This is a genomic window from Microbacterium sp. 05N427, from assembly GCF_056397105.1.
Genome location: NZ_JBFTMT010000003.1, coordinates 171,023 through 257,131 on the forward strand (window position 1 = coordinate 171,023; position 86,109 = coordinate 257,131).

Genomic DNA, 86,109 nt, shown 5'->3' on the forward strand with positions numbered 1-86,109 from the left:
GCCATCGCACCGGCGCCGACGATCGTCTTGCCGGCGCCGCAGGGGAGCACGACGACGCCGGATCCGTCCTTCGCGAACGCGTCGACCGCGTCCTGCTGATACGGGCGCATCGTCCAGCCGTCTTCGACCAGCGTGATCTCGTGCGGGGTGCCGGGCGTGTAGCCGGCGAGGTCCTCGGCGGGCCAGCCGATCTTCAGCAGCTCCTGCTTGATCTGCCCGCGGGCCCAGGCGTCGATGACGTAGGCGTCGGGGGAGGGATGCCCCACGAGCAGCGGCTGGATCCGCTTGTTCCCCGCGACCTGGGTGAGCACAGCGGGGTCGGTGGAGCGCAGGATGAGCAGGCCCTCGTCGTCCCGCTCGATCACGAGCCTGCCGTAGCGGTTCACGGTCTCGCGGATGTCGACCGACACGGAGGGCGGCACCGGGAACCGCGACCAGCGGTCCAGGGTCTCGAGCATGTCCTCGGCCGTGTGGCCGGCGGCGCGCGCGTTCCACAGCCCCAGCCGGGTGACCCGGTAGGTGTGGATGTGCTCGGGCGCGCGCTCCAGCTCGGCGAAGATCGCGAGTTCGTGCCGGGCGCTCTCGGCGTCGGGATGTGCGACCTCGAGCAGTACGGTGCGGTCGCTCTGGACGATCAGCGGGCCATCAGACATAGCGGATCAGTCTACCGGTCGTGCCGGGCCGCGGGCGCCCGCCGCCCGGACGAGACCGTCTCGAGGCATCAGGATCCGGTGTCCTCGATCGCGCGGGTGGAGAGGATCGAGCGGATGGGCAGGGTGCGCTCGACGTCGCTCGCCCGGTCGCGGCCGCGCACGCGCCCGCCTCCGAAGCCCGTCACCTCGAGCACGAGCTCCCGCGCCGTGCCGTCGGGCATCGCGACCTCGACGGCGAGCACGGCGCGCTGTTTCGCGGCGTGCTCGAGCTCGCGCTCCAGCCAGGCGGCATCCGCATCGCCTTCACGGGCCTCGCGCAGGCGCGCGATGAGCGTCCCGTAGCGCTGCGTGTCAGAGGGCGGCGGGGGCGCGCTCTCGGCGGTGGTGCGCACCGGACGCTCGACAGCGCCCTCCGCGTCGACGAGAGCGGCAGGGTAGTGCTCGTCGGTGAGCGCCCAGAACACGGTGTCGCGGTTGACGCGCGTGGTCAGCACGGTGCCGTCCTCCGCACTGTTCTCGGGGACGAGGCCCAGCGGACGCAGGGCCTGATCCACGCCGATCGCCTCCAGCAGGTGCGGGTCGCGGCTGCGCACGCGGGTGCGCCCGGTCTCCGGGTCCGTGCCCACCTGCACCTGGCCGTGCCTGCTCGCGCTCTGCGCCAGCAGGTAGCGCAGCGGCTGAGGCACCCCGGTGAGCGAGATCTCCTCGAGGAACGTCAGGACGCCGTGCTCGGTCTCACCGGCGGACAGCGCCGTGCTGAGCGAATCGGCGGTGAAGCGATAGGACGAGGCCTGGCTCGCCGACTCCCGCGCAGCCATGCCGCGCAGCCGCAGATCGAGGGCGGGCAGCAGGGGGCCCGGTGCGATCGCCGTGAGGTCGTTCTGCAGGAAGATCCGGTCGACCTCGGCAGGAACATAGGCGGCGAGGGCCGCGGGGTCCGGATCCGCTCCGTGCCGCGGTGCTGCGGCCCACGGAGCCTCGAGGCCTTCGGGGCTTGCTCGCTCGTCCATGACGAGGCCGAGCAACCGCGCCTGCCGGAGCAGGGCGTCGATACGAGCGGGCCAGGCGGGGTCCCAGGGGTGTTCGTGCCCCCACTCCCGCAGCGGGATCCAGCCGCCGTCCTCGGTGCGCAGCACATCGGGCAGTGCATCTCGGAAACCGGAGACCAGCTGCGCCCATCGTTCGGTGCCGGGCAACCGGAGCCAGGCCGCGCCGGCGGCGGAGAGGAGCAGGGTGCGACCGATCGGCCGGAGCAGTCCCGCGGCCGTGCCGACAGCCAGCACATCGTCGAGCAAAGCCGGATCATCGGGGAGACCGCGTTCGCTCAGCCGACGCTTCTCGGAGAGCCCGACCGTACCTCCGGCGAGCAGCGCGAGCGGCCCCTCCTCGGCGAGCAGCAGGGCGTCGGCGAGGGTGGCGACCGTGGTGAACGCCCGTTCGGCCGCGCGAGCCGCTGCGGGCTCATCGCCGTGCCCGGCGAGAAGTGCGGATCCCGGGGCTGCCGCGACCGCGGCGCCTGGCGCATCGCGTCCGGCGACTGCGGCCGCGACCGACGGCGGCAGCGTCGCGCCAGAGGGGGAGAGCAGCGCGAGATCTCGCAGGGCCTCCGCGACGGAACCGGGATCCTCGCCGGATGCCGCTGCCACGAGCCCACCGGCCTCGGCGCGGGTCAGCCGGGGCAGGATGCGCGCGAGGGAGGACGGATCCAGCAGTGCCTCGGCGGCGTCGAAGAAGTCGTTCCAGCCCGCGTCCGGTCGCACCTCGCGGCGGCCGAAGAGCGCGGAGAGCTCCTCATCGGTGCGCGCGGACAGCGCCTCGGCGAGAAGGCGCGCATGGGTGCTCATGGGGAGACCAGCTCTCGGCGCGTCAAGAGCGCCGCGCGGCGCGGCCTCTCCGCACGATGCTCATGATGAGCAGCACGATGATCATGACGAACGCGATCGGCAGACCCCAGAACGGGAACACGCCCACGACGGGCCAGGCGCCGTGCGTGAAGTCGGCCTGCTTCATCCCCACCGCGGTCGCGATGATGATCACGAAGAAGCAGATCACGGAGAGTGCGGCCAGCGTCAGYGCGCCGAACGTCAGGAACCGATCGATCCCGCGGATCTCCGGCTCGGGGGCAGGCGGCCGAGTGCTCATCCGTCCCAGCCTACCCGCTCCGCGACCGGTAGGCTGGTGGGGTGCGGGGCTTCCGCACGCGTCCCGACCGGATCCGCACGGATCCGGCGCCCGAGTATTGCAGCGAGGTTCTCCCATGCCCACCGGCAAGGTCAGGTTCTATGACGACGAGAAGGGGTTCGGCTTCATCACCACCGATGACGGCCAGGACGTCTTCCTGCACGCCTCGTCCCTCCCCGCCGGGTCCGCGGTCAAGGCCGGCACCCGAGTCGAATTCGGTGTCGCCGACGGCAAGCGTGGTCTGCAGGCGCTGTCCGTGCGCATGCTCGAGGCGCCCGTGAGTCTCGCGAAGACCAAGCGCAAGCCCGCGGACGACATGGCGGTGATCGTCGAGGACCTCGTGAAGCTGCTCGACGGCATCGGAGGCGACCTCCGCCGCGGCCGTTACCCTTCCTCCAGCCACGGCCGCAAGATCGCCGCTGTGCTGCGCAATGTGGCCGAGGACTTCGATGCCTGAGAGCGATGTCACCGGCGTCGAGCCGATCATGCCCGTGCAGGCCACGGCCGAGACGGTCGCGCCGGCGGTCGAGGAGCGCTTCTCGGACGATGAGCCCGTTGCGATCCTGCATGTGAGCGAGCGCCTGCTGGACGCGCGCGATCTGGCGCTCTCCGCCCTGCACGAGATCACTCCCGCGGCGTCGGTGGGGCCGGCCGCCGGCTACCTCCCCGAGGTCGACGGCGTGGTCTCGCTGCTCTTCGAGAACCGCCTCGGCGGCTACCCGGGCTGGTACTGGACGGTGTCCGTCGCGCAGGTCGGCGACGACGAGCCGACCGTGCTGGAGGCCGAACTGCTTCCGGGAGACGGCGCCCTGCTCGCGCCCGAGTGGGTGCCGTGGGCCGAGCGTCTCGCCGATTACCGCGCGCACCAGGCGGAGCTCGCCGCCTCGGCTCAGCACGACGTGGAGGCGAGCGGATCCGATGAGCTTCCTGCTGATGCGCTCGAGGCGGAGTCCGACATCGACGACGACGATCTCGATGAGGACGAGCTGGACGACGACGACGAGGATGAGGCGGCGCCGCGTCTGCACGCGGGGGACCTCGACGGCGTGGACATCGATGAGCTCGACGACTCCGTCGACTCCGAGGATGATGACGACTCTGTCGACTCCGACGATGACGATGACGCGGACGATGACGACGAGGACGGCGACTCCGAAGAGGAGTGAGCATCCGCCTCCCGGGCAGCGCCCGGGAGAGCAGCCGATACGAGAGAAGGCGCCACAGCTCCTGGGAGGACTCGTGCGTGCGCGCGGCGGCCCAGGCGAGTCCGCCGTTGCCGTTGATCCACTGCAGCTGGGAGTCCAGCAGGTGCAGCGTGGTCAGTGCCGGAGTGTTGAGCGTCTGCTCGAGGCGGGAGTTGTCGACCGCGTTCTTCAGGCTGAGGAACTCGGGGATGTAGCGCCCGGATGCGGCGATCCGCTCGATCCGCTCGACGGCCGCAGGCGACACCGCGGCGAACCAGAGGCCGCCGTCGGATCCGAGGTTCTTCTGCGGGGCGAAGTAGTAGACGTCGGTCTCGGTCACGTCGAAGTCGATCCCGCCGGCGGCGCTGGTCGCGTCGATCACGGTGAGCGCGCCGTCCGCGGAGACGCGGCGGATCGGGGAGGCGACACCGGTCGAGGTCTCATTGTGCGGCCAGGCGTAGACGTCCACGCCATCGACGATCTCTGCCGCGGCGCGCGAACCGGGCTCCGCCTTGCGCACATCGGGCGCCTGCAGCCACGGCGCCGCCGCGGCCTTCGCGAACTTTCCGCCGAACTCGCCCGAGACGAGGTTCTGCGCGCGGTTCTCGATGAGGCCGAATGCGGCGGCATCCCAGAACGCGGTGGATCCGCCGTTGCCGAGGATGATCTCGTAGCCCTCGGGAAGGCGGAACAGGGAGGCGAGCTGCTCGCGGACGCTGCGGACGAGGTTCTTCACCGGCGCTTGGCGGTGCGAGGTGCCCAGCAGGCTCGACCCGACGGCGGCGAGTGCGCTCACCTGCTCGGGGCGGATCTTGGAGGGGCCGCATCCGAAGCGGCCGTCGACGGGCAGAAGGTCGCGGGGAATCTCGATCGCCATGCACAGATTCTAGGTGCCGTCGAGGGGCTGCCCTTGCCCGTGTGACACCGTGCGACGGGCTCTGCGCCGTCGCACGGCGATCCTGCGCTGCCGGGCATCCGCGGCAGCGCCGGCGCATATCCGCAGAAGGTAGGCTTGCCTAACAGCAGGCGACCGCATCCGCGGCACGACAAGGGGGATCGATGGCAGATCTGATCGACACCACGGAGATGTACCTCCGCACCATCCTCGAACTCGAGGAGGAGAACATCGTCCCCCTGCGCGCCCGGATCTCCGAGCGCCTCGGGCATTCCGGTCCCACGGTGTCGCAGACGGTCGGCCGGATGGAGCGCGACGGCCTCGTCGTCGTCTCCGAGGATCGCCGCCTCGAGCTGACCGAGGCCGGGCGTCGCAAAGCCGTGGACGTGATGCGCAAGCACCGTCTCGCCGAACGCCTGCTCTCCGACGTGATCGGGCTGGACTGGGCCTACGTGCACGAAGAGGCCTGCCGCTGGGAGCACGTCATGAGCGAGCAGGTGGAGCGCCGCCTGGTCGAGCTGCTGGGGCACCCCACCGAGTCGCCGTACGGCAACCCGATCCCGGGGCTGGACCAGCTCGGCGGCACCGCGGCGCGCACCTTCGATGAGGGCGTGATCGGCCTCGTCGAGCACATGAACACAGCCGGCACGCCCACCGAGGGTACCGTGCGCCGTCTTGCCGAGCCCGCGCAGGTGGACCCAGAGCTGCTGCAGCAGCTGCGCGACGCCGGGGTCGTCCCCGGGGCGCGCGGCCGGTTCCGCTTCAACGAGGGCTACGTGCTCATCGAGGTGGACGGGCAGGACGAGGGCCTCGAGCTCCCGGTCGAGCTCGCCTCGCACATCTTCCTGGTCGCCTGAGGAACTCCACGGTCGCCGGGAGGCTCGCCGGCTGGACATCGCCTGTGCGCGCATCGCGGGACCCGCGGGAAATGGGCGTTCAGCGGATCCTTGGGGCAGCGTGACACGTTCGTGACTTTCCGGTAACGTCGAGAGGGCCGTTGACGAGAAGCCCGTCGACGGACTCCACGGCGCTCGCCTCATCGGCCCGTCGCCGCCGTGGGGAGACATGCGTCCGAACCCTGTGCGGACCGACCCGATCGACGACGGACCGGCGCGACTTCGCGCAGAGGCCGGAGGACAGACTTTGCCTGACACCACGATCGAGACCACGAGCCAGACGAGCGCCGACGCGACCACGCGCCGAAAGGCTGCGACGCGATCCGGTGCCTTCGTGCGCCCGGTGCGGACCGTGGCGATCCTCGGGGCCGTCGGCGCCCTGGTCGCCGCGATCGCCCTCCCGGCCTTCGTCTCGACGAGCGGTGCGGCGGACGCAGCTCCGGTGACCACCGAGCAACTGGCGGCCGACAACGCCCAGTCGATCGTGGTCGCGTCCGAGGCCACGCAGGCCCCGAGCACGCGCGGGCAGTTCGCCGCGACAACGCCCGACGAGATCGAGAAGCGCAAGGCCGAGGAAGCCGCTGCAGCGCGGGCCGCTGCGGCGGCCGCCGCAGCCTCCGCGGCATCCGCCGCGACGGCCAGCAGCTCCCGCCCGTCTCTTGCCGGGATGGCGCTGGTCGCTCCGGGCTCCGGCGCCGTGCGCTATCCGGTCACGAGCTTCACGCCCGGCGAGGGCCCCGGCTCAGGCCGCGGCCACGAGGGCTGGGACATGATCGCGCCCCAGGGAACGCCGATCTACGCCGCTGCCGCCGGCACCGTGACGGCCTCCGCCGAGAGCATCGGCGGCTACGGCGTCTCGATGATGATCATGAGCAACCTCAACGGCACCATGGTGGAGACCCGCTACGGTCACATGGTCTACGGCAGCCGGATGGTGGAGGCGGGCGACCAGGTCTCCGCAGGCCAGCTCATCGGCCTCGTCGGCAACACCGGCAACTCGTACGGATCCCACTTGCACTTCGAGGTGCGCATCGGCGGCTCTGTCATCGACCCCGAGCCCTGGCTCGCCGCGAACGCGGGTTGACCGGCCTCAGCCGTCTCCGGCGGCCGCTCGGATCGGTCGTCCCGAATCAGGGGGTGACAGATTCATCACGATCGGGTAACGTCGGGGAGGTCGTCGACGAGAAGCCCGTCGGCGATAAGCCCGGCGGCAGCCTCCCGGTTCGTCACCGCCGTGGTCATCCTGATGTGCGTCGAAATCCCGACGCGCACGCGAGTACGGACGAGCCGACGCACGGCGCCGAGGCCTGGAGGAAGCCCTTGGCCGAAGAACTCGAACAGACCGACACGTCCGTCGACACGCGTTCCCCGAAGCGTGCGAAGAACCCGGTCTCCCGATCCGTGGTGCGCCCGATCCGCACCTTCGCCGTCCTCGCCGCGGTGGGAGCACTGGTGACAGCGATCGCCTTGCCCGCGCTCGCGACCGGCGCCGCACCCGCGACCGCCTCGCCGGCGACCGCTCAGCAGATCGCCGCCGGTCACGCGCAGTCGATCGTCGTCGCATCCGAGGCGACGGCTGTCGCCGGCACACGCGGCTCCTTCACCGCGACGACTCCGCAGGAGATCGAGCAGAAGAAGGCGGAGCAAGCCGCTCTCGCCGCCGCCAAGGCCGCGGCAGAGGCCGCCGCCGCCAAGCCCTCGGTCGCGTCCGTGCGCACCAACATGGCTCCGATCGCGAACCCCGGACAGGTCATCTACCCGATGGCGGCCGGCTCCTACACGCTGAGCGATGGCTTCGGCGCGGCCCGCAGCGGTCGCAGCCACATGGGCCAGGACTTCGCCGCGCCGATCGGCACTCCGATCTATGCCGCCGCGGACGGCTGCGTCACGATCTCCCAGGACGGCTACGGCGGCTACGGCGAGACGGTCGAGCTCTCCCACCCCGCACTGAGCGGATCCGCCGCGATCTCCACGCTGTACGGGCACATGAACTACGGCAGCCGAGCGGTCGGAGTGGGCCAGTGCGTCACCGCCGGCCAGTACCTCGGTGAGGTCGGGAACACCGGCTGGGTGTCCGGATCCTGCCTGCACTTCGAGGTGCTCGTGAACAACACCGAGATCGACCCTCTCGCGTGGCTCCAGGTCAACGTCCGCTGATCCGTCACGGCGTTCACCGGAAGTTCTCCGCGTCGTCGTCGGAGCATGGGCTAGCCTGATTCCGTCGTCGCAAGGGCGGAGGAACACGATGGGACGAATACCGAGCATCCGAACCACGGATGCACTCGGTCGACTCGTTCTTCGGCATTGCCCGCAGGATCTGCACGGATCACCCGTGCGCTCACGGCGCTGTCTCTCGTAGACAGCGCCGTTTTCGTATCCTGCGGACCCTCTGTCTGCGCACGGTCGAGAGACCGGGAAGCCGTCCCGGTCGGATCGAAGGGATGCAGGATGCGCACACTGGTGCTCAACGCTGGGTACGAACCGCTCGCGGTCGTGTCGTTCAGACGCGCGATCGTGCTGGTCATGAACAAGAAGGCGTCCGTCGTGGAATGCGCCGTCGACGATCCCGTCTGGGCGGCGAGCGGCCGCTTCGACCGCCCCGCCGTTATCGTGCTGAGCCGGTACGTGCGGATGCCGAGAGCCCGGCATGCGCCCGTCACGAGACGCGGGGTGCTGCGCCGTGACGGCAATCGCTGCGGCTACTGCGGGAAGTCCGCATCCACCATCGACCACGTGCTGCCGCGTTCGCGCGGGGGCAAGAACTCCTGGGAGAACCTCGTCGCCTGCTGTCTGCGCTGCAACAACGTCAAGAGTGATCGCACTCCGCAGGAGATGGGCTGGGAGCTGCGCCTGACGCCCGCTCCGCCACGGGGGACGGGATGGACGGTGCGCGGATCAGAACGGGGCGACCCTCGCTGGGAGCCCTACCTGGAGATGGCGGCATAGGGCCGCGTGTGCTCGTACACTGGGAGAGCGCCTTCGTAGCTCAGTCGGATAGAGCGGCCCTCTCCTAAAGGGCAGGTCGCAGGTTCGAATCCTGTCGGGGGCACAAGCAGAAGAAGAAAGCAGACGAGAAGGGACCGTCCCTGAGGACGGTCCCTTCTCGTATTGATTCGCGGTCAGTGCGCGGCGCGGTACGCCTCGATCACGTCGGCCGGAATGCGGCCGCGCTCGGAGAGCTTGTGGCCGTTGTCGCCGGCCCAGGCGCGGATCGCCGCGGTCTCCGGGTTGCGGTTCGGACGCTTGGCCGCGGCGGACGGGCGCCCGGTCGCCGCGCGCTGCGTGCGCCGGCCCGAAGAGATGAACGGAGCGAGCGCCGCACGCAGGTCTGCGGCGTGAGCGCTGGTCAGATCGATCTCATAGGCGGAACCGTCGAGCGAGAAATGCACGGTCTCGCCCTCGCCCACTTCGAGAACGGAACCGTCGATATCGTCGACGAGCTGGTGAACAATTTTGCGTGCCATGGTGACAAATCTACGTGCAGGAATTGTCCGTGGCAATGATTGAAATGCGGAATGTCATGAATGTCCCGGATCGATCAACTTCAATCCGACAATGCACCCCACCAGACCGAGGATCAACAGGATCCTCATCCAGGACACTTCGGAATCGCCGGTGATCATGGCCCAGACGACGGTGAGCGAGGCGCCGACGCCCACCCACACCGCATAAGCAGTGGCGGTCGGGATCTCTCGCATCGCCCAGCCCAGCCCGAACATCGATGCCACCAGACCGACGACGAAGATGATGCTGGGCCACAGCCGGGTGAATCCCTCGGACTTGCCGAGGGCCGTCGCCCAGACGGCTTCGCAGACTCCGGAGATGATGAGCACGATCCACGCCATGGCGGGCCTCCTGAGAGCCAGTCTTTTCGCTGTCCGGGTACTGGCCCGCCTCGTCCGGGTGCGCAATGCGCTGTGTCGAGATTACCGCGGACGCCTGGGCAGGAGCAGTGCAGCTCGGCTCAGGGGATCAGCCCGTCGCGCCGCGCCCGCGCGACAGCGGCATGCCGGGTCGGGGCGTCGAGCTTCGCCATCGCCGTGCCCAGATACGCCTTCACCGTCGACTCGCGCAGCCCCAGCTCGGCGGCGACCTGCGCGTTGGTCTGGCCGAGCGCTGCACAGCTCAGCACGTCGAGCTCGCGGGGGGAGAGGCGAACCTCGGAGGTGCGCGGGAGCGGTGACGGAGCGGAGAGGGCCAGCAGACGGCGCTCGAGCTCTCCGAGGCGTTCGCGCACGGTCTCGTCCGGCACGAGGGCGGCGATCGAGCGCAGCTCGGCGAAGCTCTCCCGCAGCTCTTCGCGATGCGCGGGACTCAGCGCAGGCGGGGGAGTGGGCGCGCTCGCCGAGCGCAGTCGTCGCTCCACCTCCTCGCGGATGCGCAGCTCACCGGCGAGCGCGTCGGCGATCTGCATCGCCGGCGCGGTGGTGATCCCGCCGGCCGGCGGCTCCTCCCAGGCGCCCGCGTACAGCACACCGCGAGGCCGCCCCGACACGATCACCGGGATCGCGAGCAGAGTGCGCAGCCCCTCGCCCAGGACGAAGCCGTCGTAGTCGTGCGTGATCTGCTGCGAGGCGCCGTAGTCGTGCGTCATGCGCGGGCGCAGTTCGATCATCGCTCGCCCGCCGAGACCGCGCTGCGGCTGCACCCGCAGTCCCTCGAGGCTCCGCGTGCGAGAGCCGACGATCGCGGTGACCGGGACCTCGCCGCTGTCGAGCAGGCCGCCGAATGCGACGGGGAAGCGGGTGCGCCGGATCAGCTCGCGCACGGCCTGCGCGACCAGATCCGCGTCGGATCCGACTGTCTCGAACGAGTTCACCCGACTACCAGCTTCCGAGGTGTCCACCCCGTCCCGTCGTTTTGTAGCGTCGACGCTATCACTCCGGCGCGTGTGAGGGCCTGGCGGAGAATCCCGCCGGAGGCCGAAGCAGTCCGGGCCGGTACCATCGACGCGCGGATGTCCGGTGCCGACGTGACGCCCCCTCTCCAGAGGGGGGAACGTCCGCCCCGGCGGCCTACACACCGGGGCGGACGTCGTGCACGGGATGGGCTCGGGCGGCCGCATCCGCCTCCAGGTCCAGGAGGTACCGCTTGCGTTCGGGATGCGCGCCGTACTCGCCGGGCGAGCCGTCCGCTCGCACCACGCGATGCACGGGCACGACGATCGAGAAGGGCGTGTTCCTGCATGCCGTGCCCACCGCTCGGGCGGCACCCGGGCTGCCGGCCATCGCCGCGATCTCGCCGTAGCTCGCACTCTCGCCCCAGGGGATCTCGCACACGGACTGCAGTGCGGAGCGGGTGAACCCGTTGGTGAGCCGCCAGTCCAGGGTGAGCTCCCGATCGAAGCGGATCGGCTCTCCGGAGAAGTACGCCTGCAGCAGCTCGTCCATCTCCGCGCTCGCACCCGGATCGGGTTCCGGCACGGCGTGCAGCATCCGCGCGGTCGCCTCGAGCGCCCAGGGGGAGTCGCGGTGCATCCCCTCCGGCAGGTCGAACGCCACGAGCCCCACGTCGGAGAACACACACAGCGCATCCCCGAACGGGGTGTCGGCGAAGTCGTAGCGGTAGGTCATGCACCCATCCTCGGTCACCACGTGTGCGCAGGACGGCCGGATCCGCAATCGGTGCGAAGAATGCGGAAAAGACCCGCTGTGGAGGGAGAAAGCACCTGAATCCGGCGAAACCCAGTGGATCTGACGGTTCTGCCCATCCACCACGCCTAGTCTTTGTCGTGTGTGGCGACGTGACGGGAAGAACGCGGAGGAGAAGTCCGTGACGCCCGGCGACGTCGATGTGGCAGAGCCGGGCGTGCAAGCGGTGCACGCCGCGACGGCTGAGCGAGCCCGCCTCAGGGCGGAAGCAGCGGAGCTCGGCGGCCCCTCGCCGCTGACCGCGTATCGCGATGTCGCGGCGGGCGGGATCGACATCTCGCGGGCTCACCCCGGCAGCCTGCCGCAGTTCATCACGGGCCGTTCCACGTTGCTGTCCAACCTGTTCCGCGATGAGGTGGGGCTTCGCGGCGCGCGCCTCGCCGCCGACCGGATCACGGCGAAGAACACCGAGCTGCGCACCGTGCGCGGCCTCGATGCCGTGCACCTCGCGGTCGGGCTGTGCACCTGGCGGATCGGCGGCGTCGACTACGCCGCCCCGATGCTGCTGCGTCCGCTCGCGATCCGCCGGCACTACGCGGACTACGAGCTGAAGCTGCACGGACAGTTCTTCCTCAACCCCGAGCTCGTGCGCATCGCGCGCGATCACTTCGGGATCACGATCGACGACGCCCGGCTCGCCGCTCTGGCGTACCAGAACGGCGTGTTCGCGCCGCAGCCGGCGATCGACATGCTGCGGGCGGCCACCGCATCCGTCGACACGTTCTCGGTGCAGCCGCGCATGATGGTGTCCACGTTCGCCGACGTCGGCACGGCGATGGCCCGCGATGCGCATGACCTCGACCACCCGATGCTCAACGCACTGGCCGGCCATGCGGCCGACCGCGAGCGCGTCTCCGCGCCGGGACCGCAGCCGTCCACGGCCGGGCCCGACGACCGTGCCCCGGCCTCGGACAACCTCCTCCTCGACGCCGACAACGAGCAGGAGCAGGTGCTCGCCCGCATCGCGGCCGGGCATTCCCTCACGGTCTCGACCCTTCCGGGAACCGGCGGGACCCAGACCGTGATCAACGCGATCGGTGAGCTGGTGCGCGCGGGCAAGCGCGTGCTCGTCGTCTCGCCCCGCCGCTCGACGCTCGACGGCGTGCGGCACCGTCTGAGCGGGATCGGGCTGGACGGGTTCGCCGTCTCGCCGGGATCGGTGCGCCGGGATCTGGTGCGCGCGATCGGGCGCAACGAGAAGGCCGCGGCTCCCAAGCTCGCGGAGATCGATGACGCCCTGCTGCGGCTGCGCACGGTGCTGCGCGACTATCGCCGCGCGCTGACCGAGACCGATCCGGCGCTGGGCGCGAGCGTGCTCGATGCCACCCGCATGCTCACACGGCTGGCCCTGCTCCCGACTCCGCCGACCACGACGGCGCGGCTCGGGCGCCCTGCGCTGCAGAACCTCGCGGAGGATCGCACGCACGCCGCGGAGGCGCTGGCGCAGGCCGCGCGGCTGGGGGAGTTCCGGTTCGGCCCCGACGACTCGCCCTGGTACGGGGTCGTCTTCTCCTCGTCGGACGAGGCGCACCGCGTGCACGCGCTCGCCGAGGCCCTGCACGCGCGCACCGTGCCGGAACTGCTCGAGCTGGGATACGAGCTCGTCGCCCAGACGCACATGCGCCCGTTCGCGACGATCTCGGAGCTCGGCGAGTACCTGCGTCTGCTGCGGGGGATCCGCGATTCGCTCGACCATTTCACCCCGGCTGTGTTCGAGCGCCCGCTCGGCGAGCTCATCAAGGCGCACGGCAGCCGCCGGGACAATGCGGCGATGACCGGCGCGAACCGTCGCCGTCTGCGCCAGCTCGCCAAGGAGTACGTACGCCCCGGGGCGCATGTGGGCGACATGCACGACGCGCTCACCCGCATCCAGGCCCAGCGCACCGAATGGCAGCGCTACGTCGACGCCGGTGTCGCGCCAGAGGTGCCGCTCGGTCTCGCCGACGTCTCCGTCGCCTGGCGCGACGTCGACGCGCAGCTCGCCGAGCTCGACACGGCTCTGGGGCGCCGGGAGCCGCTCGCGACGCTTCCGGTCGCGCGTCTGCTGCGCACGCTCGCCGGACTCGCGGCGAAGTCGGACGTCTTCGACAACCTCATCGAGCGCGCCCGCATCCGCGACGAGCTGGCGGGGCTCGGCCTCGAGCCGCTCCTCATCGACCTGTCCACCCGGCACCTCTCCGAAGACCGGGTCGGCGCCGAGCTGGAGTACGCCTGGTGGCAGTCCCTGCTCGAGCAGGCGCTGCGGCAGAACCGCTCCCTGCTGGGCGCGAACACCTCGGTCGTCGACCAGCTCGAGCGCGACTTCCGCCTCGTGGACGAGGCGCACGCCGGGGCGGCGGGCCCGCTGCTCGCCTGGCAGCTGAGCGGCCAGTGGCGGATCTCGATCGTGGACGAGGCCGCCGAGGCGCAGAACCTCCGGCACGGGCTCACGCAGCACCGCACCACGGTCGCGGAGCTCGTGGCTGCGGCCCCCACACTCATGCGCGTGCTCGCGCCGGTCTGGATCGCCTCGCCCTATCAGGTGCCGGACCTGCCGGACTCGGTGGAGTTCGACACCGTGATCCTCGTCGACGCCGCCGCGATCAACCTGGCCGAGGCGACCCCGGCGATCCGCCGCGCTCGTCAGGTCGTCGCGTTCGGCGATCCCGTGCTGCAGAAGCCGACCGCGTTCCAGGTCGCCACGGTGCCCTCGGAGGACCGCGAGGAGGAGCATCCGTTCGACGAGGTGTCCGTCTTCGAGCGCCTCTCCGAGCTGCTGCCGGTGGTCACCCTGACCCGCAGCTACCGCGCCGGCGGCGAGGATCTGGCCTCGCTCATCAACGACGCCTTCTACGGCGGCGAGATCGTCTCCCTGCCGTGGGCGGGTTCTTACCTCGGTCGCGGGTCGCTGACGGTGGACTACGTCGAGGGCGGTGTGGGGATCCCGCATCCCGAGACCGGCGCGATGGAGAGCCCGGAGGCCGAGGTCGCGCGCATCGTGACACTCGTGGTCGAGCACGCGGTGCATCGCCCCACCGAGTCGCTCATGGTCGTCACGGCCAGCCGCACGCACGCCGAGCGGGTCTTCGCCGCGGTGTCGATCGCCTTCGCGGGCCGCAGCGATGTGGCCGAGTTCGTCGGCAGGGACACGCAGGAGCCCTTCATCGTGCTGACGCTCGAGGAGGCTGCGGCCGAGAGTCGCGACCGCGTGATCTTCTCGCTCGGCTACGGCGTCACCAAGCACGGCCGTGTGCTCAGCGACTTCGGCGATCTGTCCTCGCCCGATGGCGACCGCCTGCTCACGATCGGCATGACCAGGGCGCGCCGCTCGATGGTGATCGTGTCGTCGATCCGCCCGTCCTCGTTCGACGAGGGGCGCCTGGACCACGGGGCGGCCACGCTCATGTCGATCCTCGGCGACCTCGCCGGACACACGCGCGAGGAACGTGCGGAGGACCAGGCGGATCCTCTGACCCTCGCCCTCGCCCGCGAGCTGCGCCGCATCGGCGTCTCGGTCGACGTGGACTACCGCGGTCTGCTGCCCCTCGTGGCGCAGCATGCCGGCAAGGCGGTCGTGATCGAACCGGACCCGGAATCGCGTGCCGAATCGCTCCGGGAGACGCTGCGGCTTCGCCCCCAGGTGCTGCGGCGGCTGGGCTGGCACTACATCCGCGTGCATGCCTTCGATCTGTACAGCGATCCCGCCGGGGTCGCACGTCGCATCGGCGAGGTGCTCGGGGTCCCCCTCGACGCGCCGCGCGTGGACGGCGACACCCAGCCGCTCGATCTGGACGATGCCTGACGACGAGCCGTCCGCGTCGCCTGAGTCGGTCGAGGCGGGTTCCGGCGACTCCGGATCCCGGCAGCGCATCGTACGCGTCCGAGGGTCGCGTCGCGCGCGCCTGACGGCCGCCCCCGGCACGCACGCCGAACCCGATGAGCGCGATCGCGAGTCCGGCACGGAGGCGAAGGGCGCCTCCGGCCCGAACGACGCGGCGCTGCGCCGTGAGGTACCGCCGCACTACTGACGCGGGACCGCAGACGCGACGACGCCCCGGTCGCCACGAGGGCGCCGGGGCGTCGGTGCTTCGTCTTGTCGCTGCGCTTCGCGCTCAGCAACCGGTCCGATCAGGCCGACTTCTGCTTCTCGAGCAGGTCGCGGATCTGGATGAGCAGCTCCTGCTCGGAAGGCAGGGACTCGGGCTCTTCGGTGACGCCCGCCTTGGCGGCGCGGCGCTGGTTGAAGTGGTTCATCGGCATCACGAACGCGAAGTAGACGACGACGGCCACGGCGAGGAAGTTGATGATCGCGCCGATGATCGCACCGTAGGCGAAGTTGGTCGTCGTTCCCTGCATGTTCGAGACGCCCCAGACCAGGTGGTTGAGGTCCTGAGCGCTGAAAAACAGTGCGATGAGCGGGTTGATGAGACCCTTGACGACCGCATCGACAATCGCCGAGAAAGCTGCGCCGATGACGACCGCGACGGCCAGGTCGATGACATTGCCGCGGAGGATGAACTCCCTGAAGCCCTTGATCATGCTTTTTCTCTCCCCTGAATGGTCGGCCTCAGGATCCAGAGGCCGGTGCGGAGGCGGGCGCAGGTGTGGCGCTCGCCGTCGATTCCGACTTCGATGATGCCCCCGTGGAAGAGGAAACCCCAGACCCCGCGCGGGAGTCGGTGCGATAGAAGCCCGAGCCGTTGAAGGTCACACCGATGGATCCGTACTCCTTGCGCAGGCGGCCCTGGCATTCGGGGCACTCTGTGAGGGTGCTGTCGGAGAACGACTGCACGGCGTCGAAGCGATGCCCGCAGGCGGTGCAGGCGTAGGAGTAGGTGGGCATGGGGGCCTCGCAGATCTCGGTTTGGAGGGTCAGGTCAGGGGGAAGACGACGGTGCGCAGCGGCGTGACGGCGCCGGTGACCGGCTGGTCGTGCACATCGTGGGGCACCTCGTCGAGGATCTCGGAGTCGAAGACGACGGCATAGGCGGGAGGGCACTTCTGCATTGAGCCGAGCGTGCGGTCGAAGTAGCCGCGGCCCCAGCCCATCCGCATCCCGGTGCGGTCGACGGCGGCTGCGGGGATGAGCAGCAGATCCACCTCGTCCAGCACCATCGGGTTGAGGATCTCGCCGGTGGGCTCGGGCAGTCCGTGCAGACCCGTCGTGATCTCCTCGTCGGATCCGGCCACCGCCCAGTCGAGCAGGCCGTCCTCGCGGGTGATCGGCAGCAGGACCCTGATTCCGCGGGCGACCGCGGCGCGGATGAAGGCGCGCGTGCCCGGCTCGGTCGTGGTGGAGAGGAAGCAGGAGATCGAACGAGYGCCGGTTGCGGCGATCAACTCGTCAAGGCGGGCGGTGAGTGCCGTCTCGGCGGCGGCGCGCTGCTGATCGGACAGCAGGCTGCGGCGCTCGCGCAGATCGGCGCGCAGCGCGCGCTTCGCATGGTCGATGTCGCCGGGCATGGCCTCGATTCTACCGGGGAGCCGCCGAGCCCGCTCCGGCCCGAAGATGCTCCGCGCCCGTAAGCTGAGCAGATGACGAAGGCACGTATCAAGGCGGTCATCCCCGCGGCCGGCCTGGGCACGCGCTTCCTGCCCGCGACGAAGGCGATGCCCAAGGAGATGCTGCCGGTCGTCGACAAGCCCGCGATCCAGTACGTGGTCGAGGAGGCCGTGGCCGCGGGCATCGACGACATCCTCGTCATCATCGGCCGCAACAAGAACGCGATCTCCGATCACTTCGATCAGATGCCGGAGCTCGAGGGCAAGCTGACTCAGAAGGGCGACCACCGCCGGCTCGCCCGCGTCGTCGCATCCAGCGACATGGCCGACATCCATTACCTCCGCCAGGGCGAGCCCAAGGGGCTCGGGCATGCGGTGCTCCGCGCCCGCACGCATGTCGGGGATACCTCCTTCGCGGTCCTGCTCGGCGATGACCTCATGGACGAGCGCGATCCGCTGCTGACCGCGATGATCGCCGAGCACGAGCGGAGCGGCGCGGCGGTGATCGCCCTCATGGAGGTGGATCCCGACCAGATCCACTTGTACGGCACAGCCGCGCCGGACGGGGTCCCGGACGGAGCCTCGGACGACGTCCGGCGCGTGACCGGGCTGATCGAGAAGCCCACGCGCGAGGAGGCGCCGTCGAACCTCGCAGTCATCGGCCGTTACGTGCTGCCGCCCTCGATCTTCGCGATCCTCGAGCGCACCCCGCCGGGCAAGGGCGGGGAGATCCAGCTCACCGATGCGCTGCAGGAGTTCGCCGCGGATCCCGATGGTCCCGGCGTGCACGGCGTGATCTTCCGTGGCCGGCGCTATGACACCGGCGACCGGCTGGAGTACATCAAGGCGATCGTGCAGCTCGCCGCGGACCGCGACGACCTCGGGCCGGATCTTCGGGTCTGGCTCAAGGAGTACGTGGAGAGGATCTGAGCGGAACGTGGACGTCTCGGCACCGATGCGGCACGGCCCGGTCGAGCTGCGGCTCATCCGGGCCAAGGACGCGCGCCCGCTGCAGCACGAGCTGATCACCAACCGGCGCTGGCTGCAGCCGTGGGAGGCCACCCTGCCCGGCTTGCAGACCGGCATCGACATGCGGGTGAGCATCCGGCGGCTGCTGCAGCAGTACCGCGACGGCACCGGCTATCCGTTCGTGATGGAGTACGACGGCAAGCTCGCCGGTCAGCTCAACATCTGGGGCGTCATGCGCGGATCCCTGTGCTCCGCGACCATCGGCTACTGGGTGAGCGAGCGCTTCGCAGGGCACGGGATCACGCCCGCCGCCGTCGCGATGGCGACCGACCTCGCGTTCACGGACCTGGGGCTGCACCGGATCGAGATCTGCCTGCGGCCGGAGAACCGCCCGAGTCTGCGGGTCGTGCAGAAGCTCGGCTTCCACTATGAGGGGATGCGCCGTCGGTTCATCCACATCGACGGCGACTGGCGTGACCACCTCGCGTTCTCGCTCGTGCGCGAGGACGTGCCAGAGGGCGTGCTGAACCGCTGGGCGTCGGGGAGCGTTCCCGCCGACTGGGCGGCCGTCCCCGCGTCGGATCTGCCCGCGACCGCCGTGCCGGGCGATGCCGGGTTGCCGGGCGATGCCGGGTTGCATCGCGAGCGCGGGATTCAGGGCTGACTGCGGCTCACGCGAGCCTGGACCGCGTCGAGACCCCCTCGCAGCATCGACGCCCCTCCGCATGGACGGCATTGCGAGGGGGCGCGGATGCTGCGAGGGGGCCTCGGCGACCGAACGTGCGCAACCCTCGTGGGGGGCTCAGCCCTCGGCGGGCTCGGGCACGGCCTCGGGGACGGGGCGGCGGATCCCGATCCACGACACGATCCCGCCGATCGCGAACAGGGTGGCGGTGACCCAGGTGGCGCTGTGGAAGCCCGCGAGGTTCAGGGTTCCGCCGACGATCGTGGAGAGCATCGCGACCACGAGCAGCCCGGCCACGCGGGAGACGGCGTTGTTGACCGCGGAGGCGATCCCTGACCTGCTCTCCTCGATGGATCCGAGGATCGCGGACGTGAGTGGGGCGACGGTCAGTGACAGGCCGATGCCGAGGACGATCATCGCCGGCAGCACCTGCCACCAGTAGTCGAACTGCTCCGAGACCAGAAGCAGCAGGAGCGCACCCGCGGCCATGACCAGCGGTCCGACCGTCATGAACAGCCGGGGCCCGAGCCTGCCCGCCAATCGGCCGATGCGCGAGCTGAGCAGAATCATCAGGATCGTGATCGGCAGGCTCGCGAGCCCGGCCTCCGTGGCCTTGAGCCCGGCGCCCTGCTGCAGGTAGACGCCGATGACGAAGCCGTTCAGCGACAGTGCCGCGTACACGAAGAGCGTCGACAGGTTGCCCCAGGCGAAGTTGCGCACGCGGAACAGCGACAGCGGCATGAGCGGGTGCGGGCGGCGCTGGCGCAGCAGGAAGAAGATCAGCAGCGCAGCGCCGCCGATCGCCGTGATGAGGATCACGGGGGAGGTCCAGCCCTGGTGCGGCTGCTCGATGAGGGCGTAGACGACGCCGCCGAGGCCGATCGCGCAGAGCGCTCCGCTGAGCCAGTCGACCTGCGTGGTGCGTTCGTGCGCCGGCAGGTGGAGCCGGGCGACGAGCACGAGCGTGACGCCGATCGGCAGCACGTTGATCAGGAAGACGAAGCGCCAGGAGAGCAGATCCACGAACAGCCCGCCGAGCAGCGGTCCGACCAGCTGGGCGGCCGTGGTGAAGGCCGTCCACACCCCGATAGCCCTGGACTGCACCTCGCCGCGCATCACGGCGGTGATCAGCGCGAGCGAGCTCGGCACGAGCAGCGCTCCCGCGGCACCCTGCGCGGCGCGGGCGATGATCAGGACGAGGGGAGTGGGGGCGACCGCGACGGCGACGGACGCGATCCCGAACGCGATCAGCCCGATCCGCATCACCAGCACCCGCCCGTATGCGTCGGAGACGGATCCGGCCAGCAGGATCAGGGCGCTGAGCGTGATCAGATACGCGTCGACCGCCCACTGCTGGGTGGTGATGCCACCGCCCAGCTCGCGGCTGATCGCGGGCAGGGCGACCGTGACGACGGTGCCGTCGAGGAACGTGACGAACGACGCGAGCACGGCGACCGAGATGACGAGCCGCTGCAGAGGGGTGAACGAGGCCACGAGCCGACCCTACTCGCCGGCGAGGACATCGGGGCCGGTGCAGGGATCCACGAGGCACTGTATGGGGTCTGCCTGGGGTCGGCGTGCGCGTGTCGGCGCGGTCGCGAGCAGCCTGTCGCATACCGTGGAGGGCATGAACGGGCCGGTGCTGAGCGGGGGCGTGATCGTCCTGGTCGCGGCGCTGCTGTGGCTGCTCTATTTCCTGCCTTCGTGGCGGGGGCAACACCAGTACGACGCCGCCGAGCGCAATGCGCTGCGCCTGAATCGCGCCCTGCGCGTGCTCGCCGAGACCAGCGAGGCGCCCCGCGAGGTGCAGCTCGAGCTGAACGCACGCACCGCGCTCGCGCAGCAGAAGCTGGCCAAGCGGCTGCAGACGGACCGCGAGCAGGCCGACCTGCAGCGGCTGCGTGAGCAGCTCGCCGAGACGCACGCCGATCCTGCTTTCCGTCGCGCCCGCGCCCGTCGTCGCACCCGGCTCACGTCCACGGTGCTCTTCATCCTCGCGCTGGGGGCGGTGGGCATCGGCGTCTGGCAGCTGATCGCCGCCGGATCCTCCGTCCTGCTCTGGGCCGGAGGCGCCGTCGCGCTGCTCGCCCTGCTGATGCTGCAGCGGATGGCGGCTGTCGCCCGCCGCGCGGCTCGCCGTGCCGCGCGGATCGTGGCGCCGCCCGAGTCGGAGAACACGCCTGCTCGGGAGGCCGAACTGCACGACCAGGGCCCGCGTACTTGGACGCCGCGCACGCTGCCCGAGCCCCTCGTCTCGGTCGCCGGCTCCCGTGCGCACGCAGCGCGCGCCTCGATCGACGCCCAGACCCTCGCCCGCGAGGCGGCCCGCGCCGCCGAACTGCAGCGCAAGGCCGATGAGCTGGCCCCTCCGGCGCCTGCGGAGCTGCCTGCTCCGGCCGCCGCGCAGGAGTCGCCGTACGCGCGGATGGGCTATGTCGACGACGCCGAGATCGAGGCGCACGTGCGCCAGCTGCTCGCCCAGCGCGCCGCCGGCTGAGCGGATCCCGACACGCCCGGCGCGCGTTGCGCGCGCCCCCGATGATGAGCGCCTCCGGATCCCCGTGTTAGGCTTATCTGGTTCACGGGCCCATGGCGCAGTTGGTAGCGCGCCTCGTTCGCATCGAGGAGGTCAGGGGTTCAAATCCCCTTGGGTCCACCGGAACAGAAGGCCCCGAGCAGTCGCTCGGGGCCTTCGTCGTCGGCGCAGCCCGCGAGCCGTGCCGTCGTGCTCGTCCGGCAGCGGCTGCCCGCCGCGGTCACTCGCGGCGCGATGCGTGGCAGACCGCGCAGATCATCGCCGACGCCGGCCCGCGATGCGTCGGTCTTCTCCGCCTCAGGTCAGGGAAGATGGATCCCATGGGTGATTCGACCTCCTGCGGTCCCGACTGCGCGTGCGGGGCGCCGCCGCGCGATGTGCTGTCCGGCGGGCGTACGGCGCTTCCGCTGCTCGGCGCGCGGGGTGGGGCCGGGGGAGACGCCGGCGGCGGACATGCGATCGTACAGGCGCAGGTGCCTGCCGGATCCTTCGTGATGGGCGACTCCTCGGGCGATGAGAATCGGGGCGACGGCGAGACCCCGCGGCACCGGGTCGCGCTCGAGGGTTTCGAGATCGACGCGACCACCGTCACGAACGCCGACTTCGCTCGCTTCATCGAGGCCACCGGCTATCGCACCGAGGCGGAGACCTTCGGCTTCTCCGCCGTGTTCCACTTGGCGGTGAGCGCCCCCGACGCCGACATCATGGGCCCGGCCGCCGGTACCCCCTGGTGGTACGGCGTACGCGGCGCGGACTGGGCGCACCCGGGCGGATCCCGCTCGGATCTGGACGGGCTCGCGGACCACCCGGTCGTGCATGTGAGCTGGAACGACGCCGTCGCCTACTGCGCCTGGGCCGGCCGACGGCTGCCCACCGAGGCCGAGTGGGAGTACGCCGCCCGTGGCGGGCTCGACGGGGCGAAGTACCCCTGGGGTGACGAGGAGCCGGACGACGGCGGGTGGCGCACGAACATCTGGCAGGGCTCGTTCCCCCGCGAGAACACCCTCGACGACGGCTGGCTGACCACCGCTCCGGTGCGCGCCTTCGCCGCCAACGGGTACGGACTCTTCCAGCCGGTCGGCAACGTGTGGGAATGGTGCGCGGACTGGTTCGATCCGCGCACGTACGAGCGCTCGGCCGAGTCGTATCCGCGGGGCCCGACGCTCGGCATGGCGCGCGTGCTGCGCGGCGGCAGCTACCTGTGCCACATCTCGTACTGCAACCGCTACCGCAACTCCGCGCGCAGCTCGAACACGCCCGACTCGTCGATGGGCAACGCCGGATTCCGCACCGTCTCGCTCCGAACGGAGAACGCATGAGCACCAGCCGCTTCCCCCGGCGCGTCTACGACCGCGGCGAGGAGCCGGATGCCCGCTTCACGCTCGCGAATGAGCGAACGTTCCTGGCCTGGATCCGCACCTCCCTCGCTCTGCTCGCGGGCGGCGTCGCGCTGGAAGCGCTGGGCCTGGGCATGCATCCCGGATTCAGGCACGCGGCGTCGATCCTGCTCATCGTGGCGGGGCTGCTGACCCCGGTGCAGGCGTGGCTGGGCTGGATGCGCACCGAGCGGTCGCTGCGGGAGTCGACCCCGCTGGGCCCGCCGTGGATCGCGATCCCGCTCGTCCTCGTGGTCGTGGCGACGGGGATCCTCGTGCTGCTCGGGGTGCTGTTGGCGTGAGCAGCGAATCCGAGCGGGTCTTCGACCCCGGCCTGCAGCCGGAGCGCACCGCCCTGGCGTGGCGGCGCACGGCGCTGGCGCTTGCCGGAGGATCCGTCGTGATCATGCGGATCCTGCCGTCGGTGATCGGCGGGGCTGCGCTCGTGCTCGGCTTCGCGGGGCTCGCCCTCGCCCTGGTCGTGCTGGTCGGCTCGCACCGGCGCTACCGGCGCCAGCACCGGGCGCTCACCTCGGCAGAACCGGTCGTGCTGCGCTCCGGCTGGCCGGTCGCCGCACTGACCGGTGCGACACTGCTCGTCGGGGTGCTCTGTCTGATTTTCGTGCTCGGTCGGGGGTGAAGGCCGCCGTCGGCAGCTGAAGGGGGCGGCGAAGCGCCCCGTGCCGCCCTCGATGAGAAGGGCGACCCGGGGCGCCTGCGGGCGGAGCGGCTCAGACGATCGCGCGGAGGCGCGCGTCGAGTGCGTCGAGCGCCTCCGCCGAGAGCACGTCCTTCGCCATACCGGCGACGGCGGCGAGCGGGAAGCCCCTCGCCATGCCGATCATCGGGTGCGCGCCGATTCCGGGGGCTGCGGCCTCGAGCAGCGCCCTGCTGCGCTCATCGTCCAGAAGGTCGCCCACGGGGGAGTCGCGGGAGAAGAGTGCCGAGGACCCGGCGTTCGCGGCAGGATCCGGAGTGAACGACGCGGTTCCGGCAGGGATCCCAGATGCCCCCGTGCGGGCGACCTCACCCAGCCAGCCGAGGCTCGGTTTGGGGGTGCGGGCGAAGGTCTCCCGATCGACTGCGATCAGTCCGAACGTCGGCGCCCAGTGCCCCCACTCGTAGTTGTCCAGCGCTGACCAGTGCAGGTAGCCGCGGATATCGATCCCGTCCTCGATCGCCGCGGCGAGATGCCGGAGCGCTTCGGTCGTGTAGCTGATGCGGCGCGCGTCATCGCCGGTCGCGATGCCGTTCTCCGTCACGAGCAGGGGGAGGCCGGTCACCTCGTGCGCGTGCCGCAGAGCCAGTCCGAGCGCGTCCGGACGGTACGCCCATCCGGTGAGGGTGTTGTCCGGGTGGGCCGGATGCGGCACAGGGCCATGCTCGTTCACCGGCTGCGTGGTGTACGACTGCACGCCGACGAAGTCGTCGCCGCGTGAGGCCTCCAGGTAGAGGTCCTCCCACGCCCACGTGACGTCGCGGAACACCTCCTCGTTGCCCGGAGTCGGGGTGAAGGCCTGCTGGGCGATCGTCCAGCCGACCTTCGCCCGGGTTCGCTCGCGCAGCACCATGGTCGCGATCCGATGCGCCTCGACCATCCGCTCCCCGAGCACGGGGTCCGGGCTCAGCGGGCCGTCGTGGGCGAGGGTGAGTCCCTCGCCGTGCTCCATGCCGGCAACGAACTTCTGCATGAGGGCGACCATGTTGGGCTCGTTGATGGTGCACACCCATTCGACGCCGTGGAGAATGGTCGATACCTTCTCGACATAGAGGCGCCACCGTTCCAGCGCTTCACCGCTCATCCAGCCCCCGGCCTCGGCGAACCAGTACGGCGACGTGAAGTGGTGGAGCGTGACGACCGGCTCGAGTCCGAGCTCGCGGGCGGTGTCGATCATGCGGCGGTAGTGGGCGAGCTCGGCGAACGACCAGCGGTCCCGTTCCGGCTCGATCCGCGCCCACTCGATGCTGAACCGGTAGGCGTTCAGGCCCGCATCGGCCAGGAGGCGCATGTCCTCGGCGTAGCGATGGTAACTGTCGTCGGCATCCCCGGAGTATTCGGTCAGGAAACCGTCGCCCTCCCATCGCCAGAAGTCGCTCGAGGTGTTGTTTCCCTCCACCTGGTGGGCGGCGGTGGAGGCTCCCCAGAGGAACCCTTCTGGTACTCGTGACATGATCCGTCTCCTCGTGTCGTCAGTCGATCGTGATGATGTGCTCGTCGCCGAGGGCGTCGACCCCGGCACCGATCCGCAGGGCGTAGCGTCCGGGCTCGGCGATCCAGGCGTGATCCTCAACGGACCAGTGCTGGAAGGCGCGTCGCGGGATCGAGATCGCGATCGGCGTCGTGACCCCGGCCTCTGCCCGGACCGCGGCGAATCCGGCGAGCCAGAGCGCGGGGCGCTCGATCTCCGAGTCGTCGACGCGGGACACGAAGGCCTGGACGACCTGCTTGCCCGTGCGGCCGCCGACGTTGGTCACGGTCGCGGAGACTCGGGCGCCTCCGTCGGACCGGATGGCCTTCTCGTCGGCGATGCGCCACTGCGTGTAGCCGAGTCCCGACCCGAAGGCCGCGACAGGGGCGGGGCCTTCGGGGCGTCCTGCCCAGGCGCGGTAGCCGATGTTCAGTCCCTCGTGGTAGGCGAGCCTCCCGTCCTGCGGTGTCGTGTTCCACACCGGCACGTCGTCCTGGTTGCGGGCCCAGGTCGTGGTCATCCGCCCTCCCGGCTCCACGGCCCCGGTGAGCACGTCGGCGAGAGCAGTGCCGAACTCCTGGCCGGGGAACCAGCTCAGCAGCACCGCCGCCACCTCATCAACCCACGGCATGAGCACGGGCGCACCGGAGTTCACGACCACGATCGTGCGGTCGTTGACGGCTGCGATGCGGCGCACAAGGTCGTCCTGGCCCTCGGGGAGCGCGAGGGACGGGCGGTCGAAGCCCTCGGACTCGATGCTCTCGCTCGTGCCTACCACCACGATCGCGACGTCTGCGTGCCTGGCGGCATCCACCGCTTGCTGCAGTTCGGCCTCCGGGTCGCCGAAGACGCTCTCGGTCCCGAGCAGGACCATGGCGAACGGGAACCCTCCGGGCAGGAATGGCACAAGGTCGAGCTCGATCCGCACCTGCTGCCCCGCCTCGAGATCGACCTCGGCGGAACGGACAGGAGGGTGCAGCACCCCGGACACCAGGTCGCCACCGGCCGGGGCGATCTCCTCGTCCACCACGGTCTCGTCGTCGATCCGGAGCGTGGCACGGCCCAGCCCGGCGAAACCGATCCGCTGAGGTCCCGACTGCTCCGCGGTGTAGATGGTGCGGAACTCGAGCCGCTTCGACCGCGCCAGCTCCGGGGCGAGGAGCCAGCCGAAGCGCCCGGAGGGGAATGTCTCGGCGCCGAACTCCGTGCCGGACTCGTCGATGTAGTGCACCTGGGTGCCCGCCGCGCCGTCAGGGGCGGCGAGTGCGCCTCGGGGGAACGGGCGCAGTTCGGAGACCGGGGGCAGCCCCGGCGCCGACACAGCTCCGGGGAACGCTGCGGCGATGCCGTCCCAGGGGGAGTGCTCGACGGCCGGGAACACCATCGCGGAGCCGCCTCCCTGCGCGCGCCCGTGCTGCGCATGCTGACCGATCACCGCGACCTTCGGCGCCCCATCGAGCGGCAGCACGCCGTCGTTGCGGACGAGCACCATGCCGTCCGCGGCGGCTTCACGCAGTAGGTCGGCGACGTCGGGCGCCGTCCACGCCGGGACGTGCTTCGCCGCGGGGGCGCCTTCGAGGGCGCCGATCCTCGCCGCGAGGCGAAGCAGACGCTCGACCTTCTCGTCGAGAGCGGATTCGGGCACTTCTCCCGCGCGCACCGCCGCCACGAGCGCGGCACCCCACGGCCCGTCCGGGCCCGGCATCACGAGGTCCTGCGCGGCGTTGGCGCTCTGCACAGTGTCCTTCACGCCATTCCAGTCGGAGACCACGACCCCGTCGAAGCCCCATTCGCTCTTCAACGGCGTGCGCAGCAGGTCGTTCGATGCGGCGTGAGCGCCGTTGACCTTGTTGTACGAGGACATGACCATCCAGGCGCCGGCCTGCACGGCCCGCTCGAACGGGGCGAGGTAGAGCTCGCGCAGCGTGCGCTCGTCGACGATCACATCGACGCTCTCCCGATCCGTCTCGCTGTCGTTCGCGATGTAATGCTTGGGCGTGGCCGCGACGCCTTCGGCCTGCAGCGACTCGATGTACGCCGCGGCGATCTCGCCGGTCAGCCACGGGTCCTCGCTGTACGCCTCGAAGTGCCGCCCGCCGCGCGGCGAGCGGTGCAGGTTGATCGTCGGGCCCAGCACGACGCCGATGCCCTTCGCGCGCGCCTCGGCCGCGATGAGCTTCCCGAGTCGTCGCACACGGTCCAGATCCCAGCTGGCGGCGATCGAGGTGGCGGAAGGGAGGCTCGCGGACGGATCCCGGTCGTCCATCGCGGGTCCGCGGACGCCGGTCGGACCATCGGAGACCATGATCGATGACAGGCCGACGGCCGGTTCGGAGGCGAGCGTCCACGTGGATGCCCCGGTCACGAGGGTGACCTTCTGCTCGAGGGAGAGCCGGGATACGAGTGCGGGCAGGTCGATGGTCATGCAATCATCCTTTGCGGGTGGTTTCGGTGGGGGCGTCATCGTCCGCCGACGGAGGGCGCCGGGAAGAAGGTCAGGCCGTCTCGGCGCCAGAGCGGCTCCTGTGCGGCGAGGCGGGGGCGGAGGTCGTTCCACGCGCGCGCGGGCCCGGCGTCCCAGGCGCGCTGGGCGAGCGCCTGCAGGCGGGGAGGCACAGGGTTGCGGGCTGATTCATCGAAGGCGTCCTCTGGTCAGGCGGTTCAGCGCACGCTGCGGATGGGGAGGACGGCGAGAGCACCGGCGATGCCGATCGCACTGACGACGAGGAACAGCGGGCCGTAGCCGAGCGACATCACGATGAGACCCGCGGCCGCGGGGGCGATCGTGCCGGGCAGGGTCGCGGCGAGGTTCAGCACGCCCAGATCCTTGCCATAGGCCTCGGGGTCCGGCAGCACGGTGGCCATGAGGGCCTGGTCGACGGCGATGAACGCACCGAATCCGATGGTCACCACGACCGACTGCAAGATGAGTCCGGGAACGGTCGGCATGACGAACGGGATCGCGGCGCCGACGGCGATCAGCAGTCCTGCGGCGAGAACGAGGGGCTTGCGGCGGCCGATGCGGTCCGAGAGGGGACCTGCGACCGCGGTCGCGATCAGCAGCCCGGGAAGGGCGATCAGGCTCAGCAACGGGACGAGGGAAGTCGCTTCCTTGAGAGTCAGGCCGATGTAGTCCTGTGCGATGTAGAGGGAGTAGTTCGACGTCATGTAGTAGCCGCCGAAGAGCAGGATCCGGCCGAGGAAGCCCCAGAAGAAGTCCGGATAGCGCACCGGGTTGACCCAGAACGCTGACAGGAACGCACCCACCGAGAACGGACGGCGCGGCTCGCCGCGGTTGTCGCGGCCGCGCACGATGAGCGTGAACAGCAGGATGAGCACGACGACGAGTCCCGTGACGGCGGCGTAGCCGAGGGCGATCCTGTCGACGAAGAACGAGCCGAGGACCGGGCCGATCACGGCGCCGAGTAACACCCCGAGCCCGACGAACGTCGAGTAGCGGCCTCGGAAGCGCTCGGGCACCCGGTCGGGCAGCAAGGCGGAGAACGGGCCCTGCCACGCGTTGAATCCGAACTGGACCACGAGGATGCAGATGGTGAGCGCCGCGAGGTTCGGGGCGAGGCCCGCCGTGAGGAGCGCGACCGTGCCGATCGCGGCGCCGACGAGCATCCAGGGGTGACGTGAACCCCACCGTGTACGGGTGTGATCGGACAGCACGCCGAAGATCGGCTGCGCGAGCATCGCCGCGATCGCGGACAGCGAGTGGATCAGCGCGAGGTGCTGGACCTTGGCGGCCGCGTCGAACTCCTGCACCTGGATCGCCATGAAGAAGGCGGCGACGCCGTAAGCGAGCGGGGCGGCCGCGGCGGCGAACGGCGCGAGGCGGAAAAGGCCGCGCAGGTCGGCCGGGAGCCGGCTCGCCGACGGGCGGGGCTCGCGCTCGATGGTGGGGGACGGGGCGTCAGCGTTGGTGGACATCGTTGTCTCCAGGGCGAGAGGATTCGGGATCCTGTTCCGGGCCTCTTCACCTCGGACAGTGTCACCACCATAGTGGTAAGGATTGTGATCTGCAAGACTCGATCGATCATGGTGAACGAGATGAAGGCGCGGGGCAGCTACCGCACAGGTCGCGAGCGGGTCGAGCGGATCCTCGACGCGGCCCACGAGCTGTTCATCGAGCAGGGATATCGCGCGACGTCGCTGCGGGACATCGCGCGGGCCGCCGGGGTCTCCCATCCCGCGGTGCTGCGCTACTTCTCGTCCCGCGGTGAGATCCTCACTGCCCTGATCGCCCGTCTGGACGCCGAGAGTGCGCAGCGCTGGGAGCGTCGAGGCGAGGATGGGGACGAGCCCATGTCGGCGTCGGCGATCGCGCGAGCGGGGCAGGCTGTCCCCGGTTGGATCGAACTGTTCACCGCGCTGCTCGGAGAAGGCACGAGTCCGGCGCACCCCGGACACGCGCTCATGCTGGAGCGTCGCCGTGCAGGCATGATGCTCGCGGTCGAGTCGCTCACCCGCCTCGGACCGACCGCGGCCCTGGGTGAGCAGGAGCTGAGACTGCTCGTGGCGGGCTGGGAGGGGCTGCAGATCCTGTGGCTCTACTTCCCTGGCGAGATCGATCTCGTGGGTCAGCTGGCACGGCACGAGACCGACCTGGCGGGTGCCGCCGTTCCGGCGCCGGCCGTCCCGGCCGCGATGGCTCCCGAGGTCGCGGACCACGGAGAGGTGATCGCAGCGGCCGCGCGCCAGTACGCCGCGCACGGGTACTACGAGACCTCGATGCAGGCGGTCGCCGACGATGCCGGGATCACCCGTGCCGCGCTCATCCACACCGCGCCGACGAAGCGCGCCCTCCTCGACCTCGTGCTCACGGGGCTCTTCGGGGCGGCCGCCGAGCATGCCGAGGTTCTCGAACTCACCGCGCGGCCGCGATGGGTCACCGCGGCCGAAGCGGTGCTGATCTGCGAGGCGACCGTCCCGTCCCATCCTGCGCACGTGTTCTTCCGCGAGCGCCTCTCCGCCGCTCGGACGTCGGTCGAGGGGATGTTCGCGGATGAGGGCGTGCGAGATCCCGCGATCGAGGCGGACTGGGTCGTCGGATCGTGTCTCGGGATCCTCATCGCCTGGCTCTACGAGCCGGAGCTCGTGGACCCGGCATCACTGCTGCAGGCTGTCCTCAGCAGCGTGCGCTCCCGCGCGCAGCGCTGATCCGCCTCTCGTTCGATGCTCCGGCGGCTCAGCGCGCCGAGAGGATCGAGCTCACGTCGAACACCACGGAGTCGGGCGTGTAGGTCCCGTCGAGCTGGAACAGCAGATACCGGGCGGCACTCCCCAGGTATTCGTGTCCGCTCCCGGCCGCCGTCTCGACGGCGTCGCGGTACGGGCGTACGCGGTCGAGGTCGAGGAAAGTGAGGGCGTTCGCCGCTTCGAGCCGCGACCACACGTTGTCGTGGTCGCGGAGGATCTCGGCGAGCGCGCGGTAGGCCGCTTCGTCGCCGGTGATCCGCGCGAGCGCCTCCGCGGCAGGGAGAGCGACCGAGGCGTCCGGATCCTCGATCGCCCGCCGGAGGTCCTCGGCGGCGGGCGCGACGACGTGATCCGGAGCGAGGGCGAGCAGGCCGATCGCGCCCCACCTCCGCACCGTCGGATCCCGATCCGCCAGGGCGGCGAGGAAGTCCTCGACGGCCGATGCGTCCCGATCGGCGCCGCGGTCGGCGAGGGCGAGCACGCGCTCGAGCGGATACGCGCCGGGGGCGCGGCTCTCGTCCCAGCCCTGCATGGGGGAGTCCTCGGCGAGGAACCCGTTGTCGTGCACGGCGAGGATGTGCGTGCGCAGGGCGGCGCGCAGCTCCGACTCCGCGTCGGCATGAGCCGCGGTTCCGGCGAGGTTGACGACTTCGTGCGGGTCGCTCTCGAGGTCATACAGCTCGGCTCCGGGAGCGGGCTGCCACCACCGCTCCTGCGCGGCGTCGAGCCGGCCGTCCAGATGCGCCCTCTCCCAGGCGCGATAGCCCGCGGCGTTCCAGGCGAATGCCTGATGCTGCAGATGCGGGCGATGCGGCGTGTAGTTGCGGATGTAGCGGTAGCGTCCGCTGCGCACCGTGCGTGCCACCTGGTAGCGCTCGTCCATGCGGTTGCGTGCGCTGTACGCGTGGGCGGGCAGGGTGCGGGTCAGCGGCTCGGCCCCCATCTGGGCGGGAACGTCGAGCCCGACCAGGTCGAGGAGGGTCGGGGCGATCGCGAGCGTGGACACCGGCGAGGCGACGCGTGCGCCTGGGCCGCCCAGCGGCGAGCCGAGTCGTTCCGGGGTGGCGATGACGAGGGGCACGTGCACGCCCTCCTCGTAGAGGAACCGTTTGCTGCGCGGCATCACCCCGCCGTGGTCGGAGGTGAGCAGGACGATCGTGTCCTGGGTGAGGCCGTCCTCCTCGAGCTGTGCGAGCAGGCCGGCGACGAAGGCGTCGTACGCGGCGACCGCCGAGTAGTAGACGGAGAAGTCGCGGCGCACGGCGGGGTCGTCGGGAAGATAGGGCGGCACGTCGATGGCGTCGAGCGGTACCGCGGGCGCGAACGGCTTCCTGTCCATCCGGGCGAGGAACGGCGCCAGCGCCGTCATGAACGGCGACTCCTCGTCGAACACCGAGGACTCGTGCGAGGCGTCGAAGTTGAATACGGCGACGAACGGCGCCTCCGCGGGGCGATTGCGCCAGTGCGCCGTCGCAGAGCTCTCCGCCCAGATCTCATCGGGATCGAAGGCGGCGTTGTAGTCGGTCTTGGCGTTGTTGGTGCAGTAATAGCCGGCGTCGCGGAAGAGCTCGGGATAGGTGGTCATCCAGTCCGGCACCGCTGCCGCCGACCGCATCCGATCGGCGGGGGAATGGCTCTCGGGGGTGATGCCGGTGAGCAGACCGAACCGCGAGGGGGCGCACACCGGTGCGGGAGAGCTCGCCGCCGTGAACACGACCCCGCGATCCGCGAGCGCGTCGATCGCGGGCGTGGCGGCGAGCCGGTCGCCGTAGCAGCCGAACCACGGCGGGCAGTCCTCCGAGACGATCCAGAGCACATTGGGGCGCTTTTGCGAGTCCACATCGACCTCTTTCTAACTACCGAGTACTCAGTAGTTATAACAGAGAGGGCGGAATCGGCCAACCAGGTCGCACCGCCGCGACCGGTGTGCGGGGGTCAGTCGCGCGTGAGGGGTGCGACGGCAGCGTCGAAAGCGGCGATGAGGTCGAAGCCGGGCCGCAGCAGGTACTGCAGCTGCAGGCCGTCCATGAGGGCGATGACCTGCGACGCGGCGTCGTCGATGTCGAGATCCGGCGTGAGTCGTCCGGCGCGGATGTCGCGGCGCAGATAGTCCTTGAACTGCCCGGCCGCCCCGCGGTAGCGGCGCAGGAAGTAGTCGTGGGCGGGATGCTCCGGATCCGTCGCTTCCGCGGCGAGGGTCACGAAGAGCCGCATGAATCCGGGGCGTTCCAGGTTGCGGCGCAGGATGTGCCGGCAGGACTCGAGCATCCCACCGCTCGCGTAGGCGGCGTCCAATGCCTCCTGATCCGCCTCATTGCGACGCTCGAGCGCGGCCAGCAGCAGCTCCTCCTTGGTGGGGAAGTAGTGCAGCAGGCCCTGGATGGTGAGGCCGATCTCGTCGGCGACGGTCTTCAGGGATCCCTGTCGATAGCCCTGCCGGCCGAACACGGCGACGGCGGCGTCCAGGATCTGCGCCCGGCGCTCCTCGGGGTGGAGGCGGGCTGCCCTGGTGCGCCGGGTCGGCGTCGACTGATCCGTCATGTCCTGATCGTATCGATTTCGGCGGAAGTCTTGCGTTATCTACTGAGTACTCGGTAAATATGGAACACCCGCCAGAGAAAGGCCACACCGCCGTGGACGAATACCGCACCGATGCCGCACCCCTCGATCCGATCGCCGCGACGGCCTCGGTGGCGGCGCATGATCTCAGGCCGCCCGCCGCACCCGAGCGGCTCGTCACCGCAGGCTTCCAGACTTCCCTGTTCTTCGCCTTCCTCGGCACCTGGACCGCGCTCTTGCCCGCGACGGGCATCACCCTTGCGCTCAAGGTCAATCAGATCGATCCGGCCGGAAAGGCGACGAGTCTCTCTCTCGTGCTGGGGGTGGGGGCCTTCGTCGCCCTCATCGCGCAGAACATCTTCGGGGCTCTGAGCGATCGCACCACGAGCCGGTTCGGCATGCGCCGCCCCTGGATCCTGAGCGGAATGGTGACAGGCGCGGCAAGCCTCATCGGGCTCGCGTATGCGCCCAACATCCCCTTGCTGGTCGGTGCGTGGGCGCTCACTCAGCTGACGTTCAATATCCTGCTCGCCGGCCTCAACCCCGTGATCCCCGACCAGGTGCCGCGACGCCAGCTCGGCCGGGTCTCCGGTCTCATCGGGATCACCCAGGTCCTCGCCGGAGTCGCGGGCGCGTTTCTCGCGCAGGCGTTCCTGCCTGATCTCACCACCGCGATCCTCATCCCCGGCATCGCCCTGATCGTGCTCGTGACCGTGTTCCTCTTCGTGCTCAAGGACCGTCGGCTCCGCCGCGACGACGTCGCGCCCTTCAACCTGATGCTGTTCCTCAAGGCGTTCTGGACGAGCCCGCGCAAGGCTCCCGACTTCGCCCTCGCCTGGGTCTCCCGCCTGCTGGTCACTTTCGGCAACATGACGCTCGCCAACTACCAGCTCTACTTCCTGCTCGATCGGTTCGGGTTCACGCAGGAGAACGTCGGGAAGGCGGTGCTGCTGCTGACGCTCATCGGCGCCGCGACGACCATCCCCACGAGCATTCTCCTCGGGCGGCTGTCCGATCGCCTCGGGCGGCGGAAGCTGTTCGTGCTCCTCTCGGCGATCATCGTCGCCGTGGCTCACATCGTCGCGGCGATGGCCCCCACGTTCGCGGTCTTCGTGGTCGCGGGCGTCGTCGCCGGGTTCGCCGTCGGCGCCTATCTCGCCGTGGACCAGGCGCTCATCGCGGAGGTGCTGCCCTCCCGCGGCGATGTCGCGAAAGACATGGGAGTGCTGCATCTCGCGAACGTGCTGCCGCAGACGCTTGTCCCGGTCACGGCCCCCTTGTTCCTGATGATCGGCGGCGGCGACAACTATGCCGCGCTCTTCATCGGCGGTGCGATCGTCGCGATCATCGGCGCGATCATCAACCAGTTCATCCGGTCCGTGCGCTGAAAGCCCACGACGAAGCGGCCCGCCTCCGAGAGGACGGGCCGCTTCGTCGTGCGGGCGCGCGGTGCCGCGTCAGGAGGAGAGCTCCAGCCTCCGGGCTTCGAGCTCGTCGGCGACCCTGCGTACATCGCGCGGGTAGGTGCGGTAAAGGATCCCGAGCACGGCCGCGTTCACGAGCATGAGGATCACGAGCACCCAGAGGAACACGGTCTGCAGGCCCAGGGCGTTGGCGAGGAAGCCGGCGCCGATCGAGAAGACGGCCCAGCCGATCGCCTCGAAGATCGTGATCATGATCGCGAAGGCCTGCCCGCGCAGCTCGGGCAGGGTGATCGCCATGATGATGGGCCGGTTCACGCCCGGGTTCATGCCCTGTGCGATGCCCATGAGACCCCAGATCAGCGCATAAGCGGCGATGCCGGTGTAGGCGAACTGGGTGCCGAAGAACGCCACGACCGCGAAGAGCACCTGCGCGGCCTGGATGTAGGCGACGCGACCGCGCTGCGGCGCGCGACGGTCGAGGACGCCGACGAGGAAGCCTCCCCCGAGCGTGCCGAGGAAGTAGCCGATCCCGAACGGGAGCGCTGCGATCGCGGCCGTTGCGTTGTCGAATCCGCGCACCGTGACGAGGAACTGGATGCCGAACACACCGATCAGCAGATGTCCCGAGAGCAGACGGGAGGCCATCATCACGACGTAGGAGGGGACCCGGAACAGCGACATCACGCTGCGGAAGGTGGGCTTCACCTCCGCGCGCTTCTCGGCGTCGAGGCCGGCCAATTGCTTCTCCGCGGCGCCGACGCCCGGATCCTTGAAGAGCGCGAGGATCGCGATACCGGCAAGGATGCAGACCCCGCCGAGCGCCCACATGCCCCAGCGCCAGCCGTCGGCGAAGTGCGAGAGCTGCGCGATGAGCGGACTGAGGACCGCCCCGATGCCGGCGGCGGCGCCGTAGAAGATGCCGACCGCGCGGGCGCGGTTCTTGTCGTCGAAGAGATCCGAGACCACGGCGTTGGCGATCGGCTGCGCGCCGATGAGTGCGGCGGCCATCAGCGTGTTGAAGATCAGGAGGGCCAGGAAGTCGCCCGAGAAGCCTGCGGCGATGCCGAAGACCCCGGCCAGGGCGGTGCTCAGCGCCAGCGCCGTGCGGCGCGACGTCCTGCCCGAGATCCACACCCAGGCGGGTCCGAACGGCACCGAGACGATCTTGCCCGCCGCGGCGAGCAGGCCGAGGTGGCCGTTGTCGAGGCCGAGGGCCTTCGCGATCGTCGGGAACAGCGTCGTGGTCAGGCCGCCCTCCGTGCCGTCGACCACGAGCATGCCGGTCAGGGTGAAGAGGTTGCGCCAGCGGTGCGGCACGTGCGCCGCCTTCTCGGCGCGGATCACCGACGTGGGGGTGCCGGCCGGCGGCGCGAGGGGAGGGGCGGATTCGGGTGCGGACATAGGAGTCTCCTGGATCATCGTCGATCTTCGAGCGGGGTGTGGTAGGGGAGTGGGGCGTCAGAGGACGGAAAGGTCGCGGGCAACGCCGTGCAACAGCGCGGGGGGAAGGGCGATCATCGCGGCGAGCTGGTACAGCGATGTGCTGCCGAGCATGCCGAGCGTCTCGGTGTGCACGAGTTGCGGCACCGCGCCCCGCAGCACTTCGAGCGCGAGCGGATGCGAGAGCAGCTCCGGCAGCGGAGTGCCGAGCCCGAACCGTCCGGCGGGGAAGTCGCCGAGCGGCGGGAGAGGCAGCGCGGCAGCCGTCGCGAGCGCGGCCTGGGCGGACACGAGCAGGTGCTCCTCGCCGGGCTCCGCGTCCGCGGGGATCCCGAGCCGCACGTACTGGCTCTCCGGGGCGTCGTTCTCGTGCAGGAGTCGGGCGAGCAGGCGGAGCATCCGCAGCTCCAGCGCGGGATCGTCGAGAGGATGCAGCTGCTGCGGATCCTCCTCCAGATCGAACAGCAGCGTGCCGTGCAGGAACGGGCTCACCATCGCCGAACCGCCGAGCCGCAGCGGACGCACGCCCTTCATGAACGAGAACGGCTCGGCGAGCTCCGCACCCGCGAACTCCGCGGGCGCGAACCGCCCCCGCATGTGCGTCGGCATGAGGGTGTACTCCTCGAGAGGGGCGTTCTGCGGCGTCGCGCAGGCGCGCATGTAGACGTAGCGTCCGTCCGTGACGTTGACGTGCCCTCCGTGGATGCCGAACAGCGCGGCATCGCGGACCGGGGCGGGCGGGGCATCGGCTTGCTCTGCGGCCTCGGATCCTCCGGGGCGGAGTGCGATCCCGAGCATGTCGTCGGTGGGTGCGACGCCGAAGAAGTCCAGCAGGGTCGGCGCGATGTCGATGGTCTGCACCAGATCGTCATTGCGCGTGCCTGCCTGGCCCGCGCGCGGATCCCAGAGGAAGGCGGGCAGGTGCACGAGCTCCTCGAACCAGGGCTGCACGCTCTTCGCCCACCAGCCGTGCTCGCCGAGGAGGAATCCGTGATCGGTGTTCACCAGCAGCAGGGTGTCGTCCCACATGTCGTGTTCGTCCATGAAGTCGAGCACCCGGCCCAGCGACCGGTCGCACATCGAGACGAGCGCCTTGTACTCGTAGCGGGCGTGCTCGACCTGATCCTCGGGCTCGGTCACTTTCGCGTAGGGCGGCCAGTCGAACTCGGGCCCCTCGTAACGATGCGGGTAGAGCCGGCGGTACTCCTCGTACGTGAAGAACGGCTCGTGCGGGTCGAAGCATTCGATCTGCAGGAACCAGGTGTCCGCGTCCGCGTTCGTGGCGAGGAACTCCAGCCCTGCATCGAACGTGCGCGTCTGCGGATGTTCGGTCTCGCGCGTGAGGTATCCGCGGTTGATGACGTCCTGCCGCTGTAGGCGGTCCTTGAACCCGGTCAGCGGGCTCGTCGCCGCGACGTCCGCCTTCCACGCGTCGCCCTCCTGGCCGCGGAAGAACTCCCACGTGGTGTATCGCGTGTGGTAGGTCGCGCCGCCGTCCTCCCAGTAGTGCGGGTGATCGCTCGCGAGATGCGTGTGCACGCCCGCCTTGCCGAGCATCTCCGGCATCGAGTCGTCCCAGGGCTCGAGCGGACCCCAGGAGCGGTGCAGGAAGTTGTGCCGTCCGGTGTGCAGTTCGCGGCGGGCGGGCATGCACGGCATGGATCCGGCGTAGAACCGATCGAAGGTCACGGTCCGCTCTGCGAGGCGGCGGAAGTTCGGGGCGTGGATCTCGTCCGAGCCGTACGGCGGCAGCAGGTGCCGGTTCAGGCTGTCGAACATGACCATGATCGCGCGCATCAGCGGTTCGCTCCGCTCTGGGGCGCCTCTGCGGTGGCGGGCCGGCTTGAGGGGGCCTGAGTGGAGGTGCCTGGTGTCGACCCGATCACGCCGTCGAGCAGGTCGCGCCGCAGCTCGCGCAGCATGTCCATGTAGCCATCGATCGCGGCCATGCCGTACACGTGCAGGCGCTCGTTGAACGCGGCGGCGAACTCGTAGTCGAAGGCGACGTCGGGGGCCACCTGCAGTGTGCGGTCGCGGAGGCGGAAGCGGGCGACCTGGTCCTCGCGCGCGGTGAGCTCGGTCTCGATGAGGTCGATGAGCTGCTCCCGGGTCATGAACCCCGCGAAGCTGAGGCGCGCGCCGAACTCCGGATCCTGAAAGCGGCTCGGTGGGCTGTAGGGGCCGGTGAGCCAGTCGAGCAGGACGGTCATGCCCTCGGGGGTGACCCGGTAGACCTTCGCGTCCTGGGCGCCGGGGCGGTCGTCGACGGTGAAGACGACCCATCCGCGCTCGACCATGCCGGCGAGCGAGCGGTAGACCTGGCTCATCGTCGTATTCGAGCGCAGGAAGCGTCCGTGCGTGTCGAGGTAGCGCTTGATCTCGTAGCCGGTGGACGGCTTCTCGCCGATCAGGCCGAGGAGGAGGTGCTCGAGCTTCATTGATCCAACCTATGACTCTTGTGTCATCCTTGCGATGACAGACCGAGGATGACACAAAAGGCATAGGTTCGTCAAGAGTCCGCAGCTGCGAAGGTCACCGAGATCCAGGGCGTACGGTGGCGAGGTGGAGACTCTCGACCCGCTGCCCGACCACCCCGCCCCCGACAACCCGCAGGGCAAGCTTGTGCTGCTGCGGCACGGTGAGACCGAATGGTCGCGCAGCGGACGGCACACGGGGCGCACCGACATCCCGCTCACGCCGCGCGGCGAGGAGCTGGCCCGGCTGGCCGGGGCGCTCGTGACCGGATACGACTTCCGTCTCGTGCTGTCCTCTCCGCTGCAGCGCGCCCGCCGTACGGCGGAGCTCGCGGGGCTGGACGCCGATGTCGATCCGCTGCTCGTGGAGTGGGACTACGGCGGATACGAGGGGCGCACGACCAAGGACATCCGCGCGGAGCTCGGCTACAACTGGAGCGCCTTCACGCACGGCGTGATCCGCGGCGAGACACCGGGGGAGACGGTCGAGGAGGTCGCCGCACGCGCCTCGCGGGTGCTCACCCGGGTACTGCCGGCGATGGTCGAGGGAGACGTCGCCCTCATCGCGCACGGCCACTACCTGCGGATCCTGACCGCCGTGTTCCTGCGTCAGGCGCCGAGGTTCGGGGCGGCGATCACGCTGGACGCCGGATCCGTCTCCGTGCTCGGCTTCACCCGCGAGCAGCCCGCGATCCTGGCCTGGAACCACGGGCCGCAACTGCCTCTGGTGCCCTCCGAGTCCTGACCCGATCGCGGCGAGCCGGTCGTCGACGGCCTCCTCAGCGGAGGGTGCCCGCCCCGATCTGCGCCGAATGCAGGACCGTACCCCCGAATGCAGGATCACGGGCGCCGGCGATCGCGGCGAACCCCGGAATCATGCGGGCCCCAGGGCGTGCTCGGCGGTTGCGGCGGTCTCGCTCCTGCAGATGGCGGCGGGGTCCTGCGTTCGGCGGCCGACGGCGGCTGCGCCACGCGCCCCTGACGCGCGCCGCGCGCCGCGCGCCGCGCGCCACCGTGCCGAACCGGGCGCGTGCGGTGTCGGGTCAGGGCTTCTCCGGCAGGTTGTCCGGCGCGGGGATCTCCTCGGGGCGGTAGCGCGGCAGGCGTGAGGCGGGGAGGGCGGCGATCGCGCTGATCCCGGCGAGCACGAGGAAGCCGAGCCTCAGCGTGCGCAGACGCTGCTCCTCGTTGATCGCCACGGCTGCGTCGATCTGCGCGGGGGTCGCGTCGGTCTCCTCGAACTTCGCCGTCAAGGCGTCGTTGCTGAGGAAGTTCACCTGATCCAGGTCGACCTGGGTCATGATCTCCGGCGGCAGGTCCTTGTGCGCGGTCACGGCCTGGGTGAAGCCCATGCTGAGCAGGGTCACCAGGAGCGCCCCCATCACGGCCGTGCCGACCGCGCTCGCGAGGTTCTGCGTCGTGCCGCGGATGGATCCGACATCGCCCGCGAGCGTCTTCGGCGCCGCCGTGACGAGCACGTTGAACACGAGCGTGACGAGGGATCCCTGGCCGATCCCGAAGATGACGAGGCCGAGGATCGTCGGGAACGTCTCCCAATTGTTCGTGACGACGATGGACAGCCAGATCAGGGCGACGGTGGTCAGGGTGAACGAGAACAGTGCGATGGTTCGCGGGGCGAAACGCTTGTAGAACCGCACGATCAGGGTCGCGGTCACGAACACCGTGAGGTTGAACGGCATCATCGCCAGGGACGTGTCGAACGGCGTCCGCCCCTGCACCACCTGGATGTAGGTCGGCACGGTGAAGTTCACCGCGGCCTCCATCGCCACGATGATGAACATCGCGTAGACCGCGGCGCGTTCCGAGCGCTTGCCGAGCACGCTCAGATCCACCAGCGGCATCTTGCCGAGACGCATGCGCCGTCGGGTCCACAGGAAGAAGGCCTGGCCGAACATCACGCCCACGACCACGAACAGCGGTGCGGGGGAGAGGCCGAGCACCGAGAACGGAGCTCCGGGCTCCGCGAGCAGGATGCCCCACGCGTTGAGGTTGTTGAAGCCCAGGGTGAGCAGCACGACCGCCGCGCCGATCAGCGCCGACGCCACGAGGTCGATCCGGATCGCGGGGTTGCCGCGATCGCCGCGCAGCCCGAAGCTCAGCGCGAACACCGCGATCGCGAGCGCGAGCGTGATGAAGAAGATCGGACGCCAGCCGACGAGGGTGCCAAGGGTGCCGCCGATGAGGAACGCGCTGATGCCGGAGAACGCGCGTGCGGAGCCGAGCGAACCCACCGCCGTCGCCTGCTGCGCGCCGCGGTAGTTCTCCGCGATGAGCGCCACGAGCGAGGGCACGATGATCGCGGCGGCGGCGCCCGCGAGCACCTGACCGCCGATCGCCCAGCCGATCGAGGTCGCCATGATCATCATCACGCTGCTGAGCGCGAACACGGCCACCACGACCCGGAAGATGAGCACCCAGCCGACCCTCTGGCCGAGCTTGGCGCCCGTCATGACCAGCGCGGCGACGGCCAGCCCGTAGACGACGATGGTCGAGCTGGCGGTGGTCGGCGGCACGCCGAAGTCCTTGACCATCCCGCCCAGCGAGATCGGCAGGGCCGCGACGTTGAACGACATCAGTACCTGGGCGAGGAAGAGGCCGATCATGGGCGCCCACGAGCGCCGCTCCTCGACGGGCGGGGTGACGGGAGAAGCGAGGTCGGTCATGGAGACTCCTTCACAGCGATCGGATCCGTTCAGGCACCGGGGGCGAGGACGCCCCGAGGCGTGGAGGCGAAGAGGTTGAGGCCCAGGGCCCGTGACAGGAAGGCGCACGCGCGCTGGGCCCGCACGCTGTTGCCGGCCTCGTCGAGGCGCGGGGAGAACGCGCCGATGGCACCCTTGCCGGGGGAGATCGCCACGATCCCGCCGGACACGCCGGACTTCGCCGGCAGGCCGATCTCGAACAGCCACTCGCCGCTGCGCTCGTACATGCCGCACGAGGCAAGCAGTGCGAGCGTGTCGCGGGCGGTCTCCGCGGAGACGACGCGCTCGCCGGTGAGCGGGTTCACGCCGCCGTCGGCGAGGGTCGCGCCCATCGCGGCGAGATCCTGGGCGGTCACGGCCAGCGAGCACTGACGGGTGTAGATGTCGACGGCCTCGTCCGGCGCGATCGCGAGCCGGTCGTAGCTCTGCAGCAGGCGCGCGAGAGCGTGATTGCGGTGGTTCGTGAACGACTCCGACCGGTAGACCTCGCCATCGAGGGCGAGCGGGCGTCCGGCGAACCGGCTGAGCCCGTCGCGGATCCGCTGCCAGCGCTCATCGGCGTGGGCACCGGGAACGAGCGCGGTCGTGGCGATCGCCCCCGCGTTGACCATCGGGTTCATCGGGCTGCCGTCGTTGAGCTCGACCGCCACCACCGAATTGAACGCGAGCCCCGTGTTGTTCACGCCGACGGCCTCGCGGATCGTGTCGTGTCCGATCTCGTCCGCAGCCAGCGCGAACACGAATGCCTTCGAGATCGACTGGATCGAGAAGGCGACGTCGACATCGCCCACCGCATGCGCGCCGCCGTCGACGTCGACCACGGACAGTCCGAACCAGGCCGGATCCGCTTCCGCGAGGATGGGGATGTAGTCGGCCACGACGCCGTCGTCGTGGCCGGCGTAGCGCGCATGCGCCTCGGCGACCAGCTGGTCGATCCGCGCATTGTGCGGGAGTGCGCCAGTGAAGCTGAGCTGCGGGACATCGTTCACATCGGCCTGGAACACATGGACTCCTCTGACGGGCACCAGTATTCCGCAGAGTGCCGTCCGGCGACAGCGGTCGTTCGCGGGCCGATGCGGCGACGTTCACCCGGCGCGCGGGAATCGCGTCCGCGGGACGCCGGAGGTGTGCGCCGGTCAGTCGCCGAACACGTCAGGGGCGGTCTGCGGCCGCGGCTGCGGCACGGTGATCGCGCCGGTGTGCCCCTCGCCCTCGTAGTCCGGGCGGGGCGGCTGCCGGCGCTGGTGCGCGCCCTCGCCGCCGAGGCGCCCGCCGTAGGGACGGCCATGGTCGGCGAACTCGTCGCGCACGAACACGAAGCGCCAGTCGCCCGCGGTGAAACGCGCGCCGGTGTGCAGCGTCTCGACGGGACGCCCCTCCTCTTCGGTCGCCTTCGCGATGTTCGCGCTGGTCTGTCCAGGGCCGACCATCTCGAGGTCGTAGTCGTCGTGCCCGTCGTGACGGATGATCGCATGCACCGGGTCGATGCCTTCGAGGCGAATCTGGCAGTCTGCGCCGGATCCGATCCGCGTCTCGTCCTCGGTGATCTCGTGCACCAGGTGGGTGTCTTCGTAGGTGATCAGCAGATGAGGATGCCCTGCACCCCAGTCGGCGTGCGTGGTGGTGCCGCGCTGCTCCTGCATGTTCATGTCGGACCTCCTCGGCGGAGGCCGGGCGGCGCGGATCAACCCGTCAAGACGCTCAGCGGGGTGTCGCCCTGGTCTCTCGCATACCGCGATCGTAACCCCGCCCGCGACCACGGGCGCCGGATCGCGCGAAGCCGTTCCCTGAGGTGTGCGAAGGGTCCGTCTCGGTGAGCATGGATCCTTCGCGAGCCTCAGGGAACGCGCCTGTTTCAGCCGTGGTGGTCGTGCTCGTGCCCCTGCTCGTCGCCGTGCCCGTGGCCCTCCCCGTGGTCGCAACGGCATTCCCCTCCGCCGCAGGCGCAGGCCGTGCCCTTGATCGTGCGCGGGGCGTCGAGCGAGGGGTTGCGGTCGAAGAAGCCGAACGGCTTGAGCCAGAACGAGATGGTGTCCGCCGGCATGATCGGCCAGTCCTCGGCGCGGGTGATGTGGTGGATCCCGAAGTTGTACCAGAGCACGACGTCTTCGTCGACGAGGTTCTCGTCGTCCGCGATCCACGCCGTCATGCCGTTGCCGAGGTCGTCGACGGCCTGGGTCGGGTAGTCGCCCGCCGGCCAGAACTGGTCGTCGTGGTGCCGCGTCACCCAGAGGGTCCTGCCGATCACGGGGTTGCGCTTGAGGATCGGGGAGGACTCGTCGAACATCGCGGGGAAGGACGCCGAGGGCACCAGCTTGTATGCCACGGGGGCGCCCCAGGCGTTGAGGCGGTTCGGGTTCTGCACCTTCCAGCCGCGCTGACGCTCCCAGTCGTAGCGGCGCCCCGCCTCCGCCTCGGAGCGGATGACCGTGGCCTGCGTGTGCAGGTCGAGGCCGAACGGGTTCGCCTCCGAGATCGGTGCCGGCATCGAATCGGATTCGACGACGGTGTTGCCGTCCCCGTCGACGTCGAGGTCGAGCCGGGCGATGAGGAAGTGCTGGTGGAACGGCGCGTAGGTGCGCTCGTCGATCGTGGTGCCTGTGGCCTTGCCCTGCTCGCCCTCCGCCATCGGCGTCGTCACCATGATGCCCGTGGCGCGCACCTCGCACTCGATGTTGCCGTCCTGGTAGAAACGCCAGTACACGAGGTACTCGTAGTTGGCGACGGTGGCGTGCACGGACACCACGAAACGGCGCTGGCGGCGCACCTCGGTGCCGGAGTCGGGGTCGACGTGCTTCCACAGCACGGCGTTGTCCTCCTCGTGCAGGCAGATCGCGTTCGTGATCGTCCAGGGCTGACCTGCGGTGTCAGGCAGCACGGCGTCGAGGTACGTGATCTCGCCGAGGCAGTCGCAGCCGAGCTCGAGCGACGTGCACATGTACCCGAGACCCCACTCGCCGATGTCGAACGCGGTGCGCCGGTAGTGGTCGAAGCTGGAGTCCCGGTACGGCACGATCATCTCGGCGAACGAGAGCCGGTAGGCGACCTCGCGCCTCGTGCCCTGATCGTCGAAGCCGACCTGGTAGATGACCGGTCCTTCGCGGTAGTTGAACCCGAGCCGGAAGTCCCAGTTCTGCCAGCGGATCCGGGATCCCTCGACGGTGAAGKAGACGCCCTCCGGCTGCACGATCTGCAGCGGCTTCAGATCCTCCCGCGGCGTGACGCCGGCGAGCTCCGGCACGTACTCTCCGTGCACCTCGGGGAAGCCGAAGTCGTGGTGATCCTCGATCTCGAGCACCTCGAGCGTGTTCATGTCGACGATGATCTTCAGCCCGCTCACCGGATGCGCGTACGGGTTGCCGTCGGGCGTCGCGCGCATCCACAGGTCCACCCAGCCGAGGCGGCGGTCGCGCCACTGCTCGGGGATCACGGCCCCGCCGTACGTCCAGACGTCGAACAGGACGAGGTCGAGGTCATCGATCCCGCGGGCCGCCAGCGCTGCGCGGACCTCCGGGTTCTCCTTCATCGCGTGGTCGCAGTCGTGGTACTCGTCGATCGTGAAGTTCGGTGTGACGCCCGGCACGTGCGTCCACGACTCCACGGCGTCGTCCGTGAGATTCACGACCGCCTCGTAGACCTCGTTGGTCTGCTTGCGCCAGAGCACCGCGAGCGAGCGGCGCACGATCGGATCCCCCTCGCGCCACGCCTTGACCTCGGTCTTCGGCGGCTCCTTGAGGATGATCGACGCGTAGCGCCAGCCGTCGTCGATGCCGTGCTCGCGCGTGAGTACAGCGGCGGTGGCGGAGAACTCCGCCCCCGTGAGCGAGTCCAGGGGGTGCGATGGCGTGGGCTGCGACGACATGTGGGTCCCGATCGGTCGATCCCCGGGTGCGCCACGATGCGCCCCGGCGGACTTCGAGTCTGCCATCCCGGCGCGGAGTTCGCACCGACCGGGTCAGCCCATCGGGATCTCCACGCCGGTCTTGGCGTCGAAACGCCGGGTGTTCGTCTTGTACACCCCGTCGCTGTCCACATCGATGACGAGGGGACCCTGCAGTCGACGGATCATCACGTTCGAGATCACGATGCCAGGGTCGGTGCTCCGGGCTGCCGCGACGGCCCGGCGAACGACATCCGGGCGCACCTCGTCGATCGAGAATCCGCCCTGGGACGAGGTGAGTTCCGTGGTCCAGGACAGGCTGAGGGATCCGTTCCGGAAGGAGTAGGTGTCTTCGCCCGCCGGGTCGGTCGTGCTCTGGGCGTCGACCGACCAGTACGTGTCGAAGATCACCACGGACTCCAGGCTGCGGCCGTGCAGCTGTCGGCGCAGGTCGGCGAGATCGAGGTCGAGCACCGCGGAGTCCCAGATCCCCTGCACCTGCCCGCTCAGGCGTTGCGGCGTCTCGCCGATCAGCGCGGCCGCGCGTTCCGGCGTGGAGAACACCCAGACCGAGCCGAGCACGAATCCGCTCACCACGCACACCACGATGATCACGGCGTTCGCGACGATCCGCCAGGCTCCGGCGGCGCGGGGCGGATCCTCGGCGGATGCCGCAGCCCGCTCAGGCCGCGGAGCCGCCGCGGCGTCTGCGGGGGCGACCAGCCGATCGTAGCGGGAGGGTGCGGCGCGCAGCTCGGCCGCCCAGTGCGCGTCGGGCGCAGGATCCAGGACGGGGCGCGCCCCGGACGCCGCCGTCGCCACGACGACGTAGCGCCCGGTGAAGAAGTTGGGCAGCTCACCCATCGTGATGAGCTGCGAGAACACCTCGCGCCGCGGAGAGCCGGCGCGGGGGAACACCGTGATGGTGAACCCGTACAGATGGTGGAAGTTGCGCACGATCAACCCCTGCTCGCGCAGGGATTCGATGCGGGCGATCTCGCGCGGCGCGGCGGGGTCGAGAACCGGGGGAGCGCCGAGCCGGGCGCGCCGCACGGGCGAGCCAGCGCCGAGCGTGGTCAGGCCGCCGACGAGCAGCGCCGTCGGCACCACGGTCGTGGCCACGATGAGGGCGATGACGAACGCCATCGTCGCGGTATCGGTGCTACCGAGCACGAATCCGATGATCGAGGCGATCACGGTGCCGATCGCCATCCAGAACAGGACGAGAATCCCTCGTCGCATCCAGCGGTTCATGTCGTTCTCCTCGCTCTGGGTCTTTCGACCATGATCATCCGTGGAAAGGGGCGGCGCTGCGCGTCATCCGAGGAGCAGGGCCTCCGGATCGTCGGGCGAGACCCGGAACGGCAGCACTGCGCCGGGGCGCCAGTTGTGCCGGGCAGCCTCGGCGATGACGGTGCGGTAGGTCGCCCGATAGGGCTCGCGGCCCTCGATCCGCACCTCGAGGAGCACGGCGTACACCGTCAGGCCGTCGACGGCGGACCCTTCGGGGGTGCATCCGATCACCGTGCCGGACGCCTGCAGGCCGGTCTGGGAGAACGCGAGATTCGCGAACGGATCCGCCGTCGCCGCACCGTACGGCCCGCCGGACCCCGCCGGGGCCGCCGCGGCCCGCGGGTCTGCGAACGCCTCCGCGACGCGGCCCCACTGCTCCGCGATGTCGGCGGACTGTCGGATCGTCTCCCGCATGCTCGGAAGCGGCGGCAGCTCGCGCGTCACGCGCAGCAGGCGCAGCAGATCTCGGATCACGCTCATGATGCGCTCAGCTCGTCAGGGCGATGTTCTGCGGATCCGCCGGATCCACGGCGACGTCGTGCGAAGATCCGATCGCGTAGTTGCCGATGAACTGCGCGGCGACCATCTCCCGCTTGGCGACCGTGTACGGCGCCGCGCCAGGAATCGTCACCTCGATGTCGATCCGGTACCAGGCGTTGCCTGCCGTGCGCTCTCCTGTGTCGACGGCACCCGTGATGATGCCGGTCGCCCGCGTGCCGATCGCGATCACTCGGTTGAGCTCCTGACCGTAGGCATTCAGCACGTCGTGATCAGCCTGCATCCGCGCCCGCAGGTCTGCGCCCTCCGCGGCGACGGGCAGAGTGCCGTCGGAGTATCCCGCCTGGGCGAGCTGCTGCGCGGCCAGCTGCTGAGCGGCCTGCGCCTGCGCGGCCGACGCCTGCGGGTCCATGCCGCCGAGTGCGTTCCTTGCGCGATCGAAGAGTCCCATGATCCGTACCTCCTGTGTGTCCGTGTGGATGCACTCAGCCTGCCGGTCGTGGAATGCTCCCGATCACAGGTTTCCAGCGATCGCGGGTCGTGACGCGGCGGGCGGTGACCAGGTCGTGGAGATCGCCGCCCACATCAGCGGCGAGTGCTCCACCGCGCCTGTGCGCCCCCAGTTCTCGGCGCACGCGCGCTGCCAGGCGTTCAGCGCCGCGACCGGATCCGTGCACTCGTGGGCCGCGTCCACCGCGTCGATGGCCGCGCTGAAGGCCCGGACGTCCGTGCCGGCCGCGTGGGCGAACCCGGCGTCGGTGGGCAGTGCCCACCGTGCGGCGGCGACGTGCTCCGCACCACCGCGGACCAGCGCGGCGACGAGGGCCGTGGGCTCCGCGAACCTGGAGTCTCCGCCGGACTCGCAGGCCATCAGCGCGACGCGGGCGGGGATCCGCCAGCCGCCGTCGGTGTCGTCCCCCGGTGCTCCATAGGCGATGTCCGCGGCGGTGAGCGGACGATGGGCGCCGAGCAGCGCGGCACGGCCGAGCTGGGCAGGGCCGTCGGACAGATGCATGCGCACATCCAGACCGTGGTCGGACGATGACACGTGCCCGACGTAGAGCAGGCGGGATCCATCCGCGAGCAGCGCACGCAGTCGCACTCGGTCGATCGCCCCGCCGAGGAGGGGGTCGGCGCCGCGGGCCCGGGAGCCGAGTCGCTCCTGCAGTGCACCGAGTCCCGCCCCGGTGCCTGCCGAGCCGAGCACCGGGGCGAGCATCCCCCCGGGCACGGGAGGATCCAGCACGGCGACGACCGGACCATGCGGATCCCAGCGGGAGACGCGCCGCGACGGAGCGTTGCGCACGCCTGCCGGCACGAGCAGCGACACCTCCGCCTCGTGCACCATCCGTCGGTCCGCGTCGACGAACAGCGCCTCCCAGGGAACCCGGCCGAGCGAGGGGGAGCCCTGGATGCGCAGATGCGGGCGTCGGTCGCGGACGAGCATCGCGTCCAGTTCCGCGGCGAGAGGGGCGGGCAGCAGCGCGCCTGCCAGCTCCGCGGACAAGCGTCGTTCGCGGTCCGGATCGGCGAGCGGCCCACGGAACGCGCGGTCGAGAGCGGCGATGACGCTCTCCCCTGGCCGGGGCGAGGGCAGCGACTCGTCCAGCCGGTCGAGCACCGGCCGACCCCGTAGCGGTGCTCGGACTCGGAGATCCACACCCGGAACGACTCGTCGCCGGGCAGCGACCGCACGAACAGCGGCAGTGCCCCTCTGCCCGAGGCGGCGGGTGAGGCCGGTGCGGCCTGCCCCGCCGCGACCAGGGCGTACGGCTCCTCGAGGACGGCGAAGCGGACCCGGCCGTTCTCCGGCGCGCGCTCCGACTCCGGCATGGAGGGTGCGAACGCATCCAGGGAGGGCGAGGAGCAGAGGAACTCGATCACCTCCACGGCCAGGCGGGTCTCGGCGAGGACGGTGATGCTCTGCAGAGCGACCTCGAAGGCGACCGTCGCGACCGTGCGGATCCAGCGCTCCCGCATCGGTCCCGCGGCGAATCGCTCGCGCAGCGCATCGGTCGCGAGCGCCGCGGGCAGCGCGAGATCGAGAGCGGCGCGCCGCATGCGCTCCTTCTCCGCGCGGAACAGCGAGCGCTCGGCGGCCGTGAGCGCCGCGACCGCCCGGCGCACGTCGATCCGTGCGACCTCGTGCAGAGCACCGGCCGATACGGATCCGGCGCGCGCCCTGCGGTAGGCGGCGTCCGCGGCGGGGAAGCGCCACTGCGCGACGAGGATGTCGCCCAGCAGCAGCTCCGTCTGGAACTGCGCCCATATGTCGCCCTGGGCGACGACCTCCGCACGCACCCGCTCGGCGAGCCCGCGTGCGGCGGCGAGCTTGCCGCGGGCCAGCAGCACGGCGGCACGTCCGAGGCGGGACAGCGAGGCGGAACGCGGGTCGCCGCCCCGCCGGTAACCCTCCTCGGCCGCGACGAAGCCCTCCTCGGCGGCATCGATCTCGCCGCGCTCGAGCAGCAGCCGCGCGAGGTTCTCCTCGGTGCGGGCCACGGCGATCGGACCCGTCGCCTGAAGCTGCCGCGAGATCTCCAGCTGCTCGGCGGCGAGACGCGGATCCCCGGTGCGGTGGGCGAGCGCGGCAAGGCCGGAGTACGCGTACGAGGCGAAACGCGGTTCGTGCGAGAGCGCGGTGTTCAGGGCGGCACGGAAGGCGACCTCGGCGTCGGCGAAGCGCTCCCGATCGAGCAGGATCCCGCCGAGAGTGTTGTGACGTCCGAAGACCAGCAGCGCCGGTGTGGCGTCGTCGAACTCCGCGCCGAGGACCTCGAGGTCATGCAGCGCCTCCGTCGAGCGGCCGACCAGCGCGAGCGTCTGCGCGCGATTGATCACGGCCCCGAAACGCACCTCCCGGGTGCGGCGTTCCGATCCGATCGTCGCCTCGGCGGCCGCGCAGGCGGCGATCGCTCTCGAGGCGAACTCGATCGCCGCAGGAGCGTCCCCGCGTGCTTCCGCGATCGCGGACAGATTGGACAGTGCTCTGCCGCGCAGGTCGAGGCCGACCGCATCGACGTCCTCCCCCTCCGTGGCCGCCAGGATGCGGCGGGTTGCCGGCTCGGCCTCGATCGGACCGCCGGAGGCATACGCGGACGCCAGCTCGGCAAAGAGCGGCTCGACGTGCCGCCACCGGGCGGGCAGGTTCCCTGAGCCGGGCAGGCCCAGGATCCGGGCGTCGAAGGCCCCGCCTTCCGCGCCTGCCGCCTCCGCCCTCATGAGCGCCTCGCGGCCTCGTGCTCGGCGAGCAGCACGGCGTGATCCGGGATCCCCGTCTCGTCGAGCACGGCCGCCCGCGCCCGGTCGAGCCGTTCGAGGGCGAGGGCCAGGAGCGCTCCCGCGTGCACATCGCGGCGACCGCGATACCCCGGCGAGGCGAGGGTGAGCGTGCGCGCGGCAGGAGGCGTGAGCAGGATCGTGGCGGGGGTGGTGACGCTGCCCGCGAAGCGCCCTCGCTCGGGTCGCAGAGTCAGCGCGACCCCCGCGAACACGGCGTCGAGCGGTTCCGGATCCGTGGGGGAGGTCGCGGGCGCACGCGGCGCAGAGACCTCCAGCACGACGCCGGTCTCCCCGGGGCGCACCTGCCAGTGCGCCGATCCGGCGGGGTCGATCGTGCCGGGCGCGAAGGCGGAGACGTCCAGGGGCTCCGTGCCCTCGGCGAGCACGCCCGCTGCGGAGCGCGCGGTCGCGGAAGCGGCGAGTGCGAAGTCCTCCCGCGCCGGCATCGCCGCCGCCGCGCTCCCGGTGGTGACGCCGCGGTCCGCGGCCGCCTCCTCGACCCGGGCCTCGAGCGCGGCCAGCGCGGGGCGCATGGCGGCAGCGATCCGGGGCTCGAGGTGGAGTGCTCTGGCTGCGGCCAGGCCGTCGGCGAGCACCGCGAACAGGAGCTCGTCGCCGTCGAGCAGATGCTCCACGGCGACGAGCGCGTCGGCGCGCTCGACGGCGAGGATCCGCGGATCGAGCGGCGGGATGCCTGCGAGCGTCGAGGCCGGCCACCACGCCGCCGCCCATGTCGCCAGCGCCGCGCGCCGCGCGTGGTTGAGCGCAGGAGCCGCATCCGGCGCGAAGGCGCCGGTCTGCTCCCGCAGCACCGGCACCGCGCCGGGACCATAGACCTGCCAGGCGACGTCGACGGCGAGCGCGGGGTCCCACACGGCCGCCGTCGGAGGAGCGATGGGATCGGCCGCATCCCAGACCAGGAGCGCTCCCGCCGTCTCGAGCAGCGCCGCGTGGGCGGGCGCGGGCGGCACCGGACCGATCCGCAGACCATCCGGGGTGCGGGTCGCGTGGAGCATCATGCCGCCTCCTCGAGCGCATCCCGGGTGATCGAGGCCTTCACGATGCCGCGTCGGTCGAGGATCACGGAACGCAGCGCGCCGTCGAGCAGCGCCCAGACATCGTCCGCCTGCACCGCGTCGCCGCGCAGCTCGCGTCCGTGCAACCGGACCCAGAGGCGACGCAGCAGGGCCTCGCGGACGCCGCGAGCCGTGGCGGGGCTCTCCCTGAGACGCAGCGCGTGGTGCACGAACGGTTCGCGTCGCCATCGTCCGTGCAGGCGCCGAGCGGCATCGGTCATCACGGCCGGCCGCGGTTCCGCGCCTGCAGCCGGGGAGCCGCAATCGGCCTCCGACGGGGGATCCGCGAGCACGGCGGACGCTTCCGCCGCGGCGAGCAGCACGACTCGGCTCTGCTCCTCGGTGAGCTGCCAGGCGCCCGCGGTGCGCCGGATCTCCTCGCGCACGACGTCGTCGAGGACGTCGCCGCTGTCCGCGACGGCGGCGAACGACGCGAACAGCCGCTCGAACAGCGATCTGTCGAACGGCGGCGGCATCGCGGTCTTGGTGGCGCTCGCGCCAGGCTCCGGAGGCAGGGGGAGCTCCTTCGCGGTCAGTCCCAGCGACCGGGCGGCTCCGGGGCGGTCCGACGGCGGAGCGCCGGCGGATCCGCTGCGGGACGCGACGAGCGCGGCGAACCCACCGGCTGCGGCGCCGTTCGCGCAGGAGTCCAGCAGCAGCCGCAGGGCGTCGTGGGCGACCGCTCCCTCGGGCACAGCCCTGCTCGCCCAGGCCTCCGCGATCTCCTGTCGCACGTGTGTCGCGACCGCGGGATCGCTCAGATGCGCCCGCAGCTCGGCGAGCCCGGGGCGGATGTCGTCGTGCACCTCGGCCAGCGTCGTGGCGGCGATGTCTTCGGCGTCGTGCGGCGGGGGACCATGGCGTCGGGCCAGTTCGAACGCACGCTGGAAATAGAGGTCCTGGGGATTGCCCCGGGTGATCCCGGCACGGCGGCGGGCGCGCTTCAGGACGGTGAACCAGGCGGCCGTCGCGGCGAGATCGGACCGCGCTTCGTCGAGCAGCGCCTCCAGTTCGCGGGCGGACTCGTCCGAGAGCACGGCGTGCGCGAGATGCGGGCGTGCGGAAGGCCGGATCACGAGCGGGTCGATCAGGAGCTTGGTCGTGCGGGCCAGCGGTGCGCCGGTCGCATTCGTGAGCGGACCGACTCCGGCGAGCCTTCCCCAGGCGCGCGCGATCGCAAGACTGCGCGGTACGCCGCGCTCCGGCGGGCCGGGCGGTCGGGCGTCGGCGGTCATGCCCGGATCCTATCGAGAGCGCCGCTCAGTCGGTCAGCAGGGCCTCGAACTCGGCCTTCACATCGGCGCGATAGGCCTCCGTGTCCAGCGACGCGGGAGGCACTTCGCCGTCGAGGACGGCGGTCATCCCTGCCGCGAGCGCGTCGTCGTCCTGCTCCACGATGCGGATGGTCCCTTCGGGCAGTGCGCCGTAGACGGATCCGAACGACGTGGACACGATCGGCAGTCCGCAGATCGCCGCCTCGAGGAGCACCATCGGCTGCCCCTCGTAGAGGCTGGACAGCACGAAGCAGTCGGAGGCCGCGAGCAGCGCATAGGGGTTGCGCTGCGCGCCGGTGAGGAACACCGCGTCGGAGAGTCCCGCGTCGTCGATCTGCCGCTGCAGGTCGGCGTGCAGCGGCCCTCCGCCGACGATGAGCAGGCGCGCCTCGGGATTCGCGCGGTGCACGGCGAGGAACGACCGGATCAGGCGCGCATGGTTCTTCTCGGGGGAGAGCCGGCCCACGGTGACGAACCAGCGCAGTTCGCCCTCGTCGGCCTGGAGCGCCTCGTACCAGGCCGGGCGAGGCGGAATCTCCCTGTCGGCGGCTTCGTGCTGGGCATCGGATTCGGAGAAGAACTCGCTCAGCGGCCGGCGCGCGCCGAGGACGACGTGCTCGACGTCGGGGAAGTTGCGCACCGTGCGGAAGCGATCGGCGGGTGCGTATTCGGCGAGCTCGATGCGGTTCAGCTCGGTGAGCTGATGCGACACCGAGACCAGCTGGTCGTACGCGGAGTACATGGAGAACACGGCGCCGAGACCGCGCTTCATCGTCGCCTTGCCGTTCACCGTGCGCTCGCGGTCGGATGCCATCTCGTTGTGCATCCAGATCGCACGCACGGGGTCGGGACCGCCCTCGCTCACCGCCGGGGCGTGCAGCAGCAGCGTGGTCCACACCGGGCCGTAGCCGCTGAAGTCGGCGACCCAATCGAAGCGGGCGTCGCCGAACACGCGCATCCACTCCGCCGTCCACAGCTCCTCGTGCCAGGGCTCCGTGCCCGGGGTGCGCGGGGCGCCGCGCCATTCGTCGATGCGTCGGCGCAGGTGCACGGCCTTCGAGCCGTTCATCCCGCCGACGCGGAACACCTGTCGCACCTCGGCGGGGATCCGCGCCTGCGTGAGCGGATCCGTGCTGAGCCGCCTCTTGGGCAGCAGCGCGGTCACGTCGTAGCGGGTGTGATCGATCGCGCCGAGGAGGTTGAGTGCGCTCGTGGTGATGCCGTTCGGCTTCATGCCGCCGAGGTAGACGAGCAGACGTTTGCGGCCGTCGTGCGCCGTGGGGCGGGCGCGGTAGCCCTCCCTGGCACCGCCGAAGACGATGTCCACCACCCGCGCGGTCGCGCCGCCGTCCTCGAACGGGACGAAGCGCTCTGTCCAGGATGCGTACTGGGGATGCGGATCGGCGCCGTCCAGCAGTGCACCCAGAGCTCGGCCGGTCTCGGCCGCGTCGTCGGACACCGGCCCCGGCAGCGTGTCCAGCGGCATGTAGGTGCCGCGGCCCGACGAGTACAGATCGGCGTCGGGAGTGAAGAACGCGATGGGACGCCCGGTCGCGAGGTAGTCGAAGAAGATCGACGAGTAGTCGGTGACAAGGCCCGCAGCGGCGCCCAGCAACACGTTCGAGGGGATCGAGTTCGGCGCGAGCGAGCGCGCGAGCTCCGGCCGCGCCGAGGCGTGCGCGTGCACGATCTGGTGGGTCTTCAGCACGACCACGCGGTCGTCCCCGACACCCGCCTGAAGCGCCGCGAGCTGGGCGGCCAGCTCGTCGATGTTGTCCTCCGGGTCATCGAAGGAGGTCCCGCGCCAGGTGGGCGCGAAAAGCACGATCGGCTTGTCGCCGAGCACCACGCCGCTGCCTTCCAGCTCTGCCCGCACGGCCGCTTCGGCGGCGGTGTCGAGGCGCTGACGGTCGATGCGGGGGTAGCCCTCCTCGATGAGCGTGCCGGGGTAGACGTTGGTGAGCCGGTAGGCGCCCTCGTACATGGTCTCGGCCATGAAAGGGTTCGCCGCGAGGAGGTAGTCCGACATCAGGAAGTTGCGCAGGGTGTTGGCCGACTGCACGGCGCCCGACGGCATGTCGAAGCCCATGAGCTTGAGCGGCGTGCCGTGCCAGGTGTTCAGGTACACCTGGCCCTCCCTCTTGCTGAACCAGGTCGGGAACGTCGCGTTGTTGATCAGCCAGCCGCTCACCGCGAGCGCCTGGCGGTAGGAGGAGGATCCACGGCGCACGAACGAGACCCTGTGATCGCCGGCGAACTCGGCCTGGAAGCGCTCGATCGCGTCATCGTCTGCGAGCGCCCACACATGGGTCAGGCGGGCGTACGCGGGGTCGGCCAGCATGTGGCGGAAGATCGCCTCGGGGTTGCACAGCATGCCGTTGCCGGCGAACGACTCGTACAGCACCTGATCGGGGCGCACGGGGCGGGAGCGCCAGAAGGCGATGCGCTCCGCGTCGACGGCGCGCTTCAGACGTCGGGCGGTGGAGCGGAGGCGCCGTGTGGTGGAGGAGAGTGACACGGATCAAGGATATTAGGCGCGTCCCGGGCGAATTCTCGGAGAACGGTGGATGACGGCCCGGTGACGGGGGTGCGGCCATCGCCCGGAGGACGCGGCTCGACCGGGTGCGACCTCGGAGGGGACGCCAAGACGCGCACGCTACGCTCGGGCGTCGTGACCAGTCAGGCCCTGCACCGTGCGTCGGCCCAGGAGACCCCTGACGTGGAGGAGCGGATCGCCGATCCCCGCCGTCTCGGGCTGTGGGCGGCAATCGTCGGGCTGTTCGCAGTCGCCGCGAGCGCGGCCGGATCCTGGATCCCTTCGCTCTGGGGCGATGAGGCGGCGAGCCTCATGTCGGCGACGCGGCCCCTGCCGTCGCTCGTGCACATGCTGAGCTATGTCGATGCGGTGCATGGGCTGTACTACGTCGTGCTGCACGCGTGGATCGACGTGTTCGGGCCCAGCGCGTTCTCCATCCGCTTCCCCTCGGCCCTCGCGATCGGCGTGTGCGCCGCGGCCGTCGTGTGGATCTGCGGACGCTTCGGCACGCTGCGCTTCGCCGTGCTCGCGGGCGTCTTCACGGCGATCCTGCCGCGGTTGATCTTCTCCGGGGAGGAGGCGCGCTCCTACGCGATGACGGCGGCGCTCGCCGCGGTGCTGTGCGCGATCCTGGTCGAGATCGCCCGCCGCGACTCCCGCGCGCTCGGCGGCTGGATCGCGTACACGGCCGTGCTCGCGGTCGGGATCTGGCTCTTCCTCTACTTCGCGCTCATGGTGCCGGCGCTCGCTGTGATCGTGCTGCTCACCCCGACCCTGCGCCGGCGCTGGCGGGCGGCCGCCGTGAGCACCGGCGTGGCGCTCGTCCTCGCGTCTCCGCTGGCCTGGTTCGGATTCCTGCAGCGGCGGCAGATCGCGTTCCTCGCCGTGCGGGAGTCGATCACGCCCGAGGTCGTGCTGCGCAACATGTGGTTCCAGGAGTGGTGGTTCGCCGTCATCGCCTGGGCGCTGATCCTGGTCGCCGTGATCTTCTTCAGCATGGAAGCGGTGCGGATCCGCCGCTCCGGGGCGCCGCTGGGGCTTCGGCTCGAGACGGTCGCCCTGAGCTGGATGGTCCTGCCGATGGGCGTCCTGATCGCCGCGAGCCCGTTCGTGTCGGGCTACACCGCCCGCTACGGCACGTTCTCCGCTCCCGCGGTCGCGATCGTGATGGCCCTCGGGGTGCGGCGGCTCACGCGTCTCACGCGCCGTCGGCTGGGCGCCGTGCTCGCTGCCGTCTCGGTCGCCGCCGTGGTGATCGCGGCGGTGCCGGTGGCGGTCTTGCAGCGCGGACCGTATGCCAAGAACCAGTCGGACTGGAACGACATCGCCGCCTTCATCAGCGCGAACGCCGTCCCGGGCGACGGCATCGTGTTCGACGACGGCGCGCGTCCGTCCCAGCGCACGCGGCTCGCCAAGGCGACGGATCCGACGGCGTTCCGCAACGTCACCGATCTGCTGCTGAAGACGCCGTTCCAGAAGTCCTACACCTGGTACGACCAGACCTACGGGATCCCGCGCGCGTCCGGCATGGGGCGTTTCGACGGCGTCGACCGGGTGTGGGTGGTCGAGCTGACCTTCGCCGGCGTCGAGGACACCTGGGGCCTCGAGCAGCTGCAGTCGCTCGGCTACCACGAGACCCGCCGCGTCGACGGCGCGGGAAGCGTGATCCTGCTCTACGAGCGGTGATCGGCGGATCCGCCCCGGTGGTCGAGCGCCCTTCGTTTCGTCGCTGCGCTCCTCGCTCAGGGACCGGTCCATAGGTGCGGTCCCTGAGCGAGCGAAGCGAGACGAAGGGCGCTCAGCGCTCCGGTCCATGGAGCGGTCCCTGAGCGAGCGGAGCGAGACGAAGGGCGCTCAGCGCCCGGTCTATAGAGCGGTCCCTGAGCGAGCGAAGCGAGACGAAGGGCGCTCAGCGCTCCGCAGTGAGAGGTGCAGCGAGGGCCGCGGCGTGGTCGCGCCCGCGAACGACCGTCGTGCGCACGCGCGCGGTGAGGAACGCCTCAGGACCGTCGCGGAACGGATCCCCGTCCAGGATCACGAAGTCGGCCCAGGCCCCTGCGCGCAGCACGCCGAGCTCGCCCTCCCAGCCGCACGCGTAGGCGGCGTCGCGGGTCGCGCGGCGCACCGCGTCGGCGACCGCCATCGCGTTGCCCGGGACGTTCGCCTCCAGCTCCGGATCGAACGCCGAGCGCCGGGTCGTGGCGATGAACAGATTCGGCAGCGGGTCGAACGGGGCGGTCGGGGCGTCCGTTCCGAGTGCGAGCGTCGCGCCCGCCTCGGCGAACTCCGCCCAGGGGTAGCCGCGCTCGGCGCGGTCATCGCCGAGCATCGCCCGCCAGTTGTCCTGGATCGCGGGATCGCTGTGCACGGGCTGCATCGACGCGATGACCCCGAGACGTGCCACGCGCAGCGGGGTCGCGTGGTCCACGGTCTCCAGGTGCTCGATGCGGTGACGGCGCTCGGCCCGCGGGCCGTTCGCGGCGACCGCCGCTTCGAGCGCGTCCAGGGCGAGCGCGGAGGCGGCGTCGCCGATCGCGTGCATGGCGATCTGCAGCCCCGCCGCGTCCGCGCGGGTGACCACGGCGGTGAGCGAGGAGAGATCCCAGAGCGCCTCCGGCTGCGAGCCGTCGGCGAACGGCGCGTGCATCGCGGCCGTGCAGCTGTCGATCACGCCGTCGACGAAGAGCTTGATGCCGGYGATCCGCAGGCCGGGCCCGGTGTGCTCGCGGTGCAGCGCGATCGCGCGATCCACGGCCGCGGCGTCGCCCTCGGCGGTCCCGGTGCGGTACACCGCCCAGTGCGCGGCCACGTGCATCGGGAGTCCGCCGCCGTGCCGCTCCTGCACCGCGAGCGTCGCCCGCAGGTCGGGTTCGGTGAACGCCATATCGACCGCCGCGGTGACGCCCGCATCGAGGTAGGTGCGCAGGGCGGCTTCGAAATGCGCTTCCCTGTCCTCGTCGCTCGTGAGGGCGTCGAGCCGCTCGCGCAGGAAGGCGAAGACCGCGTTCTCGAGCAGCATGCCGGTGGCGTGCCCTTCGGCATCGCGCTGGATCGTGCCGCCGAGCGGATCCGGCGTCCCGTCGTCGATGCCGAGCTCGGCGAGYGCGGCGGAGTTCACCCACGCGGAGTGGTTGTCGTTCGCGTGCAGGTACACGGGCCGGTCGGCGACCGCGGCATCGATCATCCCGCGGTGCGGAGCCTTTCCGCCGAGGCTCGAGAACAGCCAGCTGCGGCCCTGGATCCGCGCCGCGGAGGGATCTGCGGCGGCCGCGGCGGCGACCCGCGTCTGGATCTCGGCGAGATCGCGCGCGTCGTGCAGATCCACCTGGTCGAGCGACTCGCCGAGACCGACCAGGTGCGTGTGCGCATCCACGATGCCCGGGATCACGAGCGCGCCGTCGAGCTCGACCACGGCGTCCGCCCCGAGGGCGTCGGCGGTGGCCGTGGCTCCGACGAAGACGACGCGAYCGTCTTCGACGAGGAGCGACTGCGCCCAGGGGTCCGTGTCGGAGGTGAAGATCGCGCCGCCCCGGTAGTGGGTCGTTCGCGTGTCGGGGGAGGTCATTCGTTCTGCTCCTTCTTTCCGGATCCGTGGGTCACAGCGAGGCCTTGGAGCGGGACGAGTTCCGCACCAGGGCGAGGTAGATGAGGAACGGCACGATCAGGCCGACCGGCACCGACAGATCGATCCCGCCGAGGAGGGCGGCGACCGGGCCGACGTAGACGAGGGTCGCGCTGCACAGAAGTGCGGCACCGATGCCGGCCAGCACGGCGACCGCGCCGGCGACGTGCACGCCTCCGGTGAACCAGAACCGGCTGCCGCGGCTGTCGTCGGCCAGCGCCGCGCCGTCGTAGCGGTTGCGACGCCACAGCATGTCGGCGAGGTAGACGCCCATGATCGGCGCGAGGATCGTGACCGCGAGCTGCAGGGCGCTCGAGACGCTGTCGAGGAAGTTCCACACGAGGAGCGCGAACAGGGTCATCAGCACGCCGACCGTGCCGTCCAGCAGCACGGTGCGCGAGCGCGGAAGGCGCACCCCCACCGCCTGCAGGGCGAGGCCCGAGCTGTAGGCGGTCATCGCGTTGTTGGCGATCGTGCCGACGATCACCGAGATGAGGAAGATCGGCGCGAACCAGCCCGGCAGGAACTTCTCCAGACCAGCCTCCGGATCCGACATGTCCACGGCGCTCGCCGCCAGGGCGCCCACGAACGTCGCGAGCACGCCGGGGATGACCATGCCGAGAGTGGTCCACAGCGCGACGTCCCGCACGCGCGTGCGGGACGGGAGGTAGCGCGCGAAGTCGGCGCTGTTCGTGTAGGACAGCGGGCTGGACGCGACCAGGGCGATGCCGGAGGCCATCATCGCGACCAGGGGCAGCCCGTGCAGCGGCTGGGACGGCGCGTAGCTCCAGTGCGCGCCGCTGACGACGAACACCGCCATCGCGGCGAAGATCACCGCGAGCAGGATCGCGAGGGGCTGGTACAGGCGCATGATCAGGCCGTGACCGTAGACGCTGATCACCATGGTGGCGGCGGCGATCACGATCGCGCTGCCCGCGATGGTCCAGCCGTTCGAGGGAACGCCGAGCCGGCCGAGCAGTCCGACCGCGACGGTGGTGGCCGCCGCCCAGTTGATCGCGAGGTAGCAGACGCTGATCAGCCAGCCCGCGATCGCGACGTTGAACCGGTTCCCGGTCACGCCGTACATCGCGCGCGTGATCACCTCGCTCGGCGTTCCGGCGGCGGGGCCGGATGCGGCCACGATGCCGGTGATGATCGAGAACAGGTTGCCGATCACGATCACGAGCAGTGCCTGCCACAGGGTGAGTCCGAGCAGCATGAGCGTCGCGCCGATCACGACGGCGAGGAAGTTCACGTTGGGCGCCGCCCACACCGCGAAAAGGTCGCGGGCGCGGCCGTGGCGCTCGGAGTCGGGGATGTAGTCGATGCCGTGGGTCTCGACGCGCACGGCGCTGTCGACGGGGACGGGATGGGTGAGGTCAGGAGCGGAATCGGTCACGGGGGGTGTCGTCTGCGACATGGATCCTCCAGGGCGAGGGGTCGGGTGCGCGACGTCCTTGTTCGCGCTCGACACGCAACGCTAAAGAGCCAAAACGATTTGGACAAGTCCGATCCGCGATTATCATCACGGCATGCGCAGACAGCGATCCACGATCCGCGATGTGGCCCGCCGGGCGGGTGTGTCGGTGACCACCGTGTCGCACACGTTCTCCGGCAACGGCGTCGTGAATCCGGCGACCCAGGAGCGCGTGCGCGCGGCCGCGACCGCACTGGGGTACCACCCCGATGTCGTGGCGAGCGGCTTGCGCCGCAGCAGGCTCGGGGTGATCGGGCTGGCGCTGCGGCCCGCCGTCGACGTGGAGCCGCAGCACGTCCAGGACGTCGACTACTTCCCCCGCTTCGCCGGGGCCGCGGCGCTCACGTCGCTCGGCCAGGGGTATGCGCTCATGCTCGTCGCCGATCCGACCGTGTCGCACGCCCCGACCACGGCCTGGGCGTGCGACGGCATCATCGTGACCGACCCCGTCGAGCGCGACCCGCTCGTCGCCGCGCTGCGCGCGGGCGGCATGCCGTACACGCTGGTCGGCGCGGATCCCGCGGATCCCGATGATCCGCACGTCATCGACATCGCCACCGCCCTCATCACGGATCGGGTGCTCGACCACCTCGTGGCGTCGGGGGCGACGCGCATCGCTCTGGTCGTGGGCACGGATGCGATCGAGTGGAACGAGGCGACGGAGCGACGCTATCGGGAGCGGACACCGCCCGGCTCCCCGCACGTGTGGCACCTGCCGGAGCGCTCGGAGCGTGACGAGGGCGCGGTCGCCGCCGATGAGCTGCTCGCTCTCGCGGAGCCGCCGGACGGGGTGTACTGCCTGACCAGCGAACACGCCAGAGCGCTCGTGGACCGGCTCGTCGAGCGCGGGGTGCGGGTGCCCGAGGATGTGCGAGTGGTGTGCGGATCCGACGCGGACAGCCTGCGGAGCGTCGCGCCGCAGATCACCGCGGTCGACCTGCAGCCGCAGGCGCTGGGCTGCCAGGCCGCGGCCGCCCTCCTGGCACTGCTCGAACCGGACCTCGCGCTCGACGTGCCGCCGCCCGACCACGGCGCCCTGATCGTGCGGACCTCGACCGGGGGCTGAGCCCGTTCAGCCTGCCGAGCGCGCCGGATCCGGGCTCAAGAACTGAGGATGTTCGCCACTCCGCAGGACGATCGCGGCCGATACGTCCTGCAGAGTTGCAAACGACCTGTGGAGAGCTCCGGGCCCCGGCGCGTGCCGTGCCCGCCGTCAGGACGCGCGCAGGGCGGCGTCGGCGGCGGCGAGGACCGCGTTCAAGGTCGCGGTGAGCACCGAGCGGTCCCGTCCCGCGGTCCACCCCGTGCCGTGCGCGCCCCGGTGCTCGAGGAGGGTCAGCGCCTCGACGGCGTTGCCGGATCCGACGCTCGTCTGATGCAGGTCCAGGATCTCGATCGCCACGCCGCGCCGGGCGAGCTCGGCCGCAACCGCCTCGACGGGACCGAGCCCGACCTCTTCCGCGTGCGTTTCGACATCATCGATGCGGAGCCGGAACGCGACGCGCGACTCCGTGGCGGTCTCATCGATGCGAACCGCGGAGAGCGCGATACGGCGGTTCTCCCGATCCCTGAGATAGGCCTCGTCGAAGATACGCCAGAGCGCATGGGCGTCGAGTTCCGTCCCGCTCTCGTCCGCACGTCGCTGCACGTGTCCGGCGAGGTCGATCTGCAGCCGTCGCGGCAGTTGCACCCCGAACTCGGTCTCCAGCAGGTAGGCGATCCCGCCCTTGCCGGACTGCGAGTTCACCCGGATCACCGCATCGTACGAACGGCCGAGGTCCGCCGGATCCACCGGAAGATACGGGACCCGCCATGCGATCTCGCCCTCGGCCCTGCCCTCACGCGTCGCGCGTGCCCTGTGCTCGGCGAATCCCTTGCGGATCGCATCTTGATGCGTGCCGCTGAACGCCGTGTGCACGAGGTCACCGACGTAGGGGTGGCGCGGATGGACCTCGATCCGGTTGCTGTGCTCAACCGTGCGCCGGATCTCGTCGATGTCGGAGAAGTCGATCATCGGGTCGATGCCCTGGGCGTGCAGGTTCAGGGCGAGCGTGACGAGGTCGACGTTGCCCGTGCGCTCGCCGTTGCCGAACAGGCACCCTTCGATGCGCTCGGCGCCGGCGAGCAGCGCGAGCTCTGCGCAGGCGATCCCCGTGCCGCGGTCGTTGTGCGGATGCACGGAGAGGATCACCCCTTCGCGGCGGTCCAGGTTGCGGTGCATGTACTCGATCTGATCGGCGTAGACGTTGGGCGTCGCGATCTCGACCGTGGCGGGCAGGTTCAGGACCACTGGACGCTCCGGCCCGGCCTCCCAGAGTGCGGACATCGCATTGCAGACCTCGAGCGCATAGTCGGGCTCGGTGAGCATGAACACCTCGGGCGAGAACTGGAAGCGCACGTGCGGCAGATCACCGGCGAGGGCCAGCACATCGCGCCCTGCGTCCAGGATCAACTCGCGCAGCTCGGCGCGGTCGCGGCCGAGCACTGTCTCCCGCCAGATCGGCGCGGTCGCGGTGTACAGATGGATCACGACGGGGTTGCGGATGCCGCGGACCGCCTCGATCGTGCGGGCGATGAGATCTCGCCGGGCGGCGGTGAAGACGACGACCGTCACATCCTCGGGGGCGATGCCCTGCTCGACGATCAGCCGGACGAAGTCGAAGTCGGTCTGCGAGGCGGAGGGGTAGCCGACCTCGATCTCCTTGTAGCCCATCGCGACCATGAGGTCGAAGAAGCGCCGCTTGCGGGTGGGGTCCATGGGCTCGGCGAGCGCCTGGTTGCCGTCGCGGAGATCGACGGGAACCCACAACGGCGCCGCCGTGAGGCGTCGCGTCGGCCAGGTGCGCTCGGCGTTGGGGAGCGGAATCGAGACCCGGTCGTAGGGGTCTGCGTAGCGGTGGGATGGCATCYGCGAGTGCCGTTGACGATTCCACACCGGGGCGTGGACGGCGACGGGGCCGGCCGGCGTGGAGATGCCGGGGAAGGCGGTGCTGCTCATGGTTCTCTGTTCCTTCGACTGCGGTTTCGGCGACCGGCGCGGCGCATCAGCCACGACGGGGGAGCCGGTCCGGTCAGACCCCGTCGTGGCAGTGAAGGAGAAGGACTGCGCGCACGAGCATGGAGGCAGTGTAGCGTTAACTCCTCAGACAAGTTGAGGAGTGTCGATGTCGGGAAGCGCGGCCGTGCAGCGCACGTCGATGGCGGATCAGACGGCGGACGTGCTCCTCGGCCGGATCCGGGCCGAGGAGTGGGGACTGGGCGCGCGACTGCCGGGCGAGACGACGCTCGCCGCTCAGCTCGGCGTAGGGCGCTCGACCGTGCGGGAGGCGATCCGACAGCTCTCGGGGAGAGGAGTCCTCGCCGCGCGGCAGGGCGCCGGAGTCTTCGTCGTGGCGCTCGACGTGCGCGACGACTGGGACGCCGTGCTGCAGCGCGCCGACATCGTCAGCGTGATCGAGGCGCGGACCGCGATCGAGAGCGAGGCCGCCGCGCTCGCGGCCGAGCGGCGGACCGCGAACGACCTGCGGGCGATCCGGCGCGCCCTGAACGTCAGAGAGCAGCGCCGCTCGGATCTCGAGGAGCACGTCGACGCCGACCTCGCGTTCCACCGCGCGATCGTCGTCGCGGCGGCGAACCCGATCCTCACGGAGCTGTTCGACGGCTTCACGCCGCGGCTGCGTCAGACGATGATCGCGATGCTGCGGATCCGCACCGCCTTCGGCGGCGCCGAGGACCATGCCGCACATGAGCGTCTCGCCGACGCGATCCGCTCCAGCGACGCAGCGCTCGCTGCAGGTCTCAGCCGGGGGCACCTGGCTTTGCTCAAGGACGGCCTGCGCTGAGCGCCGAGGCGCGGTGACTGTCGCGGATCCGAGGCTCAAGAACTGAGGACGTTCGCCACTCCGCAGGACGATCGCGGCGGATACGTCCTGCAGAGTTGCAAACGACCTGTGGAGTTGCAGACGCCGAGCGCCACGGATCCGGATCCGGAACGGGCGTGCGGGCTGCGAGCCGCCGTCCGCGACCCGCCGTCCGCGTCCGGGCTCAGAGCTCGGGGACGATGCGGATCGCGCCCTTGTCGGCGGACTGGGCGAAGTGCGCGTAGGCGCGCAGCGCCGGGCTGACCTCGCGGACGCGGTTCTTCGGCCGGTAGCCGCCGTTCGCCTCGAGATGCTCGCGGCGACGCTCCAGCACCTCCCACGGCACATCGAGCTCGAGCTTGCGGGTCGGGATGTCGATCGAGATGATGTCGCCGTCCTCGACGAGCGCGATCATGCCGCCCGCGGCCGCCTCGGGCGAGACGTGCCCGATGGACAGGCCAGAGGTGCCGCCGGAGAAGCGTCCGTCGGTGATCAGCGCGCAGGCCTTGCCGAGGCCTCGGCCCTTCAGGAATGACGTCGGGTACAGCATCTCCTGCATGCCGGGTCCGCCCTTGGGGCCCTCGTAGCGGATGACGACGACGTCACCCTCCTTGACCTGCTTGTTCAGGATCTTCTCGACCGCCTCGTCCTGCGACTCGCAGACCACGGCGGGGCCGGAGAACGTCCAGATCGACTCGTCCACGCCCGCGGTCTTCACCACAGCGCCGTTCTCGGCGATGTTGCCGTGCAGCACGCCGAGGCCGCCGTCCTTCGAATAGGCGTGCGCGACGTCGCGGATGCAGCCGCCCTCGGCGTCGGTGTCGAGCGAGGCCCAGCGCTCGGACTGCGAGAACGCGGTCGACGAGCGGCGCCCTCCGGGGGCCGCGTGCCAGAGGTCCTGCGACACGTCCGAGGCCGATCCGCCGCGGATGTCCCACTCGTCCAGCCACTCGCCGAGCGTCGCGGCGTGCACGGTGTGCACCTGGTCGTCGAGCAGGCCGCCGCGGCGCAGCTCGCCGAGGAGCGCCGGGATGCCRCCGGCGCGGTGCACGTCCTCCATGTAGTAGATGCGGCCGCCGGCCGAGTTCGGGGCGACCTTGGCGAGGCACGGCACGCGGCGCGAGATCGCGTCGATCTCGGCGAGCCCGAAGTCGACCCCGGCCTCGTGCGCGGCGGCGAGCAGGTGCAGGATCGTGTTGGTGGATCCGCCCATCGCGATGTCCAGCGCCATCGCATTGCCGAACGCGGCCTCGGTGGCGATGCTCTTGGGCAGCACGCTCTCATCGTCGCCCTCGTAGTAGCGCTGGGCGATGTCGACGACGAGGGATCCCGCCTTCTCGTACAGTGCGCGGCGGGCCGTGTGGGTCGCGAGCACCGAGCCGTTGCCGGGCAGGGAGAGGCCGATCGCCTCGGTGAGGCAGTTCATCGAGTTCGCGGTGAACATGCCGGAGCAGGATCCGCAGGTCGGGCAGGCCGACTCCTCGATGCGCAGGATGTCGGCGTCCGAGATGTTCTCGTTCACCGCGTCGCTGATCGCGTCGACGAGGTCGAGGGAGCGCACGGTGCCGTCGACGAGCGTCGCGCGGCCGGCCTCCATCGGGCCGCCCGAGACGAACACGGTCGGGATGTTCAGGCGGAGGGCCGCGAGCAGCATGCCGGGGGTGATCTTGTCGCAGTTCGAGATGCAGACGAGGGCGTCGGCGCAGTGCGCATTGACCATGTACTCGACGGAGTCGGCGATGAGATCGCGTGACGGCAGCGAGTAGAGCATGCCGCCGTGGCCCATCGCGATGCCGTCGTCGACCGCGATCGTGTTGAACTCGCGCGGGATCCCGCCGGCCTCGGAGATCGCCTCCGACACGATCCGCCCGACCGGGGCGAGGTGCGTGTGGCCGGGGACGAACTCGGTGAACGAGTTGGCGACGGCGATGATGGGCTTGCGGCCGAGGTCCGCACCGTTCACGCCGGCGGCGCGGAAGAGGGCGCGGGCGCCGGCCATGTTGCGTCCGTGGGTGACCGTGCGAGAGCGATAAGCGACCATGGTGACCATTGTGGACCTGCCGGGTGCTTCTGCCGAGTCCTCGGCCGAGGAGGGTTTGTACTAGTACTCGGAGTACTGTTTCAGCATGATCCGTCCGCGCACGCCCCGCCGCGAGCAACTGGGGGAGTTCCTCGCCTCCCGTCGCCGTGCCGCGAGCCGTTCCGCGCTGGGCCTGCCCCCGGCGTCGCGTCGCGGCGACACCGGCCTCAGCCGCGAGGAGGTCGCGACGCTCGCCGGCGTCAGCGCGAGCTGGTTCACCTGGCTCGAGCAGGGGCGCGACATCGGCGTCTCCCGCCAGGTGCTCGGCGCGGTCGCGCGCGTGCTGCAGCTCAGCCCCGCCGAGTTCGACTACGTGGTGAGGCTCGCGGGACCGGAGGAGGACGGACCGGCCGAGGAGGCGGAGCGGATCCCGGAACATCTGCAGCGGCTCGTCGACGCGCTCGCCTTCCCCGCGTTCGTCGTGGCGAGTGACTGGGCGATCGTGGGCTGGAACGCCCCTTACGCGCGTCTCTACGAGCCGATCGCCACCGTGAATCTCGGCGATCGCAATCTGCTCTGGCTGATCTACACGGATCCTCGGCTGCGCCGCATGCTGCCGGACTGGGACCAGGAGAGCCGGCGCTTCCTGGCGGAGTTCCGCGCGGAGTCGGGAGTGCGGCTCAGCTCGGATCGGCATCGCGCTCTGATCGAACGACTGCTCGAGGTCAGCGACGACTTCCGGATCCAGTGGGCGGAGCACGCGGTCGAACGCTTCGCCTCCCGGCAGCGGGTGTTCGAGCACCCGAAGGACGGTCGGCGCGTGTTCGAACACCACAGTCTCGTGCCCTCCGACGCCCCCGGTCTGTCCGTCGTGATGTACGTGCCGGCCTGAGCGGCGCCTCACCGCCGCTCAGCCAGCTCGTCCACTCGGTCAGCTCATCCACCGCCGCTCAGGTCGCAGAAACGGCTCCCCCCGGGCGCGGGAGGAGCCGTTTCTGCGACCTGGAGGCGGASAGTGCGACCTGGAGACGGGGGATGGGTGGGGCTCAGACTGTGAGGGGGAGCGGATCCGCATCTTCGGCATCGACCTCGGCGGCGCCGGCGGCGGCCTCGGCGGAGGGAGCGGCGTTCAGGGCCCGACGAGAGGTCCACAACAGCACGCCGGCGAGCAGGAACGTCAGGAACTCCGTGACGGCCATCGACCACACCACGCCCTGGAATCCGATCAGGGCGTTGCCGAGCAGGATCACCGGGATGAACAGGATGCCCTGCGCGATCGACATGATCGTGGCGTTGCGCATCTGCTCGGTGGCCTGGAACACGGCGATCGCGAGTCCGGTGAAGCCGTTGAACAGCGTGGAGACGAGCATCGCGGTCAGCAGCGCGCCGCTCTCGGCGAGCACGGTGGGATCGGTGCTGAACCAGCCGATGATCTGATCCTTGAAGATCAGCACGAGGCCGGAGAACACGACGGTCAGCCCGCCGATGCCGATCGCGACCGTGGTGATCGCGCGGCGCAGGCGCTCGTGATTCCCGGCACCGAAGGCATAGGCGAACAGCGGCAGGGCGCCGAGGAACAGGCCCATGCACATCATCTCGGGCAGCTGCACGATGCGCTGCGTGATGCCCATCGAGGCGAGCAGGGACTCGCCGTACCCGGTTGCCACCCAATTCATCACGAGGGCGCTGACGAGCAGGAACGACGACATGAGGAGCTCGGAGACGCCGACGCCGAACACCGTGCGCAGCATCTCGCGATCGGCGCGGAACCAGCGCGGCGCGAGGGATGCGGCGGTGGAGCGGCGGCTGAGCCACCACAGGTAATAGCCGACCATGACGACGTTGGAGAGGCCCAGTGCGATGCCGGCGCCGAGCACGCCCCAGCCGAGGCCGAGGATGAACAGCACGTCGAAGAGCAAGTTCGCGACGGTCGAGGCGATGAGCCCGATCATCGACGCGGTCGCGGCGCCCTCGGCCCGCACGAGCTGCTCGAGCGAGAACGCGAGCACCAGGATCGGGGCGAACGCGAACATCGCGCCGATGTACTGTGCTGTCGGGGCGAGGGCGGGGCCGCTCGCGCCGATGAGTCCGGCGATCGGCGTCGCGAAGACCAGGCCGACGACGCCGACCACGACTCCGGCGGCCAGCGCCGACCAGAACGTGAACGAGGCGACCTGCTTGGCGCGGTCCGGCGCGGAGTCCGACTCGCCGTCGGCGCCCAGCAGGCGGGAGATGTAGGTGCTCCCGCCGACGCCGAAGACGCCGCCGATCGCCATGATGAGCGCGAAGACGGGCATGGAGTAGGCGAGCGCCGCGAGCAGTGACGTGTCGTGCAGGGCGCCGATGAAGCCGGCGTTGATGAGGTTGTAGATCACGCCGACGGACATGCCGGCGATCATCGGGATGCACAGGTGCAGCAGCGCGCGCCAGATCGGCGCAGCGGCGAGGTAGAAGCGGTTGCGGGACATGGGTGAGACCTCCGTGAGTGGTGCGCGGGCACGTCGAAGAGACGCGTGGCGCGGTGGCGAACGCGGCCGCGTCAGGACGACGCGGAGGCGCGATGACGGAAGCGACGGTGCGGCCGGATCAACCGGTGTCGGCGAAGCGGTGCGGTCGCGGGGCGAGACGGTGCGGGTCAGTCGGCGGGGCGTTCGCGGCGGGACGACCGGTCGGAGCGACCGGTGGAACCGCGCGCAGGACGCTCGGCGGATCCGCGCACCGGACGGGCGCGGGAGCCGCGGCCCGGGCGCTCGGCGGATCCGCGCACCGGGGGCGGTGCGATGACGGGCAGCTGGGACCCGTCGATGATCTTCTGCATCAGGGCGAGGAGGGTCTCCCGCTCCTCGGGAACGAGGGGGGTGAAGACGCGTTCCTGCGCCGCGTTCATGGCGTCGTCGAAGCCGGCGACGAGGCGGGATCCCTCCGCGGTGGCGCGGACGAACTTCACTCGCGAGTCGTCCGGTGACGGCGTGCGCGTGATGAGCCCTCGTTCCTCCAGCCCCTGCAGGAGGCTGGTGACGGAGGCGGGTGTGGTGCCGGACATCTCCGAGAGCTCGCGGGCGATGACGCCCCGATCCTGATGCTCGTCGATGTAGCCGAGCGCGAACGCCTGCTGCCTGGTCAGTCCGCTGTCACGGACCCACTCGTCCGCCGAGGCGCGCTGCGCGAAGGCGAGCGTGCGGATGGCGGTGGTGAGGCGCTCTTCGATCGACATAGTTAGAACTCTAACAGTTTGAATTCTAACTATCAAGACCGATCTCGCCGATGCGCGGCCAGCTCGTCCACGGCCGCTCGGGTCGCAGACTGGAGGCGGACAGTGCGACCTGGAGGCGGAGGGCGTGTCAGGGCCGCGCCAGGTGCAGCACGGTGGTGACGGTGATCTGGTGCGACGAGAGGATCCGGTAGCCGAGCGATACCAAGTGCCGGACGTCAGGGGAGTGCTCGGGGTCGGGGCCGCGCTCGAGCGCCCAGACGTCGGGGGTGAGGTCGGAGGCCGTGAGCGCATCGTTCGGACGGGTGCGGTCCCACAGGCCCGGCTGCGTGCGGAACGGGGCGAGCAGCGCCGGGTCGCCCAGCCCCGCGACATCGGCGGGATGGATCGCCGTGATGAGGCGCGGCTTCTCCGAATTCTTCGGGCGATCGTCGTACACGACGGCGTCGCCCCGCACAGCGTGCGCGTGCAGGTAGCCGGCGGCCTCGCGCCAGTCGCTGCCGTCCTTGGCGTACGGACCGCGCAGCACGAGGAGGTTCGGGACGAACGCGGCGAGGACGACGGCGAGCAGGATCCCGGTCGCCGTCGCGGCGGCCACAGGCGTGCGGCGGGCGATCCAGTCGGCTGCGGCCAGCACCCCCATCGCCACGAGGATGGCGGCCGCCGGAGTGCAGAACGAGAGATAGCGCACGGTGTACATGGGGGCGATGAGCGCGCTCCCGAGGAGCACGGCGGCGGTGGGGAGCGCGAGCCAGAGCAGGGCCAGCGCGCTCAGCCGGAACCCGCCGGGATCCCGCCGACGACCACGGAGAGCAGTGATCGCCCCGATCGCGATGAGCGCGAGGCACGGCCATGCGGTCGCGGGGTCGAACCACTGCAGCGCGAGCACGTTCAGCGGCGTGATGTAGTCGCGGTAGGCGAGGAAGCCGATCTGGTTCCGCTCCGCGGCCGCGACCAGCACGATCGGCAGGGCCAGCAGGACACCGGCAGTAGCCCCGGCGAGCCAGCGCCAGAGGACCCGGCGGTGGAAGAGCAGCACGAAGACTCCGTGCACCACGAGCAGCAGCGCGAGGTAGAGGAAGACGTAGATCGCGGCGGCCGTCCCGGCGGCGTAAGCGGCCCAGAGCCACCGCGGGCGGCGGCGCCGCAGCAGCGCGACGAGGAGCACGGTGAGCCAGACGGCGATGGCGGATCCGATCGCGTACGAGCGGGCCTCCGCCGCCATTACCGCGGTCCGCGGCAGCAGCGCCGCGATGAGTCCCGCGGCCAGGGCGAGCCGGCGTCCGCCGAGGCGTCCGGCGAGCACCGCCGTGCCCGCGGCCAGGAATCCGGCGGCGATGGCGCTCGGCAGGCGCACCGCGAACTCGCCCGTGCCGAAGAGAGCGATCCAGACGTGCAGGAACGCGTAGTACGCGCCGTGCACGCCGTCGACGGTCTGCAGCATGCGCCAGAGCTCCGGCCAGGTGCGGGAGGCGGACATGATGCTCGCCGCCTCGTCGCCCCAGAACGACGGGATCCAGGATCCGATCACGCCTGCGAGCAGGCCGGCGGCCCCCGCGATCATGGCGACGCGGCGAAGTCGCACCCGATCCGTCCTCGTCCGCACCCGCCGATCCTCCCGGCTCGGGCTGTGTGCGCGCCGTGCACCCGTCGACCTCGCCAACACCCTGTGCTCCCGTCGCGAAAGCTGTCGCTAAGACGACGGGAAAGCGGCAGTTTCCGCGACGGGAGCGGTCGGATCCGGCATCGTCTGCGACGGGAGGCGACCGGTCAACGACCGGTGCCGTAGCCGAGTCTGCGCTGGAGCTGGCGGGCGGTCTCCGTCACGGCATCCACGATCGCGGACTCGTCGGCCGAGGCATCCTCTCCCCAGGTCACGGCGACGGCGGCGACGGGCCAGTCGACGTGATCGCGCACCGCGACGCCGACCGACCGGAAGCCAGCGGTGACCTCGCCGTCCTCTCGCGCGATGCCGTCACGGCGCACCTCGCGCAGCAGCTCGTTCAGCTCGCGGGGGCGGGACGGGCCGCCGCCGGAGCGTTGTGCGAACGCGCCGGCATCGGGGTACAGGGCGCGCACCTGCTCACGGGGGAGCGCCGCGAGCATGGCCCGGCCGGTCGCGGTGAGGTGCGCGGGAAGGCGCACGCCCACGTCGGTGATGAGGGCGGGGCGCCGCAGGGCGCGCTCCTCGACGATGTACAGCACGTCGCGGCCGGTCATCACGGCGAGGTGCGCGCTCTCGCCCAGCCGGTCGGCGAGCCCGGCCAGCAGCGGACGTCCGAGCCGGGCCAGCGGCTCCTGCCTGGCGTAGCCGCCGGCGAGCTCGAAGGCGCTCGTGCCGAGCCCCCAGCGGCGCTCCTGCGGAAGGTGCACGACGAACCCGTGCGCCTCGAGCGTCGCGAGCAGGTGGTAGACGGTGGAACGAGGGATGCCGAGCTCGCGGGCCAGGGCGGATGCCGCGACCGGCCCCGCGCGTCGCGCCAGGAACCGCAGGATCCGCAGCGTGTGCTCGGCCGCGGGCACCTGGGGCCGCTCGTCGCGGGGGTTCGTCATCGAGCCCGTCCCGGCGCCGTGGTCCGTGAGATCGGCGTTCACGCTCCCAGGATCCCATGCTCGCGTCGTGCCGTGACGCCGTCGCCCGCGGCGGGGGCGAGCACGGCGCGACAGGCGAGGTGCATCGCGAGGCGGGTCTCGGGATCCGTCAGATCGACGCCGAGGAGCTCCTGCACCCGCCGGATCCGCACCGCGACGGTGTTGCGATGCAGGTTCAGCGCCTCCGCGGTGGCGACCAGGCTCGACTCCTGATCGAGATACGCGGAGAGCGTGCGCAGCAGGTCCCCGGTCGAGCCCTGCAGAGGCGCGAGGAGCGATTCCGCCGCGGGCACGAACGTGTCGTTGCCGGTCCAGGCCAGCAGCAGCTGCTCGAGCCCGAGGCTGTCGACGCGGACGAACCAGCCCGTCGCCGAGCGCGACGCCGCGATCCGGGCCGCGTCCGCGGCTTCATCCAGCGTGGCGGCGAGTCCCGCCGGGCCGCGCTGCAGCGATCCCACGCCCGTCGCGATCGCGAAGGAGCGCCCCACCTCGCGATGCAGGGCGCGCAGACCGCGCGCGAGCCGTTCGACGGTCGCGGGGTCCGGCGCCTCGGAGAACGCGAGCCATCCGCTCAGCCCCCGGCCGGCGGTGGTGACGTGCGCCTCCGCCGCGATCCCGCCGAGAGCCGTGCGCACCGCGCGGAGCAGGGGCAGCGGGTCCAACCGGCCCCGCCCGACCATCCGGAAGCCGAGATGATGTCCCGTCGTACGCCACCCGCGCTCGCTCATACGGCGTTCGATGTCGTCATCGGTGATGCCCCGTGCGTCGACGAAGTCGCGGAGCAGCGCGGACGAGGCCGAGACGTCGTTCACCTCTGCGACCTCGTCGATGAGGATCCGCGCCGCGACGGCCGGCATCGCGACCTCGGCCGCGACCGAGAGTGCGGCGAGCTGGCTCTCGCTCAGTCCCTCGCCGAAGATAACCAGGCGCAGACCCGGCCGGCTCGGGCTGTCCACGCGGATGGAGGCAGCGGTGCGGCTCCCGGCGCGGGCGATGTCGACCCACGGCCGGAAGTCGATCGCGGCGTGCAGGGCGGGATCGAGTTCGCCGCCCGAAGAATGCAGCACGTCCGTGCCGTCCACGAGGGCGAGCGGATGGCCGAGAGTGGCGGAGACCTGGCGCAGCAGATCCGGCAGATCCCGGGCCGGATACTCGAAGGAGCGCGCCACCTTGCGCACATGCGAGAGCGTGAGCGCGTCCTGCGCCTGCACGAGCATCCAGCATGCCTGGGCGAGCACGATGGGCCGCTCCACGTCCAGCAGGCAGATCCCGAGTCGTTCCGCGAGGCGCTGCGCGCCAGGGTCGAACCCCGCGGCGCCCGGCACCGCGACGGCGCGGAAGCCGCGCTCACGGATCCGGCGCAGCATCGCGTCCTGCTGCCACGGCGTCGCAGGCGCCGTGTCGAGCAGCACCGCGAGGCCGCCGTCGGGCAGCGCAGGCAGGTCCGCCTCGGCCGACTCCACGGCGACCGCGTCCCACGCGGCGTCCTCCGGCCCGGCGATCCGGCGCAGGCCCCCGTTCTCCGGGTGCGCGCGCAGGCCCGCGAGCGACAGCCGCGCGGTCATGCGGCGTCCAGTTCGGCGAGCCCGTACGTCGACGGCAGCACACGGCGCAGGCGCTCCGGACGCTCCAGCCACCAGTCCGGTGCAGGCAGCGAGAGCACCACCACGCGCCGCCCGGGGCCGAGGTCGGTGACCTGCAGAATCTCGCGCGACGCGGCGTCGAGCACGACGATGATCGCCGGCGCCGAGGCGAGCAGCGCGCCATCGCTGAGCACCGCCAGGGACTCCGATCGGGTCACCACGCGGTCGACCGCGCCACCGGGACCGGCGATCTCGACGGACTGCACGTGCGGATCGGCGTGGTGCGGGGAGATCCGGTCGATCCGTCCCTCTGTCAGCAGCCGCGCCCCGAGCGTCGCGGCGAGCTCGGCCGGGGATGTGAAGCGGGCGGCGAGGAAGGCGCGCCCCAACGCGAGCGCGCGTCGCTGGTGCCCGGGGATCGCGTGCTCGCGGAGATCGCCCACCGTGAAGCCGGCGAGCACGGCTGCGCCGCTCCCTCCCGCCTGGATGATGGCGGAGYGGACGATGCGCTCCGCGTCCACGGCGCGATCCGTCTCGACGAGAGCGACGCCGCCGGCGCCGCTCTCGCATGTGAACACGAGTCCAGGCACGCGGTCGACGAACAGTGACATCTGATCGAGCTCTGGCACGGCGCGGCCGGTGCAGTCGGCGTCCACGATCGTGCGCTCGCCGGAGAAGAGGAACGGGACGAGGCTGTTCAACCCGCCGCCCTCGATCGAGCAGACGGCGGGGATCCGCGTGCCCAGCCAGCGCTCCGCCGCAGCGACCAGGCGTCCGAACGGCGCGAGCCCGGGCATGCGTTCGCCGAGCAGGATCGTGGAGCCCACGAACGCGGCGCCGAAGCAGGGCGTCGCGGGATCCAGCTCGTCCACGTCCACGAGCGGACGCGGGCCGGAATCGTCACCGGCGAGCATGAGCTCGAGCATGGTGGTCGTGCCGCCGCCGCCCGAGCCGAGCAGCGCGCAGCCCAGCGCGAGCGCGGTCACGTCCCCCGGTCGCAGTCGCCACGCCATCGTCCCAGACTAGCTTTCCGGGCTTGTTCGCCGAGACCCCCTCGCACCACCCAGACCCCCCGCCAGTGGCGTCACTGCGGAGGGGTTTGGATGCGCAGAGGGGGTCTCTGCGCGCCGAGCGCGCCGAGCGCGCCGTGCACGGTCTCAGGGGCGGGTCTCCACCGGGACGAACGGCTCGTCCAAGCCGAAGGCGGAGGGGCCGAAGGCCGCGAGGGCGCCCTCGGTGCGCATCATGTTCGGGGTCGAGATGCCGAGCACACGCACGCGCTGGCCGTATCGCAGACCCTCGGTCGTGATGGGCTCCGCCGTCTCATGATCCACGACGCAGATGAGATCCGGCACGATCGCGACGACCTCGCCGTCGCGCCGCGCGATGAGGTTCTCGTTCTGGAAGAGGATCTCGAACTCCCCTTCGCCCTCGACGGGCGCGATCACGGCGCGCCCCTTCGCGAACCCCTCGGTGGTGCGGCGCTCGACGTCGACGACCTTGCCCACGGCGAGCTCGCGCAGGTGCGTGTACTGCGTGAGGGAGAGCGTGTCGGCGATCGCCTCGAAGGGGGACCGGTGCTGCTCGCGGGCCTCGCGGATCGCGCGGCCGAGGGCGAGTGCCATCGAGATCGTGCGCGGAACGGCGGTGCGGCGCACGTCCGCACCGGACATCGCGTACTCGGCGATGTGTCCCACGCCGCCGAGCCGGATGGTGATCGCGCGGGCGAGCCACTCCATCTGACGATCGTCGTCACCGGTGTCGATGAGGACGGTCTCCCCGCGCTCACCGGCCAGAGCGAGGGGCGAGCCGTGCACGCCGTATACGGCGAACGTCTCCATAGACAACTCGGGGAAGGCGCGCCCCATGCCGTCCGCGTCGACGACGGGCAGCCCGGTCTCGGCGGCGACGACGAGCGGGATCATCGAGTTGATCCCGCCGCACTCGATCGGCATGGTGGCGTCGGCGGTGCGGCCGAGGTGCGCCTCGAGCGCCCGGAGCGCGGCTGTGGGCTCGGTGCCGGCCGGGATCTTCTCGACCATCACGGTCGGGGCGCCCATCTGCGCCGTCGGGATCACGAAGAGGTCGTCCGCAAGCTCCTCCGGATCCAGGATCGTGATCGCGCCGTCCCCGAGCACCCGCTCGACGAGTTTGCTGCCGATGTACGGGTCACCGCCCCCGCCCGTGCCGAGCAGCGTGGCGCCGCGTGCGAGGTCGGGGAGATCAGCCGCCGTGAGGAGCCAGCTCACTTCGATTCCTCCCGCGCGCTCGGCGCATCGCCTGCCGCCGCGCTCGATCCGGTGCCCCTCGAGACGGACCCGTCGAAGCGGTGGGCGGGCATGTCGTAGCCGAAGTAGCCGGGACCGACCATCGCGAGCGCCTCGGCGGAGTGCCAGCGCTCATCGGCCGGGGCAGCGAGCACGCGCACGCGCTGGCCGTAGCGGAGGGCCTCGGTCGTGATCGGCTCCCCGGACTCGCCCTCGACGACCATGATGAGATCCGGCGTGGTCGCGAGGATCCGCCCATCGGCCTCCGCGACGAGGTGCTCGTTCTGGAACTGCAGGGTGAGTGCGGCACCCCCTTCGCCCTCGATGCGGGCACGACCGCGGGCGAACCCTGTCGTCGTGGCGCGCTGCACGTCGACGACCTTCCCGTCGAAGAGCTCGCGCCCGGAGAGTTCGCGGACCGCGGCGTCGACGGGATCCGTCTTCGCCGCGCGGGCCTCGGCGATCGCCCGCCCCACCGTGATGCACCGCGAGAGCGAGCCGCCGACGAGACTCGCCCTGGCCTGCGCGCCGGTCATCGAGAACCCGGCGATCATCGTGGAGCAGCCCATCTCGACGGTCGCGACGCGCGCGATCCGCTCCGTCCAGGTGTTGTCGATCGTCTGCAGCACCGCGATGTTGCCCTTCTCATCGCTGAGCGCGAGCGGCGAGGCGGTGACGCCGTGCAGGGTGGGCAGCACCATCTGGAGTTCGGGGAACGCGCGGCCCATGCCGTCGGCGTCCACGAGTGGCAGGCCAAGAGCGGCGGCGGCCGCGACGGGGATCGTCGAGTTCACCCCTCCGACCTCGGCGCATGCGATGTGGGTGACCGGGCGGCCCAGATGTGAGCCCAGGGCCCGCACGGGCTCCACCACCTCGTCCAGGCTCGGCAGTTTCTCGACCATGACGGTCGGGGCGCCCATCATCGCGACGAACAGGACGTGCGCGTCGTCGGGGACCTCGGCGAGGTCGAGGACCGGGACGGGCCCGTCCGAAAGCGCCTGCCGGGCGAGGAGGGATCCGATGTAGGGATCGCCGCCGCCTCCGGTGCCGAAGACGGCGGCGCCGCGGGCGAGATCCTCGATCTGCGCCGTGTCGATCTGCCAGCCCACCTCAGGCCCCCATGTCCAGGTCGCCGACGGCCTTCGCGCGGATGCGCGTCGCGTTGCCGGGCAGATAGGGGATCGGGACCTCGTCGAAGTCGATGATCGCGACGGTGGACGGCTTCGCGCCGGCCGCGATCGCCTTGTCGACGGCCTCGGCGCGGACGGCCGCGATGGTCTCGTCGCGAGCGCCGGGGGCGATCGCGTAGACCTTATCGATCTCGCCGCCGACCTGGGCGATCGAGGCGCCGATCGCGTTCGCGACCGCGTAGTTCTCCGGGCGGTGCACGGGGCCGAACGGCTCCAGCACGTCCGGCAGCAGAATGGATCCGCCGCCGACCGCCACGACCGCGATGGGATCGGGGGAGGTACGCATGCGGTCGACCGCTTCCGCGACCCGCTCGGCGATGCGGGCGAGCACGCGTGCCACGAATGCCGGGTCGAGGTGCGCGACCTTCTCCGGGTCGCCGACCTGGGCGCGCCCTGCCGCGACCGCGATGTCGGTCGCGGTGAGCGTCGAGCCGCCGAAGACGAGCGCCTCGGTGCCGAGCCGGTAGCCGACCGAGGAGGGGCCGACCTCCGCCGTCTCGGTGTCGACGATGCTGCCGCCGCCGATCCCGAGCGAGTGCACGTCGGGCATCCGGAAGTTGGTGCGGATACCGGCGACCTTGACCTCGTTCGCGGTCTCGCGGGGAAACCCGTTCACGAGCAGGCCGATGTCCGCGGTGGTGCCGCCCACGTCGATCACGGCGCAGTCCTGCAGGCCGCTCGTGGCCGCGGCTCCGCGCATCGAGTTCGTGGGGCCCGAGGCGAAGGTCGCCACGGGATAGCGGCGCACGTACTCGTCGTCCATGAGCGTGCCGTCGTTCTGGCTGAGGAAGATCGGCGCCTCGATGCCGTGGGCGCGGACGGCGGCCGTGAGGCCGTCGACGATCTCCGAGGCGAGCTCGCGCAGGGCGGCGTTGATGATCGTGGCGTTCWCCCGCTCGAGGATGCCGATCCGGCCGATCTCGTGCGAGAGCGAGATCGCGACCTCCGCGCCGAGGACCTCGCCGATGATCTCCGCGGCGCGCACTTCGAGGTCGTGGTTGACCGGGCTGAACACGGCGGAGATCGCGACCGAACGGATCCCGTGGGCCTTCATGTCCTCGGCGATCCCGCGCAGCTCGTCAGGATCGAGCGGCGAGATCGGACGGCCGTCGAACTCGTAGCCGCCGTGCGCGAGATAGCTGCGCGCCTGGGCGGCCTCGATCAGCTCGGCGGGCCAGTCCACGAGCGGAGGCAGTGCGCGGGTCGCAGGCAGGCCGAGCCGCAGGGCCGCGGTGGGCGCGAGGCGGCTGGCCTGCACGAGCGCGTTGATGAAGTGCGTCGTGYCGATCATGACGGCCTCGATGTCGGAGCCCTCGAACGGGTGGTGCGCGCGCAGATCCTCGATCGCGTGCACGATCCCGTCGGTCACGTCGGGGGTGGTCGAGTGCTTCACCCCGGCGAGGGTCCTGGCGCCGTCCATGAGGACGGCATCCGTGTTGGTGCCGCCGACGTCGATGCCGATGTGCATGGTTCTCGCTTTCTCGGAGGTTCTGGGACGAATGGTCCCGTCGCGGGGCGTCGGAAGGCGCCGCACCCCGCGACGGAGTCTGGGGATCAGGCGGCCGCGGCCTCGGCGGGATCGGCCTGACGGGTGGGGACGGCGCCGACGCCGCGGACGAGGCCCAGCTTGCCCGCCGCGATGTACAGGGCCATCGAGAGGAACAGGCTGATGAGCGAGGGGATCCCCCAGGTCACGAAGTAGCCGACGAGGGAGGAGACCAGCCAGACGACGATCGTGGCCGGCACGATCCGTGGGGCGGAGGCGGGCAGCACCCCCTCCTCGCGGCTGGCGTCGAGCTCGCCGCGCCAGCGGCGGACGATGAAGTACTCGGCGACCATGATGCCCGCGATCGGCGGGAACGCCACGCTCAGCACGATGAGGAACTGGGTGAACTGCCCGAGGATCCCCGCGGCGGCGAGGACGGATCCGACGATGCCGAGGACGATGGTCGTCGTCACGCGGTGCAGGTTCTTGCCGAACGTCGTGGAGACGAAGTTCACCAGGCCGAGAGCCGAGGAGTAGAGGTTCCAGTCGTTGATCTTGAGCGTTCCCGTGATGACGATGATGAGGCCGACCAGCCCCACCGAGCTCGTGACGATCGCGACGATGTCGCCCGACCGCGCGGCGTGGGCCAGGAGCACGCCCGCCAGTCCGATGACGAACTCGCCGAGTGTGACGCCCACGACGGTCTGCTTGATCACGTCGGCGCGGGAGCGGTTGAAGCGCGTCATGTCGCCCGTGATGATGGCGCCCACGATGAGGCCGCCCGCGACGATGCCGGTTCCCGCCCAGACACTGATGTGCGGACCCGGCGCGGGGCTCGTGAGCAGCGTGCCGAGGTCGTGGCGGCTGAGTTCCGAGATCACGGACCAGCCCACGAGCACGAGGAACAGGGGCACGGTGATGTTCGCGAGCCACTGCATGCCGAGGAAGCCGAAGGCGACGATCGCGGTGACGGCGAGGCCGAACAGCAGGCTCCACAGCCAGGTCGGCAGCACACCGGGCATGAGCGCGTCGAGCGATTGCGCGGAGATCGCGGACTGGATGCCGAACCACCCGATGAGGCTGATGCCGATCGCAAGGCCCACCAGCGCGGCGCCGATCTCGCCGAAGCCGGTCCAGCGGGCGAGGAGAGCCGTGTTCAGTCCCTCGCGCTGACCGATGAAGCCGACGATGCACATGATGACTTCGAGGATGACGGATCCGAGCAGAAACGCGAGAGCCGCGTCGCCGAAGGTCATCCCGTAGCCGAGCGTGGCGCCGAGCAGGAACTGCGACAGTGCGGAGACCTGGCCGAAGCGCTGCACGGCGATGCCGAACCAGGGCTTTCGCGCGTCGGGAGTCACGCGGGAGAGGGCGAAGTCGTCGTGCGGCGCGATACGGGCCATGGTGGTTCCCTTCGGGCGGGGAGGATGATTCCGCTCACGCTAGTGACGCGCCGCCGCGGCCACCATGTGCGATCTGCACTGATCTCACGATGTCTTCGACAGTATGCACAATCGATCCCGCGCGCATCGTAGGTCTCGCGGGCCCGATGGAGCTCGGCGCAGGCTCGAGCCAGTTGTCTGGAATCCCAGACAGGACGTCGTCCTCCGCCCTGTCCGAGCGGCAGGCGAGGGTGTGGAATCGTCTCATGCCCCACACTTCCCCCGTCACCATCGGTGCGGCGCCGCTGCGCCCCGAGGATGTCGTCGCCGTCGCACGCCACCACGTCACCGTCGCGATCGACGACGGCGCTCTCGACCGCGTCGCGGCCGCGCGCGGCGTGATCGACGGCCTGGCCGCCGACCCGAACCCGCACTACGGCGTCTCCACCGGCTTCGGCGCTCTCGCCACCACGTTCATCGCCCCTGAGCGCCGCCGCCAGCTGCAGCAGAGCCTGATCCGCTCCCACGCCGCCGGCACCGGCGCCGAGGTCGAGACCGAGGTCGTCCGTGCGCTGCAGCTGCTGCGCCTGCAGACTCTCGCCTCCGGTCACACGGGCGTGCGCCCGCAGGTCGTCGAGACCTACGCCGCCATGCTGAACGCCGGCATCACTCCGATCGTCCGCGAGTACGGCTCGCTGGGCTGCTCCGGCGACCTCGCCCCGCTCGCGCACATCGCGCTGGCCTCGATGGGTGAGGGCGATGTGCGCAATGCCGCAGGCGACCTCGTCCCCGCCGCCGATGCGCTCGCCATGGCGGGCATCGCCCCGCTCGAGCTCGTGGAGAAGGAGGGCCTCGCCCTCATCAACGGCACCGACGGCATGCTCGGCATGCTCGTGCTCGCCCTGCACGACCTCGAGGACCTGCTCATCACCGCCGACATCGCCGCGGCCATGTCGATCGAGTCGCAGCTCGGCACCGACGCGGTGTTCGCGGCCGATCTCATGGCGCTGCGTCCGCAGATCGGCCAGGCCGTCTCCGCCTCGCACCTGCGGGCGTTCCTCGGATCCTCCCCGATGGTCGCGAGCCACAAGGGCCCTGATGACGGACGTGTGCAGGACGCCTACTCGCTGCGCTGCTCGCCGCAGGTGCACGGCACCGCCCGCGACACCGCCTCCTACGCCACCACGATCGCCGAGCGCGAGCTCGCGAGCGTCGTGGACAACCCCGTCGTGACGAGTGACGGCCGCATCGAGTCGAACGGCAACTTCCACGGCGCCCCCGTGGCCGCCGTGCTCGACTTCCTCGCGATCTCGGTCGCCGACGTGGCCTCGGTCGCCGAGCGTCGCACCGACCGCGCCCTCGACCCCGCCCGCAGCCACGGCCTGCCGCCGTTCCTCGCGGACGAGGTGGGCGTCGACTCGGGGCTGATGATCGCGCAGTACGCCGCGGCCGGCATCGTCTCCGAGCTCAAGCGCCTCGCGGTGCCCGCGTCGGTCGACTCCATCCCGTCCTCCGCGATGCAGGAGGACCACGTCTCGATGGGCTGGGCCGCGGCCCGTAAGCTCCGCCGCGCGATCGACGGCCTCGGCCGCGTCCTCGCGATCGAGATCCTCACCGGCGCCCGCGCACTCGACCTGCGCGCGCCCCTCGAGGCCGGCCCCGCCACCGGCGCGGTCCGCGACCTCGTCCGCACCGTGGCCGGAGGCCCCGGTCCGGACCGATTCCTCAGCCCTGACATGGAGGCCGTCGCTGCACTCGTGCAGTCCGGCCGTATCGCTGCGATTGCGAAGGAGCACGCGAATGACTGACACCACCACCACGGTCCCTGAGCCGGTCGAAGGGCCGACCCTGTCGGACCCGACCCGCCGGATCCGCGCGATCCGCGGCAACGAGCGCACGGCGAAGAGCTGGGGCGCCGAGGCCGCCAAGCGCATGCTCATGAACAACCTCGATGCCGAGGTCGCCGAGCATCCAGAGGACCTCGTGGTCTACGGCGGCACCGGCCGCGCCGCGCGCAGCTGGGAGGCGTACGACGCGATCGTGCGCACCCTCGACGAGCTCGAGCCCGATGAGACGCTGCTGGTGCAGTCCGGCAAGCCGGTCGGCGTGTTCCGCACGCACGAATGGGCGCCGCGCGTGCTCATCGCCAACTCCAACCTCGTGGGCGACTGGGCCACCTGGCCCGAGTTCCGCAAGCTCGAGCAGCTCGGCCTGATGATGTACGGCCAGATGACGGCGGGATCCTGGATCTACATCGGATCCCAGGGCATCCTACAAGGCACCTACGAGACGTTCGCCGCGGTCGCCCGCTCGCTCGGCAAGGACTCGCTCAAGGGCACCCTGTCGCTCACCGGCGGTGCCGGGGGCATGGGCGGCGCGCAGCCGCTCGCGGTCACGCTGAACGACGGCGCCTGCCTCATCGTGGACGTCGACGAGTCGCGTCTCGCGCGCCGGGTCGACCACGGTTACCTGGACGTCTACTACACCGACCTCGACGAGGCGATCGCCCGTGCCGTCGCCGCGAAGGAGGCGGGCGAGGCCCTGTCCGTCGGTATCGTCGGCAACGCGGCCGAGGTCTTCCCCGAGCTGTTCCGCCGCCGCGTCCCGATCGACATCGTCACTGACCAGACCAGTGCGCACGACCCGCTCGCGTACCTGCCGATCGGCATCTCGGTGGCGGACTGGAAGGCCGAGGCCGAGCGCGACCCCGAGGAGTTCACGCGTCGCGCCCGCGAGTCGATGGCGGCGCACGTCGCCGCGATGGTCGCGTTCCAGGACGCGGGGGCCGCGGTGTTCGACTACGGCAACTCGATCCGGGCCGAGGCGGTCCTGGGCGGCTTCGACCGCGCGTTCGAGTTCCCGGGCTTCGTGCCGGCGTACATCCGCCCGCAGTTCGAAGAGGGCCGCGGCCCGTTCCGCTGGGCCGCGCTCTCGGGCGACCCCGAGGACATCTACAAGACCGACCGCGCCATCGCGGAGCTCTTCCCGGAGGACGCCGCCCTGCACCGCTGGCTGGAGAAGGCCGGCGAGAAGGTCCACTTCGAGGGCCTGCCCGCCCGCATCTGCTGGCTGGGCTACAAGGAGCGCCACCTCGCGGGACTGAAGTTCAACGAGATGGTCGCCTCCGGCGAGCTCGCGGCTCCCATCGTGATCGGCCGCGACCACCTCGACTCCGGCTCGGTCGCCAGCCCGTACCGCGAGACCGAGTCCATGAAGGACGGATCCGACGCGATCGCCGACTGGCCGCTGCTCAACGCGCTGCTCAACACGGCCTCCGGCGCGAGCTGGGTGTCGCTGCACCACGGCGGCGGCGTCGGCATCGGCCGCTCCATCCACGCCGGTCAGGTGACCGTGGCGGACGGATCCGCTCTGGCCGCGGAGAAGCTCGAGCGCGTGCTCACGAACGACCCTGGCACCGGCGTCATGCGTCACGTCGACGCGGGCTACGACCACGCCAAGGACATCGCCCGCGAGCGCGGTCTCAAGGTCCCGATGGGGCTCTGAGCCGAGCTCGGACACAGACGGCGTCCCGCTCTGCGCACCTCGTCGGGGGATGGGGGAGCGCAGGGCGGGACGCGACCAACCGGGGCGGCACCCCCGTGTCCCACTTTTGGCACCTCCATGTCCCACTTCTGGCTCCTCAGGGGCCGGTATCTGGGCCGAAAGTGGGACATGATCGACCAGACGCGGCACGAACGGCCGGGAGGATGAATCACATGCGGATCCTGATCACCAACATCGGCGAGCTCACGACGAACGTCGCGGCGGGCGATGACCTCTGCGGCACACTGCACGACGCCGCCGTGCTCATCGACGGCGACAGGATCGCGTGGGTCGGCGCAGCCGCCGACGCACCTGACGCCGAGGAGACCATCGACGCCGAGGGCCGCGCGGTCATCCCGGGCTTCGTGGACAGCCACAGCCACCTCGTCTTCGGCGGCGACCGCGCCGCGGAGTTCGAGGCGCGGATGCAGGGGCAGAAGTATGCCGCGGGCGGCATCCGCTCCACGGTCGCCGCGACCAGGGCCGCGACCGACGATGAGCTGCGGATCCGTCTGCGCGGATTCCTCGACGAGATGCTCGCGCAGGGCACCACGACCGTCGAGATCAAGAGCGGCTACGGCCTCGACGTCGCGACCGAGGAGCGCTTGGTGCGTCTCGCCGCGGAGGTCACTCCAGAGGTCACCTTCCTCGGGGCGCACGTGGTGCCTGCGGAGTACGCCGACCGCGGCGACGACTACGTCGAGCTCGTGACAGGGGCGATGCTCGACGCCTGCGCCCCGCACGCCAAGTGGATCGACGTGTTCTGCGAGACCGGCGCCTTCACCGTGTCCCAGTCGCGCCGCGTGCTCGAGGCCGGCATCGCCCGCGGGCTGCGGCCGCGCGTGCACGCGAGCCAGCTCGGCCCCGGCGAGGGCGTGCAGCTGGCCGTCGACCTCGGCGCCGCCTCGATCGACCACGGCACCTACCTGACCGATGACGACGTGTCGGCGCTCGCCGGATCCGAGACCGTTCTCACGCTGCTGCCCGGCGTCGAGTTCTCCACCCGGCAGCCCTATCCCGATGCCCGCCGGCTCATCGACGCCGGCGTGACCGTCGCGATCGCGTGCGACACGAATCCCGGTTCGAGCTTCACCTCGTCCATGCCGTTCTGCATCGCGGTCGCCGTGCGCGACATGCGCATGACGGTCGCGGAGGCGATCCACGCGGCGACGGCCGGGGGAGCGGCGGCCCTGCGCCGCACCGACATCGGCCGCATCGCTCCCGGCATGCGCGCCGACGTGGTGCTGCTGAAGAGCCCGAGCCGCGTGCATCTCGCCTATCGCCCGGGCGTGCCGCTCGTCGATGCCGTCTGGAAGGACGGCGCGCGCGCGGTCTGACTCGCGGGGTCCGCCGCCTGTTCGCGAGTGGCAGCAACATCGTCACGGGGTGTGCGGATCGTCGCACCTGGCCCCCACCCGGCCGCGGCTCCGCCCGCCGCCCGGATCGGACGCAGGAGCTCCTAGGCCAGCGCGTGGGCGCAGACCACGGCAGCCGCCGCCGACCAGGCCTGCGGGCGGCACGACGCCGGATACGGCACCGGGGCGCCGCCGGGGGTGCGGGTGTCGCCGGCGTGCAGCTCCGGCATCCGGTAGTCGAAACCCTCGGCGGCTTCTACGAGCTGACGGGCGACCGCGGCCGCCTCATCGCGCAGCCCCGCACGGAGCATGCCGTGCACGGCCACCGCGGTGTCGTGCGCCCAGACGCTGCCGCCGTGGTAGCTGAGCGGCCAGAAGCCCGCCGCCCCGGACGACATCGTGCGGATCCCGAAACCGCTCGACATCGAGTCGCCGAGCAGCAGAGCCGCGCATGCGCGCTCCTCCTCCGGATCCAGCAGCCCGGTTCCGATCAGGTGGCCGATGTTGCTCGTGAGGGTGTCGACCGCCGCGCCCTGCGCGTCCAGTGCGATCGCCGGATAACGCCCCTCGGGCGTGGTCACCCAATACGCGGCACGGAAGCGGGCGCGCAGGTCCGCGGCCCAGACGCGCAGGGCGTCGCCGCCGTCCTCGCCCAGGGCGTCGAGCAGATMCGCGCCCCGCACCGCGGCCTCGTAGGCATAGGCCTGCACTTCGCTGAGCGCGATCGGGCCGTCGGCGAGCCGGCCGTTGCGCCACTGGATCGAGTCGCCGGAGTCCTTCCAGCCCTGGTTCGTGAGGCCGTGCCCTGTCTCGTCGACGTAGTCGATGAATCCGGATCCGCTGGCATCGCCGTGATCGGTCATCCAGCCGAGTGCCGCTCGCAGGCTCGGCAGCAGCTCGCGCACCTCGCCTTCCGGCATTCCCGCCTCTCGGGCGTCGGCGAGCAGGCAGACCCAGAGCGGCGTGGCGTCGACCGTGCCGTAGTACAGCGGAGGCAGGTGCACGCCCTCGTTCGGAAGGGACAGTGCGCCGCTGCGCAGCTCGTGCGGGATCTTTCCCGGGGCCTCGGCGGTGGCCGGATCCTTCTTGGTGCCCTGCAGACGTGCGAGCACCCGCAGGGTCGAGGCGGCGATCACCGGATCCTGGGACAGGGCGAGGCGCGCCGCCCAGATCGAGTCGCGGCCGAAGAGCGTGAAGAACCAGGGAGCGCCGGCGGCGTAGAACGCGTCGTCCGGATGCGCCGGCAGTGCGAGGCGCAGGGCAGCGAGATCGCCCGCGGCGCGGTCGAGCCAGCGGCGCAGGCGAGGATCGCTCGTCACGGGAACGGTGGTCCGGCCCTCCTCGGCGGGCGCCGCCACCACGAGGCTGGAGTCCTCGAGCGTCAGCGCGAAGGAGAACTCCGCCGTGCCGCGCGGCGCGAGCACGGTCGTCCACCGGATCGCGATCGCCGGCCCGTCGACGGCGATCGCGGCGCCCGGCGCCGTCAGCGCGAACGATGCGGCACCCGAGGAGGCGCGCTCGCCATCCCATCCCCAGGCCCCGTCGTCGACGAGGCCCGCCTTGACGCGCTGCAACGGCGCGAAATCGGGCACGAGCGTCGCCGTCACCGTGACGGGAACGGGCACCTCTCGGTGCGAGGAGACAACGATCCGCTCCTTGACCTGGCCGGCGTGCACCGTGCGGGCGCGGTCGAGCCGCACCTTCGGGTCGGGCTGGTCGTCGTCGATGCCGCGCAGGACCGCCGCGAACATCGCCTGCTGGGGCTCGGGGGAGGAGCAGGCGATCGGCTCGACCGCCRTGCCCTCGACCGCCACGGTCAGCGCGCGGACGTGCCGCACGTCACCGTGGTAGATCCCGTGGATCGGTGCGGCCCCCATGCCTCCGGTCTCGTCCGACCAGACCTGGGTCGGGGCCTGAAGGACGATGACGGCGTCGTTCAGGAGGGGCTGCAGCGGGGTGTCGGTCATGGGGCTCCTTCGTGAGGGGCGGGCGCTCCGGTGCCGGGTCGGCACGATGCACGGGCAGGTCGGGGGGTGCGGGTTCGGTATCAGCGGGCGCGGGCGGGCGGACCCTCCTCTGCGCCGTTCGGGGAGGCCGCCGGAGCGCCCGCGCCCGCCGCGGCGCGGGCGCGCATGAAGTCCGCGCCCGCGCCGCCGTGGTC

71 protein-coding genes, 2 tRNA genes, 1 pseudogene and 1 riboswitch (1 of these 75 running past the window's edge) are annotated in these 86,109 nt (G+C 70.9%); of the genes and pseudogenes, 27 read left to right on the forward strand and 47 right to left on the reverse strand.

From position 1 onward, the window contains the following. The 3 genes from AC1DG4_RS04605 to AC1DG4_RS04615 all read right to left on the reverse strand — a co-directional run. A protein-coding gene (locus AC1DG4_RS04605; protein ID WP_477376547.1) for a DNA repair helicase XPB crosses the window boundary here: on the reverse strand, positions 1 to 653 show its start. The gene continues 991 nt to the left of window position 1, outside the view; 653 of the gene's 1,644 nt are visible here — the first part of the coding sequence; the start codon lies at positions 651 to 653; its stop codon lies beyond the left edge, outside the window. A gap of 68 nt (positions 654 to 721) precedes the next feature. Further along, positions 722 to 2,497 carry a helicase-associated domain-containing protein gene (locus AC1DG4_RS04610; RefSeq protein ID WP_477376549.1) on the reverse strand — a complete coding sequence of 592 codons (1,776 nt, stop codon included), beginning with the start codon at positions 2,495 to 2,497 and terminating at the stop codon, positions 722 to 724. 22 nt (positions 2,498 to 2,519) lie between these two features. Then, on the reverse strand, positions 2,520 to 2,795 hold the full coding sequence (locus tag AC1DG4_RS04615; RefSeq protein ID WP_477376551.1) for a multidrug ABC transporter ATPase: 276 nt from the start codon (positions 2,793 to 2,795) through the stop codon (positions 2,520 to 2,522). 115 nt (positions 2,796 to 2,910) lie between these two features. Between AC1DG4_RS04615 and AC1DG4_RS04620 the strand changes: the two genes are divergently transcribed. Together AC1DG4_RS04620 and AC1DG4_RS04625 are read left to right on the forward strand one after the other, a co-directional pair. Next, positions 2,911 to 3,291 (forward strand): cold-shock protein, encoded by a 381-nt coding sequence (locus AC1DG4_RS04620; protein WP_477376553.1) that lies wholly within the window; start codon positions 2,911 to 2,913, stop codon positions 3,289 to 3,291. Beyond that, a complete protein-coding gene (locus AC1DG4_RS04625; RefSeq protein ID WP_477376555.1) occupies positions 3,284 to 4,000 on the forward strand; it encodes a DUF3027 domain-containing protein in 717 nt (238 codons plus the stop codon). Before AC1DG4_RS04620 ends, AC1DG4_RS04625 begins: the two co-directional genes overlap by 8 nt. 52 nt (positions 4,001 to 4,052) lie before the next feature. Here the strand turns inward: AC1DG4_RS04625 and serC are convergent. Then, positions 4,053 to 4,895 (reverse strand): annotated as a pseudogene (gene serC / locus AC1DG4_RS04630) (phosphoserine transaminase); the annotation flags it as partial. Between the two features lie 182 nt (positions 4,896 to 5,077). On the opposite strand from serC, the gene AC1DG4_RS04635 reads away from it, so the two are divergent. The 5 genes from AC1DG4_RS04635 (at position 5,078) to AC1DG4_RS04655 (ending at position 8,858) form a co-directional block, all read left to right on the forward strand. Next, the gene (locus AC1DG4_RS04635) at positions 5,078 to 5,770 is read left to right on the forward strand and encodes an iron-dependent transcriptional repressor DtxR (RefSeq protein ID WP_477376559.1); all 693 of its coding nucleotides are present in this window, start codon (positions 5,078 to 5,080) and stop codon (positions 5,768 to 5,770) included. Between the two features lie 286 nt (positions 5,771 to 6,056). Beyond that, on the forward strand, positions 6,057 to 6,893 hold the full coding sequence (locus tag AC1DG4_RS04640; protein WP_477376561.1) for a M23 family metallopeptidase: 837 nt from the start codon (positions 6,057 to 6,059) through the stop codon (positions 6,891 to 6,893). A gap of 236 nt (positions 6,894 to 7,129) precedes the next feature. After that, positions 7,130 to 7,966 (forward strand): M23 family metallopeptidase, encoded by an 837-nt coding sequence (locus AC1DG4_RS04645; RefSeq protein WP_477376563.1) that lies wholly within the window; start codon positions 7,130 to 7,132, stop codon positions 7,964 to 7,966. Between the two features lie 291 nt (positions 7,967 to 8,257). Next, positions 8,258 to 8,755, forward strand: a complete 498-nt coding sequence (locus AC1DG4_RS04650) for an HNH endonuclease (RefSeq protein ID WP_477376565.1) — start codon at positions 8,258 to 8,260, stop codon at positions 8,753 to 8,755. A gap of 29 nt (positions 8,756 to 8,784) precedes the next feature. Continuing rightward, positions 8,785 to 8,858 (forward strand) — tRNA-Arg (locus AC1DG4_RS04655). Positions 8,859 to 8,928: 70 nt separating this feature from the next. Here the strand turns inward: AC1DG4_RS04655 and AC1DG4_RS04660 are convergent. The 4 genes from AC1DG4_RS04660 to AC1DG4_RS04675 form a co-directional block, all read right to left on the reverse strand. After that, on the reverse strand, positions 8,929 to 9,273 hold the full coding sequence (locus tag AC1DG4_RS04660; protein WP_477376567.1) for a histone-like nucleoid-structuring protein Lsr2: 345 nt from the start codon (positions 9,271 to 9,273) through the stop codon (positions 8,929 to 8,931). Between the two features lie 54 nt (positions 9,274 to 9,327). Further along, entirely contained in the window at positions 9,328 to 9,654 is a 327-nt protein-coding gene (locus tag AC1DG4_RS04665; RefSeq protein ID WP_477376569.1) for a DMT family transporter, read from the reverse strand. 11 nt (positions 9,655 to 9,665) lie between these two features. Next, positions 9,666 to 9,730, reverse strand: a riboswitch (guanidine-III (ykkC-III) riboswitch). Positions 9,731 to 9,773: 43 nt separating this feature from the next. After that, positions 9,774 to 10,628 carry a LuxR C-terminal-related transcriptional regulator gene (locus AC1DG4_RS04670; RefSeq protein ID WP_477376571.1) on the reverse strand — a complete coding sequence of 285 codons (855 nt, stop codon included), beginning with the start codon at positions 10,626 to 10,628 and terminating at the stop codon, positions 9,774 to 9,776. Between the two features lie 196 nt (positions 10,629 to 10,824). Then, positions 10,825 to 11,382, reverse strand: a complete 558-nt coding sequence (locus AC1DG4_RS04675; RefSeq protein WP_477376573.1) for a methylated-DNA--[protein]-cysteine S-methyltransferase — start codon at positions 11,380 to 11,382, stop codon at positions 10,825 to 10,827. Between the two features lie 160 nt (positions 11,383 to 11,542). Here AC1DG4_RS04675 and AC1DG4_RS04680 point away from each other — a divergent pair, with 160 nt between their 5' ends. Together AC1DG4_RS04680 and AC1DG4_RS04685 are read left to right on the forward strand one after the other, a co-directional pair. Continuing rightward, a complete protein-coding gene (locus tag AC1DG4_RS04680) occupies positions 11,543 to 15,241 on the forward strand; it encodes an AAA family ATPase (RefSeq protein WP_477376575.1) in 3,699 nt (1,232 codons plus the stop codon). After that, on the forward strand, positions 15,234 to 15,467 hold the full coding sequence (locus tag AC1DG4_RS04685) for a hypothetical protein (RefSeq protein WP_477376577.1): 234 nt from the start codon (positions 15,234 to 15,236) through the stop codon (positions 15,465 to 15,467). The genes AC1DG4_RS04680 and AC1DG4_RS04685 overlap by 8 nt, the downstream gene beginning before the upstream one ends. A 100-nt stretch (positions 15,468 to 15,567) precedes the next feature. Here AC1DG4_RS04685 and mscL read toward each other — a convergent pair whose 3' ends face one another. The 3 genes from mscL to AC1DG4_RS04700 are packed head-to-tail and all read right to left on the reverse strand — an operon-like array spanning position 15,568 to position 16,902. Next, positions 15,568 to 15,978 (reverse strand): large conductance mechanosensitive channel protein MscL, encoded by a 411-nt coding sequence (mscL, locus tag AC1DG4_RS04690; RefSeq protein ID WP_477376579.1) that lies wholly within the window; start codon positions 15,976 to 15,978, stop codon positions 15,568 to 15,570. A 28-nt stretch (positions 15,979 to 16,006) separates the two neighbouring features. Further along, on the reverse strand, positions 16,007 to 16,282 hold the full coding sequence (locus AC1DG4_RS04695; RefSeq protein WP_045273495.1) for an FmdB family zinc ribbon protein: 276 nt from the start codon (positions 16,280 to 16,282) through the stop codon (positions 16,007 to 16,009). Positions 16,283 to 16,311: 29 nt separating this feature from the next. After that, positions 16,312 to 16,902 (reverse strand): 5-formyltetrahydrofolate cyclo-ligase, encoded by a 591-nt coding sequence (locus AC1DG4_RS04700; protein WP_477421096.1) that lies wholly within the window; start codon positions 16,900 to 16,902, stop codon positions 16,312 to 16,314. Positions 16,903 to 16,974: 72 nt separating this feature from the next. Here AC1DG4_RS04700 and galU point away from each other — a divergent pair, with 72 nt between their 5' ends. Then, positions 16,975 to 17,871, forward strand: a complete 897-nt coding sequence (galU, locus tag AC1DG4_RS04705) for a UTP--glucose-1-phosphate uridylyltransferase GalU (protein WP_477376583.1) — start codon at positions 16,975 to 16,977, stop codon at positions 17,869 to 17,871. Positions 17,872 to 17,896: 25 nt separating this feature from the next. After that, positions 17,897 to 18,574 (forward strand): GNAT family N-acetyltransferase, encoded by a 678-nt coding sequence (locus tag AC1DG4_RS04710; protein ID WP_477377342.1) that lies wholly within the window; start codon positions 17,897 to 17,899, stop codon positions 18,572 to 18,574. Positions 18,575 to 18,712: 138 nt separating this feature from the next. Here AC1DG4_RS04710 and AC1DG4_RS04715 read toward each other — a convergent pair whose 3' ends face one another. Next, positions 18,713 to 20,089 (reverse strand): MFS transporter, encoded by a 1,377-nt coding sequence (locus AC1DG4_RS04715; RefSeq protein ID WP_477376585.1) that lies wholly within the window; start codon positions 20,087 to 20,089, stop codon positions 18,713 to 18,715. 133 nt (positions 20,090 to 20,222) lie between these two features. On the opposite strand from AC1DG4_RS04715, the gene AC1DG4_RS04720 reads away from it, so the two are divergent. From AC1DG4_RS04720 to AC1DG4_RS04740, 5 genes are all read left to right on the forward strand, one after another. Continuing rightward, positions 20,223 to 21,092 carry a hypothetical protein gene (locus AC1DG4_RS04720; RefSeq protein WP_477376587.1) on the forward strand — a complete coding sequence of 290 codons (870 nt, stop codon included), beginning with the start codon at positions 20,223 to 20,225 and terminating at the stop codon, positions 21,090 to 21,092. Between the two features lie 86 nt (positions 21,093 to 21,178). After that, positions 21,179 to 21,251: transfer RNA gene (locus tag AC1DG4_RS04725), tRNA-Ala, on the forward strand. Between the two features lie 200 nt (positions 21,252 to 21,451). Further along, positions 21,452 to 22,450, forward strand: coding sequence for a formylglycine-generating enzyme family protein (locus AC1DG4_RS04730; RefSeq protein WP_477376589.1), 999 nt, complete (start codon positions 21,452 to 21,454; stop codon positions 22,448 to 22,450). Further along, positions 22,447 to 22,809, forward strand: coding sequence for a YidH family protein (locus AC1DG4_RS04735; RefSeq protein WP_233311440.1), 363 nt, complete (start codon positions 22,447 to 22,449; stop codon positions 22,807 to 22,809). Before AC1DG4_RS04730 ends, AC1DG4_RS04735 begins: the two co-directional genes overlap by 4 nt. Beyond that, positions 22,806 to 23,147, forward strand: coding sequence for a YidH family protein (locus AC1DG4_RS04740; RefSeq protein ID WP_477376591.1), 342 nt, complete (start codon positions 22,806 to 22,808; stop codon positions 23,145 to 23,147). The genes AC1DG4_RS04735 and AC1DG4_RS04740 overlap by 4 nt, the downstream gene beginning before the upstream one ends. Positions 23,148 to 23,238: 91 nt before the next feature. Here AC1DG4_RS04740 and AC1DG4_RS04745 read toward each other — a convergent pair whose 3' ends face one another. From AC1DG4_RS04745 to AC1DG4_RS04760, 4 genes are read right to left on the reverse strand one after another with little or no spacing between them, the layout of a single operon-like run. Then, positions 23,239 to 24,678 (reverse strand): glycoside hydrolase family 1 protein, encoded by a 1,440-nt coding sequence (locus tag AC1DG4_RS04745; protein WP_477376593.1) that lies wholly within the window; start codon positions 24,676 to 24,678, stop codon positions 23,239 to 23,241. Positions 24,679 to 24,697: 19 nt separating this feature from the next. Continuing rightward, positions 24,698 to 27,121 carry a beta-glucosidase gene (locus AC1DG4_RS04750; protein ID WP_477376595.1) on the reverse strand — a complete coding sequence of 808 codons (2,424 nt, stop codon included), beginning with the start codon at positions 27,119 to 27,121 and terminating at the stop codon, positions 24,698 to 24,700. A gap of 35 nt (positions 27,122 to 27,156) precedes the next feature. Then, positions 27,157 to 27,312 (reverse strand): hypothetical protein, encoded by a 156-nt coding sequence (locus tag AC1DG4_RS04755; RefSeq protein WP_477376597.1) that lies wholly within the window; start codon positions 27,310 to 27,312, stop codon positions 27,157 to 27,159. A gap of 45 nt (positions 27,313 to 27,357) precedes the next feature. Next, a complete protein-coding gene (locus tag AC1DG4_RS04760; RefSeq protein ID WP_477376599.1) occupies positions 27,358 to 28,632 on the reverse strand; it encodes an MFS transporter in 1,275 nt (424 codons plus the stop codon). Between the two features lie 108 nt (positions 28,633 to 28,740). Here AC1DG4_RS04760 and AC1DG4_RS04765 point away from each other — a divergent pair, with 108 nt between their 5' ends. Further along, entirely contained in the window at positions 28,741 to 29,862 is a 1,122-nt protein-coding gene (locus AC1DG4_RS04765) for a TetR/AcrR family transcriptional regulator (RefSeq protein WP_477376601.1), read from the forward strand. Between the two features lie 28 nt (positions 29,863 to 29,890). Here the strand turns inward: AC1DG4_RS04765 and AC1DG4_RS04770 are convergent, their stop codons facing one another. Both AC1DG4_RS04770 and AC1DG4_RS04775 read right to left on the reverse strand, forming a co-directional pair. After that, a complete protein-coding gene (locus AC1DG4_RS04770; RefSeq protein WP_477376603.1) occupies positions 29,891 to 31,741 on the reverse strand; it encodes a sulfatase-like hydrolase/transferase in 1,851 nt (616 codons plus the stop codon). 95 nt (positions 31,742 to 31,836) lie between these two features. Next, positions 31,837 to 32,442: a TetR/AcrR family transcriptional regulator gene (locus AC1DG4_RS04775; RefSeq protein WP_477376605.1), complete on the reverse strand. Its 606-nt coding sequence runs from the start codon at positions 32,440 to 32,442 to the stop codon at positions 31,837 to 31,839. Between the two features lie 92 nt (positions 32,443 to 32,534). Between AC1DG4_RS04775 and AC1DG4_RS04780 the strand changes: the two genes are divergently transcribed. After that, on the forward strand, positions 32,535 to 33,848 hold the full coding sequence (locus AC1DG4_RS04780) for an MFS transporter (protein ID WP_477420195.1): 1,314 nt from the start codon (positions 32,535 to 32,537) through the stop codon (positions 33,846 to 33,848). Between the two features lie 69 nt (positions 33,849 to 33,917). Here AC1DG4_RS04780 and AC1DG4_RS04785 read toward each other — a convergent pair whose 3' ends face one another. Genes AC1DG4_RS04785 through AC1DG4_RS04795 form a run of 3 tightly spaced genes read right to left on the reverse strand, consistent with a single transcriptional unit; the run spans position 33,918 to position 37,762 of the window. Next, the gene (locus AC1DG4_RS04785) at positions 33,918 to 35,285 is read right to left on the reverse strand and encodes an MFS transporter (RefSeq protein WP_477376609.1); all 1,368 of its coding nucleotides are present in this window, start codon (positions 35,283 to 35,285) and stop codon (positions 33,918 to 33,920) included. 57 nt (positions 35,286 to 35,342) lie between these two features. Next, complete coding sequence (locus AC1DG4_RS04790) at positions 35,343 to 37,109, reverse strand: sulfatase (RefSeq protein WP_477376611.1); 1,767 nt, start codon at positions 37,107 to 37,109, stop codon at positions 35,343 to 35,345. Positions 37,110 to 37,120: 11 nt separating this feature from the next. Next, entirely contained in the window at positions 37,121 to 37,762 is a 642-nt protein-coding gene (locus AC1DG4_RS04795; RefSeq protein WP_477376613.1) for a PadR family transcriptional regulator, read from the reverse strand. 124 nt (positions 37,763 to 37,886) lie between these two features. On the opposite strand from AC1DG4_RS04795, the gene AC1DG4_RS04800 reads away from it, so the two are divergent. Then, on the forward strand, positions 37,887 to 38,543 hold the full coding sequence (locus AC1DG4_RS04800; RefSeq protein ID WP_477376615.1) for a histidine phosphatase family protein: 657 nt from the start codon (positions 37,887 to 37,889) through the stop codon (positions 38,541 to 38,543). Between the two features lie 298 nt (positions 38,544 to 38,841). Here AC1DG4_RS04800 and AC1DG4_RS04805 read toward each other — a convergent pair whose 3' ends face one another. The 8 genes from AC1DG4_RS04805 to AC1DG4_RS04840 form a co-directional block, all read right to left on the reverse strand. Then, complete coding sequence (locus tag AC1DG4_RS04805; RefSeq protein ID WP_477376617.1) at positions 38,842 to 40,482, reverse strand: MFS transporter; 1,641 nt, start codon at positions 40,480 to 40,482, stop codon at positions 38,842 to 38,844. A gap of 29 nt (positions 40,483 to 40,511) precedes the next feature. Continuing rightward, the gene (gene glsA, locus AC1DG4_RS04810; protein ID WP_477376619.1) at positions 40,512 to 41,525 is read right to left on the reverse strand and encodes a glutaminase A; all 1,014 of its coding nucleotides are present in this window, start codon (positions 41,523 to 41,525) and stop codon (positions 40,512 to 40,514) included. Between the two features lie 132 nt (positions 41,526 to 41,657). Beyond that, on the reverse strand, positions 41,658 to 42,170 hold the full coding sequence (locus tag AC1DG4_RS04815) for an FHA domain-containing protein (protein ID WP_477376621.1): 513 nt from the start codon (positions 42,168 to 42,170) through the stop codon (positions 41,658 to 41,660). Positions 42,171 to 42,376: 206 nt separating this feature from the next. Continuing rightward, a complete protein-coding gene (locus tag AC1DG4_RS04820; RefSeq protein ID WP_477421097.1) occupies positions 42,377 to 44,383 on the reverse strand; it encodes a primary-amine oxidase in 2,007 nt (668 codons plus the stop codon). 93 nt (positions 44,384 to 44,476) lie between these two features. Continuing rightward, complete coding sequence (locus AC1DG4_RS04825) at positions 44,477 to 45,655, reverse strand: hypothetical protein (RefSeq protein WP_477421098.1); 1,179 nt, start codon at positions 45,653 to 45,655, stop codon at positions 44,477 to 44,479. A gap of 63 nt (positions 45,656 to 45,718) precedes the next feature. Next, complete coding sequence (locus AC1DG4_RS04830; protein ID WP_477376627.1) at positions 45,719 to 46,174, reverse strand: hypothetical protein; 456 nt, start codon at positions 46,172 to 46,174, stop codon at positions 45,719 to 45,721. 7 nt (positions 46,175 to 46,181) lie between these two features. Beyond that, positions 46,182 to 46,643, reverse strand: a complete 462-nt coding sequence (locus tag AC1DG4_RS04835; RefSeq protein ID WP_477376629.1) for a hypothetical protein — start codon at positions 46,641 to 46,643, stop codon at positions 46,182 to 46,184. A gap of 63 nt (positions 46,644 to 46,706) precedes the next feature. Further along, positions 46,707 to 48,461, reverse strand: coding sequence for a CHAT domain-containing protein (locus AC1DG4_RS04840; protein WP_477421099.1), 1,755 nt, complete (start codon positions 48,459 to 48,461; stop codon positions 46,707 to 46,709). A gap of 308 nt (positions 48,462 to 48,769) precedes the next feature. Here AC1DG4_RS04840 and AC1DG4_RS04845 point away from each other — a divergent pair, with 308 nt between their 5' ends. Continuing rightward, a complete protein-coding gene (locus tag AC1DG4_RS04845; protein WP_477421100.1) occupies positions 48,770 to 49,348 on the forward strand; it encodes a hypothetical protein in 579 nt (192 codons plus the stop codon). Between the two features lie 62 nt (positions 49,349 to 49,410). On the opposite strand, the gene AC1DG4_RS04850 is transcribed toward AC1DG4_RS04845, so the two are convergent. From AC1DG4_RS04850 to AC1DG4_RS04860, 3 genes are read right to left on the reverse strand one after another with little or no spacing between them, the layout of a single operon-like run. Beyond that, positions 49,411 to 50,493 carry a hypothetical protein gene (locus tag AC1DG4_RS04850; protein WP_477420197.1) on the reverse strand — a complete coding sequence of 361 codons (1,083 nt, stop codon included), beginning with the start codon at positions 50,491 to 50,493 and terminating at the stop codon, positions 49,411 to 49,413. Beyond that, positions 50,490 to 51,785 carry a hypothetical protein gene (locus AC1DG4_RS04855; RefSeq protein WP_477376637.1) on the reverse strand — a complete coding sequence of 432 codons (1,296 nt, stop codon included), beginning with the start codon at positions 51,783 to 51,785 and terminating at the stop codon, positions 50,490 to 50,492. The genes AC1DG4_RS04850 and AC1DG4_RS04855 overlap by 4 nt, the downstream gene beginning before the upstream one ends. 25 nt (positions 51,786 to 51,810) lie before the next feature. Further along, positions 51,811 to 54,342, reverse strand: a complete 2,532-nt coding sequence (locus AC1DG4_RS04860) for a CDP-glycerol glycerophosphotransferase family protein (protein ID WP_477376639.1) — start codon at positions 54,340 to 54,342, stop codon at positions 51,811 to 51,813. A gap of 153 nt (positions 54,343 to 54,495) precedes the next feature. On the opposite strand from AC1DG4_RS04860, the gene AC1DG4_RS04865 reads away from it, so the two are divergent. Continuing rightward, positions 54,496 to 56,046, forward strand: a complete 1,551-nt coding sequence (locus AC1DG4_RS04865; protein ID WP_477376641.1) for a glycosyltransferase family 39 protein — start codon at positions 54,496 to 54,498, stop codon at positions 56,044 to 56,046. A 223-nt stretch (positions 56,047 to 56,269) separates the two neighbouring features. Here AC1DG4_RS04865 and AC1DG4_RS04870 read toward each other — a convergent pair whose 3' ends face one another. Next, positions 56,270 to 57,925 (reverse strand): amidohydrolase, encoded by a 1,656-nt coding sequence (locus tag AC1DG4_RS04870; protein ID WP_477421101.1) that lies wholly within the window; start codon positions 57,923 to 57,925, stop codon positions 56,270 to 56,272. A 31-nt stretch (positions 57,926 to 57,956) separates the two neighbouring features. Continuing rightward, on the reverse strand, positions 57,957 to 59,402 hold the full coding sequence (locus AC1DG4_RS04875; RefSeq protein WP_477420199.1) for a purine-cytosine permease family protein: 1,446 nt from the start codon (positions 59,400 to 59,402) through the stop codon (positions 57,957 to 57,959). Positions 59,403 to 59,514: 112 nt separating this feature from the next. On the opposite strand from AC1DG4_RS04875, the gene AC1DG4_RS04880 reads away from it, so the two are divergent. Then, a complete protein-coding gene (locus AC1DG4_RS04880) occupies positions 59,515 to 60,525 on the forward strand; it encodes a LacI family DNA-binding transcriptional regulator (RefSeq protein ID WP_477421102.1) in 1,011 nt (336 codons plus the stop codon). Positions 60,526 to 60,672: 147 nt separating this feature from the next. Here the strand turns inward: AC1DG4_RS04880 and AC1DG4_RS04885 are convergent, their stop codons facing one another. Then, complete coding sequence (locus AC1DG4_RS04885; protein ID WP_477421103.1) at positions 60,673 to 62,457, reverse strand: 2-isopropylmalate synthase; 1,785 nt, start codon at positions 62,455 to 62,457, stop codon at positions 60,673 to 60,675. Between the two features lie 166 nt (positions 62,458 to 62,623). On the opposite strand from AC1DG4_RS04885, the gene AC1DG4_RS04890 reads away from it, so the two are divergent. Further along, positions 62,624 to 63,301, forward strand: a complete 678-nt coding sequence (locus AC1DG4_RS04890) for a FadR/GntR family transcriptional regulator (protein ID WP_477376651.1) — start codon at positions 62,624 to 62,626, stop codon at positions 63,299 to 63,301. Positions 63,302 to 63,503: 202 nt separating this feature from the next. On the opposite strand, the gene ilvD is transcribed toward AC1DG4_RS04890, so the two are convergent. After that, positions 63,504 to 65,360, reverse strand: coding sequence for a dihydroxy-acid dehydratase (ilvD, locus tag AC1DG4_RS04895; protein WP_477376653.1), 1,857 nt, complete (start codon positions 65,358 to 65,360; stop codon positions 63,504 to 63,506). Between the two features lie 85 nt (positions 65,361 to 65,445). Here ilvD and AC1DG4_RS04900 point away from each other — a divergent pair, with 85 nt between their 5' ends. Continuing rightward, a complete protein-coding gene (locus AC1DG4_RS04900; protein ID WP_477376655.1) occupies positions 65,446 to 66,231 on the forward strand; it encodes a helix-turn-helix transcriptional regulator in 786 nt (261 codons plus the stop codon). A 154-nt stretch (positions 66,232 to 66,385) separates the two neighbouring features. Here the strand turns inward: AC1DG4_RS04900 and AC1DG4_RS04905 are convergent, their stop codons facing one another. The 10 genes from AC1DG4_RS04905 to AC1DG4_RS04950 form a co-directional block, all read right to left on the reverse strand. Continuing rightward, on the reverse strand, positions 66,386 to 67,807 hold the full coding sequence (locus tag AC1DG4_RS04905; RefSeq protein WP_477376657.1) for an MATE family efflux transporter: 1,422 nt from the start codon (positions 67,805 to 67,807) through the stop codon (positions 66,386 to 66,388). 167 nt (positions 67,808 to 67,974) lie between these two features. Further along, positions 67,975 to 68,553, reverse strand: coding sequence for a MarR family winged helix-turn-helix transcriptional regulator (locus AC1DG4_RS04910; RefSeq protein WP_477376659.1), 579 nt, complete (start codon positions 68,551 to 68,553; stop codon positions 67,975 to 67,977). A 127-nt stretch (positions 68,554 to 68,680) separates the two neighbouring features. After that, positions 68,681 to 70,156, reverse strand: a complete 1,476-nt coding sequence (locus AC1DG4_RS04915; protein ID WP_477376661.1) for a glycosyltransferase family 39 protein — start codon at positions 70,154 to 70,156, stop codon at positions 68,681 to 68,683. Positions 70,157 to 70,320: 164 nt separating this feature from the next. Then, the gene (locus AC1DG4_RS04920; RefSeq protein ID WP_477377344.1) at positions 70,321 to 71,103 is read right to left on the reverse strand and encodes an IclR family transcriptional regulator; all 783 of its coding nucleotides are present in this window, start codon (positions 71,101 to 71,103) and stop codon (positions 70,321 to 70,323) included. 38 nt (positions 71,104 to 71,141) lie between these two features. Beyond that, positions 71,142 to 72,707 carry a PucR family transcriptional regulator gene (locus AC1DG4_RS04925; RefSeq protein WP_477376663.1) on the reverse strand — a complete coding sequence of 522 codons (1,566 nt, stop codon included), beginning with the start codon at positions 72,705 to 72,707 and terminating at the stop codon, positions 71,142 to 71,144. Continuing rightward, positions 72,704 to 73,738 (reverse strand): DUF917 domain-containing protein, encoded by a 1,035-nt coding sequence (locus AC1DG4_RS04930; RefSeq protein WP_477421104.1) that lies wholly within the window; start codon positions 73,736 to 73,738, stop codon positions 72,704 to 72,706. The genes AC1DG4_RS04925 and AC1DG4_RS04930 overlap by 4 nt, the downstream gene beginning before the upstream one ends. A gap of 144 nt (positions 73,739 to 73,882) precedes the next feature. Then, positions 73,883 to 74,974 (reverse strand): DUF917 domain-containing protein, encoded by a 1,092-nt coding sequence (locus AC1DG4_RS04935; protein ID WP_477376667.1) that lies wholly within the window; start codon positions 74,972 to 74,974, stop codon positions 73,883 to 73,885. Further along, positions 74,971 to 76,101: a DUF917 domain-containing protein gene (locus tag AC1DG4_RS04940; protein ID WP_477376669.1), complete on the reverse strand. Its 1,131-nt coding sequence runs from the start codon at positions 76,099 to 76,101 to the stop codon at positions 74,971 to 74,973. The genes AC1DG4_RS04935 and AC1DG4_RS04940 overlap by 4 nt, the downstream gene beginning before the upstream one ends. 1 nt (position 76,102) lies before the next feature. Beyond that, the gene (locus AC1DG4_RS04945; RefSeq protein WP_477421105.1) at positions 76,103 to 77,650 is read right to left on the reverse strand and encodes a hydantoinase/oxoprolinase N-terminal domain-containing protein; all 1,548 of its coding nucleotides are present in this window, start codon (positions 77,648 to 77,650) and stop codon (positions 76,103 to 76,105) included. An 86-nt stretch (positions 77,651 to 77,736) separates the two neighbouring features. Continuing rightward, the gene (locus tag AC1DG4_RS04950) at positions 77,737 to 79,071 is read right to left on the reverse strand and encodes a purine-cytosine permease family protein (protein WP_477376673.1); all 1,335 of its coding nucleotides are present in this window, start codon (positions 79,069 to 79,071) and stop codon (positions 77,737 to 77,739) included. A gap of 245 nt (positions 79,072 to 79,316) precedes the next feature. Between AC1DG4_RS04950 and hutH the strand changes: the two genes are divergently transcribed. The 3 genes from hutH to hutI all read left to right on the forward strand — a co-directional run bounded on the left by hutH (position 79,317) and on the right by hutI (position 83,930). Then, the gene (hutH, locus tag AC1DG4_RS04955) at positions 79,317 to 80,858 is read left to right on the forward strand and encodes a histidine ammonia-lyase (RefSeq protein ID WP_477376675.1); all 1,542 of its coding nucleotides are present in this window, start codon (positions 79,317 to 79,319) and stop codon (positions 80,856 to 80,858) included. Then, positions 80,851 to 82,554: a urocanate hydratase gene (gene hutU / locus AC1DG4_RS04960; RefSeq protein WP_477376677.1), complete on the forward strand. Its 1,704-nt coding sequence runs from the start codon at positions 80,851 to 80,853 to the stop codon at positions 82,552 to 82,554. The genes hutH and hutU overlap by 8 nt, the downstream gene beginning before the upstream one ends. 212 nt (positions 82,555 to 82,766) lie before the next feature. Beyond that, the gene (gene hutI, locus AC1DG4_RS04965; protein WP_477376679.1) at positions 82,767 to 83,930 is read left to right on the forward strand and encodes an imidazolonepropionase; all 1,164 of its coding nucleotides are present in this window, start codon (positions 82,767 to 82,769) and stop codon (positions 83,928 to 83,930) included. Positions 83,931 to 84,052: 122 nt separating this feature from the next. Here the strand turns inward: hutI and AC1DG4_RS04970 are convergent, their stop codons facing one another. Then, a complete protein-coding gene (locus tag AC1DG4_RS04970) occupies positions 84,053 to 85,915 on the reverse strand; it encodes a glycogen debranching N-terminal domain-containing protein (RefSeq protein ID WP_477421106.1) in 1,863 nt (620 codons plus the stop codon). Positions 85,916 to 86,109: the final 194 nt, after the last annotated feature.

Coding starts and splice junctions, on each gene's coding strand:
- AC1DG4_RS04695 (WP_045273495.1), bottom strand. CDS start 16,282: ATGCCCACCTACTCCTACGCCTGCACCGCCTGCGGGCATCGCTTCGAC.
- AC1DG4_RS04745 (WP_477376593.1), bottom strand. CDS start 24,678: ATGTCACGAGTACCAGAAGGGTTCCTCTGGGGAGCCTCCACCGCCGCC.
- AC1DG4_RS04760 (WP_477376599.1), bottom strand. CDS start 28,632: ATGTCCACCAACGCTGACGCCCCGTCCCCCACCATCGAGCGCGAGCCC.
- AC1DG4_RS04830 (WP_477376627.1), bottom strand. CDS start 46,174: ATGAGCGTGATCCGAGATCTGCTGCGCCTGCTGCGCGTGACGCGCGAG.
- AC1DG4_RS04925 (WP_477376663.1), bottom strand. CDS start 72,707: ATGACCGCGCGGCTGTCGCTCGCGGGCCTGCGCGCGCACCCGGAGAAC.
- AC1DG4_RS04685 (WP_477376577.1), top strand. CDS start 15,234: ATGCCTGACGACGAGCCGTCCGCGTCGCCTGAGTCGGTCGAGGCGGGT.
- AC1DG4_RS04890 (WP_477376651.1), top strand. CDS start 62,624: ATGTCGGGAAGCGCGGCCGTGCAGCGCACGTCGATGGCGGATCAGACG.
- AC1DG4_RS04880 (WP_477421102.1), top strand. CDS start 59,515: ATGCGCAGACAGCGATCCACGATCCGCGATGTGGCCCGCCGGGCGGGT.
- AC1DG4_RS04875 (WP_477420199.1), bottom strand. CDS start 59,402: ATGTCGCAGACGACACCCCCCGTGACCGATTCCGCTCCTGACCTCACC.
- AC1DG4_RS04900 (WP_477376655.1), top strand. CDS start 65,446: ATGATCCGTCCGCGCACGCCCCGCCGCGAGCAACTGGGGGAGTTCCTC.
- AC1DG4_RS04750 (WP_477376595.1), bottom strand. CDS start 27,121: ATGACCATCGACCTGCCCGCACTCGTATCCCGGCTCTCCCTCGAGCAG.
- AC1DG4_RS04665 (WP_477376569.1), bottom strand. CDS start 9,654: ATGGCGTGGATCGTGCTCATCATCTCCGGAGTCTGCGAAGCCGTCTGG.
- AC1DG4_RS04950 (WP_477376673.1), bottom strand. CDS start 79,071: ATGGCCCGTATCGCGCCGCACGACGACTTCGCCCTCTCCCGCGTGACT.
- AC1DG4_RS04675 (WP_477376573.1), bottom strand. CDS start 11,382: ATGACCTACCGCTACGACTTCGCCGACACCCCGTTCGGGGATGCGCTG.
- AC1DG4_RS04650 (WP_477376565.1), top strand. CDS start 8,258: ATGCGCACACTGGTGCTCAACGCTGGGTACGAACCGCTCGCGGTCGTG.
- AC1DG4_RS04720 (WP_477376587.1), top strand. CDS start 20,223: ATGAACGGGCCGGTGCTGAGCGGGGGCGTGATCGTCCTGGTCGCGGCG.
- AC1DG4_RS04910 (WP_477376659.1), bottom strand. CDS start 68,553: ATGTCGATCGAAGAGCGCCTCACCACCGCCATCCGCACGCTCGCCTTC.
- AC1DG4_RS04905 (WP_477376657.1), bottom strand. CDS start 67,807: ATGTCCCGCAACCGCTTCTACCTCGCCGCTGCGCCGATCTGGCGCGCG.
- AC1DG4_RS04795 (WP_477376613.1), bottom strand. CDS start 37,762: ATGAAGCTCGAGCACCTCCTCCTCGGCCTGATCGGCGAGAAGCCGTCC.
- AC1DG4_RS04610 (WP_477376549.1), bottom strand. CDS start 2,497: ATGAGCACCCATGCGCGCCTTCTCGCCGAGGCGCTGTCCGCGCGCACC.
- AC1DG4_RS04805 (WP_477376617.1), bottom strand. CDS start 40,482: ATGACCGACCTCGCTTCTCCCGTCACCCCGCCCGTCGAGGAGCGGCGC.
- AC1DG4_RS04840 (WP_477421099.1), bottom strand. CDS start 48,461: ATGGGCGCAGTTCCAGACGGAGCTGCTGCTGGGCGACATCCTCGTCGC.
- AC1DG4_RS04735 (WP_233311440.1), top strand. CDS start 22,447: ATGAGCACCAGCCGCTTCCCCCGGCGCGTCTACGACCGCGGCGAGGAG.
- hutH (WP_477376675.1), top strand. CDS start 79,317: ATGCCCCACACTTCCCCCGTCACCATCGGTGCGGCGCCGCTGCGCCCC.
- AC1DG4_RS04635 (WP_477376559.1), top strand. CDS start 5,078: ATGGCAGATCTGATCGACACCACGGAGATGTACCTCCGCACCATCCTC.
- hutU (WP_477376677.1), top strand. CDS start 80,851: ATGACTGACACCACCACCACGGTCCCTGAGCCGGTCGAAGGGCCGACC.
- AC1DG4_RS04620 (WP_477376553.1), top strand. CDS start 2,911: ATGCCCACCGGCAAGGTCAGGTTCTATGACGACGAGAAGGGGTTCGGC.
- mscL (WP_477376579.1), bottom strand. CDS start 15,978: ATGATCAAGGGCTTCAGGGAGTTCATCCTCCGCGGCAATGTCATCGAC.
- AC1DG4_RS04835 (WP_477376629.1), bottom strand. CDS start 46,643: ATGGGACTCTTCGATCGCGCAAGGAACGCACTCGGCGGCATGGACCCG.
- AC1DG4_RS04920 (WP_477377344.1), bottom strand. CDS start 71,103: ATGACGAACCCCCGCGACGAGCGGCCCCAGGTGCCCGCGGCCGAGCAC.
- galU (WP_477376583.1), top strand. CDS start 16,975: ATGACGAAGGCACGTATCAAGGCGGTCATCCCCGCGGCCGGCCTGGGC.
- AC1DG4_RS04785 (WP_477376609.1), bottom strand. CDS start 35,285: ATGTCCGCACCCGAATCCGCCCCTCCCCTCGCGCCGCCGGCCGGCACC.
- AC1DG4_RS04825 (WP_477421098.1), bottom strand. CDS start 45,655: ATGAACCGCTGGATGCGACGAGGGATTCTCGTCCTGTTCTGGATGGCG.
- AC1DG4_RS04730 (WP_477376589.1), top strand. CDS start 21,452: ATGGGTGATTCGACCTCCTGCGGTCCCGACTGCGCGTGCGGGGCGCCG.
- AC1DG4_RS04850 (WP_477420197.1), bottom strand. CDS start 50,493: ATGATGCTCCACGCGACCCGCACCCCGGATGGTCTGCGGATCGGTCCG.
- hutI (WP_477376679.1), top strand. CDS start 82,767: ATGCGGATCCTGATCACCAACATCGGCGAGCTCACGACGAACGTCGCG.
- AC1DG4_RS04855 (WP_477376637.1), bottom strand. CDS start 51,785: ATGACCGCCGACGCCCGACCGCCCGGCCCGCCGGAGCGCGGCGTACCG.
- AC1DG4_RS04625 (WP_477376555.1), top strand. CDS start 3,284: ATGCCTGAGAGCGATGTCACCGGCGTCGAGCCGATCATGCCCGTGCAG.
- AC1DG4_RS04710 (WP_477377342.1), top strand. CDS start 17,897: ATGCGGCACGGCCCGGTCGAGCTGCGGCTCATCCGGGCCAAGGACGCG.
- AC1DG4_RS04660 (WP_477376567.1), bottom strand. CDS start 9,273: ATGGCACGCAAAATTGTTCACCAGCTCGTCGACGATATCGACGGTTCC.
- AC1DG4_RS04790 (WP_477376611.1), bottom strand. CDS start 37,109: ATGGTCATGTTCGACAGCCTGAACCGGCACCTGCTGCCGCCGTACGGC.
- AC1DG4_RS04765 (WP_477376601.1), top strand. CDS start 28,741: ATGGTGAACGAGATGAAGGCGCGGGGCAGCTACCGCACAGGTCGCGAG.
- AC1DG4_RS04775 (WP_477376605.1), bottom strand. CDS start 32,442: ATGACGGATCAGTCGACGCCGACCCGGCGCACCAGGGCAGCCCGCCTC.
- AC1DG4_RS04815 (WP_477376621.1), bottom strand. CDS start 42,170: ATGAACATGCAGGAGCAGCGCGGCACCACCACGCACGCCGACTGGGGT.